Source organism: Halobacillus litoralis, assembly GCF_020524085.2.
Taxonomy (GTDB): domain Bacteria; phylum Bacillota; class Bacilli; order Bacillales; family Halobacillaceae; genus Halobacillus; species Halobacillus litoralis_E.
Window position 1 is genome coordinate 1527532 of the sequence record NZ_CP129016.1, and the last position, 115343, is coordinate 1642874.

Annotated in this window: 95 protein-coding genes, 4 pseudogenes and 3 riboswitches (2 of these 102 only partly in view); of the genes and pseudogenes, 77 read left to right on the plus strand and 22 right to left on the minus strand. The window is 41.6% G+C overall.

Going from position 1 to position 115343, the window contains the following annotated elements:
- From LC065_RS07755 to LC065_RS07825, 15 genes are all read left to right on the plus strand, one after another.
- On the plus strand, positions 1 to 1193 hold the 3' portion of the coding sequence (locus LC065_RS07755; protein ID WP_226592485.1) for a polysaccharide biosynthesis protein. It extends 673 nt beyond the left edge of the window; only the last 1193 of its 1866 coding nucleotides appear in the window; its start codon lies beyond the left edge, outside the window; the stop codon is at positions 1191 to 1193.
- A gap of 20 nt (positions 1194 to 1213) precedes the next feature.
- Positions 1214 to 2095, plus strand: coding sequence for a UTP--glucose-1-phosphate uridylyltransferase GalU (gene galU, locus LC065_RS07760; RefSeq protein WP_226592483.1), 882 nt, complete (start codon positions 1214 to 1216; stop codon positions 2093 to 2095).
- Positions 2096 to 2140: 45 nt separating this feature from the next.
- Positions 2141 to 2740: a sugar transferase gene (locus tag LC065_RS07765; protein ID WP_226592482.1), complete on the plus strand. Its 600-nt coding sequence runs from the start codon at positions 2141 to 2143 to the stop codon at positions 2738 to 2740.
- A gap of 54 nt (positions 2741 to 2794) precedes the next feature.
- The gene (locus tag LC065_RS07770; RefSeq protein WP_226592480.1) at positions 2795 to 3694 is read left to right on the plus strand and encodes an NAD-dependent epimerase/dehydratase family protein; all 900 of its coding nucleotides are present in this window, start codon (positions 2795 to 2797) and stop codon (positions 3692 to 3694) included.
- Positions 3691 to 4794, plus strand: coding sequence for a glycosyltransferase family 4 protein (locus LC065_RS07775; protein WP_226592478.1), 1104 nt, complete (start codon positions 3691 to 3693; stop codon positions 4792 to 4794). The genes LC065_RS07770 and LC065_RS07775 overlap by 4 nt, the downstream gene beginning before the upstream one ends.
- 9 nt (positions 4795 to 4803) lie before the next feature.
- A complete protein-coding gene (locus LC065_RS07780) occupies positions 4804 to 6123 on the plus strand; it encodes a nucleotide sugar dehydrogenase (protein ID WP_226592476.1) in 1320 nt (439 codons plus the stop codon).
- A gap of 33 nt (positions 6124 to 6156) precedes the next feature.
- Positions 6157 to 7299: a glycosyltransferase gene (locus LC065_RS07785; RefSeq protein WP_226592474.1), complete on the plus strand. Its 1143-nt coding sequence runs from the start codon at positions 6157 to 6159 to the stop codon at positions 7297 to 7299.
- Positions 7300 to 7448: 149 nt separating this feature from the next.
- Entirely contained in the window at positions 7449 to 7853 is a 405-nt protein-coding gene (locus LC065_RS07790) for an acyltransferase (protein ID WP_306163870.1), read from the plus strand.
- Positions 7854 to 7873: 20 nt separating this feature from the next.
- Complete coding sequence (locus tag LC065_RS07795; RefSeq protein WP_226592472.1) at positions 7874 to 8983, plus strand: glycosyltransferase family 1 protein; 1110 nt, start codon at positions 7874 to 7876, stop codon at positions 8981 to 8983.
- Positions 8953 to 10164: an EpsG family protein gene (locus tag LC065_RS07800; RefSeq protein WP_226592470.1), complete on the plus strand. Its 1212-nt coding sequence runs from the start codon at positions 8953 to 8955 to the stop codon at positions 10162 to 10164. Before LC065_RS07795 ends, LC065_RS07800 begins: the two co-directional genes overlap by 31 nt.
- Positions 10165 to 10188: 24 nt before the next feature.
- On the plus strand, positions 10189 to 11346 hold the full coding sequence (locus LC065_RS07805; protein ID WP_226592468.1) for a polysaccharide pyruvyl transferase family protein: 1158 nt from the start codon (positions 10189 to 10191) through the stop codon (positions 11344 to 11346).
- Between the two features lie 93 nt (positions 11347 to 11439).
- Positions 11440 to 12888 carry a flippase gene (locus tag LC065_RS07810; protein ID WP_226592466.1) on the plus strand — a complete coding sequence of 483 codons (1449 nt, stop codon included), beginning with the start codon at positions 11440 to 11442 and terminating at the stop codon, positions 12886 to 12888.
- 67 nt (positions 12889 to 12955) lie between these two features.
- Positions 12956 to 14323, plus strand: a complete 1368-nt coding sequence (locus LC065_RS07815; RefSeq protein ID WP_226592464.1) for a UDP-glucose dehydrogenase family protein — start codon at positions 12956 to 12958, stop codon at positions 14321 to 14323.
- Positions 14304 to 15347, plus strand: coding sequence for a GDP-mannose 4,6-dehydratase (locus LC065_RS07820; protein ID WP_226592462.1), 1044 nt, complete (start codon positions 14304 to 14306; stop codon positions 15345 to 15347). The genes LC065_RS07815 and LC065_RS07820 overlap by 20 nt, the downstream gene beginning before the upstream one ends.
- Positions 15348 to 16048: 701 nt before the next feature.
- Complete coding sequence (locus LC065_RS07825; protein WP_226592460.1) at positions 16049 to 17269, plus strand: S-layer homology domain-containing protein; 1221 nt, start codon at positions 16049 to 16051, stop codon at positions 17267 to 17269.
- Positions 17270 to 17456: 187 nt separating this feature from the next.
- Here the strand turns inward: LC065_RS07825 and LC065_RS07830 are convergent, their stop codons facing one another.
- Positions 17457 to 18509, minus strand: a complete 1053-nt coding sequence (locus tag LC065_RS07830; protein WP_226592458.1) for an S-layer homology domain-containing protein — start codon at positions 18507 to 18509, stop codon at positions 17457 to 17459.
- A 400-nt stretch (positions 18510 to 18909) separates the two neighbouring features.
- On the opposite strand from LC065_RS07830, the gene LC065_RS07835 reads away from it, so the two are divergent.
- Complete coding sequence (locus tag LC065_RS07835) at positions 18910 to 19881, plus strand: C40 family peptidase (protein WP_226592456.1); 972 nt, start codon at positions 18910 to 18912, stop codon at positions 19879 to 19881.
- A gap of 631 nt (positions 19882 to 20512) precedes the next feature.
- Here LC065_RS07835 and LC065_RS07840 read toward each other — a convergent pair.
- The 5 genes from LC065_RS07840 to LC065_RS07860 form a co-directional block, all read right to left on the minus strand.
- Complete coding sequence (locus LC065_RS07840) at positions 20513 to 22012, minus strand: sodium:solute symporter family protein (protein ID WP_226592454.1); 1500 nt, start codon at positions 22010 to 22012, stop codon at positions 20513 to 20515.
- 95 nt (positions 22013 to 22107) lie between these two features.
- Positions 22108 to 22530: a Zn-ribbon domain-containing OB-fold protein gene (locus LC065_RS07845; RefSeq protein WP_226592452.1), complete on the minus strand. Its 423-nt coding sequence runs from the start codon at positions 22528 to 22530 to the stop codon at positions 22108 to 22110.
- Entirely contained in the window at positions 22527 to 23687 is a 1161-nt protein-coding gene (locus tag LC065_RS07850; RefSeq protein WP_226592450.1) for a thiolase family protein, read from the minus strand. Before LC065_RS07850 ends, LC065_RS07845 begins: the two co-directional genes overlap by 4 nt.
- A complete protein-coding gene (locus tag LC065_RS07855; RefSeq protein ID WP_226592448.1) occupies positions 23687 to 25630 on the minus strand; it encodes an acetoacetate--CoA ligase in 1944 nt (647 codons plus the stop codon). Before LC065_RS07855 ends, LC065_RS07850 begins: the two co-directional genes overlap by 1 nt.
- 20 nt (positions 25631 to 25650) lie before the next feature.
- Positions 25651 to 26805, minus strand: a complete 1155-nt coding sequence (locus tag LC065_RS07860) for an acetyl-CoA C-acyltransferase (protein ID WP_226592446.1) — start codon at positions 26803 to 26805, stop codon at positions 25651 to 25653.
- 71 nt (positions 26806 to 26876) lie between these two features.
- Positions 26877 to 26984, minus strand: a riboswitch (SAM riboswitch).
- Positions 26985 to 27051: 67 nt separating this feature from the next.
- A riboswitch (SAM riboswitch) is annotated at positions 27052 to 27156 on the minus strand.
- Between the two features lie 255 nt (positions 27157 to 27411).
- On the opposite strand from LC065_RS07860, the gene LC065_RS07865 reads away from it, so the two are divergent.
- The 4 genes from LC065_RS07865 (at position 27412) to LC065_RS07880 (ending at position 32323) form a co-directional block, all read left to right on the plus strand.
- Positions 27412 to 27534, plus strand: coding sequence for a hypothetical protein (locus LC065_RS07865; RefSeq protein ID WP_264187845.1), 123 nt, complete (start codon positions 27412 to 27414; stop codon positions 27532 to 27534).
- Between the two features lie 12 nt (positions 27535 to 27546).
- Positions 27547 to 27762 carry a hypothetical protein gene (locus tag LC065_RS07870; protein WP_226592445.1) on the plus strand — a complete coding sequence of 72 codons (216 nt, stop codon included), beginning with the start codon at positions 27547 to 27549 and terminating at the stop codon, positions 27760 to 27762.
- A 341-nt stretch (positions 27763 to 28103) separates the two neighbouring features.
- On the plus strand, positions 28104 to 31661 hold the full coding sequence (locus LC065_RS07875) for an S-layer homology domain-containing protein (RefSeq protein ID WP_306163871.1): 3558 nt from the start codon (positions 28104 to 28106) through the stop codon (positions 31659 to 31661).
- A gap of 251 nt (positions 31662 to 31912) precedes the next feature.
- Entirely contained in the window at positions 31913 to 32323 is a 411-nt protein-coding gene (locus tag LC065_RS07880; RefSeq protein WP_226592441.1) for a hypothetical protein, read from the plus strand.
- Positions 32324 to 32443: 120 nt separating this feature from the next.
- Here LC065_RS07880 and LC065_RS07885 read toward each other — a convergent pair whose 3' ends face one another.
- The 7 genes from LC065_RS07885 to LC065_RS07915 form a co-directional block, all read right to left on the minus strand.
- Positions 32444 to 33019, minus strand: a complete 576-nt coding sequence (locus LC065_RS07885) for a hypothetical protein (RefSeq protein ID WP_306163872.1) — start codon at positions 33017 to 33019, stop codon at positions 32444 to 32446.
- Between the two features lie 84 nt (positions 33020 to 33103).
- On the minus strand, positions 33104 to 33649 hold the full coding sequence (locus LC065_RS07890; protein ID WP_306163873.1) for an S-layer homology domain-containing protein: 546 nt from the start codon (positions 33647 to 33649) through the stop codon (positions 33104 to 33106).
- Between the two features lie 294 nt (positions 33650 to 33943).
- Entirely contained in the window at positions 33944 to 35362 is a 1419-nt protein-coding gene (locus LC065_RS07895) for an NAD-dependent succinate-semialdehyde dehydrogenase (protein WP_226592437.1), read from the minus strand.
- Positions 35363 to 35379: 17 nt separating this feature from the next.
- Positions 35380 to 36765 carry a DUF3360 domain-containing protein gene (locus tag LC065_RS07900; protein WP_226592435.1) on the minus strand — a complete coding sequence of 462 codons (1386 nt, stop codon included), beginning with the start codon at positions 36763 to 36765 and terminating at the stop codon, positions 35380 to 35382.
- Between the two features lie 30 nt (positions 36766 to 36795).
- Positions 36796 to 37944: an iron-containing alcohol dehydrogenase gene (locus LC065_RS07905; RefSeq protein ID WP_226592433.1), complete on the minus strand. Its 1149-nt coding sequence runs from the start codon at positions 37942 to 37944 to the stop codon at positions 36796 to 36798.
- A 172-nt stretch (positions 37945 to 38116) separates the two neighbouring features.
- Positions 38117 to 39712, minus strand: a complete 1596-nt coding sequence (locus LC065_RS07910; RefSeq protein ID WP_226592431.1) for a sigma 54-interacting transcriptional regulator — start codon at positions 39710 to 39712, stop codon at positions 38117 to 38119.
- 188 nt (positions 39713 to 39900) lie between these two features.
- Entirely contained in the window at positions 39901 to 41931 is a 2031-nt protein-coding gene (locus LC065_RS07915; protein WP_226592429.1) for an acyltransferase family protein, read from the minus strand.
- 382 nt (positions 41932 to 42313) lie between these two features.
- On the opposite strand from LC065_RS07915, the gene LC065_RS07920 reads away from it, so the two are divergent.
- Positions 42314 to 42919, plus strand: a complete 606-nt coding sequence (locus tag LC065_RS07920; protein ID WP_226592428.1) for a pyroglutamyl-peptidase I — start codon at positions 42314 to 42316, stop codon at positions 42917 to 42919.
- 228 nt (positions 42920 to 43147) lie between these two features.
- Positions 43148 to 43561 carry a serine integrase family protein gene (locus LC065_RS07925; protein WP_226592426.1) on the plus strand — a complete coding sequence of 138 codons (414 nt, stop codon included), beginning with the start codon at positions 43148 to 43150 and terminating at the stop codon, positions 43559 to 43561.
- Positions 43562 to 43606: 45 nt separating this feature from the next.
- Here the strand turns inward: LC065_RS07925 and LC065_RS07930 are convergent, their stop codons facing one another.
- Entirely contained in the window at positions 43607 to 45022 is a 1416-nt protein-coding gene (locus tag LC065_RS07930; protein ID WP_226592425.1) for an alanine/glycine:cation symporter family protein, read from the minus strand.
- A 205-nt stretch (positions 45023 to 45227) separates the two neighbouring features.
- Between LC065_RS07930 and LC065_RS07935 the strand changes: the two genes are divergently transcribed.
- Complete coding sequence (locus tag LC065_RS07935) at positions 45228 to 45521, plus strand: YrhK family protein (RefSeq protein WP_226592423.1); 294 nt, start codon at positions 45228 to 45230, stop codon at positions 45519 to 45521.
- Between the two features lie 143 nt (positions 45522 to 45664).
- Here the strand turns inward: LC065_RS07935 and LC065_RS07940 are convergent, their stop codons facing one another.
- Both LC065_RS07940 and LC065_RS07945 read right to left on the minus strand, forming a co-directional pair.
- On the minus strand, positions 45665 to 46528 hold the full coding sequence (locus tag LC065_RS07940) for a 5'-methylthioadenosine/S-adenosylhomocysteine nucleosidase (protein ID WP_226592421.1): 864 nt from the start codon (positions 46526 to 46528) through the stop codon (positions 45665 to 45667).
- Positions 46529 to 46678: 150 nt separating this feature from the next.
- Positions 46679 to 46782: riboswitch (purine riboswitch) on the minus strand.
- 230 nt (positions 46783 to 47012) lie between these two features.
- Positions 47013 to 47390: a PilZ domain-containing protein gene (locus tag LC065_RS07945; RefSeq protein ID WP_226592419.1), complete on the minus strand. Its 378-nt coding sequence runs from the start codon at positions 47388 to 47390 to the stop codon at positions 47013 to 47015.
- A 220-nt stretch (positions 47391 to 47610) separates the two neighbouring features.
- Between LC065_RS07945 and LC065_RS07950 the strand changes: the two genes are divergently transcribed.
- From LC065_RS07950 to LC065_RS07985, 8 genes and pseudogenes are all read left to right on the plus strand, one after another.
- The gene (locus LC065_RS07950; RefSeq protein WP_226592417.1) at positions 47611 to 48660 is read left to right on the plus strand and encodes a lactonase family protein; all 1050 of its coding nucleotides are present in this window, start codon (positions 47611 to 47613) and stop codon (positions 48658 to 48660) included.
- 342 nt (positions 48661 to 49002) lie between these two features.
- Positions 49003 to 49833 carry an MIP/aquaporin family protein gene (locus tag LC065_RS07955; protein WP_226592415.1) on the plus strand — a complete coding sequence of 277 codons (831 nt, stop codon included), beginning with the start codon at positions 49003 to 49005 and terminating at the stop codon, positions 49831 to 49833.
- Between the two features lie 25 nt (positions 49834 to 49858).
- Positions 49859 to 51352 (plus strand): glycerol kinase GlpK, encoded by a 1494-nt coding sequence (glpK, locus tag LC065_RS07960; protein WP_226592413.1) that lies wholly within the window; start codon positions 49859 to 49861, stop codon positions 51350 to 51352.
- A 292-nt stretch (positions 51353 to 51644) separates the two neighbouring features.
- Positions 51645 to 52253 (plus strand): hypothetical protein, encoded by a 609-nt coding sequence (locus tag LC065_RS07965; protein WP_226592410.1) that lies wholly within the window; start codon positions 51645 to 51647, stop codon positions 52251 to 52253.
- 147 nt (positions 52254 to 52400) lie between these two features.
- Positions 52401 to 52565, plus strand: a complete 165-nt coding sequence (locus LC065_RS07970) for a hypothetical protein (RefSeq protein ID WP_226592408.1) — start codon at positions 52401 to 52403, stop codon at positions 52563 to 52565.
- A gap of 321 nt (positions 52566 to 52886) precedes the next feature.
- A pseudogene (locus LC065_RS07975) lies at positions 52887 to 53905 on the plus strand (NAD-dependent epimerase/dehydratase family protein).
- Entirely contained in the window at positions 53905 to 54966 is a 1062-nt protein-coding gene (locus tag LC065_RS07980) for a dihydrodipicolinate synthase family protein (protein ID WP_226592405.1), read from the plus strand. The pseudogene LC065_RS07975 and the gene LC065_RS07980 overlap by 1 nt, the downstream one beginning before the upstream one ends.
- Positions 54966 to 57029: an alginate lyase family protein gene (locus LC065_RS07985; protein WP_226592403.1), complete on the plus strand. Its 2064-nt coding sequence runs from the start codon at positions 54966 to 54968 to the stop codon at positions 57027 to 57029. Before LC065_RS07980 ends, LC065_RS07985 begins: the two co-directional genes overlap by 1 nt.
- 176 nt (positions 57030 to 57205) lie before the next feature.
- On the opposite strand, the gene LC065_RS07990 is transcribed toward LC065_RS07985, so the two are convergent.
- Entirely contained in the window at positions 57206 to 58261 is a 1056-nt protein-coding gene (locus LC065_RS07990) for a response regulator transcription factor (protein WP_226592401.1), read from the minus strand.
- Positions 58262 to 58263: 2 nt separating this feature from the next.
- Complete coding sequence (locus tag LC065_RS07995) at positions 58264 to 60093, minus strand: cache domain-containing sensor histidine kinase (RefSeq protein ID WP_226592399.1); 1830 nt, start codon at positions 60091 to 60093, stop codon at positions 58264 to 58266.
- 145 nt (positions 60094 to 60238) lie between these two features.
- On the opposite strand from LC065_RS07995, the gene LC065_RS08000 reads away from it, so the two are divergent.
- From LC065_RS08000 to LC065_RS08045, 10 genes are all read left to right on the plus strand, one after another.
- Complete coding sequence (locus LC065_RS08000; RefSeq protein WP_226592397.1) at positions 60239 to 61573, plus strand: ABC transporter substrate-binding protein; 1335 nt, start codon at positions 60239 to 60241, stop codon at positions 61571 to 61573.
- A 21-nt stretch (positions 61574 to 61594) separates the two neighbouring features.
- Positions 61595 to 62608: a carbohydrate ABC transporter permease gene (locus LC065_RS08005; RefSeq protein ID WP_226592395.1), complete on the plus strand. Its 1014-nt coding sequence runs from the start codon at positions 61595 to 61597 to the stop codon at positions 62606 to 62608.
- A gap of 20 nt (positions 62609 to 62628) precedes the next feature.
- On the plus strand, positions 62629 to 63456 hold the full coding sequence (locus LC065_RS08010) for a carbohydrate ABC transporter permease (RefSeq protein WP_226592393.1): 828 nt from the start codon (positions 62629 to 62631) through the stop codon (positions 63454 to 63456).
- Positions 63457 to 63494: 38 nt separating this feature from the next.
- A complete protein-coding gene (locus tag LC065_RS08015) occupies positions 63495 to 64409 on the plus strand; it encodes a helix-turn-helix domain-containing protein (protein WP_226592390.1) in 915 nt (304 codons plus the stop codon).
- A gap of 28 nt (positions 64410 to 64437) precedes the next feature.
- Entirely contained in the window at positions 64438 to 65220 is a 783-nt protein-coding gene (locus LC065_RS08020) for a sugar phosphate isomerase/epimerase family protein (protein WP_226592388.1), read from the plus strand.
- Entirely contained in the window at positions 65217 to 66218 is a 1002-nt protein-coding gene (locus tag LC065_RS08025) for a Gfo/Idh/MocA family protein (protein ID WP_306163874.1), read from the plus strand. The genes LC065_RS08020 and LC065_RS08025 overlap by 4 nt, the downstream gene beginning before the upstream one ends.
- On the plus strand, positions 66215 to 68092 hold the full coding sequence (locus LC065_RS08030; protein ID WP_306163875.1) for a beta-N-acetylhexosaminidase: 1878 nt from the start codon (positions 66215 to 66217) through the stop codon (positions 68090 to 68092). The genes LC065_RS08025 and LC065_RS08030 overlap by 4 nt, the downstream gene beginning before the upstream one ends.
- Positions 68093 to 68176: 84 nt before the next feature.
- On the plus strand, positions 68177 to 69133 hold the full coding sequence (locus tag LC065_RS08035) for a glycoside hydrolase family protein (protein ID WP_226592382.1): 957 nt from the start codon (positions 68177 to 68179) through the stop codon (positions 69131 to 69133).
- Between the two features lie 313 nt (positions 69134 to 69446).
- Entirely contained in the window at positions 69447 to 70562 is a 1116-nt protein-coding gene (locus LC065_RS08040) for a M20 peptidase aminoacylase family protein (protein WP_226592380.1), read from the plus strand.
- A 90-nt stretch (positions 70563 to 70652) separates the two neighbouring features.
- Entirely contained in the window at positions 70653 to 71579 is a 927-nt protein-coding gene (locus LC065_RS08045; RefSeq protein ID WP_371933421.1) for an aldo/keto reductase, read from the plus strand.
- A 118-nt stretch (positions 71580 to 71697) separates the two neighbouring features.
- Here the strand turns inward: LC065_RS08045 and LC065_RS08050 are convergent, their stop codons facing one another.
- On the minus strand, positions 71698 to 72396 hold the full coding sequence (locus LC065_RS08050) for a FadR/GntR family transcriptional regulator (protein WP_226592376.1): 699 nt from the start codon (positions 72394 to 72396) through the stop codon (positions 71698 to 71700).
- A 202-nt stretch (positions 72397 to 72598) separates the two neighbouring features.
- Here LC065_RS08050 and LC065_RS08055 point away from each other — a divergent pair, with 202 nt between their 5' ends.
- From LC065_RS08055 to LC065_RS08100, 10 genes and pseudogenes are all read left to right on the plus strand, one after another.
- A complete protein-coding gene (locus LC065_RS08055) occupies positions 72599 to 73969 on the plus strand; it encodes an FAD-binding oxidoreductase (protein ID WP_226592374.1) in 1371 nt (456 codons plus the stop codon).
- A gap of 11 nt (positions 73970 to 73980) precedes the next feature.
- Entirely contained in the window at positions 73981 to 74979 is a 999-nt protein-coding gene (locus LC065_RS08060; RefSeq protein ID WP_226592372.1) for a TRAP transporter substrate-binding protein, read from the plus strand.
- Between the two features lie 96 nt (positions 74980 to 75075).
- Positions 75076 to 75537 (plus strand): TRAP transporter small permease, encoded by a 462-nt coding sequence (locus LC065_RS08065; protein WP_264187863.1) that lies wholly within the window; start codon positions 75076 to 75078, stop codon positions 75535 to 75537.
- Positions 75518 to 76783: a TRAP transporter large permease gene (locus tag LC065_RS08070; protein ID WP_226592370.1), complete on the plus strand. Its 1266-nt coding sequence runs from the start codon at positions 75518 to 75520 to the stop codon at positions 76781 to 76783. Before LC065_RS08065 ends, LC065_RS08070 begins: the two co-directional genes overlap by 20 nt.
- 19 nt (positions 76784 to 76802) lie before the next feature.
- The gene (locus tag LC065_RS08075) at positions 76803 to 77870 is read left to right on the plus strand and encodes a tartrate dehydrogenase (protein WP_226592368.1); all 1068 of its coding nucleotides are present in this window, start codon (positions 76803 to 76805) and stop codon (positions 77868 to 77870) included.
- A gap of 12 nt (positions 77871 to 77882) precedes the next feature.
- On the plus strand, positions 77883 to 78638 hold the full coding sequence (locus LC065_RS08080; protein WP_226592366.1) for an SDR family NAD(P)-dependent oxidoreductase: 756 nt from the start codon (positions 77883 to 77885) through the stop codon (positions 78636 to 78638).
- Positions 78639 to 78659: 21 nt separating this feature from the next.
- Positions 78660 to 80096, plus strand: coding sequence for an aldehyde dehydrogenase family protein (locus tag LC065_RS08085; RefSeq protein WP_226592365.1), 1437 nt, complete (start codon positions 78660 to 78662; stop codon positions 80094 to 80096).
- Between the two features lie 84 nt (positions 80097 to 80180).
- On the plus strand, positions 80181 to 80468 hold the full coding sequence (locus LC065_RS08090) for a YhdT family protein (RefSeq protein ID WP_226592363.1): 288 nt from the start codon (positions 80181 to 80183) through the stop codon (positions 80466 to 80468).
- A complete protein-coding gene (gene panF, locus LC065_RS08095; RefSeq protein WP_226592362.1) occupies positions 80465 to 81937 on the plus strand; it encodes a sodium/pantothenate symporter in 1473 nt (490 codons plus the stop codon). The genes LC065_RS08090 and panF overlap by 4 nt, the downstream gene beginning before the upstream one ends.
- A gap of 3 nt (positions 81938 to 81940) precedes the next feature.
- A pseudogene (locus LC065_RS08100) lies at positions 81941 to 83159 on the plus strand (M20 family metallopeptidase).
- Between the two features lie 64 nt (positions 83160 to 83223).
- On the opposite strand, the gene LC065_RS08105 reads toward LC065_RS08100, so the two are convergent.
- A complete protein-coding gene (locus LC065_RS08105; RefSeq protein WP_306163877.1) occupies positions 83224 to 84093 on the minus strand; it encodes an immunoglobulin-like domain-containing protein in 870 nt (289 codons plus the stop codon).
- A 268-nt stretch (positions 84094 to 84361) separates the two neighbouring features.
- Here LC065_RS08105 and LC065_RS08110 point away from each other — a divergent pair, with 268 nt between their 5' ends.
- The 9 genes and pseudogenes from LC065_RS08110 to LC065_RS08150 all read left to right on the plus strand — a co-directional run bounded on the left by LC065_RS08110 (position 84362) and on the right by LC065_RS08150 (position 94753).
- Complete coding sequence (locus tag LC065_RS08110) at positions 84362 to 85972, plus strand: ATP-binding protein (protein WP_264187840.1); 1611 nt, start codon at positions 84362 to 84364, stop codon at positions 85970 to 85972.
- Entirely contained in the window at positions 85953 to 86627 is a 675-nt protein-coding gene (locus tag LC065_RS08115; protein ID WP_226592354.1) for a response regulator, read from the plus strand. Before LC065_RS08110 ends, LC065_RS08115 begins: the two co-directional genes overlap by 20 nt.
- 265 nt (positions 86628 to 86892) lie before the next feature.
- Entirely contained in the window at positions 86893 to 87900 is a 1008-nt protein-coding gene (locus LC065_RS08120; RefSeq protein ID WP_306163878.1) for a tripartite tricarboxylate transporter substrate binding protein, read from the plus strand.
- 49 nt (positions 87901 to 87949) lie between these two features.
- Positions 87950 to 88414 (plus strand): tripartite tricarboxylate transporter TctB family protein, encoded by a 465-nt coding sequence (locus tag LC065_RS08125; RefSeq protein ID WP_371933422.1) that lies wholly within the window; start codon positions 87950 to 87952, stop codon positions 88412 to 88414.
- 16 nt (positions 88415 to 88430) lie between these two features.
- Positions 88431 to 89950, plus strand: a pseudogene (locus LC065_RS08130) (tripartite tricarboxylate transporter permease).
- 545 nt (positions 89951 to 90495) lie between these two features.
- Positions 90496 to 91941 (plus strand): annotated as a pseudogene (gene zwf / locus LC065_RS08135) (glucose-6-phosphate dehydrogenase).
- A 40-nt stretch (positions 91942 to 91981) separates the two neighbouring features.
- A complete protein-coding gene (gene gndA / locus LC065_RS08140; RefSeq protein WP_226592346.1) occupies positions 91982 to 93394 on the plus strand; it encodes an NADP-dependent phosphogluconate dehydrogenase in 1413 nt (470 codons plus the stop codon).
- A 596-nt stretch (positions 93395 to 93990) separates the two neighbouring features.
- The gene (locus LC065_RS08145; protein WP_306163879.1) at positions 93991 to 94539 is read left to right on the plus strand and encodes a tyrosine-protein phosphatase; all 549 of its coding nucleotides are present in this window, start codon (positions 93991 to 93993) and stop codon (positions 94537 to 94539) included.
- Positions 94532 to 94753, plus strand: coding sequence for a CpsB/CapC family capsule biosynthesis tyrosine phosphatase (locus tag LC065_RS08150; protein ID WP_306163880.1), 222 nt, complete (start codon positions 94532 to 94534; stop codon positions 94751 to 94753). Before LC065_RS08145 ends, LC065_RS08150 begins: the two co-directional genes overlap by 8 nt.
- A 181-nt stretch (positions 94754 to 94934) precedes the next feature.
- Here the strand turns inward: LC065_RS08150 and LC065_RS08155 are convergent, their stop codons facing one another.
- Positions 94935 to 97271 carry an immune inhibitor A domain-containing protein gene (locus LC065_RS08155; RefSeq protein WP_371933448.1) on the minus strand — a complete coding sequence of 779 codons (2337 nt, stop codon included), beginning with the start codon at positions 97269 to 97271 and terminating at the stop codon, positions 94935 to 94937.
- A 560-nt stretch (positions 97272 to 97831) separates the two neighbouring features.
- Positions 97832 to 101182 carry an Ig-like domain-containing protein gene (locus tag LC065_RS08160; RefSeq protein ID WP_226592340.1) on the minus strand — a complete coding sequence of 1117 codons (3351 nt, stop codon included), beginning with the start codon at positions 101180 to 101182 and terminating at the stop codon, positions 97832 to 97834.
- A gap of 374 nt (positions 101183 to 101556) precedes the next feature.
- Between LC065_RS08160 and LC065_RS08165 the strand changes: the two genes are divergently transcribed.
- From LC065_RS08165 to LC065_RS08245, 17 genes are all read left to right on the plus strand, one after another.
- Positions 101557 to 101703, plus strand: a complete 147-nt coding sequence (locus LC065_RS08165; RefSeq protein WP_226592338.1) for a paeninodin family lasso peptide — start codon at positions 101557 to 101559, stop codon at positions 101701 to 101703.
- A gap of 56 nt (positions 101704 to 101759) precedes the next feature.
- Entirely contained in the window at positions 101760 to 102308 is a 549-nt protein-coding gene (locus LC065_RS08170) for a hypothetical protein (RefSeq protein WP_226592336.1), read from the plus strand.
- Between the two features lie 266 nt (positions 102309 to 102574).
- Positions 102575 to 103321, plus strand: coding sequence for a YveK family protein (locus tag LC065_RS08175; RefSeq protein WP_226592335.1), 747 nt, complete (start codon positions 102575 to 102577; stop codon positions 103319 to 103321).
- Positions 103293 to 103964 carry a CpsD/CapB family tyrosine-protein kinase gene (locus tag LC065_RS08180; protein ID WP_306163881.1) on the plus strand — a complete coding sequence of 224 codons (672 nt, stop codon included), beginning with the start codon at positions 103293 to 103295 and terminating at the stop codon, positions 103962 to 103964. Before LC065_RS08175 ends, LC065_RS08180 begins: the two co-directional genes overlap by 29 nt.
- A 277-nt stretch (positions 103965 to 104241) precedes the next feature.
- Entirely contained in the window at positions 104242 to 106074 is a 1833-nt protein-coding gene (locus LC065_RS08185; RefSeq protein WP_226592331.1) for a nucleoside-diphosphate sugar epimerase/dehydratase, read from the plus strand.
- 18 nt (positions 106075 to 106092) lie between these two features.
- Positions 106093 to 107244 (plus strand): glycosyltransferase family 4 protein, encoded by a 1152-nt coding sequence (locus LC065_RS08190; RefSeq protein ID WP_226592329.1) that lies wholly within the window; start codon positions 106093 to 106095, stop codon positions 107242 to 107244.
- Entirely contained in the window at positions 107229 to 108350 is a 1122-nt protein-coding gene (locus LC065_RS08195; RefSeq protein WP_226592327.1) for a glycosyltransferase family 1 protein, read from the plus strand. The genes LC065_RS08190 and LC065_RS08195 overlap by 16 nt, the downstream gene beginning before the upstream one ends.
- A complete protein-coding gene (locus LC065_RS08200; protein ID WP_226592325.1) occupies positions 108347 to 109237 on the plus strand; it encodes a glycosyltransferase family 2 protein in 891 nt (296 codons plus the stop codon). Before LC065_RS08195 ends, LC065_RS08200 begins: the two co-directional genes overlap by 4 nt.
- Positions 109238 to 109265: 28 nt before the next feature.
- The gene (locus LC065_RS08205) at positions 109266 to 110336 is read left to right on the plus strand and encodes an EpsG family protein (RefSeq protein WP_306163882.1); all 1071 of its coding nucleotides are present in this window, start codon (positions 109266 to 109268) and stop codon (positions 110334 to 110336) included.
- Positions 110337 to 110357: 21 nt separating this feature from the next.
- Positions 110358 to 111455 (plus strand): UDP-glucose 4-epimerase GalE, encoded by a 1098-nt coding sequence (gene galE, locus LC065_RS08210; protein WP_226592321.1) that lies wholly within the window; start codon positions 110358 to 110360, stop codon positions 111453 to 111455.
- Positions 111448 to 111609, plus strand: a complete 162-nt coding sequence (locus tag LC065_RS08215; RefSeq protein WP_226592319.1) for a YwzD family small protein — start codon at positions 111448 to 111450, stop codon at positions 111607 to 111609. Before galE ends, LC065_RS08215 begins: the two co-directional genes overlap by 8 nt.
- A 4-nt stretch (positions 111610 to 111613) precedes the next feature.
- Positions 111614 to 112216, plus strand: coding sequence for a sugar transferase (locus LC065_RS08220; protein WP_306163883.1), 603 nt, complete (start codon positions 111614 to 111616; stop codon positions 112214 to 112216).
- On the plus strand, positions 112217 to 112849 hold the full coding sequence (locus LC065_RS08225) for an acetyltransferase (protein ID WP_226592315.1): 633 nt from the start codon (positions 112217 to 112219) through the stop codon (positions 112847 to 112849).
- Between the two features lie 14 nt (positions 112850 to 112863).
- A complete protein-coding gene (locus tag LC065_RS08230) occupies positions 112864 to 114030 on the plus strand; it encodes an aminotransferase class I/II-fold pyridoxal phosphate-dependent enzyme (protein WP_226592313.1) in 1167 nt (388 codons plus the stop codon).
- Positions 114031 to 114048: 18 nt separating this feature from the next.
- Positions 114049 to 114429, plus strand: coding sequence for a helix-turn-helix domain-containing protein (locus tag LC065_RS08235; protein ID WP_226592311.1), 381 nt, complete (start codon positions 114049 to 114051; stop codon positions 114427 to 114429).
- Positions 114404 to 115144 carry a glycosyltransferase family 32 protein gene (locus tag LC065_RS08240; RefSeq protein ID WP_226592309.1) on the plus strand — a complete coding sequence of 247 codons (741 nt, stop codon included), beginning with the start codon at positions 114404 to 114406 and terminating at the stop codon, positions 115142 to 115144. The genes LC065_RS08235 and LC065_RS08240 overlap by 26 nt, the downstream gene beginning before the upstream one ends.
- 14 nt (positions 115145 to 115158) lie before the next feature.
- Positions 115159 to 115343 carry the 5' end (the start) of an acyltransferase gene (locus LC065_RS08245; protein WP_226592307.1) on the plus strand. It continues 436 nt past the right edge of the window, so only the first 185 of its 621 coding nucleotides appear in the window; the start codon lies at positions 115159 to 115161; its stop codon lies beyond the right edge, outside the window.

A 115343-nucleotide genomic window follows, 5' to 3' on the forward strand; every position in this document is an offset into this window, starting at 1 on the left:
AGCAAGAGGTTATCAAAGATTTGATTCAACTGTCGAAAAAAAACGTCAAAAATGTTCAAACCTTGCCGATGATTGAAGATATTGCACTAGGAAATGTATCCGTCAATCAAATCCGAGATGTTCAAATTGAAGATCTTCTCGGACGTGAGCCTGTAGAACTCGATATCGATTCAATAGAATCTGAAGTGAAAGGACGAACCGTGATGGTTACAGGTGCCGGTGGAAGTATAGGTTCAGAAATTTGCCGACAGCTTGTCAAGTTCGGGCCAGAACGTCTCATTTTACTCGGCCACGGAGAGAACAGCATTTATACCATCCATATGGAACTAAAACAATCCGACATTGATACCGATCTTGTGACCGTCATTGCTGATGTTCAGGATCGTGAGCGTATTTTTCAAGTCGTACAAGATTACTCACCGTCCTACATATACCACGCAGCCGCTCACAAACACGTGCCTTTAATGGAAGCCAATCCGAAAGAAGCGGTGAAGAATAACGTCATTGGAACGAAAAACGTAGCCGAAGCTGCACATCATGCAGGGGTAAAAGCCTTTGTGCTCGTATCTACAGACAAAGCAGTTAACCCGCCTAACGTGATGGGATCTACGAAACGGATTGCAGAAATGATTGTTCAGAACCTTGGCCGGCAAAGTCAGACGAAGTTTGTGGCTGTCCGTTTCGGTAATGTACTTGGAAGCCGGGGTAGTGTCATTCCACTATTTAAAAAACAGATTGCTGCAGGTGGACCAGTTACTGTAACTCACCCAGACATGACTAGATACTTTATGACAATTCCAGAAGCTTCGAGACTAGTTCTTCAAGCGGGGGCTCTTGCTCGTGGTGGAGAGGTATTTGTGCTAGATATGGGTGAACCAGTGAAGATTGTAGATCTTGCGAAGAACTTGATTCATCTTTCTGGTTTTACGGAAGAGCAAATTCCAATTCAGTTTAATGGGATTCGTCCTGGGGAGAAGATGTATGAGGAGCTTCTGAGTGATAAGGAAGTGAATAAGAAGCCCGTGTTCCCGAAGATTTTTATTGGAAAGACGGTGGAGTTTGATTCAAAGCTTGTAGAGTATTTGGTTGAGCATCACGGGGATTCAAGCGTCGAAGACTTGAAGAAATATGTGATTGACTTAGCTAACAATAGATTGCCTAGTAGTAAAAAAGTATTGGAGCAAGTGTTATAGAACTAAAGGGGGAGCTTATAATGAAAAAGGTGAAAAAAGCAATTATTCCAGCTGCCGGACTAGGAACACGTTTCCTGCCAGCGACGAAGGCAATGCCGAAAGAGATGCTACCGATTGTTGATAAGCCTACGATTCAGTATATCGTTGAAGAGGCAATTGAGTCTGGGATTGAGGATATTATTATTGTTACAGGTAAAGGAAAGCGTGCAATTGAGGACCACTTTGATAAGAATTTTGAGCTTGAAGATAACTTAATGCAGAAGGAGAAGTATGATTTACTTGAAAAGGTGAATGCAACATCGAATGTTGAAATTCATTTTATTCGTCAGAAAGAGCCAAAAGGACTTGGGCATGCTGTGTGGTGTGCCCGTAAGTTTATTGGTAATGAGCCATTTGCAGTGTTGCTTGGGGATGACATCGTACGTTCTCCAAAACCATGTCTTCGTCAATTGATGGATCAGCAAGAAGAAACGTTATCCTCAGTTATTGGTGTGCAAACAGTTGCAGATGAAGAAACTCATCGTTATGGAGTAATCGATCCTCTTGATCAAGAAGATCGCCTTTACCAAGTAAAGACGTTTGTTGAGAAACCAGCACAGGGTACTGCTCCTTCTAATCTTGCGATAATGGGACGTTACATACTAAATCCTGAGATCTTTATGTTTTTAGATAAGCAGGAGAAAGGAGCTGGTGGTGAGATTCAGTTGACGGATGCCATTCAAAGGCTGAATGAAATCCAGCGTGTATTTGCTTATGATTTTGAGGGGAAGCGGTATGATGTTGGGGAGAAGCTGGGGTTTGTGAAGACGACTTTGGAACTTGCTTTAGAAAGAAAGGAACTAAAGGTAGAAGTATTAAGTTATCTGAAAGAGTTATTACAAAACGAACAAATCACTAATTGAAAATTTATGTTTAATAATAAACTCATATTATAGGTGGCAGAAAATATGTATTTAAAAGTAAAAAGACTATTAGATTTATGTCTTTCTTCTCTTGGAATCATAATGTTGTTTCCATTTATTATACTGTTAGTTGTGTGTATCAAGATTGATTCAAAAGGTCCCGTTTTCTTCAAGCAAAAGCGTGTAGGGATAAACAAGAATACATTTTATATATTTAAATTTAGAACTATGAGAATGGAAACACCTAAAGATACTCCCACCCATTTACTAAATAACGCAGATCAATATATTACCACAGTAGGTAAATTCCTTAGAAAGACCTCTTTGGATGAACTTCCACAGATAATAAATATTATTTTAGGTCAAATGAGTATTGTAGGTCCTAGACCAGCGCTTTGGAACCAAAATGATCTGATTTCTGAAAGGGAAAAATACAACGCCAACGATGTCTTACCTGGATTAACAGGGTGGGCTCAGATTAATGGGAGGGATGAACTTCCTATTGATAAAAAAGCCAAATTAGATGGGGAATATGTAAATAACATGGGGATTGTTATGGATGCCAAGTGTTTTATGGGAACTATTTTTAGTGTGTTAAAAAGAGATGGGGTTGTAGAAGGTGCCAAAAGTAATGCAAGGAAATAGGGTTTTAACTACTACTCTAACTCCTTTATATAATGAGACGGGAGGAGTGGTTGTATGCTTTTAGTAACTGGAATTACAGGACATAGTGGACAATACTTTCTTAAAGAATTAATAGAGAATGACTACAATGGGACTATTAGATGCATAGTTAGAAGCTCATCCGATACAACCTTACTAGATAATAGTGGATTGGATATAGAGAAGGTTGTAGGGGATATCAATAATCAAGAGTTTATTAATAATGTTATGCAAGATGTCCACACAGTATTGCACATCTATAATATCCATCATTCCCCTGCTATTTATAAAGCAGCAATAAAAAATAATGTGGATAGAACAATACTAATTCATACAACTGGTATATATTCTAAGTTTAAAAATGCTTCTGCAGAATATGAATTGATTGAGAATGAAGTGATAAGATTATCTTCACAGAATAATTCACCAGACTTAACTATATTAAGACCAACAATGATTTATGGTGACTTATGTGATAGTAATATAAGTAAGTTTATAACTCTTATAGACAAACTTCCTATAGTACCTATTATTAATAAGGGAAAAAGCTTATTGCAACCTGTTAATGCAAGAGACTTAGGGAAATCATATTATAGTGTCCTAATGTCTCCCCAGAAAACCAAAGGTAATTTCTATAATCTTTCTGGGGAAAAGCCTATAGAATTAAGAACAGTTTTTAAATTAATAAGTAAAGAATTAAATCAGAAAAAAATATATATAAATATACCATTGCAATTTGGTGTGATTTTGACAAGCATTATCAAAGCTATAACTAAAGGTAAAGTAGATTATGTTGAGAAAGTCCAAAGAATGGGGGAAAATAGAAGCTATTCACACTTGAAAGCTTCAAAAGATTTTAATTATCAACCTATGTCTCTTGCAAAAGGGATTGAGTTAGAAGTTGGGGAGTACTTGGAGTGGAAAAATAAAAAATGAAAAAAATTTTAATTGTTGCAAACCACTATATAACAGTTTATGCCTTTAGACGGGAATTAGTAAAAAAGCTAATAGAAAATGACTATAAGGTTTATCTTTCTCTGCCCAAATCAGAAGAAAATCAGTATTTTAAAGAGTTGGGTTGTGAAATTATAGAGAGTCCTATGGATAGAAGAGGGACAAATCCAATATCAGAGTTAAAACTATTCATGAATTATATAAAAACGTTAAAGGCTATCGTTCCTGACTTAGTCCTTACTTATACTATTAAACCCAATATATATGCTGGGATTGCGGCTAAGTTATTGAAAGTTAAGACTATCCATACAGTTACTGGACTGGGATCAGTTTATATTCAGAACATGTATCAAAAAAGTTTAATTGCGAAATTAAACAAGGTTGCATTTAAATCTGCTTCACGAGTAATCTTCTTAAATGAAGACAATAAGAAGTTCTATCATGATATGAAAATCATATCTAAAAATCAAAAGACATCCATAGTACCAGGTTCTGGGGTTAATTTAGATAAATTTAAGCACAAAAAGCTACCATCAGATAATAAGATTAGGTTCACTTTCGTCGCAAGAGTACTTAAGGATAAAGGTATTGAAGAATTCTTACATGCAGCTAAGAGTATTGTAGAGAACTACAATAATGTCGAATTTGAAGTAGTAGGGTTTGTCGATGAAGAAAGATACGTTAAATTTCTTGCAGAATATGAACAGAGAGGTTTCATAAAATATTTGGGTAAGAGGTCTGACATACCTGAAATTATGGAAAAAACATCATGCATTGTTCTACCTTCCTATGGGGAAGGAAGGGGAACAGTACTTCAAGAAGGTGCTGCAATAGGAAGACCGCTTATAACATGTGACACATATGGATGCAGAGAAAATGTCGAAGAAGGATATAACGGATATCTTTGTGAAGTTGCTAACCCCGAATCTCTTAAATCTAAACTAGAAAAATTTATTAATCTATCACACGAAGAAAAGGTAAAAATGGGTAATCGAAGCCGTGTAAAGGCAGAAAAAGAATTCAATCGTTCTATAGTTATTGAAACCTACTTGAATGAGATCGATAAAATAACCAAAAGTTGAGGAATCAAAATGAATATATTTAATGATTTGTTAGAAGGAAAAGAAAATATATCTGTTATTGGTCTAGGATATGTTGGTATGCCAATTGCAGTGGCATTTGCGAAAAAAATCAATGTAATAGGCTTTGATTTGAATGAACAAAAAATCGAAATGTATAAATCTGGCGTTGACCCTACGAATGAAATTGGAAATAAAGCTATAAGTGAAACGACTGTTTCTTTCACTTCAGATGAAACAAGATTAAAAGATTCTAAATTCCACGTGGTTGCCGTCCCTACACCTATCAATTCGGATAAGACACCAAACTTATCACCAGTTATAGGTGCTAGTAAAATAATTGGGAGAAATCTTACTAAAGGATCAATAGTAGTATATGAGTCAACTGTGTATCCTGGGGTTACTGAGGATATTTGTATACCTATTCTGGAAAAGGAATCTGGTTTGAAATGTGGTATTGATTTCAAAGTTGGGTATTCACCAGAAAGGATAAATCCAGGTGATAAAGTACATACGCTTGATAGTATAATTAAAATCGTCTCTGGAGTTGATTCAGAGTCATTGGATGAAATATCAAAAGTCTATGAGTTAGTCATTGAAGCAGGAATTCATAAAGCGAGTTCAATAAAAGTAGCTGAAGCTGCAAAAGTAGTAGAAAACAGTCAAAGAGACATTAACATAGCCTTTATGAATGAATTAGCAATGGTTTTTGATCGCATGGATATAAACACAAATGATGTAGTTGCAGCAATGAACACAAAATGGAACGCTCTAGGTTTTCACCCTGGATTAGTAGGAGGACACTGTATAGGAGTTGATCCATATTACTTTGTATATGAGGCAGAGAGACTTGGCTACCATAGCCAAATAGTTTTATCAGGTAGAAAGATAAATGACAACATGGGAGAGTTTATAGCAGATGCTATAATCAAGAAGCTAATTACGACTAATAAAGTTGTGAAGAACGCCAAAGTAGCAATTTTAGGAGTAACGTTCAAAGAGAATTGTCCAGATACTAGAAACTCTAAAGTAATAGATATAGTTGATAGATTAAATGAGTATGAAATTAATCCTGTTATCGTGGACCCTTATGCAGATCAAAAGGAAGCATATAATGAGTATGGTATTGAGCTGGCTGATATAAATAATCTCACTGACGTTGATTGTTTGGTATTTGCAGTAGCACACAATGAATTTAAGAGTATGGATTTAGATGAAATTGATAATCTAATGAAGGAAGGTCCTAACCAAGAGAAAATCATTGTAGATGTAAAGAGTTTATTCAATCAGAAAGAGCTTGAGAATTTAGGTTACACGTACTGGAGTCTATAATAAATAAATTCATAGTTAGGGTAGGGGAATTATATGCGTGGTCTTTTTATTCATGATCATAAGTTTCCTCGTTTAAATAACCAATATTTTTATTCATATGGTTTTGATGAGGAGTTTTTCAGAAGATATTTAGATATTTTTAACAGAATAAGTGTGATTGGAAGAGAGAAAGAAGTTAATGGAAGTAATCTTAAACCAGAAGATAAGGTCTTAGATGATATAGAATTTTTAACTATAAATGACCTTAGAAGATTAATGGAAAAATCAGTTAGATGCTCTATTGATAAAGAAATAATGAACAGTGATTATTTAGTAATACGTGTCCCGAGTATATTAGGACTATATGCGATGAAATTAGCAGAAAAAAATAAAAAACCATATATAGTGGAAGTTGTGGGTTGTGCTTGGGATGCTATTTCTAATAAGGGTATTAGTAAGAGAATTCCAGCACATATTATAACGTACTTAATGCAAAAAGCTGTTAGAAAAGCAAAATACGTAGTTTACGTAACCGAAGAGTTTCTTGAAGAAAGATATCCTACTAACGGTAAGTATATAGCATGTTCTAATGTGACCTTAAGTTCAGTAGAGGATACAAGCATTAAAGAAAGAATATCGAATATAAGAACTTTGCAGCAACGAGAAAAAGTAATTATAGGTACATGCGCTACAATAGATGTAACCTATAAAGGTCAACAGGATGTAATAAGAGCACTCGCGAAGTTGAAAAGTGATGGTTTTAATATTGAATATCAGTTGGTAGGTGGAGGTGACCCCACGTATCTTAAGAAGGTTGCAGAGGATTTTGGAGTGTTCGAAAACATAAAGTTTTTAGGATCATTAAAACATGAAAAAGTGTTTGAATGGTTAGATGACATAGATATATATATACATCCTAGCAAACAAGAGGGTCTCTCAAGGGCAATTATAGAAGCAATGAGTCGAGGTTGTCCGGTGATAGGTGCTGATGCTGGTGGTATTCATGAATTAATAGACAATAAATATATTTTTGACAAAGGTGATTTGAATAAAATAGTCCATTTATACAAAGAAATGGATGAAGGAGAGATGGAGGATCAAGCTTTAAAGAACCATGAAAGCTCAAAGAAATATATTAAGTCTGTTCTTTATAACCGGAGAAAAAATTTTTTCAATGATTTTATAGAAAACTCATAATCCTTTTAAATATTGAATGGAGATGAATAATGAGACTAGGAACTTTATTATTAAACTTTCTATTTCGTGAAATACCAATTCACCTAATAAACTTAATTACTTCACTGTTGCCTAACCATATAATTACGAATCGTATTAGAGGTTTATTAATGAAACCATTTTTTGGTGAATGTGGTAGAAGAGTGCAGATCGGAAAAGGGGTTATAATAAATAACCCTGGTAGTTTATATTTAGGTAATGATTGCTATATTTCACATTATTGTTATATACAGGCTAAAGGAAATGTAACATTAGAAAATAATGTGATTGTTGGACCGATGTCCATTATTGCAAGTAGTAATCATGTTTTTAAAAATGGTGTTGCAACTCACACGGGTAAAAGTGATTCAATATGTATAGGAGAAGGCACATGGTGTGGAGGCCATGTAGTGATAACTTCAGGCATAAATATTGGGGGGAAATCGATTATAGCAGCTGGAGCAATAGTTACAAAAGATATTCCGAATAGCAAAAAAGCAGCCGGTGTACCTGCAAAAGTTATAGGTGACTTATAGTACTTAAAAGGAGAATGAGATTGATAAGAATACTACATGTTGTCTCTTCTATGAATAGAGGAGGCCTTGAGACCTTTTTAATGAATTTATATAGGAATATTGATAGAACGCAAGTACAATTTGATTTTTTAAAACATACTGATAACGAGTGTGCTTATGATAAGGAAATTAAATCTCTTGGAGGTAGAATATATTCTGTAACATCTAGAAGTAAGGGTATACTGAAGAATAGAAAATCATTAAAAAATTTTTTCTTAAGACATCCAGAATACAAAATAGTTCATCAACATGTAAGTTCTTTAAGCTATATGGCCCCTTTAAAATTAGCTAAGGAAAATAATGTTCCTTATAGAATAGTGCATTGTCATAATACTAGTTATAGTGGAAGTAAAATTCATGGCATTTTACACAAAATTAACCAAAGGCTTTTGCATAAATATGCAACTAATTATTTTGCCTGCTCCAAGTTGGCTGCAAAATGGTTACTCCCCAAAAAGATGTATAGAGAGAAAAAATATAGTATTGTAAAAAATGCAATTAGTACCAAGGAATTTTATTTTAATGAGGATGTAAGAAAAGAGTACCGTAAATCACTTAATGTAAAAGATAACTTTGTGATAGGTCACATTGGTAGGTTTCATCATCAGAAGAATCATGGCTTTCTTATAGATATTTTTTACGAATTTCAAAAAAACAATAAAGAAAGTTCTCTTTTGTTAATTGGTGAAGGAGAAGTCAAAGATGAAATAGAAGCTAAAGTCAAAGAGTATGGTATTAGTGAAAAAGTTATTTTTACTGGAGTAAGGTCAGACGTTCCTGAACTTTTTCAGGCGATGGATGCTTTTGTGTTTCCTTCTCTATATGAAGGGTTTGGAATAGTTTTAGTTGAAGCTCAGGCTTCAGGTTTGAAATGTTACACTTCTAGTAAAGTAGTTCCAGAAGAGGTTAATGTAACAGGTGAAGTAAACTATATTAGTATCACTGATCCAGCTAAGACATGGTCGAAAGCTATAAAAGGGAAAACTAATGAAGCAAGACATCTTACTAAGAATGCTGTAAATGAGTTTGATATTCAACAAGTTGCGGAGGAAGTTCAAAAATGGTACATGGAGACACACAAGCAAATTTAACTATTAATGATTACAAAACTAACAACTTGTTAGGTTTGTTCACAAGTTATATTTATGTCGTAAGTGCTTTTCTAGTATATTTTATGATGCCTACAGAATACAGAAGTACTTATGTATTTTATGTTATCGTAATTCTTGGGTCAACTTTTTTTGCAGCACTAGCAAGTCAGTCAAAGTCTTCCCTTATGTTTGATGTAAATTTATTTTTCTCGTTCTTAATTTTATTCTTTGTCTTAGGATTTAGGAACTATTCAGGGATCGATGATGATTCATATATAAGAATATTTTACGAAGTATCAAACCAAGGTTGGTTATCTAGGTTTATGCAAACTACTATGGAGCCTGGTTATTTAATGCTTAATGCTGCGGTTAGTTTATTTACAGATAACTATATCTATATGCAACTTCTAAGTTCTTTAATCCCATTATCGTTATTCTTTTTTGTGTTTAAAAGACACAAAAAAGATATCAACCTTCCTATGGCAGTTTTTTTACTAAGTACAATATTGTATTTTCAGGTATTATCAGTTGGGCTGGTTAGAATGTTTATAGCAATAGGAATTGTATTCTTCTCGTTTTATTATCTTTCTAGAAATGAGACAAAAAAATACGTTACTATTATAATAATAGCAAGCTTGTTCCACTATTCTGCTCTTTTCATGCTAACTTTGACTTATATAAGTAATAAGAAAAGTTGGGAAAATAACAGGTACAAAAAATTCATTTTACTAGCAGTAATATTTACGCCTATGGTCTTTTTTATAATATCATATCTATTTATTCCTTTTATGGGGGCTAGATATGCTATATATGGTAATATTGATGATGTAAATTTTAGCCTTTCAAGTTTGAGCACTTTACCTCTGCTATTCTTTTTGCTTTTACATAATAATAATAAAGAGATAAAGAAAATTACATCTTTATTTATCACAATATTTGCTTTAAATAGCATATTGTCTTTTTATGGTAGCATCCTTCCGATGGGAAGGCTGATATTCTATACCAATATAGCTCTATTTATTGTTGCGCCAATGATCAGTAGATATTTAAAAAAGGATTTATGGAAGCTTATTTTTAATGGAGCTATAATATTATATGCTTATCTTTACGTTTATAGAACTCAATTTACATTAGAAAGTCATATACCTAATTTATTTCCATATCAAAACATATTTTATTAAGATAGTTCTTTAGGGGGCAAAATATTGAAAGTTTTATTAATAGGTGAAAGGTATTCTACTAATCTCGGAGATGGAGTAATCTGTGAAAGTGTTGAACATATGCTCTCGGAAATAGAAGGCATCAAAATTAAGACCGTTGATATCTCTGGTAGAGAAGGTTATCGAGAATATAAAAACCTAAACACAAATAATAAAGTGAAGAATTTAAAAAGAAATATAAAAGAAATTGCTAAAGGAACTGGTTTAGATATAGATTATTATAAATTTAGAAAAGCATATAATAATAGGAAACAATATATAAAAGAAGTTTGTAATGAAGATTTTGACTTGGCGGTGTTTGCTGGTGGTCAAATGTTTAAGGATACATTTGTTTTTTCCATAAAAAGTTTTGTTGAGGTGTTATCTGAAAAGAATATACCTGTAATTTTTAATGCTTGCGGCGTTGGGAATATTCAAAATTATAAACTTCAAAATTTACTAAAATCGGCACTTTCTACTAAAAATATATCTTCTGTAACTACTAGAGATGATATTGACACATTGAATAACTACTACCTCAAAAGTACATCTATAAATGCGGTCACCACATTTGACCCTGCAATATGGGTTAGAGATATTTATGAAACCAGAAAGAAAAATAGTGAAGTCACAGGTTTAGGTGTTATGGATGTGAATCACATTGATAATTTGGAACTAATAGATTTCTGGATTAATATTATATCAAATTTAAACACTAAGAAAATTAAGTGGAAGCTTTTTTGTAACGGTGATGAGAGGGACTATCAGCTTAGTAAAGATATATTGACTAAAGCAGGTTACGATAATAATGATTTAGATGAATATATTTGTAAGAGACCTAAAACTCCAAAAGAATTAGTAGAATTAATATCTACTTTTAAGAGTATAATATCATTTAGGCTACACAGCCATATAATTGCATATTCATTAGATATTCCTGCTGTCGCACTAGTATGGGATGAAAAAGTAAGGTATTTTTATAGAACTCTTAATGAAGACCAAAGATGTAAAACAATATCTAGTGATATTGAGGAATTAATTAATGAATTAGAGGATGCCGAATGTAGAGGGTATAATGATGTTTTAAGAAACCATCAAAAGAAAGTTGCTTACGACTTGCTAGTTAATAAAGTTGAAAATGTTCGAAATAAGCAATATACATAACTATTAGTATATCCATGTAGAATATCCAGAGCATTCGATAATTCTAATGAAACACACTTTATTCTAGCACTTTAATATACAGGAGTTAACAGAATGAAAATAAATTCCATTAAGTCAGGATCTCTATGGTCTATGTTAGGTCAGATAGTCAATTTGATCTTAGGTTTTTTACTATTAATATTTACTACAAGGTTTCTGGGACCAGATCAGTATGGTTTATTCCAAACTATGTTAACTCTGGTAGTCCTATCTGTGATGGTTTCAGATTTTGGCTTTTCCTCATCTGTAGCTAGATATGTCGCGTTACACCAAAATAGTTTAAATAGGAGATCTATATATATATCGAATGGTATATTTATAAAACTATTTGCAACTATTCTTGTGATTGTCTTGTTAATTAACACGTTACCTATGTTGGAAGATCTATTAGAAGTAAATTTGGTAGGTTACGAGACTATTTTAATTTTCATTACTATCTTAAGGTCTTTTAGAGAGTTTATTTTGAAACTTATGCAAGGAATGAGAAGGTTAGACTTAAACGCCAAATTTAATATATTTTATAATATAGCAAATACTGTATTGGCAACGCTCCTTCTAATAATGAATTTCGAGATATATTCTTTGTTAATATCAGAAGCAATATTAACATTCTTTTTTATAATGATATTCATGATAATTAATAAGAGGTCTGATTTATTTTCTTTTCAACCTTTAAACAAAATGGTTGTTAAAGATATTTTGAAATATTCTTTACCGATGTTTTTTATATCCATGAGTTTTTACTTATATATGAAGTCGGATACCCTTATGGTGCAATACTATATGAACAATACTGCAGTTGGTTTGTATAGCCTTGCTACTATGATTATTGGAAAAGTCCATATGCCTTTAGTAGCTATCGGCCAAGCTACAGGTCCGGGTCTTGTTGCCCTTGATAAAGATGAGAGATCCACGAAGCTAAAAAAAGTAATAGAGACAACGTTATTAATAACAATTCCTATATGTATCGGTTTGTATGTAATTAGTGAGGAATTAGTACTCTTATTTTTTGGTGATGAATTCTATCAAACTATTAAAATTCTTCAACTAATGTGTTTTTTTCTCTTCTTTTATAGTGTGAATTCTGTTCTCAGTCCTACATTAGATTACATAGGACTCGCGAAAGTCAGAGCAGTTATGGTTGGGGTATCTGCAACTATAAATTTAATTTTAAACATCTTATTCATTCCAGAGTTTGGTATTCATGGTGCTGTATACAGTACTTTAATCACCTACACTGCATATTCTTTATTAATTATATTTACTATTTTAAAGAATGTTATCTATAGTAGTGAATATCAGCCTCTATTCACCTTTTTTGTAAAAACAACTATTATTTCTTATTTAATGGGCTATTTAGTCAGCTTTATTACAAAGTTTGTTTATGATGAAGTGTATGTCCTTGTGACCTCTATTCTTACTGGAATCATTATTTACCTAATATTAGGTTTTATATTTAAAATAATAAATAAAACAGATATAAATTACTTATTTTCAAAATGAATTTATGTTTTATGAAGGCGGTAGTTTTAGGTATTGAAATTAGCTGAAAAAATCAGGGGGAAAATTAATGTATAAAATTGCAGTAGCAGGAACTGGTTATGTGGGCTTAGTAGCCGGTGTTTGTTTCGCAGAAATGGGGCACCAAGTCACTTGTGTAGATATTGATGAAAATAAAGTTAACTTAATGAAATCAGGGATTTCACCAATTTATGAAAAAGACTTGCAAGAGCTTATGCAGAAAAATTATAATACGGGCCGAATCAATTATACAACCAACTACCAAGCAGCATATAAAGATGCAGATGCAGTTTTCTTAGGGGTAGGAACACCTGAAAAAGCAGATGGTTCTGCAGATCTTTCTTCTATAGCAACGGTCGCCAGACAGGTTGCTGAATCAGTAGAAAAGGATTGTCTTGTAGTAGTAAAGTCTACTGTACCTGTAGGAACAAACGATAAAGTAGAGCAATTTATTCAAGACTTCTTGGTCCATAATGTAAATGTTGAGGTTGCCTCTAACCCTGAGTTCTTGGCGCAAGGGTCTGCTGTTCATGATACCCTTCATGCAGAGAGAATAATTATCGGTACCGAAACGGAATGGGCAGAAAAGATTCTTAAGGCAATTTATGAGCCTTTCCATCTTCCGATTGTATCCGTAAACAGAAGATCTGCCGAAATGATTAAATATGCCTCAAATGATTTTCTTGCTCTTAAGATCTCGTATATGAATGATATTGCAAATTTATGTGAATTAGTCGGTGCAGATATTCAAGATGTAGCAAAAGGGATGAGCTACGATGAGCGTATAGGAGCAAAATTCCTAAATGCTGGTATTGGTTATGGGGGCTCCTGCTTCCCTAAAGATACTCAAGCTCTGGATTACTTAGCAAAACAGAATGGGTATGAACTTAAGACAGTTAAAGCGGGAATAGATGTAAACAAGGAACAAAAAACAGTCTTATATAAAAAAGCAAGTAACCGTCTCATTACTTTCAGCGGTTTAAAAGTAGCTGTATTAGGTTTAACATTTAAACCTGGAACAGACGACTTAAGAGAAGCTCCTTCTTTAGAAAATATACCATTGTTACTTGAACAGGGATCTGATGTATATGCATATGATCCAGTAGGTGCAGATAACTTTGCCAAAGTATATCCAGAAGGATTGCACGGCAAAGGCAACATTACATATGTAGATTGTGTTGAAGATGCTCTTCAAGATGCTAACGTATGTTTTGTATTTACAGAATGGGGGGAAGTGAAGGCAACAACCCCACAAAAATATCAAGAACTGATGAGAACACCGTTGGTTTATGATGGCCGTAATATCTACGATGTTGAAGAAATGAAGCAAGCTAAAGTAGAATATCATTCTATTGGTCGTGAGCCAGGAAAACGGCAAGTTACAAAGGAGAGTGCGTATGACTTTCAATCCACTTGATATTAATAAAACCTATTTAGTTACTGGGGCGGCTGGTTTTATAGGTTATTACCTTTCTAAAAAGCTATTAGAAAAAGGTTGTAGAGTTATTGGTGTTGACAATATAAATGATTATTACGATGTTAACTTAAAGCTTACTAGATTAGAACTGTTAAAACCTTATGATAACTTCACTTTTATTAAAGATGATATATCTGATAAGGAAGAAGTAAATTACATTTTTAAAGAATATGAACCTCAAATTGTGGTGAATTTAGCCGCACAAGCAGGAGTTAGATATTCTATTGAAAATCCTGACGCCTACATTCAAAGTAATATGATTGGTTTCTATAACATATTAGAAGCTTGCCGCCATTATCCGGTTGATCATCTAGTGTACGCATCTTCAAGTTCCGTTTATGGTGCTAACAAAAAAGTCCCTTTCGAAGAGTCCGATTTTGTAGATAACCCTGTTTCTTTGTATGCGTCAACGAAAAAATCCAATGAACTAATGGCGCATACATACAGCCATCTGTATAACATACCTGCCACTGGACTACGTTTTTTCACTGTATATGGACCAATGGGACGCCCTGATATGGCTTACTTTAGATTTACAGATAAGTACTTTGCTGGTAAACCTATTAAGATCTTTAATAACGGTGATTTCGAAAATGATTTGTACAGAGATTTCACCTATATTGATGATATTGTGATTGGTATTGAACGACTTTTGAGCAATAAGCCAAAAACGGATTCTGCTCCACATAAAGTCTTTAATATTGGGAATAATAGTCCAGAAAAACTAATGCTTTTTATTAAATCACTAGAAAAAGCATTATCCAAATCTCTTGGTGAACAAGTAGAGTTTAAGAAAGAGTATGAGCCGATTAAACCTGGTGACGTTCCTGCTACTTATGCATCTACTGAACAATTGCAAAAAGCTGTAGGTTTTAAACCAGAAACAGCGATACAAGATGGTTTACAGAAGTTTGCTGATTGGTACGTGAAGTATTATGAGAAAAAAGATGTCAAAGGACAGTAATGTTAAAGAGAGTTAAAAAAAGCATTGAGTAGGCACCTGAGCCCGCTGCGTTAAAGTGATAAAGTGTAGCGTAGTATCAATGGTATGTACGTGATACTACGCTGTATTTTAATAATTCATATGTGTACATGTTCATGTAAACACTTTTAGTTGGAGTAGAAGCTACAAAATTCATATTAAATTATAAAAAGATTTCTATGAGATAACGATGGAGAACTAAACTAAAGTCTATAAGAGAGAAAGGAAATGTATAAAGAAGGATTTTCTTTGCAATGATTCATTCCTAAGATGTGCGAATGAAAGTTTGCCACTGCTAAGTTAAACTGGTTCTTACGCAATTTTTGGGAAAGAGATTTTTATAATATTCTTTTAAGGGTACAGGTAACTAAAACCCTAAAAGTCGGAGACACGGATTTACTCAGCTGTTAAGGAAGTACTCCCCTTCCCAATTGATGAAACCGCCCCTGTGATTAATAGTGATTCTCTTCAATGACCTTAGCGGAAACATTTCAAACGTTTGTCTCTTGTTAATTCGATAAATCCATAACTCTCGCTCATTTCTTGCGCTGTTCCCATGCTTAATAAACTAGGTCATCTTTCTGATTTTCTTTTAAACACTAGGAAAATATGAATATTTTATCATTTCTTCCTTTATTTGTAGTACAATTAAAATGGAAAAATTTAAGGGGGAATGTGTACGTATGAAGAAACTGTTGACTTTGGTATTGTCACTTTCGTTTATGTTTTCATTTTTCATTACAAGTGTAAGTGCTGCTGATTCTTTCCCGGATTTGGATAAAGTAAGCTGGGCAAAGGATGAAATACTATACTTGAATGAAGAAGGAATTGTTTACGGGTTTCCGGATGGTACGTTCGGTCCGATGGAAAATGTGACACGCGCAGAGGTAGCAGTCATGCTTATACGTGATCTTTACCCAAATCAGACCCATGAAGGGGACATACCATTCGATGATGTATCCAAAGATGCTTATTATTCTGATGAAGTAGGGGTCGCCTATGAAGAAGGTATCATCAAAGGTTACGACGGAAAGATGAGACCAGAAGATCCAATCACCCGTGCAGAAGCAGTCGCAATGGTTGATCGTGCCTACAACATCCAAAGAAATGGAGAAGTCGATGGTTTTCCTGATGCGGAAGATGTTCCATGGGCAACCGAGAGCATCCTTGATCTGACCTCCCAGCAGATCATCCATGGGAATCCTGATGGCACGTTCGCTCCTTTAAAAGATATTACGCGTGCGGAATTCGCCAGAGTGCTGGCTGCAACCATTCAACCTTCCTTCCGATCTGACCATTTGAGTGAGAACGAAATCGCTCAAAAAACAGAAACTTTGCAGGAGGAAGTTTTCACAATTTTATACGATGATTTAAAGGAATACGGTGCAGGTAGCGAAGACCGTGATTATCAAAGAATTGAAGACGAAATGACTGAGTATGTAACGAGTGACTTTAACGAAGAAGTCGAAGAAACATATTATGAAGCATGCTTAAGCTGTGATACCTTATACTATGACAATAACTTCGCCTGGGACATTCATATGAATGTGATGGAGAATAACAGTGATAAGGTCATTGTTGAAACGGCACAGCTGGAAGCTTTCACATACACAGGTTCATTTAAAACCATTACTCTCATCAAAGAAGATGGCAAATGGAAGCTGGATGCGATTGTTAGTGAAGTCTTTGACGCTGATCGCCACCTTGATATGACCGTGGAACAGGCCGAGGAAAGAATTTATGATCAGTTTAGTGTAAATGATGTCACTTACCTGAACACGTATGAGAAAGAAACAAAGGATTATGACGGAGATTCTTATATTACCGAAATCCATGTGTTCAAGAACAACGAAGATGGTGCTGAATTTGAAGTGGATGCATCAACGGGCGGGACTGACATCTAAGTAATGTATAAAAGTGAAAGAGGCTGGGACAAAACTCAGTCTATTAAACAAAGAAGAGGCCTACGAACCAATTTGGTTTGTAGGCCTCTTCTTTTTATGTTGTTATTTCTAAGTGGAACTGGTCCTGAGCAGACAAATGAAAAACCGCTCCTAAGCTAAGAGGCTTTGGAGCGGTTTTGTAGGACGTTTAATACAGTAGCAAACCATCTTCCTCTGGGGACTGTATGTCGTAAATCTTCCATTTTCCATCTTCCTTATAGAAGCGGTAGGTCCCAACCTCAGAGATGGAGGAAGTCCAAAATTTACTTCCATTTCGTTCATAAGGGAAAGTCACCGTTCTTTCCATTTCCCCCTGGGTAATCTTCACATCAGCGAATCGATTGGCAATATGAACCGCATGTCCTTGTTTCGGAGTAGTCACATCATATTCCACTGATGTACCATCTTCCATTCCTTTGATGTCGTATGAAATACTGATCGATTGCATCGTTCCATAATATCCAGTGGTCCGGTCTTGTGTCGCTTTTAACTTTTCATAATTCTTCGTTTCAAGAGCAGAAGTCCATTCATCGGATAATTGGTGAATGAGGTTCAACAGGTATTCTTCCGAAGGAGTATTACTTTGTTCTTTGTCTAGCGCACGCTTGATCATTACAATGGATTCTGCACGATTAGCGTTTTGGTTTGGCTTGAATTCTGTCGTGGATACCCCATGAATAATACCGACTTTACTCGCCTGATTGATCGCATCTAATGCCCAGTACTGAGATACGTCTTCAAACGTTTTGACAGATCCTTGAGAAAAGTCAATGCTATCTTCCGTCGCTCGAATAACAATGGAAGCAATTTCTGCTCGTGTAATAGGGCGGTTTGGTTCGAACTTATTTTCTCCCATCCCATAAACGAGTCCATGGGAAGAAGCAATACGGACGTTCTCTTCATACCATTTTCCTTTAATATCTTCAAAATCCGTTCCACCCTCTACTTCCTTCAGGTCTAGAGCACGATTCAAAATGGCTACGAATTCAGCGCGAGTAATCGACTGGTAGGGTCGAATTTCTCTTCTCCCATCCGACATTTCATATCCCTCAACAAGAGAGGCTTTCGCGAACTGATCCAGTTCTTCATACGCCCAATGCCCCTCAATATCGATCGGTTCAAATGGATAAGCATGAGCTTGAAGATTAGGAATCAAAAAGAAAACCATAACCACAGACGTCATAAACATTAATTTTTTCAAAACATTCATCCTTTATATTATTTTTGCAAGGAATCTGGTTCCCAAATAAACGGGAAGCCTAGGATTCAGCGAGAGCTAGAATTTAAATCTTTCACAGGTACTATCATTTAATTAAAGAACCGAGGCAACAACAATTTGGTATGTAAATAGTTATAAAGGCTCTAATAAATGATAAAAAGAGCCACGCACCAGAGTAGCACAATCGTCACCCTTTTACAATCCTTCGTTCCAGCGGATGACACCTTGCGCATCATCATACTGAGAGCAGGTATAAATCAATGGTAATAAGGAGAAAAACAGAGGATTTGTTACACAGTTGTAAAATAATGTCGAAATATAGTGTGCTACGATAGTAAAAGAGAAAAAAATTCATTCATACATAATCGGGAGGTACACTCTTTTGGGGAAGAAATTTTTTGGTGTCGTGTTAACTAGTCTTATGGCCATGGTCCTTTTTGTACCACATACTCAGGCTGCATCTGTCTCAGGCGATGAAGTAATCAAACTTGCAAAAGAACATCTTGGAACACCGTATCAGTGGAGTGGAGAAACTCCCACTGGGTTTGATTGTTCCGGATTTACATACTACATAATGGACAAAGTAGGAGTCGATCTTTCAAGGGGTTCCTATGATCAATATAAACAAGGGACCTATGTATCGAAATCAAATCTACAAAAAGGTGACTTGGTTTTCTTCTCGGGTACACATAAGCAAGGAATTTCCCATGTAGGGTTTTATATCGGAGACGGGAATATGATTTCGGCTACTAAAAGTAGAGGTATTGCCATTGACCCAGTCTTTTCTGGTTATTGGGGAGATAAGTACACGGGGGCCAAAAGGTTCTTACATAACAGTTTTTTCAATGATGTATCCAGTGATTACTGGGCTTATGATGAAATTAAACAATTAAATAACGAAGGAATCATCAATGGTTATTCTGATGGAAGTTTTGGACCTACAGATCATGTCACCAGAGCACAAGTAGCTATGATGGTGGGCAAATCATTAAACCTTAATCCCTCTTCATCTGCCCAATTCAAGGATGTTTCTTCTGCACACTGGGCATATGGTTACATCAATGCGGCTGTGAATGCTGGTCTGATCACTGGTTATGAGAACGGTACATTCAAACCAGATGAAGCGATTACCAGATCGGAAATAGCAGCGATCATCAATAGAGCTTTCGAATTCAGCACTAACAGCAATTCTTATCGTTTTAAGGATATGAGCTCTTCTCATTGGGCCTATGAGGATGTGTACGCATTAGCTTCGAATTCCATCACTTCAGGGTATAACGACAACACATTCCGCCCTAATCAGGAAGCAACTAGAGCTGAATTCAGTGCTTTCTTGTATCGTGCTTTATATTGAACCATATCATAAATATCTATAAATCAAATGGTTGATGATTAAACCTCTTTTTTAGGCTGGGTACCGAGCAAGGTATTGAATTGAAGGGGGTTATTATGTAGGTTATGGTTGCAGGTATTTTCACTTGCGGTTTGGTCATATGAAAAAAACTAAAATCATTATAGAAATATTAAATATAACGATAGCCCCCATTTCTTATCTCTTAAGAAATGGGGGCTATCGTTGTTGAAATCCATTATCAAAGTTGGCTTCTAATTATGAAAAATAGTACTTGTATGTGGATTAATTGTTCCGGGGCTTTTTTAATAAAACATTTATCTCTCGAAATAATAAGAGAGAAGGGAGGGATAATCATGGCGAAAGGAAACAAAAAACTTTCGAATAAAAATGCACAAATTCATGATCGTAAAGAAGAGAAACAGCCGAGGGAAAAACAATAATAAAAAGTGTTCCCTCTAAGAGTGCTTTTTACTAACAATTGGGTGCCCGCATTTAGAAGGGAAATATAGTGAGTCCTTGATTCTCGGTGCAGTAGATCGCCATAGGATGGCGTAACACCAGAGGCAATAATCTCTGGTGTTACGCACTTATGCCCCTGTAAAATAGTCTGTTGGGGTAAGCCTGTATTTGGTTAACTAGATTTCTCCAACACCAACTTTTCTTCTTTCGCTTTAGCCGTCAGTACACTCACAATCCCCATAATGACAAATGCCGAAGCTGCACTAAAGAACATGGCAATAAAAATATTTCCGATTAAATTCAGAGATGTAAAAGCTACATACAAGGAAGCCCCCGTAACCACAGCGGCGATCGCGCCATAATGATTTGCCCGGTTCCAGAAATATCCGAGAGTGATGGGCGCAATAATTCCGGATATGATCGCGGAAAAGCTGAACTGGATTAGGAAGGCCAAGGACTCTGGGCGTTCTAAAGAGAAGTAAAGGGACAGGAGTCCAACGACAATCAGTGATCCTTTCGCTACTTTCAATGATTTGTTGTCCAATTCTTTGGCTGACATCTTTCTTGAAGTCAGTAAAGGTGCGACGACGCGGTAAAGGTCGTTTCCGATACTTGTTGTAATTCCTAAATACAAGCTGTCGGTACTAGATAGGATGGCAGAGATGATACCGACAATCATGATGGCTGCGATGACACTCGGGAAAGCCTCAATGACATAGGTTGGAATGGCCGCATCGGCACTTTGCAAGCTTGGGAAAAGCACGCGGGCAGCGAGTCCACCGAGAACCATCAGCGTAGAAATGATGCAGAGCACCAACCCTGCGGATAAGGTGAATGGAGCCAGGTCTTCTTCTTTTTCAATCGATAGCACTTTGTTCAATAGATGTGGCATCAATACGAAACTGAATAGGAGGAACTGCACGGCCATGATGGCGAGCGCACTGTTATAGGGACCGCCGTCGGCAATGGCTGCAGTCAGGTTCGGATCAATGCTATTCAGGCGATCGGTCAGCACTCCGAATACGTTCCATCCTCCACCAATCGTCCAGAAAAAGGACACAACGATGAATACGGATGTAATGGCCATGAGAACCCCCTGGATGCCGTCCGTGATGATTTGCGCGAAGGCACCGCCTAGGCCGATGTAAAGAATGGTAATAGCAACACCAATGATGATGCCCCAGAAATAAGGGATACCGATGACCGTTTCAAAAATGGTTGCAAGTCCGACATTTTGTCCGACGATATAATAGACATTGAATAAGATCAGTAAAGAGACGATGGCTTGCAGGGCTTTCGAGTTGTAACGTTTTCCAAGCCATTCCGGAAGTGTCGACACATGACCGAATTTTTTCCCGTAACGCCAGAACGTTTTGGCGAAGAGAAGTAGTCCGACCCAGGAAACGCCGAAGCAGCCAAGGGTGTACCAGAGCACAGCGGTTCCGTGTTCGTAGGCGAGGCCTGGAACGCCGATGAATAGGTTGGCACTGGCGTAAGATGTTGCAAAGCTTGCGCCGACAAGCCAGGGACTCACTTTTCCGCGGGCTGTAGCAAAACCGGCCATCGACTGGCTGTGAGCCCGCCCTTTTTTACCCACCCACGTCACAGCGGCAAAGTACACAGCTAATAAAAGGATGACGGTCCATAGTAATACACTGGAACTTGTAAGCATCGTTTATCGTTCTCCTTTCTTCGTCGTGTAAAAATTCTTCCATATCAATAAACCGAGTAACCAGAATAAAGCGACAGCGATGAAGTAAGTAAGGATCATTTCGTTTCCTCCTGTTTTTTGAAAAATGGCAAGGGGTGTGGGCCGATTTCACTGATTTCCATTTCGACTTTTAGGTTATGTTTTAAGGCGGTTTCCTCTACCAATATATGAGTCAATAGAGATGGTCCTTCTTCAAGGGTGACGATGCCGACCACATAGGGCGTATGTTCCTGCCAGGCGGGATGTCCGGCCCGATGGATCACACTCCATGTTTTCAGCCTTCCCCGTCCGGATGCTTTTTTCCATGTTAACGAATCATGAAAACAGTGTGGACAATGTTCGCGAGGGTAGAAGATCCACTGCTCACATTTGTCACATTGCTGAAGGCTGAGGTGTCCGGCTTGGATGCTTTCCCAGAAAGGCTGACTAACAGGTGTAATTGTAGGACGTGGCAGAGAAATGTTTTGTAGTTGGCTCATCGTTCTCCTCCTAACACAAGGGCTGTCGTTTCGCTTAATGTGGCTCCGTTCCCCGTCACAAGGGCTTGTCTCGCATCTGGTATTTGACGATTTCCAGCTTCGCCTCTCAATTGATGGACGGCTTCCACAACATGCGACATGCCGCCGGCCAAGTCTGCCTGACCGAAGCCCAACTGACCGCCATGCGTGTTCAATGGATAATCCCCGTCATGACTGAAGCTATGGTTTTTGACAAAATCACCGAACTCCCCTGGCTTACATAGACCAGCACTCTCAAGGGTGGTGGCCACGACACTTGTATAACAGTCATACAGTGAGAAAAGGTCGATGTCTTCAATGTTCGTACGAGCTTGGTCAAGCGCCCTTGGGATTGAATAGTTGAATGGCAGAGCGTCTATACTTGGCGCTTGGCTTACCGCCCGGTGTGTGATCTTTTCACCAGCTCCTTTCAGATAGACCGGTTTATGCTTCCCTTCCGCTGCTTTTTCCGCAGATGTCACGACGACGGCTGCTCCACCGGCAACAGGCATGACGATTTCCAGCAGGTGAAGCGGATCGGCAATCATAGGAGAGGCGATAATATCTTCGACTTCAACGGGCTTGTTATAGAAAATCGCATCCGGGTTCAACTGAGCATTTTTCCTGTGCCAGTACGCGATCCTTGCAAAGTCTTCCTGCGTGGACCCGTACTCTTCCATGTGCTGTCTTTTTATGAGGGCATAGGAGGTATTGGCTCCCGATGCACCGAAAGGCACATCAAATTCGCGGATCGGATTACGGTTTGGCGATCGTAATGTTTCCCCTTTTTCATTTTTGTTGGCTAAAACACAGACGACGGTTTCACACATGCCTGCCTGGATGGCTGCGGCGGCTCTCCAGATCATCCCTGGTCCGGTCGCTCCCCCGAGATCCACTGTGTTGGACATCGTGGGATCGATTCCCAGATACTCAGAAACCGTCGCCGGCACATGCTGCGGCGTTTCCCCGACTTGGGGTCCGACGAGCAGGCCGTCGACGTCTTCTTTGGAGATGCCGGCATCCTGGATGGCGAGACGGACGGATTCTGCAATCAAACTTAAGGTGGTTTTTCCTTCTGAATAACGGACGGGCTTCAGCTCACCGATTCCGGTGATCGCCCCTTGAATTTGGCTGGCCATTACACGAACTCCCTTTCTGAAAGCTGACGAAATGCTTGTAAGCTGGATGGATTACGTAAGGACGCTTCGTTTTTCACTTCTTCTCCTAAAGCGGCTGTTTTCGCTGCTCCTTCGACTCTTTTTCCATTGATGGTATGAGGGATTTCCTCCACTTGATAAATCCGCTTCGGTACATGACGAGGAGAAGCTTTGGTCCGGATTTGTCGCCGTATTTCTTTTGCCGAGTCTTCTGTAAGGTTTTCCGTCACCACACAAAGCACGATTTCTTCATCATGATCTTTCGGTAATCCGAAAACGACGCTGTCTTTGATTTCGTTGATATGGTCGACGACACCATAAATTTCAGCGGTACCAATGCGGACGCCGCCTGGATTCAATGTCGTATCGGCACGTCCATATATGATGAACGATTGGTCGATGGTCTGTTCAGCTAAGTCTCCATGTGTCCAAATCCCTGGCCGCTTAGAAAAATAGCTCTTCCTGTAACGTTCCTCTCCACCTTCACCGAAGAAGGTGAGCGGCATGCTCGGGAATGGTTTGGTGCAAACAAGGTCACCCTTTTCTTCGTAGACCGATGCTCCTCGCTCATCCAATACATCAACCGCCATTCCTAACGCTTTGCATGCAATTTCGCCTTGCTTCAATGGATGAACGGGTGATCCCATTACAAAACAGCCGATGATTTCTGTTCCGCCGGAAATGGAAGCAAGGAACAGATTCTGTTTGATCGTTTGATAGATCCAGTTGTATTGCTCTGGTGCTAAAGGAGCCCCGCAGGATAGCAGACTTTTCAAAGTGTCGAGCGAGTGACTGCTTTTCAGATCGACGCCTGCCTTCATCAATGTATCCAGGTACTTAGGACTTGTGCCGAAATGGGTGATGCCCACTTCATCCGCAATGTCCCACAAATGGGTGAGGTAATCTTGCCTTACGGGAGAACCGTCGTACAATAAAATAGCCGCTTCACTGGCTAACCCTGAAACGAGCCATGGATACATCATCCAGGCGGTATTGGTGTACCAGAACAACACATCATTTTGCTGGACATCGCAATGCAGCTGGTGTTCTTTCACATGTTGCAGGAGTGTCCCCCCGACCGAATGGACGATCGCTTTCGGCAGTCCCGTCGTTCCCGATGTATATAAAATGTATAAAGGATGATTAAAAGAAACGGGTTGGAACGTTGGCTCTACTGCATCATTGTTGCAAAGTTCGTCCCAGGATAGAGATTGTAGTCCTTCAATATCCGTTTCACCTCCGAACGTCACAAGAGCAGATAGTCCTTCCAGATGTTCCGTCGTCTGCTTGATTTTTTCTTTGATCTGGAATGGCTTTTGCTTATATTGATAGGAGAGCGTAGCAATCAACACTTTCGGTTTCACCTGACCGATGCGATCGACGATCCCTTTCGTCCCGAAGTCAGGGGAACAGGAGGTCCATGTCGCCCCGAGTGAAGTGGTCGCAAGCAAGGCGACCAACCCTTGGATATCGTTCGTCGTGACCCCGGCCACACAATCGCCTTCCTGTATACCTAATCGCTTTAACCCTTCCTGAGCTTTGGCAACTGATTGCCTTAGCTCATGTAAAGTAATACTTCGTTGAATGCCTTCCTCATTCGCTTCATAGGCAACGATTCGATCAAGAGAACCGCGCAGTAAGTTTTCGGCGAAGTTCAACCGTGCTTCCGGAAACCAGGTACTATCCGGCATGGAAGTGCCTGGGACAAAAACACGGTCTCCCTTTTCTCCGATAATTCCCGCATAATCCCACACCGCTGACCAAAACTCTGAAAGGTGGGAAACGGACCAGCGGTGGAAACGTTCATAAGGGAAAAGCGGCTGGCCGGTATAGTCAGCAAAAGCTTTGATGTGCGATTGTTCTATTCGTTCGCTCGATGGCTCCCATAGATAAGGGGAACGCTGAGCGGTGATCGTTGTATTCATTGGGTTTGTCTCCTTTCGAGTTATGAATAAGGAACTTCAATCAACAGGGCCATACCCTGTCCACCACCGCCGCAAAGGGAAGCGATGCCTTTTCCTCCGCCGCGTCGTTTCAGTTCATGGGCAAGGGTCAAAACGAGCCGGAATCCTGTGCCTCCTAAAGGGTGACCAAGAGCGATTGCGCCACCGTTCACATTGACCCGGTCATAATCGATGCCAAGCTCCCGGCAGCTGCCGATAACAACACTGGCAAAAGCTTCATTGATTTCAAATAGATCGATATCCTCGGTCGTCAATTGGTGTCTGTCTAATAGTTCTTGGATCGCTTGCGATGGTTTGGTTTGTAAACTCGGATCAGGTCCGGCAATCTCTGACCAATCTATGATCTCGGCGAGTGGATCCTGGCCGAGTGATTCTGCTTTCTCTTTAGTGGTAACGATCCCAACGCTCGCCCCGTCCGTCATCTGCGACGCATTGCCTGCCGTAATCGTGCCTTCGTTGGAAAAGGCGGGGGAGAGGCTGGATAACTTTTCTACTGTCGTTCCTTTGCGGATGCCTTCATCTTCCTCGAGTAATCCTGTAAAAGGAGTGATTTCAGGTTGGAACCATCCATTTTCCTGAGCGTGAGATGCTCGTTGCTGGGAAAGGGCGGCATATTCATCTTGTTCCTCACGACTGATCTCGAAGGAGCGGTTTTTCTCATCGGTAAGAGCGCCCATCGAGACATCGGTTAAGGCACACCATAAACCATCGTTCAGTAATGTGTCTTTTAGTAGGGCATGACCAAGTCCGGAAGAAGCACGTACAGGAGCGGTATGAGGTGCATTCGTCATCGAGTCGAATCCACCGACGATGTATAACTCTCCTTCATTCAATTTCAGTCTTCGGGAGGCATCCGCAATCGTAGCGATCCCACCCAAACAGACATTATTCAATGTGATGGCAGGTGTACTGATTTCCACCCCCGCTTTATAAGCGACTTGCCTCGCAGGGTTTTGGCCGCCCCCAGCCTGAATCACTTGGGCAAGCAGCACACCATCCGCCTGTTTGGCTATCGGATTTTTCTCTAACAAAGCGCTTAGCGCATGCGATCCTAGCTCGGATGCGGTTTTCTTTTTCAAAGCCCCTTTCCACTTTCCGAACGGGGTGCGGATGCCATCTAGTAGTACTGTAGTCATCTATGTATCCACTCCTTTTTGTATAATAGAAAGAGCCCTCTTCACAAAAATAAGAAGAGGGCTCTTGGCTCTTCTTATCTTCCAGGATCATCTCCTGCAGGAATTAGCACCTTATCAAGCGTTTGCTTGATGGTTGCCGGGCGTCAACGGGCCAGTCCCTCTGCCTCTCTGGATAAGAATTAAGTATTCAATTGGAAAATATAAAACCTCTCTATCAGCGATAGAGAGGTTAGAGATTATGTAAATCTCTTATCTTCCTGAGCGTTCACTCAGTAGGATTTGGCACCATGCTATGAATATAGCGGTTGCCGGGTTTCACAGGGCCAGTCCCTCCACCTCTCTGGATAAGATGTTCTTTCGTTATTTGGTTAAGTGCCATGTTAGCAAGGGAAAGGACAAGTGTCAATGCATTTTATAGAAAAGTGTGAAAATTTATTTTATTTGATCCCCAAGCTCAAGCGTTTTAGAAAACTAATAGATAGCTCAACCGCAGTGGTTTTCGCTAGTTTTCCGTATCTTTTTCGATTTTACAGGTGTTTAGGTTTTTTATGACCACCTAGGTTTGGTCTTATTAATAAAGTCGTTTTTATTAGGAGAAGCAGGAATTTGGATGAATCGTGTAGTAAATATTTAGTACAAGAATCTATTTTTATTCTTGTCATCCTCGTTATTACTAACATTCAAAAGAACCGACGGAGGGATGGAGGAGCGAGTGAAGATATCAAATAAGGGGGCATACACATGGCAGAAGTATCTTCGATGAAACAGGCTGTTGATGTTTTACTTAAAAAGGGATTATCCAAGCGGGACATCCTAACCAATGTAGATAACAGCCATTTCCCGTTTGAGGATGAAGAAGTTGTGATGACTTTTATTGATCTACAAATTGAGTGTTCCTCTGATGATGAATTTGACAAGTTGGTCGAGTATTTATATGGATTTAATTTGAAACAATAATAGATTTATTCAATTTCGCTCTTTAGCTACTTATTTATAGGATCAGTAGGAGAGTGCAGATATTGCTTAGTAAGTGGTAGAGTCTAACTTTAGCTGTTATATCGAATTGAAGACTGGCGTAGTATCCTCAGTTTAGGTTGGGTACTACGCCATTTTTTTTGGTTATTAAAGCATATTATAGGGTCCTAAATGTGGTTTTTGAGTTGAAAACTTTAGTCTTGTTTATTTAAAAATAATTAACAATTCATCGTGCTTTTATACTAAAATAGAGGTTGTGTAAATAATGTGTGAATACATAAAGAGAAGATTTTTCTTCGTAAAAGAAAGAGGAGAGTGAGTGAATGTTTTTTAAAAAAGGAAAAATAGAGCGTGTACTTGTGCTTGCCATCCTGGCGCTTATTGTCTCGCTGGGAAATTCGGAGGTTAGTTATGCAGGTTCGGATGTTACTCCACCTGTACTAAATGATTTAACTGTTTCAAAAAAGGAAGCTACAGTAGGAGATGAAGTGACAATCACAGCTGATGTGATTGATGATTTATCAGGAGTAGATAGGGTTAGTATCAAGTATGAAGCGCCAGAAGGAACCGCAACAAAATACGTAACACTAAGGTTAAATGCTGCAACTAGCAAATATGAAGGTAGTCTTGAAATTGGAGATTACGATGTTGCAGGAGCATGGAAAATAGATTACTTATACGTAAAAGATGTCCAGGATAACTATTATTATTACTATAATTCTGATGGTGGTTATGAGTATAAACGGGAAACCTCAGAGTATATAGATCTAAGTCCTTATAATATAGTAGTGTCGGGGACGGAAGAAGATAAACAGCCTCCAAAGCTAGACAATCTTCAAGTAACTCCTCTAGATGTAACAAAAAGGGATATTGTAAAGATATCAGCTGAAGTCAGTGATAATTTATCAGGGGTAGATAGGGTTAGTATCAAGTATGAAGCCCCAGAAGGAACCGCAACAAAGTACGTAACATTAAGGTTGAATGCTGAAACTGGAAAATATGAAGGTAGCCTTGAAATTGGAGATTACGATGTTGCGGGAGCATGGAAAATAGATTACTTATACGTAAAAGATGCCCAGGATAACTATTACTATTATTATAACTCTTACGGTGGTGCAGAGTATAAGCGGGAAACCTCAGAGTATATAGATTTAAGTCCTTATAATATAGTGGTATCTGGGACAGAAGAAGATAAACAGCCTCCAAAGCTAGACAATCTTCAAGTAACTCCCACTAATGTAAAAAGGGGAGAAGTAGTAAAGTTCAGTGCTCAGGTAAGTGATAATTTATCAGGAGTAGATAGGGTCAGTATCAAATATGAAGCGCCAGAAGGAACCGCAACAAAGTACGTAACATTAAGGTTGAATGCTGAAACTGGAAAATATGAAGGTAGTCTTGAAATTGGAGATTACGATGTTGCGGGAGCGTGGAAAATAGATTACTTATACGTAAAAGATGCCCAGGATAACTATTACTATTATTATAACTCTTACGGTGGTGCAGAGTATAAGCGGGAAACCTCAGAGTATATTGATCTCAGCTCTCATGATGTAGTGGTAGAAGAAACAGATAAGATTGCACCAATAACAAGCGTGGATTTCACCTCATCCACTCCAATGAAGAATGGATGGTACCCTTCAAATGTTACAGCTACTTTAAGCGCAACAGATGAAGAAGCAGGTATCAAAAAGATAGAGTATCGGACAAATGAAGGAAATTGGATCGAATATACAGAGGCCTTCGAAATCAGCCAGGAAGGCGAAGTTCAGCTTGATTACCGAAGCGTAGACCATGCTGGCAATATAGAGGAAATTCAAACCGAGATCATCAAAATAGATAAAACATCGCCGGTGACGACAACTTCTGAAATTCCTTCCGGCTGGGGTAATGAAGAAATAGAGCTATCCTTAACGGCTAGAGATGAATCTTCAGGTGTAAGTTCTATTGAATATAGAATGAACGAAGGTGAGTGGACTGCCTACGATACACCTATTACGATTGATGAAGAAGGTAAACATGTCATTGAATATCGAAGTACAGATCAAGCTGGGAACCAGGAAGAAATTCAGACGGTCGATGTCAATCTTGATTTTGGATCCCCAGAAACTACAATGAGTTCCGTGAGTGATGTATGGCATAAATCCAATGTGGAAGTAACATTAAGTTCTTCAGATGGTTTGTCAGGCGTCTCAAGAACGGAATATAGAGTGAACGAAGAGGAATGGGCAACCTATGATACTTCTATTCTTGTTGAAGGAGAAGGAAGCAATAAAGTAGAATTCCGAAGCATCGATCATGCTGGAAACGTAGAAGCGACACAAAGCAAAGTGATTAAAGTAGACAAAACCGCACCAGTGACCACAGCTGAAGAAGTACCGACGGACTGGTCCAATCAGGATGTTGAGCTAACCTTATCGTCTTCAGATGAGTTGTCAGGCGTGTCTTCCATCGAATATAAAATCAATGATGGCGAGTGGAAAGACTATAGTGATCCTATTAAGTTAGATCAAGAAGGATCGACAACGATTGAATTTAGAAGTAGTGATAACGTGGGTAATATAGAAGAAGTTCAAAATGAAACAATTAAATTGGACAAAACGGCACCAGTTACTTCAGTTAACGGAGTCCCTGAAAAGTGGGCGAATAAAACGACAGAGATCACATTAACTTCTAAAGACCAATGGTCAGGTGTAGCTACGATTGAGTATAGAATGAACGAAGGGGAATGGACAGAGTATAGCGGTCCGATTACCTTCCAGCAGAAGGGCGAAAATGTCATTGACTATCGCAGTGTCGATACAGCTGGGAACGTAGAAGAGTTTAAGAGTTTAACTGTGAAATATGACGATCATGCTCCACAAACATCAGCTAGTGATGTAGGTAATCAATGGCATAACTCCGAAGTAGAGGTATCCTTGAGTTCCACTGATCCATTATCCGGAGTGGCTAAGACAGAATACCGAATCAATAAGGGAGAATGGAAAGAATATACGACTCCTGTATTGATTGATGAAGAAGGCAGCCACACTGTTGATTATCGCAGTATCGATTATGCGGGCAACAAAGAAGAGGATAAAAGCATCACAATTATGCTGGATACAACGGCTCCAGATACAGCAATGAGTACTGAAAAGCGAGATGGTGATTTGGAGGTAACCCTGAGTTCTTCCGATGTACTGTCTGGGGTGAGCAAGACAGAATATCGAATCAATCAAGGAGAATGGAAGGAATATAACTCTGTAATTCAATTAAGCGAAGAAGGAACTCACACTGTCGACTATCGTAGTATCGATTATGCAGGGAATGTGGAAGTAATCCAATCTACGGAGTTAACGATAGACAAACCTTCCAATGACGGTACTTTTAAAGATATCAAAGGCCATTGGGCGGAAGACAAAATAAATTATTTAGTACAAAATAACTTATTATCGGGGTATAAAGACGGTACCTTCCAACCTGATGTAAATATAACGAGGGCTGAAGCAGCAACCGTTATTTCCAGGGAACTAGAACTTGAGAAGATTGGATCTGACTTTACAGATGTTTCAGAAGATCACTGGGCGAGCGGGTACATTGGTGCAGCCGCCAAGGCCAATATCCTCTCAGGCTACAAGGATGGAACCTTTCACCCGGATGAAAATTTAAGTCGAGCAGAAATGGCAACCATCGTTTCAAGAGCTTATCAATTACAAGGCCAAACCGATATTTTCTCAGATACGAAAGGGCACTGGGCGGATTCCTATATTCAAACCCTGGCAGCCAATAATATAACAGTTGGGTACCCGGATGGAACCTTCAAACCGGAACAGGAAATTACCAGAGCTGAATTTGCCTCTTTTGTAGCGAGAGTATTGGAAGACAGCTTCAGAGTAACTGACTGACAATAATGAATCATCATAGAATCTGAGCATAAAAACACCTTCACAGTCTTATAAACTGTGAAGGTGTTTTTTAATAGACCTTACTCCGTTTCTAAAAATGGAAAGGGATTCCTGTGCTTTTTATTGAATATCTAACGTAGGTGGTTGTTCGTGTTAATGGGAATATGGTTACGTGAACGTTCAATAGATTGAAAACCTTAAAAAATAACATCTACTTATTTATAAAAGAGGCATTTCCAGGAGGTATTGAAATGATTAAAAAATTATTCTTTTACGTATTCATCATGTTCGCTCTTAGCGCTTGCAGCGAGCAGAGTGTATCGGAAGAAGAACTTATCACAATAGAAGAGGTGCAAACGGCTATTACAGATCAAGGATTGGCTCTAGAGGATGCAGATTTACCAAGCATCAATGCTTTCACAAGAGAATTAAATGGTGTTTCTCCTGAAGCATATTTTATAGATGGTAATACGCTCTCTATTTATGTATTTCCTTCCACAGATGCACGAAAAGAAGGAATGGATGATTTTGAAGAAAAATCAGCTGCAGCTGGAGTCGTTGAACACGAAAAGTACATGCATAAAAACATCTTGGTATTTTACGAATTTGGAAATGAGGAAACGGATAGTAAATTGAAATCTGCAATAAATGGATTAGAGTAATCCTGTGATTGATTCAAGTTATCGGCTCAGATCTCTCCTGAAGTACTCGAAGTGATGAAATGTAAACAGAGTAGCATCCTATTTAGGATGCTACTCTGTTTCTGTTGAGAAAGGGAATATTTAAGGATTGTAATAATAATCAGGATCATTCATGAAGCGGTTAAAGACATTCCATCCTTGTTGCTCTTTAACTTCATAGGTTTCAGTATTCGTGGCTGCTCCATTTTCAAAATTAATTTTCCAATCGTTAATAAAGAAAGACCAGGTTGAATTATTGTAAATGATGGTTTGGAAATGGTTATCCTTTACATGTTTGATCCCGTCTTGTGCGAAGCAGAACATAGAGTTATCTGTATCCATAACCCCAATTCTATTCATCTCTCCATTTTTTGCATAAAATAATTGTCCACACGTCACATTGGAGCTCTGAACTTCTGTTGCAACTAATACATCAGGATTACTATCAAGGACATACAAGTTTTGTTGTGATTCGTTGTATGTGAAGCTTCCGATGGCAACTTTTTGATCCATCGGCGACGAGTCGCCTAGTTGTAATGTCATTTCATAATAGCCTGAATGGAGAATGTCCCCTTCGTTGGCTCCAGCCCAAGGCAAGTCATTGATTGTCGTTTTCTCGTTATCTGCAAATACCCGAAGTTTATAAGAACGGTGAAGGCCGTCAAACGTAGTTTCCAATCGTGCAGGTGAACCTGGTACACGAAACTCTGGATTGATGGTAGCACCTAAAACTTTGGCAAATGCAGCACGAGTAATATCATTTCATGGTTTGAATGTTCCATCCGTGTACCCGTTAATAATCCCTTTAGAATTTAAGTCCAAGATACTCTCCTGTGCCCATGGGAATATATGATCATCAGTAAATCCCTGAGGGTTCCCTTCACGGTTGATGGAATACGCACGGTCTACGATGAGAGTCACTTCAGCTCGGGTTATGTATGCATTCGGTTTAAAAGTCTGGTCTGGATATCCAGAAATGATTCCCTTTTCATACGCGACACGAACAGCATCTGAATAATACTTGCCCTTTGGAACATCCACAAACGGATTGCTTTGTTGCGGAGCAGCTTCTGGATATAAGTCTTTGATCACCATTAAAGCCACTTGGCCCCGAGTTACTTCTTCCTTCGGTTTAAATGATCCATCGGGATATCCGCTAATGATTCCATGATTGCTCAAATATAAGATTTCACTTTTGGCCCATGGTACCTGATCTAAATCCGGGTAAGATTCCGACGCGTTCACAGTGAGCATCGGAATTGTAAGGAAAACATAGAGTACGAAAATTGATGATAAGATTTTCTTCAAAGTAGATTCCTCCTTCTTTTCTAGGTCTAATTATAGTAGATAACCAGACGGAATGGTAATTTTATACTGGAATTCCATAACAGTAACAGTTCTGAATTACTAGATTGAGTGCTAGTTTTTTTAAGTACATTCAGTAGCATCCTATAAATATCCATGTTTCTCCTATTACATATTTATGAATTGATACCAAGAATGGAAGAGTAACTTCTTTTATTATGAGGGGTTTTTCTCCACCAAGTTATTTTTAAATACAAAAAAGAAGGCCGTAAAATACGGCCTTCCCTTCCATACACTTTACAACCCTACTGATATATATTTTGTCTCCAAATATTCCTCAATCCCATGGTGACCGCCTTCCCGGCCTAAACCACTCTGTTTAAACCCACCAAATGGTGCTTGTGGCGTGGAAGGGAGTCCGTCATTGAGTCCGACTATTCCGTATTCCAGTTGCTCACAGATTCGGATGCCTTTTGTCAGGTTCTCTGTGAAACAGTAAGCTGCTAGACCGTAGATCGAATCATTGGCTCTTTGAAGCGCTTCCTCTTCGGTCTTGAATGTAGTGATGGGAACAACGGGACCAAAGGTTTCTTCGTTCATGCAAATCATCTCATCATTGGCGCTTGTAATCACAACTGGATCCTGGAAGAGTCCTTCCTGTTCAGATCCTTGATAGACAATTCGTCCACCTTTTTCAGTGGCATCTTCTACGTGTTTTTGGACTTTGGCTACCGCTTTTTCATCTATAAGCGGACCAAGATCAACACCTTCTTCGAGCCCGTTTCCTACTTTAAGTTTCTTCACTTCTTCTACAAACCTGTCCGTAAAGGATTCCACGATTGATTCGTGGACGTAAATCCGGTTGGAGCAAACGCAAGTCTGACCGGCATTCCTGAATTTCGCACCGATGACACCTGCTACGGCTTTATCAAGATCAGCGTCATCCATCACAATGACGGGGGCGTGGCCGCCAAGCTCAAGGGATATTTTTTTCACTGTGTCAGCTGACCCTTTCATCAAAAGTTTCCCAACTTCTGTCGATCCTGTAAACGTTAACTTCCGGACACGATCATCTTCCAACCATGATTCCCCGATAGCTTTCGGATCACCTGTCACGACGTTGATCACTCCTTTTGGCATACCTGCCTCTTCCGCAAGAGCAGCCAATTTGATTGCGGTGATCGGTGTTTGTTCGGCAGGCTTGATGACAACGGTGCATCCTGTAGCGAGCGCAGGTGCGACTTTTCTAGTAATCATCGCCGCTGGGAAGTTCCACGGAGTAATGACGGCTACAACTCCGACGGGTTGTTTATGGACAAACAATCGTTTGTTTCGCTGTGTAGCAGGTATTTGTTCGCCATAGACACGTTTGGCTTCCTCGGCATACCAGGAGATGAATCCGTTGGCGTAGTTCATTTCCCCAAGGGATTCTTTCAACGGCTTCCCTTGCTCCTGGGTCATGGTGCGCGCGAGGTCTTCCTTATGTTCATTGATAAGGTCGAACCACTTTCGAATGACTTCGCTTCGTTCATAGGCAGAGAATTGCGACCAGTTTTTGAAAGCATCAGATGCCGCATCGACCGCTTGTTCAGCTTCGTTTTTTCCGCCTTTTGGAACGGTCGCCATCACCTCCAGGTTCGAGGGATTGGTGACTTCAATTGTAGGGAGGTTGTGCCCTGAGTCTTGTCCATTTATTTTCATATAATAGCTTTCCATGTTTGGCCTCCTAATGATTATGAGATCTTTCTATCCTTTTCTTCGAGATCTTTCGTGAAAATCTCGTCGTTTTCTCCGGAGAAGAACTGCTTGCCATAGACTAATAGTGTAAGCAGTACGCCGACAGCGAAGGCCCAGGTCGCGCCTTTCGTTGCTAAAACGGCTCCGATGATTCCGGCGATTCCAAGGTCACGGTGGCTGCGGGATTCCAGAATCCCTACACGGACACTGACATACCCCTGAATAAGCAGAGTTAACGCGAGTGCAATGCCTAGAATCGGTTCAACAAGAGTGACAATAGGCATCAAGATTAACCCTGTATTCGTACCCCAGCGGAACGATCCGGATCCGCCGAAGAGGGAATGCATGGCTTTTTTCCCTTCTTTGAAACGCTCAATGACAACGACCTGCATGGCTGCCCAAAGGGGTCCGGCCATGGTCACATCAGGACCGAGGATACTCATAATGGAATTACGACCACCGAAAATCAAGTGTGCACGGTTCTCGTTATAGTCAATTTTCTCGTCTTGACGGACATCATCAGCTTCAGCAATCAATGCTTTACTCTGCAATACGTCGCCGAACAGTACAATATAAGCAGCTAATACGGTCGGGATGGCTTGAACAAAAAGCATGAGCGAAGGGAAGCCTACCCCGAAGACCGTGTATTCACTCCACAAAGTGCCGAAGTCAGGATTGATCAGTCCCCACTCAATGGTCGGCCAAGGAGCTTCTCCGAAAAGAGGACCAATGACAACTGCTAGAATAATAATAGGAAAGATACCTAGTTTTCCAATAAGTCCCCAAACCGCACTTGAATTTTTCAGTTTATTGAAATGTTTAGAGAAAATAATGTAGAAAGCAATTCCCACAGCAATGGAAATCGTCCAAGGGAACGATTCGAATCGTCCGCCTACTTCAAAGACAGAAATGACAGCGGCAAAACCGGCTCCTAGAATGACCCCGGATTTAATGGCGGGAGGCACAAAGGAAACGACTTTCTTTGCAAGTCCTGTGGCCCCTAATAGGATAGAAAACAATCCGAGTGTTAGCTGGAAGGCGACGAGGGCATGAACCCGGTCAACGCCTTCAGGGAAGGTGGATACATAAGCCATGATGAGAGGGATTGCTGGGGTGATCCATCCCGGCACTACAGGATCTCCGAGTAAGTGGTGAGTCAAGTATAGAATTCCATTTAGTAGCACGACAGCCAGCGCCACTTCAAAGGGCATGCCAAGCAATTCAATCATTAACGGAATGGCGGCCAAGTCCACAGCGCACATCATCAGTCCTTGAACATAGTCCGGCCATTCGAATTTGTAATGCACAAAAGGGAGTCTTAGTTTAAATGGTCCTAACGGAATGTAAGGAGATTCTTCTCCATGTTTTCGATTTTTCCACATTTGGATTACCTCTTTTCTTTGAGATTTAATCTAGTAAGCGGATTGGTAGATCTTTTCAATCTGTTCCTTAGACAACTTGCGGGGGTTATTATTCAACAGACGTTCGATTTTGCTGGCATCTTCGGCCATTTCTGTAATCGCGCTTTCTGGAATATCGAAAGAACGAAGACCAGATGGGATGTTGACTTCCTGACATAAGCGTTCCATAGCTTGGACAGCCTGATCCGCGGCTTCTTTATCGGAAAGTCCAGCGGTGTTTTCTCCAAGGGCTGTAGCAATTTCTCGAAAGCGCTCCACACAAGCAATTTTATTCCACTCCATAACATAGGGAAGAAGCAGAGCATTACTGACCCCATGGGCGATGTGGTATCGTCCACCGAGTGGATAGGCGAGGGCATGAACTGCTCCAACACCTGCATTTCCAAAGGCCATCCCCGCCATCAAGCTTGCGGTGGCCATGTTTTCCCGGGCTTCCAAATGATCCGGGTTGGCGTAGGCTTTCGGTAAATTTTTCGCGATCATTTTCATCGCGTGGATCGCCAATGCGTCGGTGATCGGGGAAGCGTGAACAGAAATGTAAGCTTCAATGGCATGCACTAGAGCGTCGACGCCGCTCGCAGCCGTTACCGACGGGGGCATGGTGAGTGTCATTTCAGGCGCGATGATGGCGACATCCGGCAGCAAGTGATCACTGACCATGCCTTTTTTTAACTGGGCTTCTGTATCTGAAAGAATGGATATGTTCGTCACTTCAGATCCTGTACCTGCCGTAGTAGGAAGGGTGATGATGGGCGCACCTTTAGCTGGTACGAGATCCGTGCCGAGGAGTTCTGATAATTCACCTTCGAATGGGGCGAATGCGGAAGCGCTTTTGGCGATGTCGATGGCACTTCCTCCACCGATCGCAATCAATCCATCATGGCCGCCATTTAGGAATGTTTGAGAACATTCCTCTACAATCCCCAATTCAGGATCTGGTTTCACACCATTAAAGACTTCATAACTCTTCCCTTTCAATAGGGAGGTGACTTGATCGACCACCCCGACCTGCTGGAGGATTTCATCCGTGACAATCAAAGGATTGGATACACCCAGCCGTTCTATTTCCTCAAGAAGGGTTTCGGTAGCTCCATGACCTGTAATTAATTTGTTGGCAATTTTAAATGTTGAGATAGACATCGAATTGATTCTCCTTTCTCTGGTTACTTTTATACATGCAAATTTCATGCCAACTTATAAAAAGTCTGAAAATACAGGCAATTAAAAGGATGTTTCTGAAAGCGCTATCATTAAAGGGTTTAATTTTGATTCATATTTTAATCGAAAATGGGGAGGGTGATTAAAAAAATAATCACTCTCCCCATTTCTTCATCTTCTGAACAATTGTAGACTGACTTACTTGCAAAGCTTCCGCTGCTTTTCGTGTTGTTTTATAAATCCAGAGTGCTTTTGTAATCTTCTCGCGTTCTAGTTCTTCCACTGCTTGTTTTAATGGAACAATGTCGTCATCATCTTTTGACCTTGAGCGCTTTCTTGCATGGATAAGTTCTCCTGGAAGCTGATCTCTTTCGATTTCCTCTGATGGGGAAATGACGACTAATTGCTCCATCAAATTTTTTAACTCGCGGATATTCCCAGGCCATTCATAGTCCGATAGAAGGTCCAAGGCATCTAAACTTAATGATCGGTCCATTCCATATGATGAAGAATATTCTTCTAAAAAGAGCTGCGCAAGTGGAATGATTTCTTTCTTTCGTTGTCGAAGTGGAGGGACATGGATAGGTACGACGTTGATCCGATAATACAAATCTTCACGGAATTCCCCGGATGCCACCAATTTTTTCAGGTCCTTGTGAGAAGCTGCCAGAATACGGACATTGATATGTTTGAGCTTCGACGAGCCGACAGGATAAAATGCCTGGTCTTCAATGACTTTCAACAGTTTGACCTGTAATTCTAGAGGAAGATCTCCGATTTCATCTAAAAACAGGGTCCCGTGGTCGGCAACTTCAAGGAGTCCCTTTTTCCCTTTTGTTAAAGCTCCTGTAAATGCGCCCGGTTCATAACCGAACAATTCAGCTTCGATTAAATTAGAAGGAAGAGCTCCGCAATTCAGTTCCAAAAAATTTTGTTGGGATCGTGGGGATTTTTCGTGGATGTGTTTGGCGATCATTGTTTTTCCTACACCCGTCTCTCCGTGCAAGAGAACTTGGGCATCGGTTTTGGCTACACGCTCAATGATGGTGATGATTTCTTTCATCTTTTCACTCGTATAGAAGGGGAAAGCTTCCGATTTGGAGTACGCCTCCTTTGAACTTTGACGGAGGTTCTTCAACTCCTGGAGGTCTTCCATTTCATGCTTTAATTCAAGAAGCTCGGTAATGTCTCTGACACTATTGATGACGTATAGGATTTCTTGATTTTTGGAAAAGATTGGAGTCCCTGAAACAATGATATTCCGACCGTTGGAGATTTTCTGCATCAAGGTGACAGGGCGCTTTTCTTTGATCACCTGAAGAGAAGCAGACTTGGAAATGTACTCTGCTTTTATGATGTCATTCATATGATAGCCGATTAGTTGATCGGAACGGAGGTCGGTAATCCTTTCATAGGATTGGTTGACCATCACTGTAATCCCTTCACCATTCGTGATAAAAACACCATCATGAAGGGAATTGATGATATCGTTGAATATCGGGCTTTCCAAAATTTCGCTATATTGATGGTCGTTGGATTGTGTGGTGGCAGCATATTCTCGTAATGGTCCATCTATGATCTGTTCCAGTGTTTTATAGAGACTTCCTCCCTCAATGAAGTCTTGTAGATCATCGGGAGATAATCTGCCAACGACGTCTCCATTGTCGTTCACGACTTCAATGCTATCTTTATTAGAATCCGAAAACAGTTCAATCGCACGGTTTATTTGATCATGGATATGTAAGGGCATGTTTTGACCTCCGTATAGGGCTGATATGTCATTTTATCATATTCGTAATAGGAGGGAGGCATCCTTCGTTTAAGGAGGAGGGAAAGCTTAAGCTTAGATAGGTAGGTGAAATGGCATAAAGAAAAAGCACCCCTGAATGAGGTGCTTGAGACTTACATAAAGATTTGGAAAGTAATTACGAAATTCAACTAATTCGTAGAAGACTTCTGCTTTTTATTTTCGTAAAAATAGTTCAGTGCAGCAGATACTTTTTCACCAACGAAAGGAGTCAGCGTTTCCGCATAGGTCCTCGTCAAATGGTGCCCATCCTGATAAACCAATACATTTCCGATAATCGGTTTACAGACTTCCTCTTCACAGAACTTATCCGTCAAATCCGCATAGTACACATTATCCAAATCAAGGGTATCAATGTCGTCTGATAAATCCTCAAGATCATTCTCCGTCGTACAGTCCTTGGCATTAGCGCCATGTTCATCGATACAAGTCGGGATATCAAACTCAGCTCTTGGATTGTCTTTTAAAGCAAACACGTTGATGTCATGTTCACCAAGCTCTTCCCATTGATCCACATAACCCTCAGGAATTCCTTCCCACTCTGTAGCATCGGCGGTTGTGTAAACCAGATCAGGTTTCTTCTCAATCAATTCGTCCATGACACTATCATTCCACTCTGCGCATGTTTTTTGATCGAGTTCTGTCGTCAATAAATAAGACTCGCTGGAGAATCGGCAGGCACTACGTGTATAGTTCAGAATTTTGATGTTCTCTTCATTCGCATAAGCTTCCAATGGAGCCAACCAGTGGGCACTATGGGAGCCTCCGACTAAGGCAATCGTATAATCGGGGTTGTCGACTTCTCCATACTCACACAGAATGACTTCTGCCTCTTCCATTCCTTGGTGGCACCCATCATCATAACTTTTCGGTGTTTCTTCTTTTGCCTGTAAAACACTAGGTGCGAAAGGTTCATCTGAATGGAACTCATCATCGGTTGCCATCACTAAGGCACCAGGATAATCATTGCTGTTCGATATTTCCACACTGGCCGAAGCGAATTGCGCATCCTTTACGTACCAGGACCAGGATCCATTTAAAAGGACAACTGGAACAGCAATAGCCACTAGAATAAATGCTAACTTCGGTTTCGACTGTATTTTTTTGTTTCTGATAGGCTTTTCAAATAGGTTCGTAGTCACATAGGATAATACGACGGCCAACCCGATAATCAATAAACCGTGTGTGATAGGAACCGTGTCATTTCCAATGATGTTGAAATATAAGATTAGTAGCGGCCAATGCCATAGGTAGAAACCGTATGAAATTCCACCGAACCGAACCAACGGTTTCGCACTTAACAGCTGGTGTACTCCAAGTTTTCCACCACTATTCCCAGCAATCAAGATCAACACCGCTGACAGAACCGGCCACAGAGCCGCATATCCAGGGAAAACAGTCGACACTTGTAAGAGCAGACCACAGCATACTAGTCCTAATAAACCCAACCAGCCAATGACTAGATTCGTAGATTTATTCAAGGAGATATTGGCAATGACCAGAGAGAGGATGCCCCCCACTGCAAATTCCCAAGCCCTAGCGAATGTATCAAAATAAGCCCATGGCTGATTCACTGAAGTCTTATAGACGGAATAGCTGATGGACAAGACAAAAATCACAATCAACGTATAGAACAAAGAGTTTCTTGTTTTCATGTTTAACTTCTTTGCGATCGCTATGGAAGTGAGCAATACCAAGGTCCAAATAATATAAAATTGAAACTGGGTACTCATGGCCCAAAAATGCTGGACTGGGCTGGCGACGTTATTCTGCGCCAAATAATCCACCGAGTTACTAGCCAGCTGCCAATTTTCAAAATAGACTAAAGAAGCAGCGACTTCCTGAATAATAGATGACCACTGAGACTGAGGTAGGAAATAAAAACTAGTAATAATGACAAAGATTAGTACTGAGAATGCTATTGGAAATAACCTTTTTCCCAGTTTTAGCAGGAATCCAAATACATCTACTTTTCCTGTTCTTTCAAACATATTTAAAAGAGAGATCGTTATTAAAAATCCGGATACGACGAAGAATACATCGACGCCACCTGAAACGTTACCTAACCAGATATGGTAAACAGCGACTAAAATGGCAGCGATCGCCCGTAATCCTTCTATTTCCGGCCTGAATTTTCTTTTCTTTTCTTTATATAGATTCATATAAAGCCTCCGTTTTCTGTTCAATACCGTTACACATTTTACCATAGAACGTGGACCGGATGTTATCCCCTATAGAGGTTTTTATCTTCGTAATAAATAACAGTTTTAAAAAAAGAAGAAGAGGAGGCATTATAGTTTCCCTAGTGCCCTGGATTAAATGGGCGTTATGGATGCTGCTGTTGTTATTGATTTGGGTCTTGATCGCTTTTATTATGCTGACGGTTGGTGTGTTGATTAGTTTAGGGCCGGTATAAGAGAATACTTGTGATTACTCAATTAACCTTAGCAGTGATTTAATCAAACAACCTGTACTAAAAGGTAGAACGTGAATAACTCATCATTCAGAGAAACAGATCTATAATCATGAAAGGAGAAACCATCTATGAAGACACTCTTACTCACAGGCTTTGAGCCATTCCTAGACTTTCCTATTAACCCGACGAATCAAATCGTAAAGGAACTGAAAAGTGAAGAGCTGAATGGATATCGGATCGAAGGACGGATTCTTTCCGTTGATTATAACAATTCAGGGCGGGAAATTTTAGAACATATTTATGAAGTTGAACCGGATGCAGTCCTCTCACTCGGACTTGCTGCCGGCCGTTACAAAATTACACCTGAGCGAATTACGATCAACTGTAACGAAAGCAATGAAAAGGATAACGAAGGGAACACACCTGACGGGGATCCCATTCAAAAAGAGGGACCGGATGGATTGTTTTCTACTCTGCCAATAAAACGTTTTGTTGAAGACTTACAAGCGAGAGGGTATCCGGCTGAGGTATCCAATACCGCAGGGACTTACCTTTGTAACCATGTGATGTATCAAGTGCTTTATCATTTTCATGTGAATGATCAGAAGGTCCCTGCAGGTTTTGTTCATATTCCAGCGTCTCATGATTTGGCTGTTCAGCACGGGAAACTGCCAAGCTGGTCACAGAAAGATTTGACTGATGCCGTGAAACATATCATTCAACTGCTGCCATGAGTGTAGGAAAGTGTCTGGTTGAAGACCAGACTTTTTTCTGAGTATGATAAGAAAGCCCCGTGAATCTAGTTTGTAGTGAATACCTAAGAGGTCAATCAGACCATACTAGCATATGAATCCAGAATGTTGGATGCATATGCTTTTTTTTTGCATCTTTCATTACTATACTGAACGGGGTGTGGGCAAGGGATGGAAACTGTTTTCTGCTATTACAGGAAGTCTATTAATTTGGGAGACTCATGGACTCCAGTCCAGCGCATTGTCCACCAGGATAAAGTGTTGTTTGATTATTGTTTATCCAATAACTTGAATGTCCTTAAAAGGTTCAGTGACCTAGGGTATTTAGGTTCACCGTTTCAACGTCCTGAATTGCTGCAAATCAGAAAGATCATAGAAAAACCTAAAAACAAAGCTGATTTACTCCTCTTCTATAGCATCGCTGGTTTGAGAACGGAGATGAAATCGAATGCTAAGTTGGTTTTAGAAGTGGTGGAGATCATTGGGAAGGTGCATTTTTATAGAGAAGAGATGACGCTGGACTCCAAGAGGTTGGAACTATACATGAAAGGAGCCGCTAGCAGCGAATTGTTTAATCATGGCCAAGCCTTCATCCCTTCAACGGATAAGAAGGAAGAAGCGTGAATAAAAAAACAACCTGCCCTAAGACAGGTTGTTTCTATCATCATATTAGCTTGCTTTCGATCGCGTATAGTGCTGCTGGTGTATATAATCATTAAAGTAATGGTTCGTTTCTTTCACGATCACTTTATAAAGAAGCAATAAAGCGATTAAGTTGGGAATCATCATCAAGGCATTCGCCATGTTGGCAAACGCCCAAACAAGATCAAGCTGCATGACGGCACCCATAAAGGTTGCAGTAATGTAGATGAAACGATATGGAACGATATAGCGCAGGCCTAAGAGGTATTCGAAGCACTTCTCTCCGTACATGTACCACCCGACAATCGTTGAAAAGCCGAAGAAGATGACGGAAAAGGCTACGATGTATTCGCCTATAGTACCTAATGCGTGTCCGAATGCCGCACTTGTAAGAGCACCACCGTCCAGGCCGGTCGCGTGTTGAACACCTGAGATCGCTCCACCGGATGGATCCCAGAACCCTGTCATGATCAGGACAAGTCCAGTCATGGTACAAACGACGATGGTCACGATGAACGTACCTGTCATGGCCACGAGCGCTTGTTTTACTGGGTGATCGGTTTTAGCGTTACCGGCGATTAATGCCGCTGTACCTAAACCAGCTTCGTTTGAGAAAATACCACGTGATACACCGCTTCTGACAGCTTCCATGACGACAACCCCAGCGAAACCACCAGCTGCGGATACCGGACTGAATGCGTATTGGAAGATCATTTCAAAAGCAGGGACGATCGCCTCGTAATTGGCGATAATGATGAATAAAGCCCCGCCAATATAAAGGAAGGCCATGATTGGTACGAAAAATCCTGCCACTGTACTGATCCGCTGGATGCCTCCGAAAATGATCAGTCCAGTCAGGATCGCGAGCACAGCTCCTGTAAACCAGCCATTGATATGGAAGCTTTCTGTCATAACATCTGAGATGGTATTGGACTGAACACTGTTTCCGATTCCTAAAGCTGCAAAGGCACCGAATAACGCAAATGCCACCGCGAGCCATTTCCACTTCTTTCCGATGCCTCGTTCTACATAATACATTGGCCCACCGGAATATTCTCCGTTCTCATTTTTTACTCGATACTTCATCGCAAGGAGGGCTTCGGAGTATTTGGTCGCCATCCCTAGCAGGCCGACAATCCACATCCAGAAAATCGCGCCAGGTCCACCGAGCGTCAAAGCTGTAGCAACACCTGCGATATTTCCGTTACCTATGGTCGCTGATAGCGCTGTCATTAAAGTTTTGAAGTTACTGATATCCCCTTGGGAATCCTCGGATGTTTCTGTTTTTTCCTCTTTCGTAAATGCTAGTTTAAAGGCGTAGAACAGTTTGCTGAACTGCAGCCCTTTTAGCATAATGGTCAAGAACAACCCTGTCCCGAATAACAGGACCAAACTGGGTGTTCCCCATAGTACATCATTGATTTGGTTCAATACGTCTAGCATCATTACCCTCCTAATCCTGTTGTAACCGTCTATGTAGGGCGGTCTTTTAAAATGTCCATGTTCTACCCTATCACGTTTTCATCTATAAACGTTCGTTGAAACACCAAAATATAAGCGCTTACATTTGTGTGTAATGAACAAATGCAGTATTTTCTCGTTATAAAACGAGTATGGAAAGGGAAGGGTTTTAATAGGAGGTGAGAGGATGGCGAACCAAAAGTCAGACAAGCAGAAGTATATCGATCTTCATGTAGGGAAACATGATGTCTTTTTTAAAAAAACGTATGACATTCTTTATACCATCAATGACGTCCTGCTTGGATTATGGTTTTTGATCGGTAGTATCTTTTTTTATTTCGAACCTTTAAAAAACTGGGGTGTGACACTCTTTGTCCTCGGAAGTATTCAAATGCTCATTCGACCGACGATCCGGCTTGTTCATTACTTTCATATGAGGAAGGAATATGGAAAGCAATATGATAAGACAAGTGGTTCATGATCATCCTTTTGAGACCATGAGACTCCTCATCGTAAAGGAACGTGAAAAAAGCGAAGCATCCAATGAGATCGTGGATGCTTCGCTTTTTTTCAAACGGCGAGAAGTTTACTCCATACGCCATGGTCATGCATAAACTCTATTTTCTATTTAGAAATATACTCTTTCACAACTTCATAGACATAATCCTGGTTCGCTTCAGCCGTGTCTGGATTATATTCTCCGCCATTCGTTTTGTTATTGGATAGTGTGCGAATGCCGAGGTAAGGCACATCATAGGCTTTGGCGATTTGCGCACCGGCCGCTCCTTCCATCTCCTCGACAGATGTGCCGAAGTTCTCATGGAACCACTGGATGCGGTCGACTTCATTGTTCCAGACGTCTGCAGAACCGATTGTACCCTCGACGACTTTTCCTTCTTTATGAGTATCTTTGACATCTTTGGCAGCTTTGAGCAGTTCTTTGTCACCTTCAAAATAACGGATGTTTTCAGCATCAGGGTCTTCTCCGGCACTGCCTTCAGACGCCATGAGATCCATAGGAATCCATTCTTTCGGTGCGATGCCTTCTTCATCTTCTCTATGCCCAGTCTTCAATGAACCGATGTTGACTGTTCTTTCTCCCAGGACGATATCAAATACATGCAAGTCAGGATCGTGACCGCCGGATGTTCCTTGGTTGATGATGGCAGCCGGGTTGAATTTTTCAATAGCGATCGCCGTAGCGGCGGCTGTATTTTCCATACCTTTTCCTGTTTTCATGACAATCACAGGATAGCCATCGACTTTACCTTTATAAAAGACGAAGTTCCCGGAGGTTTCTTCTTCTACATCCTCAAGCTTTGCTGCAAAATTTTCTGCTTCAATAGGCATCGGTCCCTGGATCAGGATCGGCTGTTGTTCGTTTTCTTCAGCGGATGCCTCCCCTTCTGTGGAACTCTGACATCCGGCCACGAAAGATAAGATGAGAGTGATGAATAGTAAGATTGCTAGGTTGCGAATGTTTTTCATGAGTAGCTCTCCCTTGATGTAGTTTTCAATCCAACGTAGCTCGTATTCGGGGTAATAAAAAAACCTGGAAAGTAGAATCTACTACCTTCCAGACTAAAAAGTTAAAGCTCAATCTCAGCGGAATGCTGAAAATTACAGTTGCGTTTATGCAACTGTACAGCTTCAACCCGTAGTCTGGTTCTTTCAATGGGAACCAGGTAGAGACGCTCAGACCTTATTACTGAGAATATACGAGTGCGTAATGTGATTGTGTTGCTACTATAACAAACACTCCTAAGATAAACAACCTAAAACTGAACATTTAAATTATATTAAGGAAAAACATTCGTTTTTTTATGATTTGAAATCAATAATTGGTTTGATGTGTTGGAATGAATTAGTTAAATACGGATATAGACGGGGCGGACATTATTTCTGTGTGTATGCTTGAACGAAGTGTAAATGATAAAGATCAAGTGTCTGTGATCGGCCCATCTGGCTTCATTTATGTCTCATTTCTACTTTCTTGGTTATTGGAGTAAACCTTGAGTGCTTCCACTAACTTTTTACTTTCCGATTCATCCAAGTCCATATAAATTCCATAATTGAATTCAGCCACTTTTTTCTTCCAGACAATGGTCCCGGGTAGTAGGAAAGGTTGGCCATTTAGGCTGAAGCTGATGGACAATTTCACCTCATGCCCATCCTGGTGAGGGAGGTCTAAGTTTGTATTTAACTTCATCCCATGAGGGCTGATATTTATGATTCGTGCTTCCCCTTTTGAAGAATTTACCTCTTTTATGCCAACTCTATGAATACGGAAGTAAGCTTCAACCGGTTCTTTGAAATCATAACGGAAGTAATCTTTTCTTTTATATCTCATGCTCCTACCTCCCAGTCTGATCATTTTCATCTTTGTACGTTCATCATACGTTCCTGCAATCGGGATGACAAGATATGGATGTAGCGTTAAGGTGATGAAACCTGGGTATAGATAAAGGGGATGGAAGTGATTTAGAAGCGAAACCGTTTATGAGATAATGAACGGGAACGATTAATCTGATAGGATATTTAAATAAAACCGATATAAAGGAGTTTTTGTAATGGGAAAGTTTGTTGGCTATGTTGGAACCTATACAAAACAGGATAGTAAAGGTGTATATCAGTTCACTCTGGATACAGATAATAAAGAATTGAAAGATGTGAAGTTAGCTGCTGAGTTGGGTAATCCGACGTATGTGACGGTGAGTGATGACCAGAAGAATCTATATGCCGTTACAAAAGAAGGAGAAAACGGTGGCGTTACAGCCTTCTCCATTCAAGATGGAACAGGAGAGCTGACCAAATTAAATCTCCAAACCGCTGCAGGCTCACCTCCGTGTCATGTAAGTGTCGATCACGAGAAGAACACGGTGGTAACGGCGAATTATCATACAACAAATATCGTATCCTACTTAACCAATGAAGATGGATCGTTGAATCCACCTACATCTGTCATTGAACACGAAGGCACGGGTCCTCATGAGCGTCAGGAAAAACCGCACATGCATTATGCCGGTTTCACACCTGATGAAAAATACGTCATTGCGATTGACCTGGGAAGTGACCGTGTAATTACTTACGCCGCAGATCAAGGGGATTTAACTCAAGTTCAAGTATTCAACACAGAACCTGGCAGTGGTCCAAGACACATCACTTTCCATCCGAACCAAAAGTACGCATATGTCATGACAGAGCTGAGCTCAGAAGTTCTTGTCCTTCACTATGACGAGAAAGACGGTAGTTTCACACAGCATCAGGCGATTAAAACAATTCCGGAAACCTTTAACGAAACCAATGACGGAAGTGCCATCCATATTTCTTCAGATGGACAATTTGTGTACGCGGGAAATCGAGGACATAACTCTATTGCCTCATACAAGGTCGATCAAGACACTGGTCAGTTAACGTTTATAGAATGGACATCCACAGAGGGAAATTGGCCGCGTGACTTTGTGTTGGATCCTTCTGAGGAATTCTTAATTGCGACGAACCAGAAGTCAAACACGATGTCCTTGTTTGAAAGGGACAAGAATGCTGGGAAGCTATCCCTCGTTCAATCGGACGTACATGTTCCTGAACCTGTTTGTGTGAAATTTATTGGGGATGCGTGAGACGACAATAGGATAAGGTTATCAAAGAGTCTCATCAATCGTTAAATATAGCGTAACGACAAGATTTTCTTGTCGTTACGCTATTTATTATTTGTTTTTTCCTACCTCGATTCAATCATTAGGGTAAAAGACTTTAAATAAGGTTTATTGTTAGCAATCTATTATTTTTGAAAAACATAATTGACACCGCTTACATATAGTCATATAATGTGAACAACAAGTTAAGTATGTGACGGAGATTTGGAGACTCACACTTTTGCCGAACGTATATCGTTCGGTAATTCGTGTGGGTCTCTTTTTTACGCATATACTTCAAAATTATGGAAAAAAGGAGTGTTTAAGATGTCAGAATTTGTCGCAGAGCTGATTGGTACAATGATTTTGATCATTTTTGGCGGCGGGGTCGTCGGTGGCGTTGTCTTGAAAAATTCGAAAGCAGAAGGTGCCGGTTGGGTAGTGATTACGATTGCCTGGGGACTTGCGGTTACCATGGCAGTTTATGCGGTCGGTGGATTTTCGGGGGCTCATATTAACCCTGCCGTTACTTTAGGTCTTGCTTCCATTGGTGATTTTCCATGGGCGAAGGTTCCGCTTTATATTACAGCACAGATGATTGGTGCTCTCATCGGTGCCGGCATTGTGTTCCTTAACTACTTACCCCACTGGAGAGCAACGGAGGACCAAGGAGCCAAACTTGCTGTATTCTCTACAGATCCAGCGATCCGAAGTCCATTTTCCAACCTGATCAGTGAAATGATCGGCACGTTCGTTCTTCTGATGGGACTGTTATTCATCGGGGCCAATGAATTCACCGAAGGTTTGAATCCTCTTATTGTCGGAGCTCTCATTGTAGCTATCGGGATGTCCATCGGTGGAACAACAGGCTATGCCATCAACCCGGCGCGTGATTTAGGCCCGAGAATTGCTCATGCCCTGCTTCCGATTCCAGGAAAAGGTGGTTCAGATTGGGGTTATGCCTGGATTCCGGTTGTAGGACCAATCTTAGGAGGTATTTATGGAGCTCTCTTTTACAGAGCGATTTTCATGCAGGAATTAACTGTAGCTTTTTGGATCTTATCAGCAGTCGTTGCTGTCATTCTCATTGGTGCAGCTAGTTCGGAACTGAAAAAAGGACAAACCTTAAGCAACAAAGTAGAGAACCAAGTCAGCTAATCAAAATATTAAGGAGATGATTCACATGCAAAACCAGTACATTCTTTCCATTGACCAGGGAACAACGAGTTCACGAGCGATTCTTTTCAATAAAGAAGGAAAAATTGTAGAAACGGCACAAAAAGAATTTGAGCAGTTCTTTCCAAAGCCAGGCTGGGTGGAGCACGATGCGAATGAAATATGGACATCCGTCCTTGCATGTATCGCTGAAGTGTTAAGAAAATCAGACGTAGGCCCGGATCAAATCGCAGGAATCGGGATTACCAACCAACGGGAAACAGCTGTGGTTTGGGATAAGAATACAGGAAAGCCGATCCACAAAGCGATCGTTTGGCAGTCGCGTCAGACAGAGGACATTTGTAAAGAGCTCCGTGCGGCTGGTCACAACGATCTTTTCCGCGGAAAAACCGGTTTGCTTTTAGATCCATACTTTTCTGGAACAAAGGTGAAGTGGATGTTAGACAATGTGGAGGGGGCAAGAGAGAAAGCGGAAAATGGAGACCTGTTATTTGGAACCATTGATACCTGGCTGGTCTACAAGCTTTCCGGTGGGAACGCCCATATCACCGACTACTCCAACGCCTCCCGTACGTTGATGTACAACATTTATGATTTGAAATGGGATGAGGAACTCCTGGATATCCTCGGTGTCCCTGCATCCATGCTGCCAGAAGTGAAGCCTTCATCAGAAATTTATGCCCATACCGTCGACTATCACTTCTTCGGTCACGAAGTACCGATTGCTGGTATAGCAGGGGATCAACAGGCTGCATTATTCGGGCAGGCATGTTTTGAAAAAGGGATGGCGAAAAACACCTACGGCACAGGGTGCTTCATGTTGATGAATACAGGGGAAGAAGGCGTAGCTTCTGATCATGGACTTCTGACAACACTCGCTTGGGGACTCGATGGAAAAGTCGAATATGCACTTGAAGGGAGCATTTTTGTAGCGGGATCAGCGATCCAGTGGCTGCGTGACGGTTTGAACCTCATTGAAAGCGCTCCAGAAACAGAGTCGCTTGCGACAGCGGTAGAGTCTTCAGACGGCGTTTACTTAGTGCCGGCTTTTGTAGGACTTGGAACTCCATACTGGGATAGTGATGCAAGAGGGGCGATGTTCGGTTTGACGCGTGGAACGACAAAAGAGCACTTCGTCCGTGCTACACTGGAATCCCTTGCTTATCAAACGAAAGATGTGCTTGATGCGATGATTGCAGACTCAGGCATTGATTTAAAAGCACTCCGCGTTGACGGTGGTGCTGTTAAGAACAACTTCCTGATGCAGTTCCAAAGTGATATCCTCGGTGTGCAGGTGGAGCGTCCGGTCGTACAGGAAACCACGGCTCTTGGTGCAGCATTTTTGGCAGGTCTTGCTGTCGGGTATTGGAAAGATAAAGATGAGATTAAGAAACAATCAGAAAATGACCGCACATTTAATGTTGAAATGAGTGAGGAAGAGCAGCAAAAGCTCTACAAAGGCTGGCAGAAAGCGGTCGAAGCGACAAGACAGTTTAAATAACAATCGAGAATATAATGGAGCGCAGAATCTACGAGGCCCGTGGATTCTGCGTTTCTTTACTAGCATTATTCAGATTGATTTCGAACGTCCTTTTAGCAACTACTTTTCCATTGAAGATGCTAGAAGTTATTGGTTCACCTCTCCGGGCACTTCTTAGAAATCATACCATTGGATAGAAAATGATAAAGTAGAATTTCCCCCTTAGCCGAAGGTTGTGTTTGTCAATGCTCCGTAAGAGGAAGAAGGGATAAAGGGAATGTAAATAGGTTTCCCAGCAGGGAGGAAGTTGAATATGACGATGCGGCAGATCCTGTTTTTAATTAGTTGGGCATCCTTTGTTTTGTACGCTGTATTATTTGCCCCAGATGAAAATGAAGGGTACTTCCATCAATTAGTGACAATGGATGATCCGGACGCTTTTTTGTTGATGGTGTTCAGCTTTCTTGGGATCTATCCGCTCGTTTTTACTGCCTTGCTGCTAGGAGAAGATAATAACCATTTGCCGTTATGGCCTTTTGTTCTGGGAATGTTCTTCCTTGGAGCATTTGCCTTAATGCCCTACTTCTTCTTATCAAAAGTGGAGGACTCAAGAAAGCCAAGGGTTCCTGTATTCATGTTAAATAGGCTTCATTCCCGTGTTTTTCACCTGCTTTTATTTATGGGTACCATTACTTTATTGATTTATGGGGTGACTCAGGGCGATTTTGAATTTTATGTAGAAGCTTTTAAGGAATCTCAATTTGTTCATATCATGTCGATCGATTTCGTTGTATTGACATTTTTGTCTACATTCGTAGTGTATTGGAAAGAACGCAGGAGAGGGAGGTACAACCAGAAGCATTGGCTCGGAATGGTCCCTATCTTTGGAGCACTCCTCTATCTGCTTCAGAAAAAAGAGTGAAAGAACCGCTCGATTCTCATAAAGATTTTCTCCATGTGTTTGAATTTGTGCCATGTTGGGTAAATGATTCCTATAAAAAGATAGAAACCGTCATTTTTCTACAAATTCTTAAAAAGAGACCGATAACATAAGAGGAGGGAGCTTATTATGAGAGAAGATATGATTAGAATCCTTGATCAAAGGGATTATCTTGTGAAAGAGAATGAACGACTTCAGGAAGAGTTGGAACAAGAACGAATGAAGGTTCTTCAAATGAAAAAGGAACAAGAGGAACAACTGGAAAAACAAACACTCTCCACAATGGGAGCCTAAAGAATCTTTTAAATGGGACTCAAACGGATGAAGCATCAGTCTTCACTGGTTTGGGTTTTTTTGTGTGTAAAAATAGTGATGATCAGGCCTTTTTTATAAATGAAAAAACGTTACATAAAGATAGAAGAAATGATAAATGCCTATCATCCCGTGGATCACAGGGCAGAAAAATAACGAGTGAAAATCCTAATTGTTACCTAGGATTAAAAAGGGGGAGCAAGACACTCTTTTAATAAAGGACATATTTAAGTCGTTGTTTAAACAAATGAGGTTATCTAAACTTTCTTATAAGATGAGTTAATTTTATGAGGAGGTTTCAATGTGGAAACGATAGAAGAACTCGAATCTGTCATGTGTAGACCAACAGAGGCATTAGTTGAAGATATAAAGAAGATCGAAGGGGATCTTTTGATTCTTGGAGTAGGCGGGAAGATGGGACCTACGTTAGCGAAACTTGCTAAGAATGCGATTGATCAGGCGGAAGTTCAGAAAAAAGTAGTAGGCGTTTCAAGGTTCTCTAATGAAACCCTTCAGGAGGAACTCTATGAACATGGGATTGAGACGATTGCTGCGGATTTATTAAATGAGGAAGAACTTCAGGCGTTACCTGAAATGGAAAATGTCATTTATATGGCAGGAAACAAATTCGGCACGACCGGAAATGAACATTTCACGTGGGCAATGAACACTTATTTACCATAGGGAGAGTGGCTGAGAAGTTCAAAAACTCCAGAATTGTGTCCTTTTCTACAGGAAATGTGTACCCTCAGACACCGGTCGGTCATGGCGGAGCGTCGGAGGAACATGCCACAGGACCAGTCGGCGAATATGGCCAATCCGCTTTAGGGAGAGAGCGCGTCTTTACGCACTTTTCTCACAAATATGGAACGCCTTTGTTACACCTGCGTCTGAACTATGCGATCGATCTGCGTTACGGTGTTTTATTGGAAGTCGCCAAAGCAGTGAATGAAGGCACACCGATTGATTTGAATATGGGTCACGTGAATGTCATCTGGCAGGGCGATGCGAACGAAGTGGCCATTCGTTCCCTATTACATTGCGATTCCCCTCCTGTCACCTTGAATATCACAGGTCCGGAGACACTGTCTGTGAGATGGCTCGCTGAGAGACTTGGTGAAAAGCTCCACAAGCAGCCGGTTTTTGCGGGAGAAGAGCAAGTGACGGCATTGTTGAGCAATGCTTCTCGAGCTCATGAAGTATTCGGGTACCCGAACATCGGCATCCGTCAAATGCTGGATTGGACAGCGGATTGGGTGAAAGGACAGGGACAGGTGCTGGATAAACCGACCCACTTTCAAGAACGAAAGGGGCAATACTGATGGCACAAACCTTATCATCCCCGATTCGTACGTTGCTGCATGAAGGGACGGTCATTCCGGCACACCCGCTTGCTTTGAACAAGAATCGCACGCTGGATGAAGAAAGGCAGCGGGCTTTGACGAATTACTACATCTCAAGCGGAGTCGGTGGAATCGCGGTCGGTGTCCATACGACTCAATTTGAAATCAGGGACGAAGAGATAGATTTGTACGAAACAGTACTGCGGATGGCGATTGAAGAAATCGAACAAGCGAATCTCTCTCGCCCGTTCATTAAAGTGGCTGGCGTCGTAGGAGAAGTTGAACAAGCGCGGGAAGAAGCGAGAATAGCGGAAAGTTTGGGGTATGATCTTGCACTTGTTAGTATGGGTGGCCTTTCCCATTTAAATGAAGAAGAGCATTTAGATAGAGTGAAGGCCGTGGCAGAAATCATGCCGGTCTTCGGCTTTTATCTGCAGCCGGCCGTAGGTGGACGTGTCTTCTCTTATGAGTTCTGGCGTGCGTTTGCTGATATTCGAGGGGTATGTGCCATCAAACTCGCCCCCTTTGACCGGTATCAAACCATTGATGTGGTGAGGGCCGTATGTCATTCAAACAGAATGGGTGACATCGCCTTGTACACCGGGAATGATGATCATATTGTGGATGATCTGCTGACCACTTTCCGTTTCAGGGTCGATGGAAAAGAGGTATCGAAGTCGATAGTCGGCGGGCTGCTTGGCCAATGGGCGGTCTGGACGTCTAATGCAGTCACGCTGCTTGAGCAAGTGAAAGCAGCGAAACAAAACGGACTCATTCCTTCTGAATTGTTAACAGCAGGTGCGGAACTGACGGATGCGAATGCGGCTATTTTTGATGCGGCGAATGGTTTTAAAGGAAGTATTGCCGGCATCAATGAGGTTTTGAGGCGTCAAGGTTTATTGCGAGAACGCATATGTCTGAAGGAACACGAAAGGCTCAGTCCAGGGCAGGAGAAAGAACTTGATCGCATTCATCGAGACTACCCCCACTTAAATGATGATGCATTCGTAAAGAATCACATGCAAACAGGGGTTTTATAATGTCGACATTTTCAGAAGAGAAACGAACCAACAAATCCACAGATGTTCGGAGATTTTTTTATTCGCGTGGAGACCGTAATGAAATAAAAAATCTGACTCTCCAATACTGGAAAGGAGAGGCGGATGAAGTGATTGAACGGGCTCGTCTCGCGAGTGAAAACACGTTTGTATTTACGCATCGTTGGGACATGGAACGCTGTGAAACACCGGTCACCTTTCCGAACGAAATCGATTGGACGTTCCAGTTTCAGGATGATTTTGAATGGACGGTGAACTTGAATCGTGCGCGGTTCATGGCAGAACTGGGGCAGGCTTACTGGTTAACCGGTGAGGAGAGCTTTGCAAGTCATTATATCCGGCTGATGAAAGACTGGATTCGTCAGAACCCATTGTCAGAGGAAGAAATACTCGAAAGCCGGTCCCGTCATTATAATGTCAAGGATACATGGAGGAAGCTCGACAGCGGAATCCGGATCTGCAACTGGATCAAAGGATATTTCTGTGTCAGGGAGTCTGAGATATGGGGAGAAGCGGAAGAGGAGTTGTTCAAGGAGGCGCTTGCACTTCATGGACACTATCTGAGTATCGCTTATACCCCTCATGATCAGCAAAGCAACTGGGGATTTTTAGAGACGAATGGATTATTCCAAATTGCTTTGTTATTTCCGCACATTGAAGGTTCAGCCCAATGGATGGAGTTGGCTTTAGAGCGGATGGGAGTTATGTGTCAGCTTCAAGTTTTTGAGGATGGGATGCATAATGAACAAAGCCCTATGTATCACCATGAAGTCCTGCACTGCTTATTTGAAACGGTCCTGCTGGCAAGAAAAAATCAATGGTCCATTCCGGACATCATGGAGGATACGTTGAATCGAATGTTCACGGCTTCGCTTTCTTTTGTGAAGCCTAGTGGTTACCAGCCGATGACGAGCGACAGTGATCATACGGACATCAGAGACGTGTTATCCCGCGGTGCCTTGCTGAATGAAAGAAGTGATTTGAAGCATCAAGGATATGATGTCCTGGATTTTGAAGGCATTTGGTATTACGGGAAAAATGGCTTTGATGTTTACGAAGAACTGGAAGCAACGGAACCTGACTTCTGTTCGACTCATCTAGAGCAAAGTGGATATAGCATCATGCGGAATGGATGGTCTCCCGACGACCATTATCTTCTTTTTGATGGCGGTCATATGGATATGATCAGGGCACACGGTCACGATGACTTTCTTCATTACGACTTAGTTGTGCATGGATCGGATATGATCATTGATCCAGGGCGTTACACGTATAAAGAGAATGAACACCGTCAATATTTCAAGGAATCTTTCCAGCATAACACCTGCAGTGTGGATGACTGTTCTATTTCCACATATCTCGATTCGTGGCATTGGGAAGATGTCGCCCAGCCTTTGAACAGGTATTGGAGAGGGGATAAGGAGTACGATTATGTTCAGTCCGGTCACGATGGATACATGAGGCTCGAAGACCCTGTTCAGGTCATGCGGCAGATATTGTTCGTCAAACCTCATTATTGGCTGCTGGTCGATTCGTTCAAGTCCAAGCATGTCCACGATTTTGCTCAGCACTTTCACTTCGCTGAACATGCAGCCCTTACTAATGATTCTTCCAAACGCAAAATTCAAGTCAAGGGAGGAGAAGGAGGGCATTTGGACATGACGTATCTTCAGAATGTCTCATTGACTCAGGAAGACTGCTGGATTTCTAGAGATTACAACCAAAAGTTGAAGTCTACGAAAGTAGTAGCTCGACAAAAAGGGAGCGGACAGACGACGTTCGTCACAGTACTGAATCCCTATCGTGATGATGAACACCCCGACATGGAAATCCACGAAGTCGATGTCTATAATACTCGTTCAGAGAAGATGTCGAAGGGTGAGGTCACAGCCTTTGAAGTGAAAAGGGGAGAAGAAAGCGAGGTCGTATTATTCTCCCATGATGGTCCGAAAAGCTTTCAATTTGAGGAAACGCAAATGACCGGGGAGGTCCTTTTGATTAAGCGCAGCTGTGATGGAGAGGAACGGTTCATCATTAAAGTCTAGAACACTTCTTCCAGTTACATTTTTTTCAGGGCAAAAGTGGATCCCTTCGCCTCCTTTGGGTTTATGCGTAGTAAGATTGTGCGCATAGCTCCTAAAGGAGGCGTTTCATTCCCGAACCTACTGCTCTGTTAAGGTGAGGAATAAACAGGTTTAAAATGATTGATTCCTGCTTGACTTCAACTGATCCCTTTTCTTTTTCTATACTGCGTCGGTGTCAGACCAATATGTTTTTTGAAAGTCTTGGTGAAGTGTGGATAATCGTTATACCCTAGATTCTCGGCGATTTCATAGGTTTTATATAAAGGGTTGTTGAGCAGCTCTTTCGCTTTCTCTATTTTTAACTTCGTCAGATACTGCTTAAAGCTGACGCCAACTTCTGATTTGAATTCCATACTGAAATACGAAGGAGACATATTGATCGTATCCGCCACTTCACTTAATGTGAGCTTCTCCTCTGTAAAGTTTGCTTCAATATAACGGACAGCCGTCCGTATGCTGTTTCGATGGCCGATGTTCCGGAAGGATCTGATTTCATCCAGGATGGCTTTGCACAAACGATTCAATTCCGCTGTCATCTCCGTCCGCTCCCGTGAAAAATCGATGTGAGTGAACAACGGATGGGTATGGAAGGTTGAATGATGAGCTTCCAACTCCCCCTGTAAATACACCGTTAAATCTGAGTACATGCCTCGCATCACTTCAGGATCCACCTGCAGGTGATTCAACTTCTTCGATAATTCCTCTGTCGTCCGTAAGACCTGATCCTCCTCGAGTAACCAAAGGTGTTCACCAAGGGTCTCCGCATACGATTTGATCATGAGCAGGCATTCGCTTCGCTGCTTGGAAGACGTGTGATCATTTTCAAGCTGTCGGTAAACCTTCCTTAAAGAGGATAAAAACTGATCCGGCTTTATAGGTTTGAGCAAAAAATCAACCACGCCATAGCGGATTGCTGTCTGCGCATATTCGAATTCGTCATACCCGGATATGATGATGAATTTGGTCTGCGGATTTCTTTCCTTCACCTCTTTAATGAAACGTAACCCATTCATTTTTGGCATACGAATATCAGTAATAATCAGGTCTGGATTGATTTCTTCCTGCAATTGCAGTGCTTCGCACCCATCTTTCGCTTCCCCTGCTATTTCAAATCCTGTGTCATTCGAGCGGACCAACGCAGCGATGCTCTTTTTTATCAATTTTTCATCATCTACAGTAATCGCTTGATACATGGTTAAGCCTCCTTCTTTGTTTCATGTGTCAGATAGGGCAGTGTGATGACGATAACCGTCCCTTTCTCATTCGATCGCTCTATGGTCAACCCATACGGCTGTCCAAAGGTCGCGTGCAGACGTCTGTGGACATTGTTCATGCCGATCCTCTTCGTCGACTTCTTCTCATCTGAAGGTTCATTGGTTCGGAAAGCCTGATTGTATGTATCTTTCGTTGTCTCATCCATTCCGTTCCCATGATCCACGATGAACAAGGAGTAGCCGAATTCATTTCTTTTCCCGTAAATGCCTATGAAGGAGGGAGCTAATCCGTGTTCCTCATATCCATGGATGAAGGCATTCTCAAGAATCGGCTGCAAAGTGATGCGTGTGGCTAGGACCTCCTTAATGTCTTCCTCCTTGACATCGTAGACGACGTTCAAATCTTCAAAGCGTTCTTGTTGAATATCCAAATACGAACGGATCTGCTGGATTTCCTCCTTCAACGTGACGACTTTCTTGGAATTGCTGACATTATATCTGAACATGTCTGCTAGAGAGGTCGTCATCCTGCTGATCATCAGTTGGTTTTCAATAATGGCATGGGAGTTGATGAGTTCGAGTGTGTTGTATAGAAAATGAGGATTAATCTGCGATTGCATCGCTCGCAATTCCGACTCCCTGTTTTTGATCTCCAGTTCTTTCTCTTTGAGCTTAGAATGGTGAATTTCTTCAATCAGGCGATTGAGCTCTTCTGTCATATTGTAAAAGCTGTCATACAGGTCACTGACTTCATCATTCCGGTATAAGCGGAGAGGTTTGATTTTGTTGAATTTCAATCGACCGGATTGCGCTTTTTTCATAAGCTTCTGCAAGTTGATCAATGAATAGGTCAAAGAAAAGGAGAATCCTCCAACAAACAATAAGGCGACGCCGATGAGCGCAAGGCCAATCCAAATGGTAAGGTTCCTGAAGCTCATCAAATTGGTCATGACGGCCTGCATCGGGACATTGGCTATCATCGTCCAGTTGGACTGATCCGATCGGTCCATGACCATGAGGGTCCGTTTGTCTTCGATTTGGTTGATGAGGAAGTTCTGGCTTTCTGTCTGATTCTCTTCATAATCAAAGGTTTGGCCAAGCTCTGTCTGATCAGGGTGGAATATGATTCTATGGTTTTCGTTGACAATCCAGACGCGGTTGAAGTGACTCTCGGTTACTTCATTGATAATGTTGTCGATTTGATTGAGACGCAGATTGATGATCAGTAAACCGGAGGTCTCGAACGTTTGGACATCATAGACTTTGCGGACCACGGTTAATACAGGTGTGTCGCGGATGAAGTCGATATTCATAATCTGGTAAGCATCCAATTGTTCGGTTTGTTCAAGAAGCTCCTGATTTCTATTTCGAATCTGATTCATGTTTAAAAAGTGATTGACTTGGCTGTAATTGTTGACTTGCATTCCAAATTGGTTGATGAGTGAAATGCCGAAAATATCAGATCTTCCTTCTAAAATATTGGAAAAGGCTTCTTCTTTGATATCCTTGTCCAATATAAACCGATCATAACGGCTGGTGGAACCGGGTGATAAATCCAAATATCGTTGAATCGGAGACATGGATACGATCGGGACGGTGGATTGTTCTAAGTCATTCAAGTAAAAGTCCAAATATTCGTTCGTTTGAGCTAGGAGATGCTGGCTGTTTTGGACGGCATTATTTTCAATCGTCTTCGTCGATTTTCCATACCAGAAGAATCCAAGGACAAGCAGGGGAATACATACAAAAACAAGAATGATCATAAAAAGCTTCGTGTGGATCGAGTTCTTTTTCAGTAGAGAAAATTTCATGATTCCCCTCCCTGGGTAATATTTTGAATATTTATAATTTTATTGAAAAAAACACAAACTTTCAAATGGAATGACATTTTTTATTTTCACTAACAGCTTTAGAATAAGGGTTGTAAGCGATAACAAACATTGAGGGGGAAAAAAGATGGCAGGCAAGTGGTTGAAAATTTCCGTACTTATTATGGCTTTTGCGTTCATTTTAACAGGTTGCTCGGATGAATCCGGCGGTGAGGCAGGTACGAATTCTGATCAAACCGAAATCACGTTAGGTTTTTATTCCTCAGGAAGTGCTGATGAGAAGATGAATGAATTGATCCAGAAGTTCGAAGAGGAACATCCGGACATCAAAGTCAAGACACAGAATGCTCCGTATCAACAGTTCTTCCAAAAGCTGGACACTCAAATAGCAGGAGGAACCGCACCTGATGTCTGGTTGTCTGACGGGGTGTTCGTCCAGAAATATGCCGAACGTGGAGCGGCGAAGGATTTGACGGAGTGGATCAATGAAGATTTAGAAAAAGATGAATACTATGGCTTGGATTTTAATAAAGACTCAGATGGAAAGTATTGGGGCGTCCCTCAAGGAATACAAATCGGAGCTCTTTTTTATAACAAAGATATGTTCGATCAAGCGGGTGTCGAGTATCCGGATGAGAGCTGGACATGGGAAGATCTGAAAGAAGCAGGTGCAAAGTTGACGATCGATACAGATGGCATGAAAGCGGATGACGCTTCTTTCAAACCGGATAGTGTGAAACAGTACGGTTTGACGTTCTTCAATATTACCGAAGGCTGGATGCCTGTCATGAAGTCTTATGGTGGAGGAGTTCTCGGGGAAGATTTACGGAATTCAATCATTGATTCTGAAGAAAACAAAGAAGCGATCAATTATATCGTCGATGGAATGGAACGAGGAATTTTCACAGACCCTTCCGACCTTCAGGCATTCCAAAGCCCGATGTCTCCATTCCCGAGTGAAACAGCAGCGATGCGAATCGGGATTTACGCAAGGACGCTCGCCGCTAACGAAACAGGCGTGAATTATGATGTGACGGTGCTGCCGAAGGGTCCGGATGGAGAGAGATTCTCACCGACAATCGCGAACTCATGGGTCATCAGTGAAAGTGCTTCCGATGAAAAAGCGAAAGCGGCCTGGGAATGGGTGAAGTATTGGGTTCAGGAAGATGAAGTTCAAAAAGAATGGGCGGCTTTGGGTGAAGCGGTGCCTGTGAAGAAATCTGTTGCGAACTCTGAACTATTCTTAGAATCCGGCGACAAACCAGCCAACAAGCAGGCATTCTTGGACAGCTTTGAGCATGCGGGTACGTTGGACGTCAACGCGGTTTGGTCTGAATGGGTCAAGAAATTCGGTGACAACATCAACCGGGCTTTTCTCAATGAAACGAGCGTAGAGGAAGCGCTGGAAAACGCAGACGAGGAAGTGCAAAAAGTATTGGATGAATTTTACGAAAACCAATAGAGAAGAAAGTGTGTGGCTGATATGAGCGATAACTTAAAACCGAAGAATGAATTCCCTGATCAGCAAGGGGGGAATAAGCAAAAGAAATCCAGGTTGACATTAGCCAAGCAAAAGAAACCTAAACCACCGAAGAAGAAGTGGTTGACGAATGAGGGGAAATGGGGACTTTTCATGATTTCCCCTTACCTCATTCAGTTCATCGTCTTTATTGCCTTCACGTTGATTGCATCGTTATACTTCAGCTTTTCCAGGTACGATATGTTGAACGCCCCCCAATGGATCGGGCTTGATAATTACGATAAATTGATCAACGATCCTGTTTTCTGGAAGTCCTTATGGAACACCATTTATTTCACCGTCCTATTTGTCCCTACCCAGACCATTCTCGCTTTGATTCTGGCCACGGCTCTGAATCAAAGTTTGAAAGGATTGAAGCTTTACCGGATGGCCCACTTCATTCCTGTCATTTCATCTTGGACGGTTGTGTTGTATGTGGCGGATGCCATCTTCAATCCCCGCTTTGGATTAGCAAACGACTTGTTATTGAAACTTGGGATGGAGCCGCAGCAATGGTTGAACGATGAAAACCTGGTCATTCCGGTTTTGGTCGCTGTCGCCGTTTGGAAAGGAATCGGTTATATGATGATCATTTTCCTAGCCGGATTGCAAAATGTTCCGGAAGATCTTTACGAAGCAGCGGATATCGAAGGGGCAGGAGTGCTGCAGAAGTTCAGGCATGTAACGGTACCCTTGATTTCTGGTACCACGTTCCTCGTTCTTGTCCTGAGTACCATCACGACATTCCAAGCGTTTGAACAAATCTATGTCATGACTGGCAACTCCGGAGACATAACGGCCGCAGGTGGTCCGAATAATGCAAGTATGGTGCTTATGCTTTATTTGTTCCAGCAAGGGTTCGCCTTCTTGAAGATGGGCTATGCCTCAGCCATTGCCTGGGTGCTGTTCCTGATCTTATTTGCGATTACGCTCGTCCAAGTGAAACTGCAGAACAAGTGGGTGCATTATGAGAAATAGAGGATCCAGAGGTGTTATCTATGAAAAATCCCAATAGGAAAAGGAAGATTATCAGTTACCTAGTCATAACGTTCAGTGCTCTGATCATGCTGACGCCCTTTGTGGCGGCAGCGCTGAACTCTTTGAAATCCTACACTCAATATACGGCTATACCGGTCGAATGGATTCCCAATCCTTTCAAATGGGAGAACTATATAGAAGTGTGGCGGATGACGGATTTCGCTCAATACGGGTGGAACAGTTTGGTAGTGACGGTGCTGTCCGTACTTGGAGCACTGTTCTCCTGTTCTATGGTCGCGTACGCGTTTGCCCGTTTGGAATTTCCTTTTAAAAATTCTTTGTTCGTCATGGTTCTTGGAACCTTGATGATCCCGCCAGTCGTCATGATCATCCCGCAATTTATCATCTTTAAGAACATGGGTTTTTTAGATACGCTCGTTCCCTTGTGGATATTGGAATGGCTGGCCCAACCGTTCGGTGTTTTCCTGATGAGGCAGGCGTTCCTATCCATCCCTAAAAGTTATGAGGAGGCAGCGAAATTGGATGGATGTTCTCCGTTTCAAACCTATTGGAGAATCTTCCTGCCGATGTGTAAGCCGCAGTTAGCGACACTGACGATTTTTACATTCATGACTAAATGGAACGAAATCATGGCCCCTGTGATCTACCTATCCTCTGAGGAGAAATTCACGCTTCCCATCGGGGTATTGTCGATGTCTGGTGCCTGGTTCGGTAAGGAGCAGTACTTGGTGGCCGCGGCATTGATGACATTGATCCCTATCCTGATCGTGTTCCTCTTCACGGAGAAGTTTTTCGTCCGTGGAGCCAGTTCATCAGGTCTGAAATAAAATGCTTGGCGATTCCCGTTCATAGGATGTGACTCCATATGAAAAAAAGGATGCTGTTTGTTGGACAAAGAGAAATTTGGAATAAAGTAGAACGAGTAGCTGAAGAATTTCCTCTACTTTCGGTAACGCCCTTATTGAAGGATCGGGGGATAGATCAAAGCTTGGATCAACTCTCTTTATCTACTTTTGATGTTGTTCTTACTCCTATGTTTGAGAGTGGGAAGGTGAAGAGAAGGTTCCCTGAAAAAACGGTTTGTGAATTGACATGCTCTCCAATGGCATTGAACGCAGCCTTGACCAAGTGCCTTTTCAGCCAAAGCCTGAATTCGGAAGGCAAGGTGAGCATTGATTATAGAAACAAAGAGGAAATCCGCATGCAGGTGATGGAAGAAAACCTTCCGCTTGATCAGCTTGAAATCTTTGAACATACGAAAGAGATGAATGTGAATGACATCCTCGCTCACCATATGTGTGGTTTGGAGAATCATCAGGTGACAAGCATCATCACCACTCATCCTCGTGTCTTCCAAGCTTTCAAGGCGATGAGGGAGGAGGTCCATTTAATTACTCCAACCCACTCCTGCATCAGGAAAGAAATTCAAAAACTTGTGGACCAATGGAGTTCTCTCGGCCCTTCCTTCCCTTACCGACTGGAAGGTCAGAAGTCACTGCAACACATGAAAAATATAGGTATCAGTGGAGCGACCATCTATCGTCTGATTGGATTATGCCGGACATTAGGCAGAGACAGAATGACGGCCGCGGAATTAGCGAAGGGGTTCTCCATTACCTTGAGAAGTGCACGTCGGATTCTGACGACACTTGAAAACCACAGCCTTGCGACAATCATCGGAGAAGAGCAGATCGGAGGAAGAGGGCGCCCGAGATATGTCTATCAAGTGGATCTTTCCTCGTTTGAAGAAGGAATGACATCCCTGCATGCCCTGGGATGAATAGCTATTCTCTGAAAGGAGGAGTATGATGAGTCGATTTTTCATAAATACCGTCCTTCTCGAAAAAAATCGTTGGGAGCCAGGGCGGAACCCTTCCCTTCGTGTCAGTGATTGGATGGGAAGGATGCAGTCCGATGGGTTTGATGGCATTGAATTATGGGAGAACCATGCGATGAAAAACTCAGAAGAAGAAGTGGAAGCTCTCAAGGATCACCCATTGCCGATTGAAATCTTTAATTCGTATGTCGGTTTTGATGACGATCAGGAAAAAGAGAGAGCTGAAGCGGCAGCGATGATTCGCCGATTACACCCGAAGCGAGTGAAGTTCAACTTTGGAAATTCGAAAGCTTCGTTGAATGTGTATATTCGTAATTTTAATGATTGGAAGGACCAGCTCCCTGAAGATTGCGAGCTTTTGTGTGAGTGTCATCCAGGGACCGTCATGGAAGACCCCAGCACTGCGCGGGAGCTACTTGAACAACTGGAATCGGTGGGTGTCAAAGCGATAACCCATCCATTTCATGAGCAGGTGAATCTGAATGATTGGTTCAATTACTTAGGAGACAAAATCGTTCACGCACATGTGAGTCTTTTTAAGGACCATGCTTTTCATTCGTTGGAAGATGAACCGGATTTGATCCATGAACGTCTCCAAATTCTTAAAGAACGCCGGTATCGAGGAACCTTCTCTATGGAATTTACAAAAGGAGTAGCTGAAGCGAGTGAAACCCTGCAAGAAATTTATGCGCATGCGGTGAAAGACTTCTCCTATTTAAAGAAACAATTGCAAACACAGGAGGTGCAAAGATGATGTTAACCGTCGGTGTAATCGGTGGAGGACTGATTGCGAGAGAACATCTGGAAGCCATCCAAACCATGAACGACCTTCATTCGGTAGCCTTAGCGGAGATCGATTCTTCCAAAAGAGATGCTTTAGCTGGAGAGTACGGGCTAAATGGTTATACCGACTACAAACAAATGATCCAGGAAACCACGCCGGACATTGTCATCATTACCCTGCCCCATCACTTACATAAGGAGGCAGCGCTATTTTCTGCCCAAAAAGGTTGTCACCTACTGCTGGAAAAACCGATGGCCTTAAACTCTGAAGAGTGTGAGGAAATTATGAAAGCTGCTGCAGAGCACAAGGTGCAGTTGCTGGTCGGACATATTCAGCACTATTTCCGGGAAAATAGGATGGCGAAGCGGGTGATCCAAGAGCTTGAGCTGGGCGACTTGGTGTTCATCAATGAAACGCGTCATCTCAACTACTTTACGGATGACCGGCCGGCATGGTTTCTGGATCCGGCATGCTCAGGAGGCGGCATCATTATGAACATTGGAGCTCACTGTATTGATAAGGTTCAATGGGTTGTTGATGAGCTTTTCACGAAGGTCACCTCCAACTTATCGTATCGATTCCCAGGAATTGAGGGGGCTGGACTGCTTCACTTGGAGACAGATTCAGGAATTCCCGTCAGTATTTCGATATCAGGGTACACCCCGGTCCCTCGGCATGTGACAGAATTCGTTTTTACAAAAGGTATGATGAAAGTTGAAGTAGGAAAAGGAGTGTGGGTCAGTAAAGATGGAAGGTATGAACAAGTCTACGTTTCCAATCAGAACCAACCTTTTCAAGATCAGTTGATTGAGTTGATCGATGGAATTACAGGGAAAGCTCCTATTGAAAATACGGGGGAGTATGGCAAGTCCATCGTTCAAGTCATTGAAGCTATCTACCAATCGAATCAGGAAGCGAAGACTATCCGTTTATCTCATTCGTTACACAGGAAGGAGGGACTCGTTTGAACTTAAGATTGGAAGGCGATATGGAAGAATTTCAAGCAGCGCTGGACGAGCTCGTAGAAGTCTATGGATGCTCACTGAATAAAGAAGGTGGTCTGCAGATTGAGGTGCACCGGTGGGAGCATAAAAACTTAAAGGTCACTTTGAATGAAAAGGATGGATCTATTTTTTACAACCAGCCGATTCATTTTTTCAGGGCGTTGGGATTATTGCTGGAAAAAGCGGCTCAAACTTCTACTTTCACGATTGAGGAAACCCCGCAGTTCACGATGAACGGAATCATGCTCGACTGCTCCAGGAACGGTGTCATGAAGCCGGAACAAATCAAAACGATGATCCGGATGATGGCTGTGATGGGTTTGAATATGCTGATGCTTTATATGGAAGATACATATGAGATTGAAGAGCAGCCCTACTTTGGCTACAGGCGCGGTCGCTACAGTCAAAATGAATTGAAGGAATTGGACGATTACGCAGCTGGTTTTGGGATCGAACTGATTCCAAGCATTCAGACGCTTGCTCATTTGTCGACCTTTTTGCGGTGGGATGGGAATGAAGCGTTGAAGGATACTTCTGATATCCTGCTCGCAGGTGCAGAAGAAACCTACGAACTGATTGAGCAGATGATCTCCTCCGTGATGCAGCCATTTCGGACGAAACGAATCCATATCGGTATGGACGAGGCACACTTGTTAGGCCGAGGACAATATTTGAAGAAACATGGGTACCGTCCAAGCTTTGAAATCATGAACGATCATTTGAAGGAAGTATTGCAGATCACTCGAAATAAAGGTCTTGATCCGATGATATGGAGTGACATGTACTTCCGGATGGCTTCTGATCAAGGACACTACTACGACTTGGATGCACAAATTCCAGAAGAGGTCACTGAGGAGATGCCGAAAGATGTACAGTACGTCTACTGGGACTACTACCATGAAGATGAAGAATTTTACCGCGCGTTCCTGCAAAAACATCAGTCATTCGGACCAAAACCTTTATTTGCTGGCGGTATCTGGACCTGGAATGGCGTTTCCATCCATTATCCAAAAACCTTCCGTGTGATTGAGGCTTCTTACGGGGCTTGTAAAAAAGAAGGCATCGAAGAAGTCTTCTCCACCCTTTGGGGGGATAATGGGGCGGAAACCAACCCTTTTCTAAGTCTTTTAGGACTCCAGCTTATTGCTGAACATGGATATGCCGAAGAGCCTGATATGGAAAAGGTCAGGGGGCGATTTGCCTTCTGCACAGGAGCAGATATGGATGCTTTTCGAAAAGTCGGAGAGCTGGATCGACCTCCGGGAGTAGAGGAGGGCGAGTTGGAACCCGCTAACCCATCCAAATATTTGTTGTGGCAGGACCCCTTCGTCGGTTTGTTTGATAAACAAGGGGAAGGATTACCTTTGAACACTTATTATGAAGACCTCCATCGTCAATTGGAGCGGGCGAAGAAGGATGTAGGTTCCAGGAGTTGGATCCTGGAGGTGCCCGGTCAAATCTGTGCTGTCTTAAGCCTGAAAAGCGAACTCAATCATCAGTTGAAGACCGCTTATGAGGAAAAAGATTCTAAAGCTCTGCAACAGATGAAAGAACAACTTCTGCCCAACCTATTTCTGGAGGTAGAGCGGTTAAGAGACATGCATTATGAACAGTGGATGAAAGTGAACAAGCCTTTTGGATGGGAAGTTTTGGACATTCGATATGGGGGAGTAATGGCAAGGCTTCGGACAGCGATCCGTAGACTGTCCGACTATTTGGAAGGTCATATTACAGAAATTCCTGAACTTGAAGAAGCAAGGCTTCCTTTTTCATCGCGTGAAAACGGGTATGTCAGGTGCAATGATTATCAGAGCATCGCATCGGCGAACCCGCTTTAATAGATCATAGAGAAGGTTGTGATAGTCAAGGTTGGCAAATCGATTCTTAAGACGCAGGTGTATTAAAAATACAGGAGGGTTTTGATGATGAAATTATCTAAGAGAATAGGTTGGCTGACAGGTTTATGTGCAATGGCTTTCGTTTTCGCATTTCTCCCTGGAACCATCTCAGCAGAAACAGCATCCGGCAAAGATAAAGCGATGTGGGCTTGGTTCCCGAATGAGGACATTAACACGGAGGAATCAAGAGAAGAGATGGTTTCCTTTGCTGAAGAAAAAGGTGTGAACGTGATTTACTTGAATATTGGGGCAAGAGAGGATCTGCCTTATATCCAAAAGCATCCCGAACAATACCAAGCGTTTATCCAGCTTGCACATGCCAACGGAATTGAAGTCCATGCGCTAGATGGAGCGGCGGAATGGGCGTTAGCTGAAAATAGGCATGTCGCCTTATCCCGTTTGTTCGATGTACTGGACTATAACCGGACAGTTGAAGAAGACGAAAAGTTTGACGGTATCCAGTTTGATATTGAGCCTTATTTGCTGGATGAGTGGGATACGGATGAAAGAACGGAAGTCATCGACCAATATTTGAAAGGGTTGCATGTGATCGACTCTATCGTACAATCTCCTAAAATGAAGAGTGATTTTGAGTTCATGGTAGCTATGCCGTTCTGGTTTGATGGAGAAAAATATGAAACCACGTATAAAGGCGTAACTCAGCCCCTTTCCGATCATGTCATGGATACCGTAAGTGATGGTGTGGCCATCATGGCTTACCGTGATTTTGCAGAAGGAAGAGATTCCATTTCGTATCATACCGAGCACGAAGTCGATTATGCCAATCAGATTGGAAGCAAAGTCATTCTTGGAGTGGAAACTCAATATTTGGAACCTTATGAGAAGGTGTCCTTTTTTGAAGAAGGGGAAGCCTATATGAATGAACAGCTGCAAATACTGGATGAGCTTTATGAGAATGAACCATCCTATGCTGGGCAGGCGATTCATAAATATCAAAGCTACCAGACGATGAAGCCGTAACTTAGTAGAATCCACTCTCGTTAGGTATTCTATTTGTGCTCCCTTGTTTAAAGAAAAACATACCATCACTGAATTTTCAGTGATGGTATGTTTTTGTATGTACGACAACATGGAACACTGATATCTTCTAAGCAGCTATTCCTTTAGCGTAAAGTTAACCTCATATTCTTCTTTCTCCTCCCCTTCCTCGTTTAGGCTCAGTTCAGATTGGGGGATGATGCCTGAAAATAAGTAGGGAGGAGTTTTAACGTTTTAAAACGTATTTGTAAGGGGGGAAGGAATAAGAAAATTTATGATAGGAGTGAGTGAACGTATGGAATATAAAGGTCACCCATCCATTGAAACCATCTACAAACATTTACACGAGCACCCGGAAATCAGCTGGCAGGAAAATAATACGACCGATTACATAGAAAGACGATTAGGAAAGACGAGCTTCAAAGTTCAACGTTTTGATGAATGCCCGGGGTTGGTCGCAGAACTTGGTCAAGGAGAACCATGTGTGGCCCTTCGTGCAGACATGGATGCTCTTTGGCAGGAAGTGGACGGAGAATTCAAAGCCAACCATTCATGTGGACATGATGCCCACATGTCGATTGTTCTTCATGCTCTTTTTGCGCTGGAAGAGAAACAAGCGGAATGGGAAGGGACGTTACGCGTCATTTTTCAGCCGGCAGAGGAAACGATTGAAGGCGCTCTTGCTATGGTAGAAAAGGGAGTCATGGATGATGTGGATTACCTTTTCGGCCTCCATTTGAGACCAATCCAGGAGTTGAGGTCAGGAGAGTTTGCCCCAGCTATTCAACACGGGGCTGTACGTTTCCTCGAAGGACGGATAGAAGGAGAAGACGCTCATGGAGCGCGACCGCATCTAAATAAAAATGCGATTGAATTAGGTGCAGAATTGGTTCAGTTGCTTAATAACATCCACGTGGATCCAATGGTCCCCCACTCCGCTAAAGTGACCTCGTTCCACAGCGGAGGGAAAAGTACGAATATCATTCCAGGTCAAGCGACGTTTTCCATTGATCTAAGAGCTCAGACGAATGAAGTTATGGATGAATTGGTGGCTAAAGTAAAATCAGTCTGTGATGCCCTATCAAACTTGCATGGTGTGAGTATTCAAGTGGAGGAGAAGGGAAAAGTTCCAGCGGCAGTGGTCAGTGAGGAAGCAGCCGGTTATTTAGAACGAGCTATTCTTAAGGTCATAGGGGAAGATGCTTTAAAAGCAACCATTCAAACGACCGGAGGAGATGATTTTCACTTTTACACGATACAAAGGCCTGAGTTGAAGGCATCGATGCTTGCCGTCGGTTGTGATTTGCAGCCAGGGCTGCATCATCCGAATATGACATTTGATCAAAGCGTTATGACTGATGCTTCTCGTGTTTTAGTAGAGGCGGTGATTGGTGTTTTGGGAAACAGATAAGGAGTCATTGTGCATTCTTTTGTTTCTGTTGGAAAAGCATGTGGTAAACAATGTAAGAATATGAACTTTTCCAAGGGAGATGTAAAAGTGATGAAAAAGAAACAGCTAGGAAAGTCAGATTTACAGGTGAACCCGATCGGACTTGGGACAAACGCTGTCGGTGGCCACAACATTTATCCGAACTTGGATGAAGAGGCCGGAAAAGACGTGGTCCGCACAGCTTTGAATCATGGAATGAATTTCTTGGATACAGCTTACATCTATGGACCTGAACGTTCCGAAGAACTGGTCGGAGAGGTCATGAAAGAGTATAAAAGGGATGAAATTGTTCTCGCAACGAAAGGAGCTCATCAATTCAAGGGAGAAGATGTCGTTTTTAACAATGAACCTTCCTTTTTGAAAAAATCGGTGGAAGACAGCCTTCAACGCTTGAGTACGGACTATACCGACCTCTACTACATCCATTTTCCTGACGAGAAGACACCGAAGGACGAAGCGGTGGGTGCATTGAAAGAGTTGAAAGATGAAGGAAAGATACGGTCCATTGGGGTTTCCAACTTCTCGGTGGAGCAACTGAAAGAAGCCAACAAAGACGGTTATGTGGATGTCATCCAAGGGGAGTACAATCTCTTCAAGCGCAAAGCGGAAAACGAAATGCTGCCCTACACGGCTGACAATCAAATCTCATTCGTTCCCTACTTCCCATTTGCCTCCGGTCTTCTGGCTGGAAAATATGATGAGAATACGACGTTTGATGATTTCCGTGCGAAGAACCCTCTTTTCCAGGGAGAGAACTTTAAACAAAATTTAGCTAAAGTCGATCAGTTAAGGCCTATAGCGGAAGAGAAGAGAGTGGAGGTTCCTCATATTGTGTTGGCCTGGTACTTGCATCAGCCATCCATTGATGCCGTCATTCATGGGGCGAAGCGTACGGAACAGGTAGTTGATAACTTGAAGACGTTGGATGTGCAATTGACTGATCAAGAAATTTCGAAAATCAGTGAGATTTTTTCTTAAGCAGATTTGTTTGAAATTGATTATGTAGAAAAACGTTCACCTCTGATTGATAAGGGGTGAACGTTTTTTCATTGCATTATTCGTGAGGCGTAAACGCAAAGCATATGATTTTTCTTTTTTAATCTTTAATCATATCCTCATTATTCTTGATCATCTCAGTGACAGCTTTTTTCGGATCAAAGAGCTTTTCGCCTTTCAAAAATTCCAGGTGTTCTTTATGGGTAGCTAAAGTTCTTTCAATCCCTCCCGGATCTTTGAAATGCACCATTTTCGGACGAATCAATTCATAAATCGTTCGTCCAATTTCCATTGTGAACGGATTTTCAGTTTCCTCTAAAATGGCATAGTGGAATTCTAAATCGATGTCCACAAGCTCCTCTGGAGTCAAGTCAGGAGTCATACGTTCCACTTGAGATTGATACACCGCTTCAATCTTGTCCAGATCTTTCTTTTCTTTCGTAATGACCATGTTCATCAGCAGCATTTCAAAATGTTGGCGAAATTCGATAAGCTGCTCGAGGTTATGACTATGCATGATCAAACTGAAGACAAGCGGGTTCATCGTCAACTTGGAAGAGTTATCAGTAATGAACATTCCTTCTCCGCGTTTGATTTGAATAACACCGATCGACTCAAGGATCTTGATTGCTTCCCGGACAGGTGTACGGCTCACTCCTAATTGTTCAATCAGCTCCATTTCGGTCGGCAATTTATCTCCAGGTTTCAGCTTCCCCTCAATTAAATAATCCTTGATCAAGGAAACAATCCCCATCGTCTTTGTTTGATTCGGGTGAATTCTGTTGAATGTAAGATTCAATAAAAACATCCTCACATAAAAGTATTTTAATATTTCAGAATTTTACATAGAAAGCCGTTTACATCGTTAGAATATTCAGATAATATACTGTATATAATACATCATACATATGATGTACACGTCAATAGCTTTTATTTATCGGTCATGTATTGAAAATGATCTTCATTGAAGTTCAGGAAAAATTCAGGAAAGGAGGAGAAAGATGATAGAAGTCATTGAAGCACTGATTCAAACCACTGCAAAGGATCGGGTCACTACAAATGAGACGGTTTTGGCTCAGCACAGTAAAGATGAGGCTTACTTAGAACCAAGGAACCCTGATGTAGTCGTTTTTCCAGAAACGAGTGAGGAAGTTTCTGAAATCATTAAGATAGCCAATGGATTTCAAGTTCCTGTTGTTCCATTTGGATTGGGGACAAGTCTGGAAGGACATGTGATTCCTTACCACGGTGGAATCAGTCTTGATTTTTCATTGATGAACCAGCAAATCGAAGTCAAACCGGATGATTTCCTTGTAACGGTCGATCCTGGTGTGACACGGTCGCAGCTGAATAAGAAGTTAAAGCCGTATGGTCTATTCTTTTCTGTTGATCCAGGGGCGGACGCTACCCTTGGTGGAATGGCCGCTACGAATGCAAGTGGAACGACCGCTGTGAAGTATGGAGTGATGAAAGACCAGGTGAGGAGCTTAGAGGTGGTGCTTCCGAATGGGAAGGTCATTCAAACAGGGACACACGCAGCGAAGTCTTCCTCTGGATACCACTTGAGCAGTCTGTTTGTAGGATCAGAAGGAACCCTCGGCTGCATTACTAAGCTCACGCTTCAGGTCTACGGAATTCCTGAAAAAATCGTCGCTGCCCGTGTATCTTTCAGGGATTTGAATCAAGCGGTGGAAGCAGTCATTCACTTGTTATCTGCAGGCATTGAGCTCGCAAGGGTGGAGCTCGTTGACGAGGTATCGATCAAACAAGTAAACGAGTCGAATGATAAGAATTTCAGGGAAGCACCGACCTTATTCATCGAATTCCATGGCAATAAAGCGAGTGTCCAGCATGACATTTCTTTTGCTGAAGAGTTATTAGCTGATGCAGATGGAATGGATATCGAGTTTGAAAAAGATGTGAAAGGAAGAAATGAGTTGTGGGAAGCGCGTCATAACCTTGCGTATTCTTTCGTTCACGGACATCCTGGGAAGAAAATGATGGTCACTGATGTCTGTCTGCCGATCTCTCAGTTAGCGCGTGGCATCCAACATGCACGCGAACAAATGGATGCGCTTTCACTTGATGGTGCTTTACTTGGTCATGTGGGGGATGGGAATTTTCATGCGTTACTTATGATTGATCCCGACAATTCGGAAGAGAAGCAGAAAGCGGATCTGTTCAATGAAGCGATCGTCCATCATGCCCTTCAAAGAGGGGGAACATGTACGGGAGAACATGGAGTAGGAGTCGGGAAAATGAAATACCAGAAGTTGGAACATGGAGATTCATTTGAAGTGATGCAGCAAATTAAAATGGCGCTTGATCCGAATCAAATCATGAACCCTGGAAAGATTTTCGATAGGGTATAGGGGGCGGAATAATGAAAAAAGTATCGTTTTGGTTGGTTTCTCTATTATTCTTAATGGTTTTGGCTGCATGTGGAAGTGATGATGCTTCTTCTGATGGCGGCGATGAAACATACACACTCCAAGCTGGTCATTCTTTACCAGAGGATCACCCTTATCATTTAGGGTTCCTTGAAATGGCGGAAAACGTGGAAGAACGAACAGACGGACGAGTGAAAATCGAAGTATTCCCGAACAGTGAAATCGGGGCAGAGCGCGAACTGACGGAAGGGATGACGCTTGGAACGGTAGACCTTGTCGTATCATCAACCGCTCCTGTCACGAATTTTGTTCCAGAATTGGCCGTCCTTGATGCTCCATTTATCTTTAAGAATCGTGAAGAGGCGGTCAACGTTTTAGAAGGGGAAGTAGGAGATACGCTCTTTTCCACAATGAAAGAAGAAGGAATCATCGGACTCTCATGGGGAGAAAACGGCTACAGACATGTGACGAACAGTGTGCGTCCAATTGAAAAGCCTGCCGATTTGGAAGGGTTGAAAATCCGTACCCAGGAAAACGAAATTCACTTGGCAGCTTTCGAGGAATTAGGAGCGCAGCCGACACCGATGGCTTGGACAGAGGCGTTGACGGCCCTGCAGCAAGGAGTCGTGGATGCACAGGAGAACCCGGCGATTGTTGCCGACCAGTTCAAGCTCTATGAAGCCAACCAGGAACACATGACGTTAACAGGCCACGTGTATTCCGTTGCCATTTATATGATGAGTCAGCAAACCTACGATGAACTTCCGGAAGAACTCCGTGACATCGTTATGGAAGAAGGACAGAAAGTCGGTGCGATGGAACGAGAAATGATTGTAGAGATGGAAAAAGAGTCCTTGCAAACATTGAAGGATGAAGGTATGCAGATCATCGAAGAAGTCGATACACAGCCTTTCCAGGAAGCCGTGAAACCTGTGTATGATCAAATCGAATATCAGGACTTATTGAACCAAATACTTGATGCGCAAGAGTAATGTGGAACAGGGAAGGTGAGTTTTTCCCTTCCCTTTTTCTTCATTCAGAGAGGAGGAGTTATCATCCAATCGTTCTTAAAATACATAAACCTGGGGATGAAACATTTCCTGAATCTTTTGCTGGCTGTATTGACCGTTTCTGTATTTATGCAGGTGGTCTTCCGTTTTCTTATTGAACAGCCATTGGCATGGACGGAAGAATTGGCTCGGTACTGCCTGATTTGGATCACTTTTCTGGGGGCGGCTTATGCCATGTCGCTGAGAGCCCATCTGGGCGTGGAGTTTTTCGTGAATTCCTTTCCTTTATTAGGGAGAAAAATCATGGCCGTTCTCGCAGGCATCGTCAGTCTTTCGTTTTTTTCCATCCTTGTCATTTACGGATTTCAGCTTGTAAATAAATCAACGAGCCAGACATCACCCGTCCTCGATCTGCCGATGGGATTTGTCTACCTTGTCATTCCGATCAGTGGCATTTTTCTTATCATTAACCTACTCGCCAATACCATTTCAGATGTGTTGAAAAAGGAGGGCGAATCTCATGACGATCCTGCTCTTTAGTATCTTGATTATCCTTTTCTTAATCAATGTCCCGATTGCTGTCACGCTCGGAATGGCGGCGACCATCGTTTTTCTCATTGAGGGGAATTTATCGATCATCGTTATTGTTCAGCGCATGTTCAATTCGGTCGACTCTTTTCCATTATTAGCGGTTCCCTTTTTCATTCTAGCTGGAAAGCTAATGGAAAACGGCGGCATCTCCCGGCGGTTGATTCATTTTGCTGATGTCATTGTCGGCAGAGTCAGAGGCGGCTTGGCCATTGTTTCCATCGTTGCCTGTGCCTTTTTTGCTGCGATTTCGGGATCTGCCGCGGCTACCACTGCAGCCGTTGGTTCTTTGCTGATCCCTGCAATGGTGAAAAAAGGCTATGACAAAAGCTTTTCGACTGCTTTGCAAGCGGCTGGAGGGACTGTAGGAATCATGATTCCTCCGAGTGTACCCCTTGTTCTTTATGGGGTAACGGCCGGCGTTTCGATCAGCGATTTGTTCCTTGCTGGAATTATTCCAGGGGTTTTAGTCGTCGGCTCTTTGATTGTTTTAGTCTTTTTCATTTCTGTGAAAGAGGGATATGGGGGCGGTGAGTCCCACTCCTTTAAAGAGTTTTTGAGAGCGTTTGCGGATGCGATCTTAGCTCTTTTGATGCCTGTCATCATCTTGGGAGGGATCTATGGTGGAATTTTCACCGCTACTGAAGCAGCGGTTGTGGCTGTTGTTTACGGATTGATTGTTGGAGTCTTCATCTATAGAGAAATCAAACTCCCGGACTTGACCGAAATCTTCTCCTCATCTGTCGTCATTTCAGCTGTCATCATGTTCATCATCGCGGGTGCATCTGCTTTCGGTTATTACTTGACGCGCCAACGAATCCCCGCCCAATTGACAGAAACGATGCTTGGAGTGACGGATAATTGGATCATCGCTTTGTTGATCATTAATCTCTTACTCATATTTGTTGGGATCTTTTTGGAAACATCAGCAGCGATCATCATACTGACACCGATCCTCGTTCCTATCGCTAATGCGATGGGCATTGATCTTACGCATTTCGGCATTATTATGATCGTCAATTTAGCGATCGGCTTTATTACTCCTCCTGTGGGAGTCAACTTATTCGTTGCTGCAAATATTTCCGGGACAAAATTTGAAAAGTTAGTTCGAGCCATCATCCCATTCATTATCATTATGATTATCGATGTACTGATCGTTTCATTCTTACCATTTTTGAGCCTGTGGTTCATTCAATAGAAAGACGAGGAGGGGTTATGTGAAAACTTATCGATTAGCTGTACTGCCAGGAGACGGCATTGGTCCTGAAGTCGTGGAGGAAGGGATGAAAGTTTTGGACGCTTTAACCAAAGCAGATTCGTCCTTCCAGTTAGAGACGACATCCTTTGACTGGAATTCTGAACATTACTTGAAGCACAAACGCATGATGCCTGAAGACGGTCTGTCCACTTTAAAAGAGTATGATGCGATCTTCTTCGGGGCCATTGGCGACCGGCGTGTCCCTGAACACATTCCGATTTGGGACCTGATCATGCCAATCCGCAAAAACTTTCATCAATATGTGAACCTTCGCCCGATCAAACAATTGCCTGGCGTACAAAGTCCCATTCAAGCGGATGGACCAATAGACTTCTACGTTTTCAGAGAGAACGCAGAAGGCGAGTATTCCAACATCGGTGGCCGGTTGTATCAAGAAACATCTGATGAACTGGCGATTCAAAATACGGTGATAACGAAAAAAGGTGTGCAGCGATTGGCCCGCTATGCCTTCGACTACGCTCAGAAAAGCGATGTAAAAAAAGTCGTGAATGCGACGAAATCCAATGCGATTGTCCACTCGATGAGACTGTGGGATGAGTCAGTCAAAGAGGTGGCTAAGAATTATGAAGGAATAGCAGTCGAGGATGTTTATATTGACGCATTGGTTGCACATTTAGTCCAGCGCCCGGAATCCTTTGACGTCATTGTTGCTTCCAATTTGTTCGGCGATATTTTAACAGATCTTGGAGCAGCGCTTGTTGGTGGATTAGGGTTATCACCATCCGCCAACCTTAATCCAGAAGGGGATTTTCCATCCATGTTTGAGCCGATTCATGGGTCTGCTCCTGATATCACAGGAAAACAAATGGCCAATCCGATTGCTCAAATATGGTCGGCGGCTTTAATGTTGGAGCATTTAGGAAGGAAAGACTTGAGTTTGATAGTGATGAACGCCATTGAACAAGTCATAGAAACGAGGACAGCTTTGACTCCTGATATGGGAGGAAGCGCGAAAACGTTTGAAACCGGTGACGCTATTGTCAAACAAATCTACCATCAGATGTAGGAGGATAACTCTATGAATTTTCGAAACAAAAATGTTGTCGTGACAGGGGCTAATGGTGGAATGGGACAAGTCATTACGAAACGGTTTTTAGAAGAAGGAGCGAAAGTAGCGGCTCTTGATCTGCAGGTCGATCAGGTGAAAAAGTGGAAAAACGAATACGGCGATCAATTCGAGGTCATTTCCGCAAACCTTACAGAGGAAATAGAAGTGAGGGAGGCTATCGAGAAAGCGACGGAATTTCTGGGACCTATCTCCATTTTAGTGAATACTCTAGGAATCGCTCAGCCTGCGACACCGATTGATGAAGTGGAAGTGGCCGACTGGGATCGTCTTTTGGCTGTAAATACGACTTCTTTATTTCTTATAAACAAAGAAGTGGTAAAAGGAATGAAAGAGCAGCGTGCTGGTGTAATCACCAATGTTGCTTCTATTGCCGCTGAGCGTCCGCGGCCGGGTTTGAATGCCTATGTCACATCAAAAGGAGGCGCTTTAGCTTTTACAAAAGCGCTCGCCATTGAACTGGCTGAATACAAAATCCGTGTGAATGCAATCAATCCGGGTCCATCAGATACAAGTATGCTGGGGAAATTCAGCCCAGAAGGTGGTGACGTAGATCAGGTGAAAGAAGATACGTTTAAGAAAAGTGTGCCTCTAGGGGAGTTGGTGACTCCTGGAGATATCGCGGAAGCGGCCCTTTATTTGAGTTCTGACGGTGCACGGATGGTGACAGGAAGTGTTCTGAACGTTGACGGCGGACGAGGACTTTAATAAGAGGAAAGGGATGAAGGTATGAAGCACATGTATGTTGGTGGTGAATGGGTAGAAAGTGAGGATAAAAGAACGGTAGCTACGAAAGATCCAGCGACCCAAGAAGTCATTGCAGAAGTACCAAGGGGTGGCAAAGACGATGTTCATCGAGCTGTATTGACCGCACGACATACCTTTGAATCGGAGGAATGGCAGGACTTTGCCGCTGAAGAGCGCGGGAGGATTCTTTTTGACATGGCAAGAAGGATCAGAGCATCGGCTGAAGAGTTCGCTCAACTGGAAACAAAGGATACAGGAAAGCCGATTTCTCAAGCCCGAGGGGATGTGGAAGCTGCTGCCCGTTATTTTGAATATTACGCAGGCATGGCTGATAAGATTTTTGGAGAAACGATCCCGGTCCAGTCGGATGTATTGGATTACACGGTGAGGGAGCCGGTGGGAGTGACGGCTCATATTATTCCCTGGAACTATCCGATCCAGATCACTTCACGGAGTACAGCTGCTGCCATTGCCACAGGGAATACTGTTGTCGTAAAGCCGGCGGAGGATACACCTCTTACAGCCCTTAAACTCGCAGAACTTTTTGATGAAACATCTTTGCCTAAAGGTGTATTCAATGTCATTACGGGCTACGGAAAAGAAGCCGGGGATGCGTTGATTCATCATCCAGAGGTCAACCATATCACCTTTACCGGTTCTGTCCAGACGGGGAGGCTTGTCATGGAAGCAGGTTCAAAGAATATTGTTCCTGTCACGTTGGAACTTGGAGGCAAGTCCCCGAATATCGTTTTTGCTGATGCCAAGTTGGACGAGGCTGCGAAGTGGATCGTCAAATCGATTGTCCAGAATGCCGGTCAGACGTGTTCGGCTGGTTCGCGTCTTCTCATTGAAGAAGGAATAAAGGGAGAATTTTTACAACGAATCCAGAAACAAATGGAGAGCTTAAAGCTGGGGAGAGGGTTGGATGACCCTGACCTGGGTCCCGTATTGTCGCAAAAGCAATACGAACGGATTGAAATGTTTTTGGACATTGCGAAGAAGGAACACGCATCGTTTTTAACAGGAGGGGAGCGCGTCCATGTAGATGGATGTGAAAATGGATATTTTCTTGCCCCGACCATCATTGATGGACTTGATCCTCAAAGTGAAGTAGCGCAGGAAGAAATATTCGGACCAGTGCTCAGCGTGTTCACTTTCAAAGAAGAAAAAGAAGCCATTCATCTGGCCAATGACACCCCTTATGGATTGGTGACAGGGGTATGGACGGAAAACATCGGACGAGCTCACCGGCTGGCTAAGAAAATAAGAGCCGGACAGGTATTCATCAATAACTATGGAGCTGGGGGAGGCATCCAGATGCCTTTTGGTGGATACAAAAAAAGTGGCTTTGGCAGGGAGAAGGGCCTTGAAGCATTGAACAACTATACGATCCTGAAGAATGTTGCGGTCAAGATGTAAACGTACTTTTTTTATTACCTTATGAATCAATGAAAACTTCTAACGTTGGAGTTTTTTAACTCTATATGAAAAGGAGATGGGGGCTTGGAAAAAGAAAGGAAGAGAAAACAGGATGATCGGTTCAGGATTGCCAACAGGGAAGCACTGATTGGGGTCGCTCTTGCTGTGTTCAATTTCATTTGGTGGTTTGCTTTCGCTTACGGTCTCGGAGATCGAACACCCGAAGACTACTCCTATGTCTTCGGGTTACCTTCCTGGTTCTTTTACAGTTGTGTGTTAGGATTCATCATTATGACTTTACTCGTCATTTTTGTGGTGAAGGTCTGGTTTGTGGAAGTGCCTTTTGATGAAGAGGATGGTGAACGGACATGAACACACCGGTCATAATCTCACTCGCTATTTTCCTGGTTGTGATTTTTGCCATCGGTTTCTGGTCAAGTCGTTCCCTTAAACATGCGACGGGCGATTCTTTTCTACAGGAGTACTTCCTTGGAGGAAGACAGCTCGGAGGGTTCATCCTCGCCATGACGATGATCGCTACATATGGAAGTGCGAGCAGTTTTATTGGCGGACCGGGCGTGGCTTATACTCAAGGCTTCGGCTGGGTGCTCCTTTCCATGTCCCAGGTAGCTACCGGTTACTTTGTCTTGATGATTCTAGGTAAAAAGTTTGCCATCATGGCGCGTCGATATAAGGCGGTCACGCTCATCGACTATTTGAAAGGTCGCTATCAAAGTAAGTGGGTCGTACTGACAGCAGCTTTTAGTATCATTGTCTTTCTTTTTTCTGCAATGGCTGCCCAGTGGGTCGGGGGAGCGCGTTTGATTGAATCGCTTACCGGGTTGAATTATACGACGGCCTTGTTCACCTTTGCTGTCTCCGTTCTTGTTTATGTCATTATCGGTGGATTCAAAGCCGTCGCTCTTACTGATACGGTCCAAGGAGTTGTCATGTTCGGAGGCACGCTTATCCTGCTGATTGCGACCATCATGGCAGGTGGCGGAATCGACAACATCATGGCAGACCTTACGGCAGAGAACCCGAACCTCATCACTCCGTACGGCGCAGATGGTGGATTAAGTCCGACTTATGTCTCCTCCTTTTGGATTCTCGTCGGTGTTGCTGTCGTCGGTTTGCCACAGGTAACCGTTCGTGCTATGGCTTATAAAAATTCTCGTTCCATGCACCGTGCTCTCATTATCGGGACGATTGTTGTAGGTTTCATCATGTTGAACATGCATTTGATTGGAGTATTCGCCCGACCAATCCTTCCTGGTATTGAAGTTGGAGACAAAGTGATGCCTTTGATTGCCCAGGAAGTTCTGCCGCCATGGCTTGCCGGTATTGTTTTAGCTGCTCCTATGGCAGCTATCATGTCCACAGTGGACTCCTTGCTGCTCCTTGTCAGCTCTGCTGTTGTGAAAGATGTGTATTTAAATTACATTAAGCCGGATGCATCGCATACACGAGTGAAGCGGATGAGTTTTGGTGTTACGGCCATCCTTGGAATTTTAGTTTTTCTTATGGCCTTGAGTCCGCCGGATTTACTGATCTGGCTGAACCTATTTGCATTCGGGGGTCTTGAAGCGACCTTTATTTGGCCGGTTGTGCTAGGACTTTACTGGGATGGCGGGAATAAATACGGCGCGCTTGCATCGATGGTCGTCGGTATTGTCTCTTATATCATTGTCGACCAATTTTTCCCGAGCCTGTTTGGAATGCATAACGTCGTCGTCCCGATTCTCCTTTCATTTGTTGCTTTTGTCACCATTAGTTTATTGACCAAATCGCGCATTCAAAGCCAAGCCATTTCTCATGACCAATTAGAGAGGAGCATGTGACTTATGCCCAATACACAAATCGAAACGAGAAAAATACGTGATCGAAAAAGGGTCATCTCTCTGACTCAAGAGCTTGTCCGTATCCCGAGTGTGTACAGTACCTGGAGTGGAGGGTGGTAACGAGGAGAAAGCGGCTCATTATGTTGCCGACCATCTAAAAAAACTTGGCATCGAAGTTCATGTGGAGGAAGTGGAGCCGGGGCGTCCGAACGTCATCGGTGTCATTGACTCTGGAAAGCTAGGACCAACGCTTTTATTCGAAGGACACACAGATGTCGTGACAGAAGGAGATCATGGGTCTTGGACATATGATCCTTTTGGTGCTGAGATTGTCGGTGGCCGGATGTACGGGCGGGGAACCAATGATACGAAAGGAAATCTCTCCTGCATGATTACAGCTGTCCAATCTCTTATAGAAGACGAAGAAGAATGGTCCGGAAAAATCCTTTTATGTATTCCTTGTGATGAAGAAGGAATGATGATTGGAATCAAACACTTTATCGAGCGAGGATGGGCTGATGAAGTAGATGGAGCCATCATTTGTGAACCTGAAGAGAATCAAGTGTGCATCGCCCAGCGTGGAGCCATGAGAGTGGTAATGAATGCCTATGGGAAAATGGCACATGGAGCAATTTCATGGAGCGGCATTAATCCGAACTGGCGGATGGCGAAGATCATCGTCGAATTAGAGAAACTGGAGAAACGGGAGCAGGAGCGGCTTGGGAAGCATTCAACCCTGGGATGGCCTAGTATCACCCCAACCATCCTACAATCTCCGGCCAAAGGGGATGCCCAGATCAATGTCATCCCGGAACAGTGCATGACAACACTGGATATTCGCACCGTTCATGGTCAGGACCATGAGGTATTGAAAGAAGAACTCCAGCAAATATTAGATCGGCTTGCGAAGGATGATCCGGATTTCAAAGCCGATTTCACTGTCATTGAGGATCGCCCTTGGACATCGACGGAGAAAGATGAACCTGTCGTCACCGCTATTTCAGAAGCAGTCCGCACGGTTTTGAAAAAAGAACCAGTGTATAACGGCGTCCCTGGTGCAACAGACGGTACGTTTTTACATGTAGCAGGTGTTCCAATCGTTACGATTGGAGCAGGGGACCGCGAAGTTCCGCATCAGATTGATGAATATGTGGATCTCGATGAACTCGCAGAGACCACTGAAATCTATAGGCAAGCCGCTTTGAATTTCTTGAACTCATAAAAAGTAGAGCCCTGGACCTATTGGTCCCAGGGCTCCACTTTTATTAAATATTAAGGTGCATTTATTATTGGATATTAAATTCGGCAGCCAATCCTTCTTCCACTTCTGTATCGGAAACACTCAGACGCTTGATGATTCGGTGTTTTCCTTTTTCAAGATCGTAGGATTCTAGTTTGACAGTATAGGTGGTTGATTCCTTTGGTAGCAGAATATATTCCATAGCTACGACTGCTTCTGGTCCTTCGACAGTCTTCCATGCCTCATTCTCATAAGATTGAATGATGAACCTGACTCCATAACTTAAACTGGAAGGACCGAAATTGGTGATTCTGAAATCCATGGTGTCGGTGGGAGAGTAGGAAGTCTTGTCGATAGAAACTTCTGCATTCACTTCAGGCTCGGGTGGTACATAGACAATACCAACAGAAGTATCGATGACCTCTCCATTCCCGTTGATCATCTCGGCACTTAGGGAATAAAGTTGGTCTCTTTTATCCGGAAGGGTGGTGACGAGTCCTTTTTCGCCTTCTTCGTACGTCACTTCTTTTACCTTATTTATTTCTGCTAATTCTTTCGTCCGTTCAATCAGTTCTACCTTGACTGTATGACCTTCGGGGACCCCTTCAATGTATGTCCCTTGTTCTTCTCCAGGCTGGTTGATTTGGAAATCAGCCATTGGGGAGATCATATTACTGCTGTTAAACCCTTCTCCTGTTTTAGGGCCATATCCTGTTTTTTCTAAGATTTCTTCTTCTGTGTAAGGAAAGCGTTCCGTGAACATATATTCACTGGAATCAGGTTCTCCCATTTGACTGGGAATCGTTTCACTATATGGATTGCCTGAAGTTTCTTTAGTCGTCATGCTTTCATAGATCCATAACCCAAATATGGCAAAGGTGCAGATGGTTATGATGCTTAGTAGGGTTTTTAGCACAGACAAATCCCCCCCTTTATTAATTAATTGTATCATATGGAATATATTACTAGGTTAGGAGTATCATATGGGATATTATGTTAAAAAACTTAAATGTAAGGCGCCATAATATTAGAGAGGATAAAGAATGCCTGGATGTTTCTTTCTCCTTTTTTATGAGGAAAAATGAGTATAGGAGTTTTCAGAAGATGAAAAATTCAGAATTTAGCAATCTCTAAAATCTTCTCCTATGTTACGATAGATTGAGATAACGTTTTCATAGGTGGAGATGTCATTGAAAGTTTCCCTGCGCACGAAAATTATGGTGTTGATTCTTTCCTTACTTGTTTTAGTGATCGGGTTGTTATCCGGTGTTTTTGCCTATATGGAAAAAAGAGATGTCGAAGACCAAATGGGACAGCTCGCCCTTCAGGTCGCCAGTACGGTCTCTTTTATGCCTTCCATTAAAGAAGCGTTTGACACAGAGAACCCATCTGAAGTCATTCAGCCGATTGCTTTGAGTGTGCAGGAGGAGGCCGGGGCGGAGTTTGTTGTGATCGGAAATAAGGACAGCATCCGCTATGCCCATCCCGACGAGTGGAAAATCGGCAGGCGTATGGTTGGTGGTGACAACGAACGAGCGCTGAAGAATGGAGAATATTACATATCAAAAGCAGAAGGTACGCTTGGTCCTTCCTTGAGAGGGAAAGCGCCGATTATTGGTGAGAACGGGGATATTATTGGCATCGTGTCGGTCGGATTTTTGCTGGAGGACGTTCGCTCCATTGTGTGGAATAAGCTTGAGAACGTTTTTGGTGTCGCGGTCCTTGTATTGGTGGTCGGGGCTGTCGGAAGCCTTTTACTGGCGCGGAGTATAAGGAAAGATACGCTCGGCCTCGAACCTTATGAAATCACCTCCTTTTACCAAACGCGTGAAGCCATTCTTTCTTCTATAAAAGAAGGGATCATATCCATTGATGCAGCGGGCCGGGTGACGATGATCAATCAGTCTGCGATCGATCTTTTGAACTTGTCAGAGGGAGCCGAGGGGCGTATGATTTCTGAGGTCTTTCCGAATACGCAAATGCTGAAAGTGCTTGAAACAGGAAAGGCGACAAGGGACGAAGAGATGATTCTACTCGATAAGGTCGTCATCGTCAATCGGACTCCGATTATGCATGAAGGACAGGTAGCCGGAGTCGTTTCCAGTTTTCGTGATAAGACAGAGGTCAGGAACATGGTCCAGACTTTATCGGAAGTAAAAAGGCATTCGGAAAGTCTGCGCTCCCAAACACATGAGCATGCCAACAAGATGTATGTGCTGCTTGGGCTTTTGCAGTTAGGCAAACAGGAAGAGGCGATGGGAATGATCGAAGAAGATTTCCATATGTCGCAAAAGCATCAAACTATGATTTTTGACCGGATCCGGGATGAAACGGTTCAGGCAATCCTTACGGGGAAAATGAGCACGGCTTCTGAGCAGAAAGTGGAGTTCATTATTCAAGAAGATTCGGAGTTAGGACGAGTTCCTCCACATATCACAAGGACAGAGTTAGTCACGATGTTAGGAAACATGATCGACAATGCTTTTGAAGCAGTGAGTGGTCAAAAGGAGAAGCGAGTCGAGTTTTTTGTGACGGATGTTGGCCATGATATCGTTTTTGAAGTGTCAGATAACGGACCGGGAATTCCTGAAGATGTGTACACTTCTTTGTTTGTTCGAGGTTTCTCTACGAAAGAAGGAAATCATCGGGGGTATGGTCTTCATAATGTGAGGGAGATTGTCGAGCGGTTGTCTGGAACGATGGAAGTGGATAACAGTGCCGATGGTGGTGCTGTGTTCTCGATTTTTTTACCAAAACATACAGGAGGTGGACCTGATGAAGGTGATGATCAGTGAAGATGATTTCAGGGTGGCTGAACTGCATGCGCAATTTTTGCGAGTGGTGGATGGTGTAGAAGTTGTCGGAAAGGCTTTGAATGCTGAAGAAACTTTAGAGATGCTTGAGGAACAACAGCCGGATCTTCTTTTGTTGGATGTGTATATGCCTGATCAGCTCGGCGTCGACCTCCTGCATGATATTCGTTCCAATGCACCACAAACGGATGTAATCATGATCACGGCCGCGCAAGAAAAAGAAGTCGTGGAAAAGGCGCTGAAGTATGGCGTGTTCGATTATATCATCAAGCCGATCACAATGGAGCGTTTCCAGAAGACGATTGAAAGCTATCAGGAACGGAAGAATCGTATGTCTCAAATCGATACCTTTGATCAAGCGACCGTCGATCAGTTGATCAAATCTTCCAATGAAACGGCTGCCACTTCCATAACTGTTCCAAAAGGGATAGATCCGCTGACTCTTGAGAAAGTAGAAGGGATGCTTTCGAATGCTGGGGGAAGCGGATTGACAGCGGAACAGGCAAGCGCTCAAATGGGGGCATCTAAGACGACTGCTCGAAGATACCTTGAGTACTTGATCAGCATTGGGAAAGGCAAGGCAGAGATGAACTACGGAAAAGTCGGCAGGCCTCAGAGAAAATATTATAAAAGGTAGAGCGCGGAGAAGACTCGTCGAAATGACGAGTCTTTTTTTGATTGAAATGGAGGAAAGGAAATATGGGGAAAGGATAAAACTGTAAGACCTGGTCACCCAAGAATTGGGTGACCAGGTCTTACAGTTTTATCCATGTTAACCTCCGTGATTTTTATTTGGTTAATTGGTTTTATGCTTTTAATTTTGATTATTTTGAAAACGGTTACATTTTTGGGTGTTTCTTATAAACTATCATCAAATAGCAAGAAGAGAGGGGATTCATTATATGAAGAAGCATTTATGGATGATTGGAAGTTTGTTGATTGTTTTGTTCTTAGCTGCTTGTGGCGGTGACTCTTCGGAAACGAGCGGGGATGGCGGCGATGGTGAATGGACGCCAAGCAAGAATATTGAAATTGTCGCTCCTGCTGGTGCCGGCGGTGGTTGGGATACGACGGCCCGCTCTGTCGGAAAAATTCTTGAAGAAGAAGAAATCACCGAGCAGAACGTCGGGGTCGTCAACAAAGAAGGTGGCGGTGGAGCTGTGGGTTGGTCTTACATAAACAGTACGAACAACCCACACAATATTTTCGTTTCTTCTCCTCCATTGATTTTCGTTCCATTGAATGGACAGTCGGATTTGTCTCATGAAGATTTCACTCCACTTTCCAACATGATTGCTGATTATGCAGCATTCGCAGTCGCAGATGACGCAAAGTGGCAGGACTTGAACGAGCTATTTGAAGATATGAAAAACGATCCTTCCAGCGTAACGGTCGTTGGAACGTCTTCTCCTGACTCTATGGACCACATGCAGTTTGTCACCATCGCTAAAAAAGCAGGTGTCGACATTCAAAAAATCAAGTATGTTTCTGCTCAAGATGGCGGAGGGATGACACAGATCCTTAACGGAAGTGCAGACGTTTATTCAACTGGCATTGCTGAAACCGTCGAACAAGTGAAAGCAGGAAAAGTTCGTGTACTAGGAATTACAGCAGAAGAACGTCTGGAAGGAGAAGTTATTGAAGACTTCCCAACTGCAAAAGAACAGGGCATTGATGCCACATTCGTTAACTGGAGAGGTTTCTTCGGACCTGGAGATATGACGGAAGGTCAAGTCGCTTATTATGAAGAAAAGCTGAAAGAAGTCAGTGATTCGGAAGCATTTGCTGAGATACGTAACAACTATGGATGGGATGAAATGTACATGGATAGTGAAGAGTACAGCCAGTTCATGGATGAACAAAGAGAGGAACTTGGCAGCTTAATGGAAGAGCTTGGGTTGAATCAATAATAGATAGAAAGGGTCTGTACGCAGGCCCTTTTCTATTAGATTGAAGGTGATGTTCTTGCTGAAAACGTTGAACCAGAAAGTGAGTATCTTTTTGATTTTGTTCGCTGCTGGTTATCTTTATTTGACCTATAACTTAAAGGAATACCCTTACGTGCCAGTCGATTCGGATTTCGTTCCAAAGATCCTGGGCTATTTATTGATTATTCTTGCGGTCTTTTTATTCTTTGATAAATCCTCAGAGACAGAAGAGGAAAAAGAAAAACGTCAAGTACCGAAAAAAGAAATGCTCGTTTTACTCGCGGTTGGGGGCATGATCTTTCTTTATATTTTCCTATTAGAGATCATCGGTTTCGTTTTGAGTTCTATGCTATTCATTATTGCCTGTTCCTGGTTCCTGGGGTACAGAAAGCTTGTGACCACCATCCTCGTTGCGGTTCTATTTCCACTGATTATGTACCTTTCGTTCAATTACTTACTACAAATCCGTCTCCCACAAGGAGTTTTACCATTTTAAAAGGAGGTGAGTCACCATGGGTGCAATGGAAGGATTAATGCAGGGAGTTCAGGTCGCGTTCAGCTGGCAGGGGATTTTGTTCGTTCTGATCGGTGTCGTAGCTCTGGTACGCTCATTGGAATGATGCCGGGACTTGGTCCAATCAGTGCGATTGCGATCATGATTCCGATCACATATGGAATGGACCCCTCTGTCGCCTTAGTGATGATGGCGGGTGTCTATTACGGGGCTGTATTCGGTGGATCGACGTCTTCGATTCTCTTGAACGCACCAGGGATATCAGGGACAGTAGCCACATCTTTTGACGGCTATCCGATGGCACAGCGAGGGGAAGCAGGAAAAGCATTGGCGATTGCTGCGATATCATCCTTCGTCGGAGGAACGGTTTCCGTCGTCTTGCTGATGTTGTTCGCTCCCGCCTTATCTGCCGTCGCCGTTTCATTCGGTCCGCCTCAATATTTTGCCCTCATGTTTTTAGGTCTGACTGCTATTGCAAGTCTATCCGATGGCTCAACGATCAAAGCTTTAATAACAGCTACCGTCGGTTTTATAGTGGCGACCATTGGAATCGACGGCCAAACGGGAACAAGCCGTTTTACGTTTGGCAATCCCAACTTATTGGAAGGAATCGATTTTCTAGTCATCGCGCTAGGATTGTTTGCATTGGCTGAGATTTGTTTTCTTGTGAAAAAGCGTAAAGATCAATCACTGCAAAATCAGGGGGACATTGGAAGTTTGAAGCTTAGCAAAGAGGACTTCAAAGAAATGCGCGGCCCTATGAGCAGGCAGTCGTTCCTCGGTTTCATTCTTGGTGTTTTGCCAGGAGCAGGCGCAACCATCGCTTCATTCATCGGTTATATTTCAGAAAAGAAAATCGCTAAAAACCCGAAAGAATTCGGGAAAGGATCGATCAAAGGGTTGTCTGCACCGGAAACGGCCAATAATGCAGCGACCAGTGGTGCCTTTGTTCCATTGCTGAGCCTTGGTATACCAGGGTCCGGAACAACAGCTGTTATGTTGGGCGCATTCCTCGTCCTAGGTATTCAGCCGGGACCACTACTGATGGCTGATCGTCCGGAAGTTTTCTGGGGCATCATTGCTAGTATGTATATTGGAAATATCTTTTTATTGATTCTGAACTTACCACTCATTCCATACATCGCAAAAATATTGAAAATCGCACGGCCCATGCTGATCTCCTTAGTTGCGATCTTCAGTTTGATCGGTGTTTATGCCATAAGCTTCAGTACATTCGATTTGTATCTATTGCTGATCTTCGGTTTTGTCGGATATTTAATGAGACTATTCAGCTTCCCGGCAGCTCCGTTCATCTTAGCTTTCATTCTCGGTGGTATGATGGAGCAGTCATTAAGACAGTCGCTTACGGCTGCAGGTGGAGACATGATGATTCTCATCTCCGACCCGGTATCTATAGGACTTTACATCGTAAGTATTCTATCGTTCGTTGTTCCGATCATTCGTAATCGAAAAAATACACAAGCGGATCATGCTGAAGAAGAGTCGAATGCTTCCTGATACGGGAGCATTCGGCTTTTTATTTTTTAGGCTAAAGACGAGCTTGTATCGCTCAAATGGAATTGGAAATCCCTCAAAATAGGTAAAGGATTACTGAACCCAAGCAGGATATCAATCAAAGTCAAAAAATTACCTATTTTAGAGCCAACCCCCCTTCATTTTTCAAATATAATATGAAAATTTTTTTCAATCTATTGCAAATAAGAGTGAAAACGCTCACACTAAGAGTATAGCCGACATACAAAGCGTCACGTTTCTCACATCGCTGAAATTAAGCCTGATGCGGATTGTGTGCCTCCTATTGCCTCTTTAAAAACAGCCGAATTTTCAGTAAAATAATTTTCATGGCCAACTACACATTTTAGACACATTTCATAAATGTGATGAATGAGGTAAACAATAAAACAGTGTTCCTGGCGTAAGCCTGTTCACTTACATATTTGGTGCTCATGCTTTATACTAATAAAAGCGCAAAAGTACAGGAGGTAACACGAATCATGGACCAACTCAACACGAAAAGTCATGGAATCGATACCGCAGAAATGATGGACGACATGACCTTTGTTTTATTCGGAGCAAGCGGTGATTTGGCGAAACGTAAAATCTATCCCGCTCTCTATAATTTATATATCGAGGGGAAAATGCCGAATTCCCTTTCCGTTGTAGGCCTTGGACGTAGACAGTATTCGCAGGAAGATTTCCACAGCATCATTAAAGAGTCTCTGGAATCTTTCTCAAGAAGAGATGTAGACGAATCGAATTTGGACGAGTTCCTTGCTTCTTTCCGCTATTTCATTTTCGATGCGATGAAGGATGAATCTTATCAAGGATTGAAAGCCTTTATTGAAGAAAGGGAAAGTGAGCTTTCGATTCCAGAAAACCGTCTTTTCTATCTTTCGGTTGCACCGAAGTTGATTGAGCCGATCGCGGCTTCTCTTCACGAAAATGGGATCACAGACACGAGTGGCTGGAAGCGTCTGATCGTTGAAAAGCCATTCGGAAGTGACTTGCATTCTGCACGTCATTTAAATAAAAAGCTGACAAAAGTATTCCAGTAAGAAGAGATTTTCCGTATCGACCACTACCTTGGAAAACCGATGGTGCAGAACCTTGAGTCGTTGATCCGTCCGAACCCGATTTTGAAGGCCCTGTGGAATCATGAACAGATTGCGAACGTTCAGATTACAGCGAGTGAGACGGTCGGTGTTGGAACGAGAGCAGGTTATTATGACAAGGCTGGAGCCATTCGTGATATGGTACAGAACCATTTGCTGCAGCTAGTGATGATGACCGCCCTTCATCACCCGGAAAAATTGACGCCGAAACAAATTGAAGAAAAGAAAAAAGCGATCATGGAATCGCTGCGTCCTGTGGAGGAAGATGAAATCTCTAAACATGTGGTGCGTGGACAGTATGAAGCGGGTGAAATGAACGCAGAACCAATCCCAGGTTACTTAGATGAAGACGGTGTTGCGGAAAACTCGAACAACGACACGTACTTCGCTGCTCGTTTGTACATCGACAACGATTACTGGAAAGGCATTCCTTTTTACATTCGTACAGGGAAACGCCTCGAGAAAAAATCGACACGCATCATCATTGAGTTCAAGAACGAGGTTGCTGATGATGAAGATGCGGCAGGAGCAGTGTCCAACCTGTTGATGATCGAAATCAATCCGAACGAAAGTGTCGGGCTGCGCATCAACTTGAAAGACGATTCGAATGAGAAGTTCGAACCAGCGTACATCAATTTTTCTAAAAACTTGGATGCCCAACCAGAGGCTTATGAAAACCTATTGGAAGATGCCATGCAGGGGCACTCCACTTATTTCGCTCACTGGAGTGAGGTGGAACTTTCCTGGAAGTGGGTTCAGCCAATTTTGGAAGCATTCGAAAATGACGCTCTCCCTCTTCACGGCTATCAAGCTGGATCTGAAGGACCGGAAGCAGCTGAGAAGCTATTGAACGAAGACGGCTATACATGGTGGTAAGAACTTTTTACAGATAGAATGGAAAGGATTTGATCGGAACATGGATAAGCAGAATATTGGAGTCATCGGTTTAGGAGTCATGGGGGCGAACCTTGCCCTGAACATCCAGGATAACGGCTACACTGTGTCTGTCTATGATTACTGGACAGACCGTGTAGACGAACTGGTCGGAAATGATGAGAATACAGGAAATATTTCTGGTGCTTACAGTGCCGAAGAATTCGTCGCTTCTCTTGAGAAACCACGTAAAATCTTGATGATGGTCAAAGCAGGCGACACAACAGACAAAGTCATCGAAAGCCTCGTCCCTCACTTAGAAGAAGGCGACATGCTGATCGACGGCGGAAACACGTACTACGAAGATACAGAACGCCGTGCATCATACTTAGAAGAAAAAGGCATCCACTTCATCGGTACAGGATTCTCCGGCGGTGAAGAAGGTGCCCGTAAAGGACCTTCCATCATGCCAGGAGGACCGGGTGAAGCGTATGCTGAGGTAAAACCGATCTTTGATGCGATCGCAGCGAACGTTGAAGGTACACCATGTGCTGCTTACATGGGCCGCGGCGGTGCCGGTCACTACGTGAAAATGGTTCACAATGGCATTGAGTACGGTGATATGCAGTTGATCTGTGAAGCGTACTTCATCATGAAGAATGTACTTGGATTGTCTGCACAAGAACTTCACGAAGTGTTTAAAGAGTGGAACGAAGGAGAACTCGACAGCTACCTGATCGAGATTACTGCAGACATTTTCACAAAGGTGGACGAAGAAACAGGCAAGCCGCTTGTTGAAGTCATCCTTGATACGGCCGGTCAAAAAGGAACAGGAAAATGGACAAGTAAGAGTGCCCTTGACCTTGGTGTTCCACTACCGATCATCACAGAATCCGTATTCGCTCGCTTCATCTCTGCGATGAAAGAAGAACGCCAAAAAGCGAGCCAATACCTGAATGGTCCAGAAGTCACTTTTGATGGAAACAAAGAAGAAGTCATCGAGTCACTGCGTAAAGCGTTGTACATGAGTAAAATCTGCTCCTACGCGCAAGGTTTCGCACAGATGCGTGCACAGTCAGAAGAAAAAGGCTGGGACCTACAGTACGGCGACATCGCGATGAACTTCCGCGGCGGCTGCATCATCCGTGCCCAGTTCCTTCAGAAGATCAAAGACGCGTACGACAAAGAAGAGAACCTGACGAACCTGCTTCTTGATCCGTACTTCCAGGACATCGCAACATCCTATCAAAAAGAGCTTCGTGAAACTCTAGCTCTTGCGATCCAAAACGGTGTACCGGTACCTGCGTTCTCCAGTGCGCTTGCGTACTATGACAGCTACCGTACAGCCAAGCTTCCAGCGAACTTGCTGCAAGCACAGCGTGACTACTTCGGTGCGCACACGTATCAGCGTGTGGATAAAGAAGGTACGTTCCATACGGATTGGATTAATGGTTAATCATGACGAACAAGAGCGCAAGCCTGTAATTTAGGGGCTTGCGCTTTTTTTATTTCTGTACTTGTGCATCGTATTTTATCTTCATGCTTGTACATTTCTTATATGAATCATTCCTGTTCTAAGATGACTACTTTTCCCATTTTGTGGTATATAGTTTATAAGAGAAAAAGGTAATTTAAATATGGACAAGCGACAACGAAGGTGTTTCTGGATTATTAATTCGTGGTACTCTCTGTCTATATTTTGGAGGCCGTGTTGAGGAATAATATCAGGGTAATTATAATGTAGGGTTCGTTATATAGAAATTAAACATTGACCAGATAATTCTATATATCTAGACAACCTTTTTGCAGGAATTAAAGGTTAAGGAAAGAAGTATTACTTAATCTATTGTTCTTTCTTAAGAACTATAAAGGGTGAGTGACAAAAGGGAAGGTTAGTGAGAGCAGGCCCTCCAAATGGAAACTGACTTCTAAAATCGCTTACCTATTTTTCGTAACATAGACAACAAGGATTACTTTCAACGTATAATCAAGTCGCGTAATGAACAGAAACTGATGAATGTAGGTTCGAAATAAATCATAGGGGTGGATAAAATGATCGATTTGAACAGTCATATTTTACCTGGACTTGATGATGGACCTCAGACGATGGATGAAAGTATTGAAATGGCGAAAGCAGCTGTCGAGCAGGGTATTGATACGATGGTTGCAACCCCTTATCACCTTCATAGAAAGTACAACAATCCAAAATCGTTAATCCTGCAGAAAACTGCTCAGTTAAATGATGAATTATTTAAACAGGGCATCGATCTGACGGTTCTACCTGGACAAGAAATAAAGGTCAATGGAGACATGGAGACTTTAAAAGATGAAGTTCTCCCTATCAATCAGAATAGTGGCTATGTGTTCCTTGAATTACCGAACCACGACCTGCCGCATTATACAAACCAAGTGATGTATGATATTCAAATGTTGGGTTATAAACCTGTGCTCGTCCATCCTGAGCGTAATAAAACTCTTCGTGAGCAACCGAACGAGCTCTATAACTTTGTTAGGAATGGAGCTATTACGCTAGTCAGCGCTGCCAGTATTGCTGGTAAGTTAGGAAGGGGAAGTCCAAAAATTTTCTTACCAAATGATTGAGTTTAATTTAGCTCACCTGGTGGCCTCCGATGCCCGTGATACGAAAAAGCGTGGTTTTTTCATGAAAGAAGCTTACAGTAAAATTGAGAAAAAATTCGGTACGGATCTTATGTATCAATTCATGGAAAATGCTCACGTTGTTCTAGAAGGAGAAATGGTATATACAGAGCCTCCGGAACGGATTCGAACAAAAAAGCGGCTTGGGATTTTTTGATTCACATGGAGTTTGTATTTTAATTTTAAGAAAAAGTGGTGAAATGAATAAACTATACTATAAAAAGTCATGATCGATAAACCCCACCTTTTGTAGCTGAAATTTTGCATGGATTGCTAAGTTAATGTATAAAAAAAGTCATTGAAGAATTAATCTTCAATGACTTTTTGAGTTCTTCCTATTATTTGAAAATCAAGACTTTACCAACCGTACCATCTTCACTTTGACCAGTAACTCTGAACTTAAGTCCGTATTCAGGAACGTTACGTCCTGCATCTACAAGACCTTGGTTGGAGTAGTCTGCACTGTCATCGAAAAGAGGAGTACGCTTCGTGTAGTTATCTTTCATGGTTACACCAAGAAGATCCGTGTAGTCTAGATACATTTTTTCAGATTTATCCAAGCTGAAAGCAGCATCATGGACTTGATAACGAGTCAACCCAAGACTACCATCACTCCATTTGTTTACGCGCTGGTCTGCATCCACAACACCTAAGAACCCGTCTCCAGGGTGGAACCCTGTCCAGTTTTCGGAATATTGATTATCCACATACCAGACGACAAGTCCGTCATCGAATGTCATGAGACTGTCTCCACGGCGGATGTTGGCTAATCCTTCATCCACACCGTTGTGAGTACGCCATTCAAGCAGGTAGTAGTGATCAGAACGTTTGATTCCATCATTTTTCGTAAAACCATCAAGCTCGAATTCTGAGTCACCTTCTGCATCATCAAAGACAATTTCTTCCCCGTCAACGACGATTGAAAGATCATCAGCATAGAGGCCTGGGTTCGATACAGCAGCATCTGTCACGTATTCAATGGCCACTTCAACTTCCTGACCTGCATAAGCAGAAAGGTCGAAGGAAGCATTGATCCAGCCTTCAGAACTTCCTGTAATTCCATGACCTAGGTTAGAGCCATACGGGTTAGTATCTGTTGTAATATCACTTGGGATTGGGTCCCCGTTTACAGTAACGTAGGCATAATCCCAGTCTGTTTCAATGTCATACCAAGTCTTGAAGTTGAATTCAGCACTCTCGGCGCCTGTTAAATCTACAGTAGTTGTTAAATTGTTGTGTAAGTCATCAGCACTACCAGAGAAGTATTCATATTCACCACTGGCCGGTTCGTTTATGACCGTTTCTTTTTGTGGCAAGTTGACTTTGACGACGTCATCGTTCGTGCCTTTCGTGTTGGCTTCGTCTAAGAAGAATTCCATGCCTTCCTGTTTGACATCTTCTACATTAATTTCTGAACCAGATAACCAGTTTCCTTGGGTACCTTCACTGTCCACGACAGCAGAAGTTTGCAGCATTTCTTTTGCATAAGGACTGAATCCTGTCGGCATCGTACCAGGGATGTCACCAGCCCAGCTTCCGCTTGACATGATGGACCAGTAGCTGACCGGCTCCCCTTTTCCTGAATACTGAGTATCGTATTCGTCTGGAAGACCAAGGTCATGTCCGAATTCGTGTGCCATAACTCCGACAGCACCATCTTCAGGCTCGATTGTGTAATCGTAGGCTGCCATAGCACCGCCCCAGTAAGGAACAGCTGCTTGTGTATCCTCAAGTGCGAAGACTCCACCAAGATTCCAACGGTGTGACCAAATCGCATCAGGACCTAGGGAACCTCCACCAGCTTCTTCACCAACCCCAGAGTGGATGACCATTAAGTGGTCGACCAATCCATCAGCCTCGAGATAGTTACCATCACCGTCTAGGTCATAACGATCCCACTTGTCATAGTCAGCAAGCTTTACTTCTGGATCAGCAGCAGCAGCTTCAAGAGCTTCTTTGACTAGACCGCGAGCATTAACATCACTATCATCTTCTGTTGGATAGTTCCCGCCATAGGCAGCAGCAGGTTGACTAGCCGTGTACCAGCCAGCTACTTCACCTTCGACAGAATAACTTCCACCAGACTGCTGTTCATAATATTGTTTCATAGATACATAGTTTTCCCCGTCTGGACCTGTCCAGCCACCTGTACCGAATAGCATATCCTGATAATGCTCACGTGAGTAGGCATCTTCGCCCTCATAATGCATATCAGTTTCCTCAGGAGATAGAGAATTGTGAGGCTTGTCTGGATAATCGACTAAAAGGACGAGAACCTTATCCGTACGCATTTCTCCGTTATAGGCTTCTTCTTTTACACCATCAGGAGTTTCAGCTTGTCCAAGTTTATTACCTTTTCCTTTCGTTAAGCTATTATTCTCCATAGCTTTTTTCAATTCTTTCTTTGTCTCAGCTTCTTCATCATCGAACTGCCCTTTGGCTTTTTCAGCAGAAGTTTGTTTAGACTTGAGGAATTTCTTTAACCCTTCCTCAGCTTCCGCAGGTGTGGCATCTTTGGCAATCTTACCGTTCTCTTTCAACATCTCGATCAAGCGCTCATCATTAGCAATCGCTGCATCAAATGGCATACCGCTAGGAGAATGTGAATGAGATTTATGTACGTTCTCATGCCCGGTTGTTGGCAAGTCGAATGCACTGGCGCTCATCGGTCCCATGGTGAGGGCTAGAGCTAAAGCAGATGTTACAATCTTTGACGTCTTTTTCAATAAAATGACCCCTTTCTTTCTTAACCTTTTTTATCCTACATTTTCTAATTTATCAAAATAGAAGGAATAATCAATTCATTCTACAAAATATTCAGAAAAATAAGTAAAAAAGACTACACTTAGTATAGTCTTTGCCTTTTTTCGACACCAAATGATTACAAAAGAGAGCGAATCCATTTTATTTTTTAGTAAAAAATGGAAAGTTTATAAATTTTAGGATTGAAATTAGGTTGGTAAGGTTTGCATCATAACAAAGCAAATAAAGAATGTAGTAAATTTCATGGAGACGTAAAAGTTAAATTCATTAAGGGACATAAATAATAAGTGAAATTCAGAAATTTCAAGAGAGTAGAGGTTTATAAAATTAAGTAAGTAAAAAGATATATTCAGCAGACGAAAGGACCATAGGCTATTATCCACTAGCCTATGGTCCTTTCAAAGGTAAGTTTATGATCTTACTAAGACTTTATAATTAAAATGTGCAACCTACTTGCTGTGATGGCTAAACTTTATATTATGATATTGTTCTCTTCATTCACCCGATAATGCGCATCGGGATGGTGAAGAGAGGTAGTATAACTTGCTCCATTAAAGAGGATGTTTCGAGCAAAATAAGACTCTGCTTGTGCGGCTAAGAAGTGTCTTCGGTTCCCGCGTCCGTAAAAAGTATTGTTGTAAATTCTGAAATTGTTGGTTCGGCTATATACTTGTAGGTGTGATTGATCGATGGTGTTGTCATGGAGAGCTAAACTGTTGCCAGCACTAATAATTAAGCCGTTCCTAGACGCAACGCTATTGTTCCGAAAAACGTCTCCTTGCATCGTCTCCCATCCATCTTCCCAGTCTACATCACAAGCGGGTGTCCTGCCATTGGAGTTTTCACGAAATGAGCATCCATCTACAAGCCATCCTTCCCCTCCGGTCAAAGCTAAACCCGTACTGAAATTATCCTCGAATGTACAATTTAGGATCTTACAATATCTTGGCATACCGACGGTTCTAATGAAAGCACAAGCGTTAAAGTTTGGATCCATCGTACTTGGTTTGTTTTCTTGGTATATTACTACACGAGCGAAGTACGCGTTCGATGGCTTATCATAATTGAAAAATTGTAGGTTATAGCTTTGTTGTTTGATGAAATTTTTATTAATATCATAAAAATATATGGAATATAACCTTGAACGGAGATGAGGGTAGGAATAGTACCCTTGGTTATAGCCCAACATGTAATAATCCCCAAGCCCACTTATATCCAGATAACCCTGGTACCTCCATATGCCATTGGTGGAATCGATACTGTCAAAACCGTCTTCTCCAATGGATCCATCTTCCCAGCTCAAGCCGACGCTAATGGAGCGGGTTTCTTTCTTCACTAAGTTGGTACCGGTTATGACATTGAACCCCGGGGACTCATTAAAAGTGCAGTTTTTCCAAGTACATTTATAAGACTCCTTAATTTCAAAGGTTAAACAACCTTCACTTGATTGTTCAAGTGTTGTGCTTTTCGCTTCTCCAAAAAAATGTCCATTTTCAAACGTGCAATGTTCGACATCCCCATCATAATAAAACATCGTATAACCTGAAGCAGTCTTTGTGCTGGGTTCAATGTATATCTTAGATTCGCTCCAATCTACAATCATACGCGATGGGGGAAGAATGGTACGGGCATCTGGGGTAATACTGTAATTCCCTTTTGGAAAAACGATTTTTTTAAACTCTTGGTCTATGGCGTAATCAAAAACTGCTTGAATGCCATTTGTCGTTTGTTCTGGATTACTCCTGTCTGCATAGATTTGGAATTGCTGGATGTCAATCATGTACGTGTCTTCTCCACTTATGGTTTCTTCAGGTCCGTCCTTTACGGTGACCTCAAAACTTGCTGAATATGTCTTTGAAGAATCGTAGGCTGTGATCGTAGCTGTACCTGCTCCTCTTCCAGTCAGTACTCCATAAGGTACTGCCGCAACAGAGGCATCGGAGGTTTCCCAAATGATGTAGTTACTATCATAAACATCAAAGGGTAAGGTTGTTGCCATTAATGGAAATTCCTCCCCGACGTCAAGGGAATCAGTCTGACGGTTCAATGAAATTCCATTGATACTCCGGTTAGGTTCGGGAGGTTCAGCTGTATTTCCACCTACTTGCACGTTAACATATTCGTAATAAGTTTCCCCTTCATACTCAAGCTTAACTGTGACTTGAGTTTCTCCTGTTGATATTCCTGTTAGAGTACCTGATTCACTAACTTTCACGAATCCTTCGTTCCCGCTTTCATAAGATAAGGTAACGTGTTCTTTATAATAGGCTGGATACGTCTGAACAGCAAGAGCCTGACTTTCTCCAACTTGCAGTAAAACGTCAACTGGGAGGACTTGGAAACTTCTGAACGGCTCGGCGTCTTTAATCGCTTGATTCTTCCTTAACATTTCTTCTTCAGTAAACGCACGATCATACATTTCAAAACTTGAAAGGATTGTCATAGGAGTGTTTGCATTTAAATGGTTTCTTCTTAACAATAAATCTTCATTTTTAAGAGTGTTGACCCATTCAACAAAATCAACGGCTTTATTAATCTCCGACACATAACCGTTTAGATACATCTGCCCTTCTCCATTTTCTTTTAATGTAACGATAAATACATTCTCTTCATCATCAAGAATGACATTCTCGTACCGTTCGATTATGTTGTTGTTAAGCTTATTGCCTATATCATCCGCCATTGATAAAGACTTCTCTGCACCTGTTCCATCAATATACTTAAAATATGCATATAAAACGCTATTCACGAAAAACGAAACAACTTTTCCGGAGCTTGTTTTGTAAAAAGACCCGATGGGGTTGTATATACTTACAACGATAGTCAGACCTCCATCGTTCATATCAAAAGATAAGGAAGAGTCTGGAGTGGGGATGGTGATAAAACTATTTGAAGTCAGTGTCACTCCTAAATCATTGATGAACCCACTTAGATCATTATGTGCAACATTATTCAATGTTGCAGGTAACTGGGAAAATTCATCAAAAATAATATTATCTACAGCCCCATAACGGTTTCTGAAATTATAATAAAAAAGCGACGAGTCGATAATAATGTTTGCGGATGCTGTGTAACCTCCGTCTACAGTTGTTGCGGTAATTGTAACTTGCCCTTCCGTTATTGCTTTTACTTCTCCATCACTGGTGACAGTTGCAATGGCTGAATTACTTGAATCCCACTGCACCGTTTTGTTATCTGCATTCTCAGGGAGTACAATTGCTTCAAGCTGAATCGAATTTGCCACCCGCAGGTAGAAATCCGTGGTTCTAAAACTTATTCCTGTTACCGGAACTTCCTCAGGCGGAGGAGTGCCGATCGCATCCATGATTTTTTGGTCCACTTCTTCTTTTGTATAATACTCAGAATGGGTATGGTTTTTATCAGATTTTTGGTTTAATACTTCTGTAAGGTTTATTATATCTTCAATATTATGCAGATGAAGTGGTTCACCAAACGGATTGAAATTTTCCTGAATAGAATTACGGGATTCATCACTCACCGGATAGTTGTATTGGTACGAGAAAGATTCAGAAACTTCACCGTTCACATACTTTGTAACAGAATTTTGAAAGTGAAAGTATTGTTCAGGGTTTGCTTTGTATTTGACTTTTACTTCTTGTTGATTCTGGATTGAGTTGAATGTTATCCATCCTGTCTCATAATTCACTAAAAATTCATTTTCTCCTGGTTCCGTATAAACTTCGGTAAGCCTTTCTCCATTTATTATTTCAATGACTATGATTGGGGAGTCACTTAAAGGTGATTCGCTAAGTTGGACGATGCCATCACTAACGATAAAAGTTTCTTCAAGATTTATCGTCAAAAGAATCCTCCTTATTTCATGATGTTTTAGAGGGAACCGATTATCTTCTTTCAAGGCAGAAATATGGAATTAAATTAGCTGATATTCCTTTATATATATACGGGGGAGAAGAATGAATATTCACATATAAAATTGAGAGGTTGGTGGATTTGTCGGATTGAATTTTCTGGAAGCGTATTTCATAATATCCTAGGCCAAGGATATTATGAAATTTATGATCTTAAATACATCTATAGCTAAATTAATGCGATTTAAATGGCTTTTGTTGGGGAAGGTATCTTCTTTGAATTGACACTCTTCGTCTCTTCTTGCTATTATAAAATTGTTCTTTATAACGAAAACCATTGAGGTTAGCTCACTAAAGGAGGCATATTATGAAAAAGGATTGGAAACAACTCGCATTAGAAGTTTTAGACGTTACTGAAACAATGAAAGGTGGAGGAGGAAATCTTAACGATAAATGGGACAAATGGGAAGATTTCTTTGAAGATTGTTTGACGGGAGGGGAAATGGATAGCTGAATAGCTATCCTCTATTTTTCTCTATGGAAAGAATGACGAAGAGGAGGAAAATGGGTATGTATCAGTTAGTAAAAACGAAAAAACAACAAAAGAACTTCGAACGGACATGGGAATATTTCTGCCATAAATATTGCTGGTACAATGATCCTTATGCTGAAAATGGAGTCAGATATAACCTAGTGAATAAAAGGGAAACGATAGGAACTATTGAGTTTATTCCATATATTCCTTATAGCCGAACTAGTACGGTTGAGTGGAAAACAGGTGACTTTTCGAAATTTCATAGTATAGCCAAACAAAAAGGGAAGATATGGGAAGTAGATAAATTATGTATTAAAGAACAATACCAAAGAAAAGGTTATTTTAACCAATTCTCTGAGGTCATTCAGCATCATATATGTGAACACAAGCCCGACTATTATTTAGCCTATATAGAACAAAGGTTTTATCGAATGCTCAAAATCAATTTCGGACTTCAAATAGAGACTTTAGGCAAACCATTGGTTGAACAAAGTACAAGGCTTATTCCCATTTCAATTAATGTTCATCAACTCATCCAAGGTCATGATAGAGTATTGGCAGGGATAAAAACTGGCCTGAATTAGAAAGAATCCTTGCGTCGTGTATGCAAAATTATCAGTCTTCAATAATATGTCCTCTATTCCTATGAGTAGTAAATTTACAAAGGTTTTTGAATCTTATCTATTTTTTTGGAGAATAAAGTTAAAGTTTTTGCATTATTATGTTGACTTGTTCTTTATATAGAACTATAATGTTTAGTAATATAACAACATTAAATAAGTAACTATTTTTTTGTGAAAACGTTCGTTATATAGCACTTTTTATCTTCTAATAAGAAAAGGTGGGTCTCATGAGAAAGAAAACATTGGTTTACGATGATTACATGTCCAAAGATATTAACATCAAAGAGTATTTTGATGTGTTGAGAGACCGCTTTTGGCTTATTTTTATCATTACCATCATCATGGGAGCTTTAGGGTATGGCTACAGCCAAATGAATAATACATCTCTTTATCAAACGTCAACTAGAATTATTCTTGGATCCAGTGAACAGGACATGGACATGAATACTTTAATGGTTATGATTAAAGATCCAATTATCATGAGTGAAGTACAAAAAACTATTGGCATGGAAGGGTCGCCTGAAGGGCTGGCTAATCGAATTGAAGTTTCCAGGATTGATGAATCACAAGTTGTATTAATCTCAGTTACTGATACGGATCCTGAACGAGCTGCTCAAATTGCAAACAAAACAGCCAGTGTGTATAAAAGTAAAATTGTTGACCTCTTGAATTATGAACAAGTTCAGCTCCTCTCGAAAGCTGGTATTAATCCTATTTCGATAAGTGGAAACCAAAACCGACCAATCTATATAGCTATCCTACTAGGACTAATTACCGGTGTTGGACTTGCTTACTTGATGGATTCAATTGATGGAGCTGTTAAATCAAGAAAAGAAATTGAGGATATTCTAGATCTCCCAGTTCTCGGTGAAATTTCTTATGTGAATCGGAGGAATTCGGTAACCAAGAAAGCTAAGAAAGGTTCAAATAATATGGAAGTTAGAGGTGAATCTGTTGGTATTAAGCAGAATTAGAAAGCTGGCGAATAAAAACAAGAAACCATTAGTCACTTACACGAACCCTAATTCCATGATTGCAGAACAATTTCGTACCATCAGGACCAATATTCATTTTTTAACAGAACAGAACAATAGAAAGGTGTTCTTAATTACATCTCCTAATAAACAAGAAGGTACATCCACTTCGATCGCTAACTTAGCTGTATCGATCGCTCAAAACAAAGAGAAAGTTCTCTTGGTTGATGCGAACTTACGGAGCCCTGCGTTACATCAACTATTTAAGACGTCCAACAATATTGGGTTGACCAATGTCATAAATGGCAGTACAAAATTAAACGAAGCCATTGATCAAACGGGTATTGCTCAACTAGATCTATTAACAAGTGGAACGATCTCCCCTAACCCTTCGGACACCATAGGGGACTACCGGATGGAGAATTTACTAAAGGAAGTCGGAGAAGCATATGATCTAGTCCTGATAGACACGCCACCTGTACTTAAATCAACCGAAACGAGAATTCTGGCCAGCCTCTGTGATGGGGTCTTTATCCTCTTGAATAGAGGCAAGACGAAAGTAGAGGAAGCGGAAGAATCGAAGAAGGTTATGGATCTTGCCCAAGCCAACGTCCTGGGCATTTTATTGAACAATAACAAATAATTCACACCCTAACGTTCTTTATAAAGAATGATCGTTTGTTAAAACGTGGTGATGTCTCCTAACCGTTATCAAAGGAGGCACTCGGTCATGCTGTGGGTTACGGAAAATCCATAACCTTAGACGCTAGTCGTCAGTGGTGTGGCGTGAGGGCGGGTTGAATGCCCATTCTTTTCAAATTTTTAGAAGTAGGATTGATCAGGTCCTATTTCTAAAAACTTTGAAAATCCTACATAATCAATCATTCAACTAGACTTAGGATAAAGAAAGGGGCAAATATATGACGTATAGACAAAGAATGTCCTTATTCATATTCATTGATTCATGCATTATTCTCAGCTCAATTTTGGTTAGTCAATTGTTAGTAACTTCTGATGTCAATGCGCCTGTGTTACCGCTGGTCGTAACTGTTATAGCCATCCTATTAAGCCACTTGTTTTTTGCATACAAACTAAAGCTTTATCGAAAAGCCTGGGAGTATGCAAGTATCGGGGAGTTAATCCTTATATTAAAAACCGTAACCTACTCCCTGTTAACTACAGTCGGTCTTCATTTTCTTTTTTTCCAAATGGTTTATCCAAGAGCGGTTGTGGTCATTTGGATGATGAATCTCTTAATCATTGGTGGTTCTCGCTTCATTTGGAGGATCTATCGTGATAATTATTTACTCCAGCCAAAAACACACAAAAGAACGTTGATTATAGGAGCAGGTGCTGCTGGAACGATGGTGGCAAGACAGCTGCAGAATAATCGTGATACGGATCTACTTCCTGTGGCTTTTATCGATGATAGTCCTAAAAAGCAACGCTTGGACATCTTTGGGATCCCCGTGGTTGGTGGAGTCGATCAAATTCAAAAGTATGTTGAAAAGTTTGACGTGGAAAACATCATCATTGCTATCCCGTCCTTAAGTCGAAAGGGTATCCAAAATATCTTTAAGGAATGCGCAAAAACGAATGCTAAAACACAGATTTTACCGATGTTAGAAGATTTAGTGACTGGAAAAGTATCGGTGACACAATTTCGGGATGTAAAAGTAGAGGATTTGTTAGGTCGTGATCCAGTTGATTTGGATATCAATCAGATTTCAGGTTATGTGTCAGGTCAAGTTATTCTTGTGACGGGAGCAGGAGGGTCCATTGGTTCTGAAATTTCCAGACAAATTGTGAAGTTCAAACCTAGACAATTGATTTTATTAGGTCATGGTGAAAATAGTATTCATGCTATTGAAATGGAGCTGAAGGAAATTCACTCAGGGATGAACGTCGACATTCGAACAGAAATCGCAGATATTCAAGATGATCAAAAAATCATGGACATCTTCAGCTCCTATCGTCCGGATGTCGTTTATCATGCAGCTGCTCATAAGCATGTACCTCTAATGGAACGTAATCCGGAAGAAGCCGTTAAGAATAATGTCATTGGAACGTTTAATGTTGCTAAGGCAGCTAGTTGGAGTAATGCTGGAAGGTTTGTGATGATTTCCTCTGATAAAGCGGTCAACCCAACAAGTGTGATGGGAGCAACTAAAAGGCTGGCTGAAATTATTATTCAAAACATGAATAAAGTGAGTGAAACAAAATTTGTTGCGGTCCGCTTTGGTAACGTGCTTGGAAGCAGAGGAAGCGTCATTCCTATTTTTACAAAGCAAATTGAAAAAGGTGGCCCCGTTAAAGTCACCCACCCTGATATGGTTCGCTTTTTCATGACCATCCCTGAGGCGTCTAGTCTTGTCATTCAAGCAGGGGCGCTGACACAAGGTGGGGAAATCTTCGTGCTTGATATGGGTGAGCCTGTGAAAATCGTTGACCTTGCCCAAAACTTGATCAAACTTTCTGGCAACAATGTGGATGAAATTGGTGTTGAATTTACAGGTATTCGACCAGGGGAAAAATTATATGAAGAACTGCTAAAAGATGAAGAAGTTGAGAGAGAGCAAGTGTATCCGAAAATTCATCTGGGAAGAGCAACAGATATGGTTATGGATGATATTGAAGATCTGATAGAAAATTATCATCATTTAGATAAACACACGTTGAGAGAGCAGTTATTAAGCTTAGCAAATAATGAAGGATTGTCTCGACCAGGATCTCCGGTTTCAATTACAAGTTGATAAAGGTGGAAGTAGATCATGCCAAAAAAAGTCCTATTTTGCGCCACCGTCGATTACCACTTTCAATTGTTTCACTTACCATACTTAAAGTGGTTCAAGGAACAAGGATGGGAGGTTCATGTCGCAGCTAATGGAAACATGACCCTACCTTACGTCGATGTGAAATACGAGATCCCGATTCAACGATCTCCACTCGCACAGAAGAATATAGAGGCGTACAAAATCTTAAAACATTTAATAGATAAAAACCAGTATCAGATTGTTCACTGCCATACACCAATGGGAGGAACGCTTGCACGCCTAGCAGCACGGTCTGCCAGAAAAAGAGGAACCAAAGTGATCTATACCGCTCACGGGTTCCACTTTTGCAAAGGTGCTCCTTTAGCTAATTGGTTCTTGTATTATCCCATTGAATGGAAGCTCGCTTTCTATACGGATTGTTTGATTACCATTAATCAGGAAGATTATCAGTTGGCGCAGAAGAGATTTAAAACGAAACATATTGAGCATGTTCATGGTGTAGGAGTAGATACGGATGAATTCAAGCCGTTATCTCCAGTGGAGAAGATGAAAGCCAGAGAGTCATTCGGTTATAAACCGAATGACTTTTTATTGTTTTATGCGGCAGAGTTTAATAAGAATAAAAATCAAAAGCTGCTTATTCAAGCTCTAGCCTTATTGAAAAAAGATGTTCCCAAAGCACGGTTATTGCTGGCTGGTGAGGGTTGTACATGGGCTGAGTGCAAGCAACTCGCAAAAAAATTGGGAGTAGAAAATATGGTGGACTTCCTAGGATACAGAAATGACATCAAAGAAATAGTGTCGATATGTGACGCAGTAGCAGCATCAAGCTTAAGAGAGGGACTTCCGGTTAATATTATGGAAGCTATGGCCTGTTCTACTCCGGTAGTCGCCATCGACAATAGAGGACACCGCGAATTAGTGAAGGATAATGTGAATGGGTGGGTTCTTCCGAAAAATGAGGTTATAGAGTTTTCCAAAAAGTTGAAGTTGATCGCCGAGATTGAAGATGTGAAGGAAAAACTCGGTGCAAATGCACGGAATATGATTTTGAACAAATACAGTACAAATAGGGTGATAAAACAAAACAGCCGGATTTATCAGACCTATATGGACGGAGGTGAACGGAAGCTATGGGCGGTCCGTTAAGAGTCTTGCATGTTGTGGTGAATATGAATCGAGGCGGAGCAGAAACTTTGATTATGAATCTATACCGCAACATAGACAGATCGAAAGTTCAATTCGATTTCCTTACATGTAAAAAAGGTGTGTTTGATAAAGAAATTGAAGAAATGGGTGGGAAAATACATCGAATTCCTTACGTAACAGACGTCGGGCATAGAAAATATATCAAATCTTTACAAAAGTTCTTTCAGGAAAACCAGAACTACCGAATTGTTCATTCTCACATGGATAAAATGAGCGGGTTTGTCCTGAGAGCGGCAAAACATGCGGATATTCCAGTGAGGATCGCGCATAGTCACAATACAAGCAGTGAAGGAGGAGCGGGTGCCAAACTTTATAAATGGTATGCGGGTAAACAAGTCTCATCGGCTGCTACAGAAATGTATGCCTGTTCAAATTCTGCCGCCTACTGGCTATTTAAGAAAAAGGCGGCATCAGCACACATCTTAAAAAACGGCATTGAACAAAAAAAGTTTTCTTTTACTACTTCGGCAAGAGTAAAGGTGCGCTCATCTCTGCTTATTGATAAAGATACGTTACTTCTTGGACATGTAGGAAGGTTTTCACTTCAAAAAAATCACATGTTCCTTCTAGAAGTGTTTGCAGAATATCGAAAGCGAAATCCAGATTCTAAATTAATGCTGGTGGGAGAGGGAGATCTAAAAGAAAAGATTACTGAGAAGGTGAAAAAGTTAGGGATTGAAAACGATGTTCTAATGCTAGGAGTTCGTTCTGACATAAATGAGTTACTTCAAGCAATAGATGTATTTTTATTCCCCTCTTTCCATGAAGGGTTGCCAGTAACATTAATCGAAGCTCAAGGAGCTGGAATCCCATGTCTTATATCAGATAGGATCTCTGAAGAAGTCGATATGGGGATAGACTTAATCAAACAATTGCCTATAAGTCCTGTCAGCATATCTAGATGGTTGGATGAAATTGATCGAACCTCTAATGGACAACGTAAACCCATTCCCTCTGATCCTTTTAATGAAAAAGGATATAACATTAACCATACCGCAGCAAATATTGAAAAGGAGTATTTGCACCTGGGGGGTGTCGGCCTTTGACTACCTTAACCGTGTTCACTCCCACTTATAATCGAGCTTACTGCTTGGATAAATGTTATGAGAGTTTGAAAAAGCAAACATCTCAAGATTTCGTTTGGTTGGTTATTGATGATGGTTCTACGGATGATACGGAAGAGTTAGTGAAAAGTTGGATAGAGGAAGAGTTTATAACCATTCACTATTGCAGGCAAGAAAACCAAGGAATGCATGGTGCCCATAATACAGCTTATCAGTTAATTGAAACAGAATTAAATGTCTGTATTGACTCAGATGACTATATGCCGGAAGATGCTGTTGAAAAAATAAACACTTTCTGGAGGGAATATGGAAATCCGTCAGTGGGAGGGATCATCGGCCTTGATGCTTACACAGATCAGAATATTATAGGCACGGAGCTTCCTAAGAAAGTCAAATGTTCAACGCTTTTTGATCTTTACCATAAACATGGTGTACAGGGTGATAAGAAACTAGTCTATCGAACAGAACTAACGAAAAAATATCCTTATCCATTGTTTGATGGAGAGAAGTATGTAGGTTTAGCCTATAAATATTTCAAGTTGGATGAACATTATGAACTGTTGTTAATGAATGAAGTATTATGTTGTGTCGAATACCTGGAAGACGGATCATCGAGAAACATGTTAAAACAATACCGGAGAAATCCCAAGGGTTTTTCCTTTTATCGAAAAGAACTTATGAAATTATCATTTACTAGTGTTCCATTTCAATTCAGGCAGTCGATTCATTATGTATCTAGTAGTCTTCTAGAAAAAAACTGGCGGTTTCTTAGTGAATCACCGAAGAAGGGGTTAACCTGCCTAGCTATCCCATTCGGTCTTTTATTGTATTTATATATTACGAATAAAACGAAGGATGTCATCTATTGATTGTCGTTCCTTTTGAAAGGAAATGATTATGGCTCAATTATGGATGAATCTGTCCCTGGTTTTCACCTTCGCCTTTTGTGCAAGGTTTGCTGGAGTGAATATACAAACAAAAACAATGGTGCTGCCAAAGCCGAACAAGTTTTTTGTATTGTTGGCCTTAGCCACCTTGGTCATTGTATCAGGGTTAAGGTCTAACATTGGTGATACGTATTTTTACACACGTATCTATGAAATAAACGATTTTACTTGGGAGTTTATTCAATCACAAAAAGATATCGGTTTCGGGCTTTTGCAAGACTTACTTAAAACCATATCCAGTGATCCACAGATTATGGTTTTCACTACAGCCCTTATTACGAATACACTCATTATTTTGGTCTTTTACAAACATTCCAGATTGTTTGAGCTGAGTTTATACGTCTATATCACAGGCGGACTGTTCATCGTATCTATGAACGGAATTCGTCAAGTTCTCGCAGCTGCCATCGCCTTTACAGCACTTCGATACATTATGAATGGAAATGTAAAAAGGTATATGGTCGTCGTTTTAGTTGCGTCCTTATTTCATCTCAGTGCTTTAGTTTTACTACCTATTTATTTTCTTGTACGTTTCAAAGCATGGTCAAAAGCGACGGTTGCCTTATTATTATTATCCGTAGTGATTGTAATTGGATTTGACCAATTTTCAGCGATCTTATTCAGTGCGATAGAAGATACGCAGTATGGTGAATATAAAGATTTTACTGAAGGTGGAGCGAGTTTCTTAAGGGTGGTTGTTTTTGCAGCTCCTATCCTATTGGCTTATCTTGGGAGGAATAAGTTAAGAAACATTTTCCCTAAAAGTGACTATATCGTTAACTTAACCTTGGTAGGGTTGGTTTTCATGATTGTCTCTACACAAAACTGGATATTCGCGAGGTTCTCCATTTACTTTACTTTATATCAATTAATTCTTATTTCATGGGTCGTTAAGCTTTTTCGTCCAAGAGATGAAAAGCTTATTTATTTAGCCATCATCGTTTTATACTTCGGGTACTTTTATTTTGAGAATGTGATCAACTTGAATTTAGAATACCGAAGTGATTATTTAACTTGGTAATAATGTGTAGGAGGTTTGTGTATGACCGTTCTAGTAACAGGTGGTGCCGGGTATATCGGCAGTCACACATGTGTAGAGTTGTTGAATGCTGGTCACGAAATTGTGGTGATTGATAACTTCTCCAATAGTCATCCCGAAGCATTAAGAAGAGTAAAAGAAATTACAGGCAAGACTTTTCACACGTATCATGTCGATTTATTGGATAAAGAAGGATTAGAACGCATTTTCTTAGAGTATGAAATTACCTCTGTGGTTCATTTTGCCGGATTAAAAGCTGTCGGGGAATCCGTATCGGAACCTCTTTGGTATTACAGGAACAACGTCATTGGAACGATTGTCTTGTGTGAAGTAATGAAGAGGAATAACGTGAAAAACCTAGTATTCAGTTCATCTGCAACCGTATATGGGGAGCCGGAAACTGTACCTATATCTGAGAGTTCTTTATTGAAAACGACAAACCCTTATGGGAGAACGAAGTATATGGTAGAAGAAATTCTAAGGGATCTTCATGTTGCAGATCCCGAATGGAGCATAGCCCTGTTAAGATACTTCAATCCAATTGGAGCTCATGAAAGTGGAAAGATCGGAGAGGCTCCTCAAGGAACACCAAATAATCTACTTCCTTATATCTCTCAAGTTGCTGTTGGGCAGTTAGATGAATTGAAGGTGTTTGGTAATGATTATGAAACACAAGATGGAACTGGGGTGCGCGACTACATTCATGTTGTGGATTTATCTATTGGTCATGTCAAGGCTTTGGAAAAGGTGAAGAATGAAAAAGGAGTTCATACCTATAATTTAGGAACAGGCCGAGGATATAGCGTTTTTGAAATGGTGGAAGCGTTTGAAAGAGCTTCCGGACAGAAAATTTCCTATACGGTTTTAGGAAGACGTCCTGGAGATATTCCAGTGTGTTTTGCAGATACAAGAAAAGCGTCCGAAGAACTTAATTGGAGAGCAGAGAGAGGAATCAATGAAATGTGTGAAGACGCATGGAGATGGCAATGGAGAAATCCGGAAGGCTATCCTTCTATAGAAACAGATAAACAAACTTCGTTGGAGAAAGAACCGACGAAGTTTGTTGTTTCTCAAAAACAGGAGAAGGTTCTCAATGAATAAAACTAACGAATTGACCCAATTACATGTACAGCGTGTTTTGTTAAGTGTTTATAACAGAAGTCTTGCTTCCAAAGAAATTGACGCAATCGACATGATCCAAGAAATGAAAAGGAAACTCTCCTCTACTATGTCATCCATAGATAAAAGGGGATAATCATATGAGGAAGAGAATATTAGATTTTACTGTCTCCTTAATAATGATTGTCATTTTATCTGTTATTTTCCTGATAGTTAGTTTAATAGTGAAAATGAAAATGGGGTCTCCAATTCTATTTAAACAACAAAGACCTGGAATGAACGGCGAGCCTTTCGAACTTTATAAATTTCGTACAATGAATAACCGAATGGATAGTCACGGGAATCTTCTTTCTGATGAAGAAAGGTTGACAGCTGTTGGTGAGTTTTTAAGGAAGTATTCTCTAGACGAAATTCCTCAGCTATTTAATGTAGTGAAGGGGGAGATGAGTCTTGTTGGACCAAGGCCATTACTGTTGGAATATCTTCCTTTATACAATGACTCACAAGCAGTCAGGAATCATGTCAAACTAGGAATTACAGGATGGGCTCAAATCAATGGAAGAAACGCCATTTCATGGGAGGAAAAATTCAAATTGGATGCTTGGTATGTAAACAACCGGACTTTCCTGCTCGATTTGAAAATCTTATTCCTAACTTTCTCAAAAGTTTTGAAAGGGGAAGGGATCCATCAGGATAATCATGTGAGCATGGAAAAATTCAAAGGTTCACGGGATGTGATGTAAATGGATGTGCTGTTGATCGGGGACGGTGGGCACAGCAAAGTCATTCAAGAAATCATTCAATCTGAAGGGAAGCACAGGGTGATTGGATTGTTGGATGATAAATATGAAAGAGGTTCAATCAGAAAGAACGTCTTTGTAGGCCCTGTCGATTCTATTTTTGAAATGATTCTGGAAAATGTGGGGATCATCCTAGCCATCGGGAATAATGGAGTTCGAAAAAAACTGGTGGAGAGATTACAAATCCACCCGAGCCAGTTCGTAACTGTTATTCATCCATCAGCCATCGTAAGCCCATCAGCCAGTATTGGGCGAGGAACGGTCGTTATGCCAAAAGTGGTCGTAAATGCAAATGCTGTTGTGAACAATCACTGCATTTTAAATACAGGATCGACAGTAGAGCATGACTGCTTTGTTGATCACTTCGTACATTTGTCTCCAACGGCTACATTAACTGGTCAGGTATATATAGAAGAGGGTGTGAACATAGGGGCTGCAGCTACTGTTATCCCGGGATTAAAAATTGGGTCTTGGGCAGTTATTGGAGCTGGAGCGACCGTGATTGAGGACATAACGGCAAATCAAACGGCAGTTGGATGCCCTGCCAAGGTCATTTCAAAAGCATCAGTAATATAAAAGGATGTGTGCCAATGACTGATTCCAAAATTTATTTATCGCCCCCACACATGACGGGAAATGAACAAAAGTATATCAAAGAAGCCTTCGATTCAAACTGGATTGCCCCTGTTGGGAAAAATATAGATTTATTTGAACAAGATATTGCTCACTATGTAGGAGCTAAGGGAGCCGTAGCTGTCAGCTCAGGAACAGCTGCGATTCACTTAGCTCTTTCTTTATTAGGTGTAGAAAAAGGCGACACAGTATTTTGTTCAAGTTTGACGTTCGTGGCAAGTGCCAACCCTATCCTTTATCAAGGTGCTGACCCTGTCTTCATTGATTCAGAACCAGAATCTTGGAATATGTCACCTCAAGCATTAGAACGAGCATTAGTGGAAGCAAAGAAAGAAGATAAACTACCGAAGGCTATCATTGTGGTTCACCTTTATGGGCAGCCAGCAAATTTGAATGACATCATGGGGTTGAGTGAAGCCTATGATGTCCCGGTGGTGGAAGATGCAGCGGAAAGCTTAGGTTCCACCTATCAGAAGCAAATGACTGGGTCAATCGGTAAATTTGGAGTTTTCTCTTTTAATGGGAACAAAATTATTACCACATCAGGTGGTGGGGCATTAGTATCAGACGATTTAGAAGCGTTGGACCGTGCTAGATTTTTAGCTACACAAGCTCGAGACCCAGCTATTCATTATCAACATAGTCAACTAGGATTTAACTACCGCTTGAGCAATATCCTGGCTGGCATTGGACGTGCTCAAATGGAGGTGATTGAAGAGCGGGTCCAAAAGCGAAAGGAAGTTTTTGAAGTCTACAAAAGAGCACTCTCTGAATATGTTGACTTTCAATGCAATGATCAAAGAGAAAGAAGTCTTTGTAGAGAGAATCGATGGTTAACAGCATTCACTTGCGTCGAGAGTTTAGAACCTCTAAAAATCATTGAGCACTTAAGAGAGCAAAATATAGAAGCACGGCCTGTTTGGAAACCTCTTCACCTTCAGCCTTTGTTTGAAAAGTATAAGTATTATTCCCATTCTATTGTAGAAAATGTATCAGAAGAAATTTTCCGTTCCGGCTTGTGCCTTCCTTCAGGATCGAGCTTATCTAAGGAAGATCAGGTAAAAGTTATCAACATTTTACTTAAGAATCTAAGAAAAGAAAGTTTAATCGAAGAAATTGTATAGAAAATTGAGGTATGCCTTATGATCGGGGAAAACATACAGAATTTGAGAAAAAAAAGAGGGATGTCTTTAACGGTATTAGCAGAATACGCGGATATATCCAAGTCTTATTTAAGCAATATTGAGAGGAACTTAAACAAAAATCCATCTGTGCATATGATTGGTAAAATCGCTGGCGTATTAGAAGTCAGTCCTATAGAACTTCTTGGACTCGAACAAGAAAATAAGATTGAACCTGAATGGTTAGATTTTATTCATGAATTAAAAAGAATTGGAGTAGATAAAGAACGAATTAAAGAATATAAATTGTTAATTGATTTTATTAATTGGCAACACGAAGTCCAAAGGAAATCCTATCAAAAAATAGAGGTGGGCGATGAAAACAACAAAAAAGATTCCTAAGGTGATCCATTATTGCTGGTTTGGTGGTAAAGAGAAACCTTCTATTGTGAAAGAGTGTATAGATAGTTGGCATAAGAGTCTTTCAGAATACAAAATCATAGAGTGGAATGAAACAAATTTCGATATCCATTCGAACCAGTATATTAAAGAGGCATATGAAGCCAAAAAATTCGCTTTTGTCAGTGATTATGTAAGGCTTTATGCTCTTTTCCATGTAGGTGGTATCTATTTAGACACGGATGTGAAGGTCTTTAAAGCATTTGATGACCTGTTATTGGAGGAAGCTTTCTGGGGATTCGAACAAGAAGAATATATTGCGACTAGTACATTTGGTGCAAGGAAGGGTTATCCATTTATAAAAGAATTCATGGAACTATACCATAAGCGGAATTTCCTGAAGAACAACGGGGATGTTGATGATTTCACGAACGTAGCAATGGTGACAAAGCTATTAACAAATAGAGGACTTGTTCGTAATGGAAAACAACAAAGTATTGAAGGAGTAGGAACTGTCTATCCTCAGGAGTATTTTTCACCTTATGACTATATCAATTGTAGAGATTTACAAAGTGAAGGTACCTACGCGATGCACTTGTTTTATCAAAGTTGGTTGCCTAAATCCACTCGAGTAAAGAAGAATATTAAGAAAACATTATCAAGAGTAATTGGTGGGGAAAACGTTTATAGGATGAGGAAATTAATCCAAAAGAAATAAGGAGTAATCTTACCATGATAAAAAAATTAACCTCCACTCTAATTAAAAATTCAAGAAGTCGTGGTGGATATTTGACACTATTAATGAATTTGTCCCATGCTTGGGGAATCTTAAGGGCTCTATTTTATAAGCTCTTATATTTAAGAAATATACAATCTACGATATTCTCTCTTCAATCTAACAGCAGACTCGAGGTTTA

Bases quoted from the DNA above. Each gene is read 5' to 3' on its own strand.
- galU (WP_226592483.1), top strand. From the start codon at position 1,214: ATGAAAAAGGTGAAAAAAGCAATTATTCCAGCTGCCGGACTAGGAACA.
- LC065_RS07765 (WP_226592482.1), top strand. From the start codon at position 2,141: ATGTATTTAAAAGTAAAAAGACTATTAGATTTATGTCTTTCTTCTCTT.
- LC065_RS07770 (WP_226592480.1), top strand. From the start codon at position 2,795: ATGCTTTTAGTAACTGGAATTACAGGACATAGTGGACAATACTTTCTT.
- LC065_RS07775 (WP_226592478.1), top strand. From the start codon at position 3,691: ATGAAAAAAATTTTAATTGTTGCAAACCACTATATAACAGTTTATGCC.
- LC065_RS07780 (WP_226592476.1), top strand. From the start codon at position 4,804: ATGAATATATTTAATGATTTGTTAGAAGGAAAAGAAAATATATCTGTT.
- LC065_RS07785 (WP_226592474.1), top strand. From the start codon at position 6,157: ATGCGTGGTCTTTTTATTCATGATCATAAGTTTCCTCGTTTAAATAAC.
- LC065_RS07790 (WP_306163870.1), top strand. From the start codon at position 7,449: ATGAAACCATTTTTTGGTGAATGTGGTAGAAGAGTGCAGATCGGAAAA.
- LC065_RS07800 (WP_226592470.1), top strand. From the start codon at position 8,953: ATGGTACATGGAGACACACAAGCAAATTTAACTATTAATGATTACAAA.
- LC065_RS07810 (WP_226592466.1), top strand. From the start codon at position 11,440: ATGAAAATAAATTCCATTAAGTCAGGATCTCTATGGTCTATGTTAGGT.
- LC065_RS07815 (WP_226592464.1), top strand. From the start codon at position 12,956: ATGTATAAAATTGCAGTAGCAGGAACTGGTTATGTGGGCTTAGTAGCC.
- LC065_RS07820 (WP_226592462.1), top strand. From the start codon at position 14,304: ATGACTTTCAATCCACTTGATATTAATAAAACCTATTTAGTTACTGGG.
- LC065_RS07825 (WP_226592460.1), top strand. From the start codon at position 16,049: ATGAAGAAACTGTTGACTTTGGTATTGTCACTTTCGTTTATGTTTTCA.
- LC065_RS07840 (WP_226592454.1), bottom strand. From the start codon at position 22,012: ATGCTTACAAGTTCCAGTGTATTACTATGGACCGTCATCCTTTTATTA.
- LC065_RS07845 (WP_226592452.1), bottom strand. From the start codon at position 22,530: ATGAGCCAACTACAAAACATTTCTCTGCCACGTCCTACAATTACACCT.
- LC065_RS07850 (WP_226592450.1), bottom strand. From the start codon at position 23,687: ATGGCCAGCCAAATTCAAGGGGCGATCACCGGAATCGGTGAGCTGAAG.
- LC065_RS07855 (WP_226592448.1), bottom strand. From the start codon at position 25,630: ATGAATACAACGATCACCGCTCAGCGTTCCCCTTATCTATGGGAGCCA.
- LC065_RS07860 (WP_226592446.1), bottom strand. From the start codon at position 26,805: ATGACTACAGTACTACTAGATGGCATCCGCACCCCGTTCGGAAAGTGG.
- LC065_RS07870 (WP_226592445.1), top strand. From the start codon at position 27,547: ATGGCAGAAGTATCTTCGATGAAACAGGCTGTTGATGTTTTACTTAAA.
- LC065_RS07875 (WP_306163871.1), top strand. From the start codon at position 28,104: ATGTTTTTTAAAAAAGGAAAAATAGAGCGTGTACTTGTGCTTGCCATC.
- LC065_RS07880 (WP_226592441.1), top strand. From the start codon at position 31,913: ATGATTAAAAAATTATTCTTTTACGTATTCATCATGTTCGCTCTTAGC.
- LC065_RS07895 (WP_226592437.1), bottom strand. From the start codon at position 35,362: ATGGAAAGCTATTATATGAAAATAAATGGACAAGACTCAGGGCACAAC.
- LC065_RS07900 (WP_226592435.1), bottom strand. From the start codon at position 36,765: ATGTGGAAAAATCGAAAACATGGAGAAGAATCTCCTTACATTCCGTTA.
- LC065_RS07905 (WP_226592433.1), bottom strand. From the start codon at position 37,944: ATGTCTATCTCAACATTTAAAATTGCCAACAAATTAATTACAGGTCAT.
- LC065_RS07910 (WP_226592431.1), bottom strand. From the start codon at position 39,712: ATGCCCTTACATATCCATGATCAAATAAACCGTGCGATTGAACTGTTT.
- LC065_RS07915 (WP_226592429.1), bottom strand. From the start codon at position 41,931: ATGAATCTATATAAAGAAAAGAAAAGAAAATTCAGGCCGGAAATAGAA.
- LC065_RS07920 (WP_226592428.1), top strand. From the start codon at position 42,314: ATGAAGACACTCTTACTCACAGGCTTTGAGCCATTCCTAGACTTTCCT.
- LC065_RS07930 (WP_226592425.1), bottom strand. From the start codon at position 45,022: ATGCTAGACGTATTGAACCAAATCAATGATGTACTATGGGGAACACCC.
- LC065_RS07935 (WP_226592423.1), top strand. From the start codon at position 45,228: ATGGCGAACCAAAAGTCAGACAAGCAGAAGTATATCGATCTTCATGTA.
- LC065_RS07940 (WP_226592421.1), bottom strand. From the start codon at position 46,528: ATGAAAAACATTCGCAACCTAGCAATCTTACTATTCATCACTCTCATC.
- LC065_RS07945 (WP_226592419.1), bottom strand. From the start codon at position 47,390: ATGAGATATAAAAGAAAAGATTACTTCCGTTATGATTTCAAAGAACCG.
- LC065_RS07950 (WP_226592417.1), top strand. From the start codon at position 47,611: ATGGGAAAGTTTGTTGGCTATGTTGGAACCTATACAAAACAGGATAGT.
- LC065_RS07955 (WP_226592415.1), top strand. From the start codon at position 49,003: ATGTCAGAATTTGTCGCAGAGCTGATTGGTACAATGATTTTGATCATT.
- glpK (WP_226592413.1), top strand. From the start codon at position 49,859: ATGCAAAACCAGTACATTCTTTCCATTGACCAGGGAACAACGAGTTCA.
- LC065_RS07965 (WP_226592410.1), top strand. From the start codon at position 51,645: ATGACGATGCGGCAGATCCTGTTTTTAATTAGTTGGGCATCCTTTGTT.
- LC065_RS07970 (WP_226592408.1), top strand. From the start codon at position 52,401: ATGAGAGAAGATATGATTAGAATCCTTGATCAAAGGGATTATCTTGTG.
- LC065_RS07980 (WP_226592405.1), top strand. From the start codon at position 53,905: ATGGCACAAACCTTATCATCCCCGATTCGTACGTTGCTGCATGAAGGG.
- LC065_RS07985 (WP_226592403.1), top strand. From the start codon at position 54,966: ATGTCGACATTTTCAGAAGAGAAACGAACCAACAAATCCACAGATGTT.
- LC065_RS07990 (WP_226592401.1), bottom strand. From the start codon at position 58,261: ATGTATCAAGCGATTACTGTAGATGATGAAAAATTGATAAAAAAGAGC.
- LC065_RS07995 (WP_226592399.1), bottom strand. From the start codon at position 60,093: ATGAAATTTTCTCTACTGAAAAAGAACTCGATCCACACGAAGCTTTTT.
- LC065_RS08000 (WP_226592397.1), top strand. From the start codon at position 60,239: ATGGCAGGCAAGTGGTTGAAAATTTCCGTACTTATTATGGCTTTTGCG.
- LC065_RS08005 (WP_226592395.1), top strand. From the start codon at position 61,595: ATGAGCGATAACTTAAAACCGAAGAATGAATTCCCTGATCAGCAAGGG.
- LC065_RS08010 (WP_226592393.1), top strand. From the start codon at position 62,629: ATGAAAAATCCCAATAGGAAAAGGAAGATTATCAGTTACCTAGTCATA.
- LC065_RS08015 (WP_226592390.1), top strand. From the start codon at position 63,495: ATGAAAAAAAGGATGCTGTTTGTTGGACAAAGAGAAATTTGGAATAAA.
- LC065_RS08020 (WP_226592388.1), top strand. From the start codon at position 64,438: ATGAGTCGATTTTTCATAAATACCGTCCTTCTCGAAAAAAATCGTTGG.
- LC065_RS08025 (WP_306163874.1), top strand. From the start codon at position 65,217: ATGATGTTAACCGTCGGTGTAATCGGTGGAGGACTGATTGCGAGAGAA.
- LC065_RS08035 (WP_226592382.1), top strand. From the start codon at position 68,177: ATGATGAAATTATCTAAGAGAATAGGTTGGCTGACAGGTTTATGTGCA.
- LC065_RS08040 (WP_226592380.1), top strand. From the start codon at position 69,447: ATGGAATATAAAGGTCACCCATCCATTGAAACCATCTACAAACATTTA.
- LC065_RS08045 (WP_371933421.1), top strand. From the start codon at position 70,653: ATGAAAAAGAAACAGCTAGGAAAGTCAGATTTACAGGTGAACCCGATC.
- LC065_RS08055 (WP_226592374.1), top strand. From the start codon at position 72,599: ATGATAGAAGTCATTGAAGCACTGATTCAAACCACTGCAAAGGATCGG.
- LC065_RS08060 (WP_226592372.1), top strand. From the start codon at position 73,981: ATGAAAAAAGTATCGTTTTGGTTGGTTTCTCTATTATTCTTAATGGTT.
- LC065_RS08065 (WP_264187863.1), top strand. From the start codon at position 75,076: ATGAAACATTTCCTGAATCTTTTGCTGGCTGTATTGACCGTTTCTGTA.
- LC065_RS08070 (WP_226592370.1), top strand. From the start codon at position 75,518: ATGACGATCCTGCTCTTTAGTATCTTGATTATCCTTTTCTTAATCAAT.
- LC065_RS08080 (WP_226592366.1), top strand. From the start codon at position 77,883: ATGAATTTTCGAAACAAAAATGTTGTCGTGACAGGGGCTAATGGTGGA.
- LC065_RS08085 (WP_226592365.1), top strand. From the start codon at position 78,660: ATGAAGCACATGTATGTTGGTGGTGAATGGGTAGAAAGTGAGGATAAA.
- panF (WP_226592362.1), top strand. From the start codon at position 80,465: ATGAACACACCGGTCATAATCTCACTCGCTATTTTCCTGGTTGTGATT.
- LC065_RS08110 (WP_264187840.1), top strand. From the start codon at position 84,362: ATGTCATTGAAAGTTTCCCTGCGCACGAAAATTATGGTGTTGATTCTT.
- LC065_RS08115 (WP_226592354.1), top strand. From the start codon at position 85,953: ATGAAGGTGATGATCAGTGAAGATGATTTCAGGGTGGCTGAACTGCAT.
- LC065_RS08120 (WP_306163878.1), top strand. From the start codon at position 86,893: ATGAAGAAGCATTTATGGATGATTGGAAGTTTGTTGATTGTTTTGTTC.
- LC065_RS08125 (WP_371933422.1), top strand. From the start codon at position 87,950: ATGTTCTTGCTGAAAACGTTGAACCAGAAAGTGAGTATCTTTTTGATT.
- gndA (WP_226592346.1), top strand. From the start codon at position 91,982: ATGGATAAGCAGAATATTGGAGTCATCGGTTTAGGAGTCATGGGGGCG.
- LC065_RS08145 (WP_306163879.1), top strand. From the start codon at position 93,991: ATGATCGATTTGAACAGTCATATTTTACCTGGACTTGATGATGGACCT.
- LC065_RS08150 (WP_306163880.1), top strand. From the start codon at position 94,532: ATGATTGAGTTTAATTTAGCTCACCTGGTGGCCTCCGATGCCCGTGAT.
- LC065_RS08155 (WP_371933448.1), bottom strand. From the start codon at position 97,271: ATGGGACCGATGAGCGCCAGTGCATTCGACTTGCCAACAACCGGGCAT.
- LC065_RS08165 (WP_226592338.1), top strand. From the start codon at position 101,557: ATGAAAAAGGATTGGAAACAACTCGCATTAGAAGTTTTAGACGTTACT.
- LC065_RS08170 (WP_226592336.1), top strand. From the start codon at position 101,760: ATGTATCAGTTAGTAAAAACGAAAAAACAACAAAAGAACTTCGAACGG.
- LC065_RS08175 (WP_226592335.1), top strand. From the start codon at position 102,575: ATGAGAAAGAAAACATTGGTTTACGATGATTACATGTCCAAAGATATT.
- LC065_RS08185 (WP_226592331.1), top strand. From the start codon at position 104,242: ATGACGTATAGACAAAGAATGTCCTTATTCATATTCATTGATTCATGC.
- LC065_RS08190 (WP_226592329.1), top strand. From the start codon at position 106,093: ATGCCAAAAAAAGTCCTATTTTGCGCCACCGTCGATTACCACTTTCAA.
- LC065_RS08195 (WP_226592327.1), top strand. From the start codon at position 107,229: ATGGGCGGTCCGTTAAGAGTCTTGCATGTTGTGGTGAATATGAATCGA.
- LC065_RS08205 (WP_306163882.1), top strand. From the start codon at position 109,266: ATGGCTCAATTATGGATGAATCTGTCCCTGGTTTTCACCTTCGCCTTT.
- galE (WP_226592321.1), top strand. From the start codon at position 110,358: ATGACCGTTCTAGTAACAGGTGGTGCCGGGTATATCGGCAGTCACACA.
- LC065_RS08215 (WP_226592319.1), top strand. From the start codon at position 111,448: ATGAATAAAACTAACGAATTGACCCAATTACATGTACAGCGTGTTTTG.
- LC065_RS08220 (WP_306163883.1), top strand. From the start codon at position 111,614: ATGAGGAAGAGAATATTAGATTTTACTGTCTCCTTAATAATGATTGTC.
- LC065_RS08225 (WP_226592315.1), top strand. From the start codon at position 112,217: ATGGATGTGCTGTTGATCGGGGACGGTGGGCACAGCAAAGTCATTCAA.
- LC065_RS08230 (WP_226592313.1), top strand. From the start codon at position 112,864: ATGACTGATTCCAAAATTTATTTATCGCCCCCACACATGACGGGAAAT.
- LC065_RS08235 (WP_226592311.1), top strand. From the start codon at position 114,049: ATGATCGGGGAAAACATACAGAATTTGAGAAAAAAAAGAGGGATGTCT.
- LC065_RS08240 (WP_226592309.1), top strand. From the start codon at position 114,404: ATGAAAACAACAAAAAAGATTCCTAAGGTGATCCATTATTGCTGGTTT.